An 83,289-nucleotide genomic window follows, 5' to 3' on the forward strand; every position below is an offset into this window, starting at 1 on the left:
GCAGAGTGAGCCGACGTATCCTCAGGAACAGGATGTGGGCCGACCGAGAGATAGAGAGCGAGGAGGGGACAGCTCCCCCGGATCACCCGGTTCGATGCGGGGTCGGGAGTCACCCCTCCGGACCGCTGGCGTTGGCCTGGGACTCGGGATCCTCGGACCGGTCTTTCTGATCATCGGATCGTTCCTCGCGGCAGTCGTGCTGTCGACGGTCGGCGTCTCACAGAACGCGTTCATCATCCTCGGGACGTCGATCGGACAGATACTGGGGTTCGGTGGGGTGGCGCTGGGGTACCTGCGCCAGCGCGGCTACGAATGGGGGGATATCCAATCCTATCTCGGGATCAGGATCCCCTCACTGCGTGAGCTCGGCGTCGTGATCGCTGGCTACGTGGGAATTATCGTCTCGTTGATCGTCGTTTCGATCATCGCGACGCTGTTTCTCCCCGAGCCAGCGCAGAACGAAGGGGCGCAGACGGCTATCGAGAACCCGGATATCATCCCGATAATGATCGTGATGATGCTGCTGGTCGTCGGTCCCTTCGAGGAGTTGCTGTACCGGGGTGTCGTCCAGAACCGACTCCGTGAGAACTTCGATGTGTTTCCAGCAATCGCGATCGCGTCGGCTATCTTCGCCGCCGTGCACGTCATCGCACTCGCTGGCGACCTCGTCGGGATGCTCGTGACGATCACGATCCTCTTTTTCCCGGCGACGATCTTCGGCTACGTCTACGAGTACACCGGCAATCTCGTCGTTCCTGCACTGTTACACGGAATCCACAACTCGGTGTTGCTCTCGCTCATCCTGCTCGGGCCCGAACTCGAAGAGCAGACCGCCTTTGTCGCACGGGACGCCGTACTGTCGGGGGTCGAGACCGTCGTTGCAGTCGTCGAGACTGTTCCCATCGCGGTCGGTCTCTGACCTGTCTCTGCGCAACTGTGAGGCATCTGCAGTCCGTAACTCGATTATGTCCGAGACAGTCCCGGTGACAGTCGTCGAGGGAGACCAGGAGACGACCATCGAGGTCGAACAGGGTCGGATTCTGCGGGACGCACTGCTCGAGGCTGGATTCCAGGTGTACGGAACAGTATCGAAGTACGCGAACTGTGGCGGCCGGGGGCTCTGTGCGACCTGTACTGTCGAGGTCGATCCAGCGCCGGAGCCGACACACTGGCACGACGCCGCCGCGGTTCGGTTCGGCTATCCCCGACTCTCCTGTCAGATCGCGGTCGACGAGCCGATGCGGGTCAGACTACTCGATAAACACGTCTGGGGGCAGGTGTTTCCACGGCAGTTGTCGTCCGAATAGCTGGCCTCGACCAGCAGTGACGATACAGAGTTAAGCCCGTGCAGTGTGGGACATTTCGTATGAGCACGCTTGCAGTAACGGATGGACGCGTCCTCCGGCCCGATATGACAGTCGCGTACGCGGACGTACTCGTCGATCGAGATAGCGGAACGATCGAGGAACTGAGCGAGCCCGGCGAGATCGAGGGGGACGACCAGCTCGATGCCGCCGGTGGGTTCGTCATCCCGGGACTGGTCAACGCCCACACGCACGTCGCGATGACGCTGTTCCGCGGAAACGCAGACGACAAACCGCTGGATGCGTGGCTCCAGGAAGACATCTGGCCTGTCGAGGCGGAGCTACAGGCCGAGGACGTCCGCGCCGGGACAGCCCTCGGTGTCGCAGAGATGATCCGCTCGGGCACGACAGCCTTTGCAGATATGTACTTCTTCATGCCCGAAGTGGCCGACGTCGTCGAGGAGGCTGGGCTTCGAGCGCGACTCGGACACGGCAGTATCACCGTCGGCAAGGGCGAGGATGCTGCCCACGAGGATTTCGAACATGGGCTGGAATTCGCCCGGGAACACGACGGGAGGGGTGACGGTCGCATCAAGACGATGTTCACGCCCCACAGCCTGACGACCGTCGACGAGGCATTCTACCGGGAGTACGTCCCGGAAGCCAGAGCGGACGGGATTCCGATCCACTTCCACGCGAACGAGACGGTCGACGAAGTCGAGCCACTCGTCGCGGAGTACGACCAGCGACCCCTGGAGTACGCCGACGGCCTGGATCTGCTAACGGAGGACTCGTTTATCGCCCACGGCGTCCACGTCGACGACCACGAGATCGAGTTGCTCACCGATAGAGACACGGCCGTCATCCACTGTCCGGCCTCGAATATGAAACTCGCGAGCGGCATGGCTCCGGTCCAGAAGTTGCTCGACGGTGGCGTCACAGTCGGGCTGGGGACAGATGGTGCAGCCTCGAACAACGATCTGGATATGTTCGACGAGATGCGCGATGCAGCGATGCTGGGGAAACTCGCAGCCGACGACGCGAGCGCCGTCGCCGCACCGACGGCAGCCGAGATGGCAACTGCCGGCAGCGCCGACGCGATCGGGTTCGATAGCGGCCGTCTCGAACCTGGTGCGAACGCGGATCTCGCCGTGATCGACCTCGACGCCGAACACCTGACACCACAGCACGACCTCGTCAGTCACCTCGCGTACGCGGTCCGGGGCAGTGACGTCCGCCACACGGTCTGTGACGGAACCGTGTTGATGCGGGATCGCAAACTCCAGACACTAGATCTCGACGACGTTATCGAAGAAGCGAGTGCACGTGCGGAAGCGCTATTTGCCCGAGCAAACTGATCGTGATTAGTGCGGTTATTTTCGTACCCACCTCCCAGACAGCCATGTCTCACGGCGTGTCCTCCACATCTTCTTTCACCATAGCGGTACAGACTCGCAGTAATCACTATGAGTGAGGCTGTCGGAGAGAACTGCCTTTTCGATGTGGGAGATACAGAAGCGATACGAACAGCCCACTAGACAGTGGGTCACCGGGTTGCGCTGGCAATGTGCGTGCTCGACAGAATATATAAGGAATCATATATAACTGTTCGAATCGGCCCCGAGTTAAACTCTAAGAGAGTATTGTAAACCGTAAAAAAGGATCTGAGGGCCCATTACCATCTGGCAATATAGCGATAAACGAACTGAACGGGGTGGGGGGTTTAGTGAGGGAAAGCAAGTAGACAATGATAGAATGGAACGTAAAACTGTACTACTCGTCGTTGCACTGTCTGCGATGGCAGCTGTGCTGGCAGTCGGTGCCGCACCGGCGGCCGCACAGACTGATAGCGATCTATCGGTCAGTGTGACACAGGACAACGACAGCTCTGCGACAGTGACGGTCACGGACAATGGAACTGCAGTAGAGAACAGCTCGGTCAACGTCACCAGCGAAACTGACAACGTTTCCTACGCGGGGACCGGTAACTACGAGACAGACGAAAACGGTACTGTGGGACTGCCAGCACCGGAAGAAAACGTCACGATCAGCGTGACTGCAGCCTTCGAGAACGAGACGGCAACGACGGAGGCGACGCTGACCGCGGGGACGGCGGAGAACGAATCGAGCTTCGGGCAGGCAGTCTCCTCGTTCGTGGAGAGCCTGAACAATAACGAGACTGACGGTCCGATGGGCGTCCTCGTCTCGAATTTCGTCCTCGCAAACAATCCAGCGTCGGACAAGACTCCGGACCACGCCGGACCGCCGGAAAACGAGACCGGACCGCCGGAAAACGAGACCGGACCCCCAGAAAACAAGACTGGCCCGCCAGAAAACAAGACTGGCCCACCAGAGGACAGAGGTCCTGACGGCGACAACGGTCCGCCAGAAGACAGAGGCCCTGGCGGTGAGGACAGTGACACTGACGCCGAAGACGACGAGGAAGAAGAAGACGGATCACAGGGCCCACCGGATCACGCGGGCCCCTCGTAGATAGCAACCGTCGCTGACTCTCTTTTACTGGCTTCTGGGTGTGTCGTCCGGCCGTCCCAGCTTCGTGTACAGGTAGTACGAATAGACGGCGGATAGGGCTGCAATGAGAAAGGAGCCACCTGCCAGAACCAGGATCTGTAGCTCACCGACAGCGACGAACAGATCGGGAACCGAGAGAGAAACGAGATGGTGGGAGTTTCTGGCACGGACAGTCAGAGTGCTTCGGTACTGTTTTCCCCACCCTGACCGTTCGTACTGGCATGACAGCACCTATTAGTCAGCAACTTTCAGACGCGGATCTTCTGGAAGACGGACAGCGTAAGATGGAGTGGGCACGCCAGCATATGCCGATTCTGGAGTCACTGCGCGAGGATTTCGAACGGTCCCAACCCTTCGCCGGGGAGGTGATCGGGATGGCGATGCACGTCGAAGCCAAAACAGCGATCCTGGCGGAGACACTCGCAGCCGGCGGTGCGGAGGTCGCAATCACTGGCTGTAACCCACTGTCGACACACGACGACGTCAGTGTCGCACTCGATGCAGTCGAGGGCGTCACATCCTACGCGAAACGTGGCGTCGATGGCGACGAATACTACGAGGCGATGGAAGCCGTGATCGGCCACGAGCCGACGATCACCGTCGACGACGGCGGGGATCTCGTCTTCGCGATCCACGAAGAGTACCCGGAACTGATCGAGACGATCGTCGGTGGCTGTGAGGAGACGACGACTGGTGTCCACCGCCTGCGCGCGATGGCCGACGACGGCGAACTCGACTATCCGATGTTCGCGGTCAACGACACGCCGATGAAACGACTGTTCGACAACGTCCACGGAACCGGTGAGTCCTCGCTGGCCTCGATCGCGATGACGACCAACCTGGCCTGGGCCGGCAAGACGGTCGTCGTGGCCGGCTTCGGCTACTGTGGAAAGGGTGTCGCACGGAAGGCAGACGGCCAGAACGCGAACGTAATCGTCACGGAGGTCGAACCCCGCCGGGCGCTGGAGGCACACATGGAGGGCTACGACGTCAAACCGATGCACGAGGCGGCCGCGGAGGGTGACGTCTTCATCACTACCACGGGCAACCGTGACGTGATCGTCGCCGACCACTTCGATCAGATGGACGACGGTGTCGTGCTCGCGAATGCTGGCCACTTCGACGTCGAGATCGACCTGGATGCACTCGGTGAGAAAGCAGTCGACAGCTACGAGGCACGCGACGGGATGCAGGCCTACGAGATGGATGACGGCCGCCGGATCCACGTCCTCGCAGAGGGGCGGCTGGTCAACCTCGCGACCCCTGTCTCACTCGGCCACCCGGTCGAGGTGATGGACCAGAGCTTCGGCGTGCAGGCAGTCTCCGTGCGCGAACTCGTCGAACACGGCGAGGAGTACGACGCCGGCGTCCACGACGTCCCCGACGAACTCGACGAGGAGGTCGCCAAGATCAAACTCGAAGCCGAAGGCGTCGATATCGACGCACTGAGTGACGAGCAAGAAGAGTACATGAACAGCTGGCAGCACGGAACATAACGAAAAAAGACGAAGTCGCTGCGTCTCAGGCCGATTCTTCCTGTAGTTCCGCGAGGTCAGGCGCGTTCTCGGCTTCCTCGGGGAGTGTGATGTCGACTGCCGAGTGATCGAGCGTGATCGTATCCTCGACAGCACTTTCGACGACAGTATTCTGTGCCTCTGATGTAGATTCTGCGGTCTGATCGATCCGAACTGGCTGGTTCGATTCTGCGGAGACCCAGACCGTCATCTGGACGTCGGTAAACTCTGCACTGCCCCCACTACTGTTTCCGAAGTAGTACTCGTTGAGTGCTGTCTCGTCCACATCTGCGGTGAGAACGTACACACGTTCGCCCTCGTAGGTCGTCTCACCTTCGAGCGTCGCCGACGAGTTCGACATGAACACAGTCAGCTGGGATGTGATATCGTACTGATTCACAAAGGTATCGAAATCCTCCGAGATATTCTGCTGGATCCACGCGGAGCCGTACTGCTGTTCGTTTTGATCACTTCGCGTGTACGCAACGTCATCGAGGAGGTACCCCTCGCTTTCGGTCGATCCTTGTTGGCTCGTCTGGTTCTGTTCGAACGCGACCGCAGGTTCGGTCGTGTCCACCATCACGTCCCGCGTACTGGTGCCCTCGACAGTCTGGTTGCCCTGTGTCTGACTCTGGTCGGACTGCTGGGCGTAGGAGTACTCTTCAGTGGATTCGAGTTCGCTGATGCTCTCCGAGAAGACTTCCTCGGCAGTCACGTCGTCACTGACTGGATCGAGATCATCGAGTGCAGGGTCCGAATCACCGGTGGACTCGTCGCCGGAGCCGTCGTCCGAGTCGTTCAGTGTGTCATTCCCGTTGCCATCGTCACCGCCGAGTCCGAGACAGCCAGCTGACAGCACGAGCACGACCACCGCGAGCAGTGCGAGCTGTTTTCTGGTTCCCGGCCAATTCAGGGATCGCATAGAAGCGCTATCGGTTCGGGCAAAATAAACGCTTGCTTCTGTGATTGTTGTTGCTCGTCACGAGACCGCAAGCAGTGACTTATATTCGAGCCAGCCCTAACGTGACTCCATGGACCGACGGACGTTTTTGCAGGCTGTGACGAGTCTCGCCGGGACAGCCGCGCTGACCGGCGGTGCTCTCGCGGGCACCAGTACCGCATCAGCACACATCCCGTTCGAGCCCCTGGGTTCCGTGGCGGTTCCCGGTGCGAAAGAAGCGACTGTTCACCACGACGACGAAGTAGCCTACGTCGCGACCGGCGACGGGTTCGCAGCTGTCGATATCTCCGACCCACGAGAACCCGAGATTCTCGCCGAGCGGCGCGGGATCGAAAACGAGAGTGGCGCACAGATCCCGCAGATCTGGGATCTCTGGCCCTGGGAGAACAGACTCGTCGTCGCAGGCCCAGCACAGGGCCGCGGGGGCGATGGCTCCGGGTTCGCACTGTTCGATATCGAGGAGCCGAGCGAACCCGAGCAGGTGGCAGCGTACGAAACCGCGTTCGGGATCCACAACTGCTATTTCGACGACGGGATGGTTTATCTCACCGGCAGTAGCCTCAGGACGAATCCGCTGGTGATGATCGACGTCACTGACGACAGCCCCGAAGAGGTCGGTCGGTGGTCGATCGTCGACGAAGACGAATCCTACGGTGATATTCCCGTTCCGTTGCGTCCCCTCCACGATATCTACGTGCAAGACGATATCGCCTACCTCTCCTACTGGGAGGCCGGTGCGTGGATCGTCGACGTGAGCGAACCGGCGTCGCCGTCGGTCCGCTCGCGTGTCGGGGAGTACGACCTCTCGGAGCTGATGGACGTGAGTGGTGTCGACGCACAGCTCAACGCCTTTACGCCGCCCGGCAACGCCCACTACGCGCAGGTGAACGACGACGCGACGGTTCTCGCAGTTGGAAAGGAAGCCTGGGCAACAGAGACGACCGACGGGCTCACAGGTGGGGCAGGTGGCGTCGATCTCTACGATATCGAAGACGAGAGCGACCCGACCCACCTGTCGACTATTAACGCACCGGAGTCGTACTCACAGCAACGGTCCGGCTGGTTCACGACGGCGCACAATCTCGATATTACCGGGGATCGGCTGTACACGTCCTGGTACTTCGGCGGCGTCAAGATCCACGATATCAGTGATCCAGAAAATCCCGGCGAGATCGCCTGGTGGCGCAACCCCGCGGAAGCGAGTTTCTGGACCGCCCAGTCCGCCGGCGAGGAGTTCGTCGCATCGAGTCTCGCGGCCTCGGGGATAGCCAGAGACGCACCGAACGACACCAGGGAAGCGCTGTACGTCTTCCCGGATATGGTCGGCGAGCAACACGACCCACCGTCGCTTACCGACCCGCCCAGGGATCTCGCCGAGTCGGGAGAGGCGACCGGAAACGAATCCGAAGACACAGTCTCAGATGGCGGTGAATCAGTCTCCGAAAATACGAGTGAGCAGAACACGACCGCGGATTCGGCCGAGAGTGCAGACGACGGCGGTCCGGGTTTCGGTGCGGGTGTGGCTCTCGCGGGACTCGGTGGCGCCTCCTATCTTCTGGCCCGCCGTCGGGGATCTGACGGGAGTGAAGAGTTTTCAGAGTAGCCTGTCATGGGTCAGTCGCGCCCACGGTGAGGCCTTCGGCGATATCCGACCCGCGACGTCGATGAGCGGGGTCGAACGGCTGATCGATCCCGAGATGATCGTCGAGATCGAGGTGGTCGCGCAGGTCGAGTAATCCGCCGGCAGACAGCCGAATTTAAGTTCCTCGACCGGCCAGTTCAGGTAGATGTCCAACGCGAAAGGGGACCGCCGTGAGCGGGAACTCGTCAACAAACTCGACGATGCGGGGTTTGCGGTGATGCGAGCGCCCGCATCCGGCAGCGCGACCGAGCGCGAACTGCCGGACGTCCTCGCCGGTGACAGTGATACCTTCTACGCGGTCGAGGCCAAATCCTCCGCCGGCGATCCGATCTATCTCGACGGCGAAGAGGTGTACGCGCTCGTCTACTTCTCGCGGAACTTCGGCGCGAAACCACGTATCGGCGTCCGCTTCGACCGCGAGGACTGGTACTTCTTCCACCCCGACGACCTCCACCAGACCGACGGCGGCAACTACCGGGTCAAAAAGGAGACTGCACTCGCCGACGGGGTCGATTTCGCCGAGTTGACCGGCCACTCCGAGAAGGTGACACTCGACAGCATCGGCGAGGAGTCCGAGGAGGAGTCAGACGACGAGAAAGATCTCCGGCGGATCCTGAGTGCGGTCGAGCGCGGCGATCTCTCCATCGACGACGCTGTCGAGATGCTCTGATCGGTCGCTCTCCCGCCACCGGCAGCCGTAACACTCAGTGTCGCAGGGACGGAACGGTCTCAAAATGGATTCCTACGACGTTCGTCGGATTCCGGGTGATGGGAAGCTGGCCGATGCGTTCGAGGTGCGGCGGTCAGTGTTCATCGAGGGGCAAGACGTGCCGGAGTCGATCGAAATGGACGGCAACGACGAGGACGCGATTCATTTCGTCGTCGTCGACGGCGACCAGCCAGTCGGAACTGCCCGACTTCGCATCCCGGAGCCGGAGACCGCAAAGCCCGAGCGGGTGGCTGTCATCGAAGAATACCGCGAGCAGGGAGTCGGCCGACGGCTGATGGAGTTGATCGAAGCCGAGGGCCGCGAGCAGGGGTGTGCGCGCGCTGTGCTACACGCTCAGACCCACGTTATCGACTTCTACGAAAAACTGGGCTACGAGGTGACGAGCGAGGAGTTCGAGGAGGCAGGTATTCCACACGTCGAGATGGAAAAACAGCTTCGAGCAGGGCTTACTCACGAATAACCACCGTGTTCTCTTGGGCGTCTGGCGTCGAGTGTGGACATGCAGATATCGCGAACGACCGCCACCTTGCAGACCTGCTCCGACAGGCTCGATTCGAGAAAGGGGCCACAACACCGGGGGAGATGAGTATGTCCCGCATCGGTACCGTTGCCAGAACAGCCCTGGAGATGCTCATCGAGAAACAGATCTCGTTTCTCTCCGGTAGTATCGCATTCTTTGCTTTCATCTCGATCTTCCCGGCCCTGTTGCTGGTGCTGGCAGCTGGCTCGTTGTTCGGGGGCGAACAGTTTGCGACGAGCGTCGTGGAGTACGTCGAAAGCTACCTGTCGGAGGGCGGGAGTGAGATAATTACCGGCGCTCTCGCGAACACCAGTGGAGCAGCGGGGGCATCGATCGTCGGGATCGCAGGTCTGCTGTGGAGTACACTCAAGGTGTTTCGGGCTGTCGACATTGCCTTCGACAGGATCTACGACAACGAGATCGAAACGACACTGCTGACACAGCTCCGAAACGGAGCTGTCACGATTCTCGCTATCGTGGCTGGTTTCGTTGTACTGGCGGCTGTCCAGTATCTGCTCTGGCAGCTATCCTTCCAGAGCGTGATCGTGCCGATACTCCTGCGCTGGCTCCTGCTTGTTGCCGGCCTCCTGATCGTGCTGGTACCGCTGTACTACATTATGCCACCGGTAGCGATGACACTCCGTGCGGTCCTGCCAGGCGCGCTGGTCGCCGTCGGCGGACTGGTGCTCCTCCAGGAACTGTTCGGACTCTACGCCGCCCAGGCCAGCCAGTACCAGGCGTACGGATTCGTGGGCGCAATCCTGCTCTTTTTGCTGTGGCTGTATTTTGGCTCGTTCATCTTGCTCGCCGGCGCGACGGTCAACGCCGCGATAGCAGAAACGAAGCAGTCGGAGGTAGCCGGTTCGGGTCCAGAGCCAGACAGCGACCACTCCTATTCCGACAGATCGATCGAGTGACTACTCCTCTCTGTCCCGTCGTTCCATCCGGGCAACGAGGTCGTACGGGCTCTCGCCGGTCCGGATACCGTCGAGCAAGGCGAAGGCATCGCCCGGCGAGAGGAAGTGGCTGGTCACCGCCCGTCCGAGCGGTGTCGGCTCCAGCCCGTCGATGAAGTCGTATTCGAGCAGCTTCCCGAGTGCGTGTTTCGTCGGAATCTCGCCGACCATCGACTCGTTGAGCTGTTTGGCCCGGTTGCCGCCGACGGTGACGTTCGCGAGCGTCTCCTCGACGGCAGCGGATTCGTCGTACCGGGTCTGGACTGGCTCCATCTCGCCTTTGAGCAGTTTGAACGAGACCTCGTCTTCGGTCATCTCCTGGCTCCCGTGGTAGGCACCATCGGGTTCGACGAGCAGATAGACGGTCCCCTTGTCGTGATAGTCCGGGCGGCCAGCCCGGCCGAGCATCTGGTGGAACTCCTGGACGGAGAGCCACTCGATCCCCATCGCCAGCGAGTCGAAGATCACCTGCGACGCCGGGAAGTCGACACCGGCAGCCAGCGCGGCCGTCGTCACGACAGCCGCAAGCTCCTGGTCTGCAAACTGGGATTCGACACGCCCCCGCCGTTTGTTGTCGAGGCCGGCGTGATACGGAGCCGAGGAGTACTCCAGCCGGCGGGAGATTTCGTGACATCGTCGCCGGGAGTTCGTGAAAATGATCGTCTGTCCCCGGTAGCCCTTGCTGGATTTCTGATCGAAGGCCCGCCTGACCAGCTTGTTCTCGACGTCGATTTTCTCCTGCCCGTCGAGGAACGTGACGTGGCGTTCGATCGGCACTGGTCGCTCCTCGAACTCGATGAGCGTCGCTTCGAGCGCGGCTGCGAGCGTTCCCGGGTTACCGACAGTCGCGGAGAGATAGATCCACTGGGTGTCGCCGCTGGATTTCTCCCGGCAGTAGTATTTGAGCCGCGAGATGAGTCCATCGAGGCGATGGCCACGCTCGCCCTCCCCGAGCGTGTGCACCTCGTCGATGACGACCGTCCCGACGTTGCCGAGATTGCGGCCGGTCCGGAGCGCGTGGTCGACACCCTCGTAGGTCCCGACGATGATGTCGGCGCTCGGGTCGAACTGCTGGCCGCTGTCGTTGATCCGACTCGCACCGACCCGGAGCGTGATATCCGCGATATCGCCGTATCGCTCCTGAAATTCGTGGTACTTCTGGTTCGCGAGCGCGACGAGCGGCACCAGAAACAGCATCTTCCCCTCGTTGTTGAGTACTCGGTCGAGCCCTGCCATCTCCCCGATGAGCGTCTTCCCTGTCGCTGTTGCACTCACGACGAGCTGGTCTTCGCCCTGGGTCGCACCGTTTTCGACCGCGAGGCTCTGGACCGGAAGCAGGGTATCGAACCGTTCCTCGATCTTGTTCTGGATACCGGGATGCAGAGACAGCGAGTCGACACGGACCGGATCGACATCTTCGACTGTGGGGCTGATCTCGTCGAATTTCGTCAGCTCGGGGTCGAGATCGCCTTTCAACAGGTTGAGAATCCGTTCGAGATCCTGTACCTCGAACAGGAGTGAGTCGAGTCGCTCGCGAGCAGTTCCGGTGATGCTGCCGTGGTAGGCGAGCTGTCGGTCGAGTTCCTCACGAGCACAGTCCGGACAGATTTTCTCGGTTTCCGTCTGGATCGCCGTCTCGGCTGTGATCGGCGAGTAGTACCCCTCTTTCGCACAGAGCCGGCAGGTCCGGACGACTTTCGCATCTAACTGGTAGCCGTCGAGCATCTCCCGAAGCTCGTCACGGCCGTACTGCGAGGTCTGCTCCGAGATGCGAATCCGGTTTGCACGCCGGGCTAGCTCGACGAACTCGTCGGGGCTGCGACGGCTCTCGCTCGACCCCTCGACGATGCGAAGCCTGGCCGGACGTGGGCCGGCGGTCGTCTCCTTGAGTTCCAGAAAGCCCGTGAATATCCGCTCCCCCTCGCGCTCGACGACGACCCGGTAATCGTCGCCGGATTCGTGTAAAAAGAGGGTATCGACACGGGCAAGCTGTTTAGACACGCGAGTATCTACGGGAAGGCAGTATTTGAGTGGTACGAAGTGAAGAGAGCGACCGGGAGTACTCCCGGCTCCCGGAGCTACATCTCCGAGTCGTCGCCAGTCGTGTCGGTGTCGTTGACGACGACGAGATCGAAGGGTTCCTCGGCCGGTGCGTTACCGGGTTCGAGATAGCCGACCGCAGCGACCGTGTACACCATTCCCGCCTCGACTTCCACATCGAAGGTATCGACGACGTCTCCATCGTTGTTCTCCGTGGCGGGCCGAATCTCCAGTGTGTACTGGCCGGCTGGAACAGTCGCCGTTCCGGCCGCGCCGAACGGGACATCGCCGAAGAGAACGTCACCGCTGCTTGCGACGGTGATGTCGACGTTCGGTGCATCCGGTGACGCGTGAACTGCCCGGACTCGCGCCTGATCGCCGGGATCGCTACGATCGTCTTCCAGGATACTGACCGCGAAGGGCTGATTCGCTTCGCCGACCTCACCGATCGCTGCAGCCGTGAACGAGCCCTCGGTGAGTTCGATTGTTTCGTCGAAGACCACCGTCTCCTGGTCTCCCGCCGCGGTAACCTGGACATCGTAGCTCCCGGCTTCGAGTGCCAGGTAGTCGCTGAACGTGCCGAACGCAACGTCTTCCAGTACCGGATCGCCGTCTACGTATACGTCCACGTTCGGTGCGTCCGGCGAGAGGTGAGCGACCCGGAGATTCCCCATGGCTGGCTCCTCTCCGGTTGTGTCGTCCTCCGATTCGTTGTCGTCCATAGAGTCGTCATCCATCGATTCGTTCCCGTCCACAGCGCCACCGTCTGTCTCGTTACTTTCGGCCGGATCATCGTCGCCGTCACCATCGTCACTGGCACAGCCAGCGAGCGCGAGAAATGCCGCACTGGCTCCCATCGTCTTGAGAAATCGTCGTCTTCGCGTCATTAGTTACGAACGTCTTGTTGGGAGGAATCTTAATAAACCTATTCGGAGAACAACTAGTATTTGAGAAGGTTACTTGCGTGTAAGTCCACCCCTGTACAGTTATTTATACATGGGTATGTATCAATACCAGTAGTTGCTATTCATCCGCACAGTCGCAGCCAGTGTGAGAGTGGGCAGACCCGCTTTTAAGATGGTACCCATACAACCGCTAACACATGGGTATCACGTACGAAGATTTCCTCGACCAGCAGTACGAACCGCTCGACTCGGATCTCGTCTGTGAGTTCGCGATCGAGCCCGCCCCGGATATGGACTGGGGAGCCGCAGCGAGTCGGGTCGCCAGCGAGAGCTCCAACGGTACCTGGGCGGAGCTACAGGTCGAGGGATCGATCACCGATCTCTCTGCGACGGCCTGTGCGATCGACGAAGATGCGGGGGTGGTCACTGTCGCGTACCCGGAGGAACTGTTCGAGGCCGGCAGTATGCCACAGATACTCTCCTGTATCGCCGGAAACATCATGGGGATGAAAGCTGTCAGCCGGATTCGGCTGCTCGATTGCGAGTGGCCGGAGTCGGTCGTCAGCGAGTTCCCCGGCCCACAGTACGGAAGTTCGGTGAGAACCGAACTGCTCGATGCCGCGGATCGCCCGGTGCTCGCGACGGTCCCGAAACCGAAAGTCGGGCTGTCGACCGACCAGCACGCGGAAGTTGGATACGAGGCCTGGCTCGGCGGCGTCGATCTGCTCAAAGACGACGAGAATCTCACCGATCAGTCGTTCAACCCCTTCGAGGACCGGCTAACCGAGAGTCTCGCCCGACGCGATCAAGCAGAAGAAGAAACCGGCGAACGGAAGAGCTACCTGTTGAACGTGACCGCACCCGGGACGGAGATGCTAGAACGAGTCGATCTCGCCGCCGAACACGGCTGTGAGTTCGTCATGGTCGATATCATCACGACGGGGTGGGCCGCCCTCCAGCAGGTCCGAAAGCGGTGTGACCGCCACGGGATCGCGATCCACGCCCACCGTGCGATGCACGCCGCCTTCGACCGCGTCCCGAACCACGGTGTCTCGATGCGAGTGATCGCACAGCTCGCCCGCCTCTGTGGGGTCGACCACATCCACACCGGGACAGCCGATCTGGGAAAACTCGAAAACGAAGATACCGTCGGGATCAACGAGTGGCTGGCGAGCGATCTCGCCGGGCTAAACGACGTCCTCCCGGTGGCATCGGGTGGGCTGCATCCGGGGCTGGTGCCGGAGCTGCTGGATCGACTCGGCACGAACATCGCCGTCCAGGCCGGCGGTGGCATCCACGGCCATCCGGACGGAACCAGGGCCGGTGCACGTGCGCTCCGGCAGGCAGTCGAGGGCACCATCGCCGGTCACTCGCTGGGGGGGATCTGTGCCGACTCACCAGAACTGGCCACTGCGATCGAGAAGTGGGGGACAGGCACGCCACGGTGAGACCAGCACAGTCCCAAACACCGACCAACTGTACCTGTAGAGTCACACGCCAGAGCGACCTGAAATATCAACTACACGAACCGGTGTCAGGAAGCCAGATACCGGGAGAGATACCTTTTTTTTCCGGTGGTTAGAAAGAACGAGCGTGTCGACTCCCGAGCGAGATATCGAAGCTGTCCTCGACGAATCCGGTCCGGATTACGATTCGTTTTCGTACGAACGGCCGACAGCAGGTCATCAGGGAGAGGTATTCTTCGTCACGCTGGAAGTCGCAGGGGAATCCTACGAGATCGTCGTCAAGTTCGAGGCGGGCGATCAGAACTTCGCGCTGGAGCCGTTTTTGCACGATTTCGTCGCGGACCGGACCGAGGTGCCCGTCCCGCGGATTCTCGTGTTCAACGAGTCCCCGGATCTCGACGTCGACCCGTACTTCGTCACCGAACGGATCCGGGGAAACAACCTCGCGGAGGCACTCGGTGCGCTGGATTCGACCACACGGGAAAACGTCATCAGACACGCCGGCCGGACACTGGGTGATATGCACGCGGGGATCCAGTTCGAGGGGTTTGGCCGGCTCGCGCTCGACGAGGGGCGGCTCATCGTCGACGAGTTCAACTGGGACTGGGGGCAGTATTTTTCTGAGATTACACGGGGCTACGTGGACAGACTCGACAACACGCCGTTCAGTGATCTCCAGAAACGGGCGACAGCAGCCATCGAGCGATCGGTCGCGCACATCGAGAGCACCGCCCCGCCAAAACTCGTGCACGACGACTACCGACCAGCGAACATGCTGTTCGACCCCACGCAGGACGCGCCGATCACGGCTGTCCTCGACTGGCAGTTTGCGCTCGCTGGCGAGGCGGAGTACCACATCGCACGGACGGAGTTTCTCTTTATCGACCCGTCGTATCAGGACGCAGAGACGCGCGCTGGATTACGGGAGCAGCTGTACGACGGCTACAGAACACACTGTGAGTTCGAACCCGACGAGGGGTTCGAACGACGTCGACCGATCTACTACGTTTCGACACTGATCTGGCGGATGCTCGGCTTCGAAGCGGCCTTCGGAGAGGTGAGCGACCTCGCACAGAGTCGCGCGGAGATCCGATACCGCCAGCAGTTCGACCGGCTCCTGGAACGACTGCCCGACTCATAACTGCGCGGAAAATCAGCTAACGTTGACCGATTCGACGTCGCCCGAGATGCGCTCCGGACCGTCCCACTCGGCGGAGTTGTCCCACGGCTTGTAGCCGAGTACCTCTTTGGCCCGTTCGATCGAGTAGTACTTCCGGTCGTTGTCCGAGATGCCGTAGACGATCTCGAAGTCGTACTCTGCTTCGAGGGCGCACTCGTGGATGTGGGCACAGTCCCGCGGTGAGAGCCACATCGCCTGGCCACGCTCGTAATCGATCGGTGGATGATCCTCGTTGAGATTGCCGATCCGGATGTTACAGACAGAGATGTCGTGTTTGTCGTGGAAATACCGACCGATCAGCTCACCGGTCGCCTTGCTGATGCCGTACTTGTTTCCGGGGCGGGGGAACTCCTCTCCAGTCAGGCGGAAATCGTCGTGTTCGCGGTACAGATCCGGGGTCCGGTCCTCGGTCTCCGCGGCGCCAACGGCGTGATTCGAGGAGGCGAAGATAAGCTTCTCGACATCTTCCTCGACGGCCGCCTCGTACACCGTGTGTGTCCCGTCGATGTTGTTCGAGAGGACACTCTCCCAGGGTGCCTGTGGTCGCGGATCACCGGCGAGATGAATCACTGCTCCAACATCTTTCATCGCTGGCCGCACGTCGTCGTGGTTCTGTACCTCCCCGATCCAGTACGGAAACTCCGGCTCCTTGGCTGGTTGGCTGTGGAACAGGAGCCGCCAGTCGTATTTGTCGCGTAACCCGTTCAGGACTGTTCGTCCGACGTGGCCGCCAGCCCCCGTGAGTAACACCGGCTCGTCCATTCAGTTCATACAAGCACTGGGGTTAATAAGTAGGACACGGTTTCCCTCCAAGCGCCTCGTGACGCCACTGGAGTCGGTCCGAGATAGGTACGTCCTGGTTTGCGGGCCTGGATCACCTGGCGGGTTTGCCGCGACCGGTGGGCCGTTAGGTCACTGGGCCGTCCATCCCGCATGAGCAGTTCGGAAGAACCGACAGCGCCACAGACAGCCTGCTTCGAAGCCGGAATCAAGTTCGGATCGCTGTACCACCAGTTTGCCGGGACGCCAGTCAGCCCCGACAGCGCCGACTCGCTCGAACGGGCCATGGAGAAGTCGATCGAAAATCAGCCACACTGTGAGAACGTTCGCGTCGCGATCGATACCGACGAACTCGCGGACGAACTCGCGGAGAGTCCGGCTTCCTACACCGAACTCACCGGGCGGTTCCTCGACGTCGAGATCGATATCGACTACGAGGGGACGGAGGTCACCGCTGCGATGCAGATGGAGGACGGCTACCCCTTGATGCGACTGACAACAGTTACGTCCGAGCCGTGATACCGCCAGGTGACATCCTCCGCGCCGTGAACGGCGCGGCTTCCCGGCATGGGAATACCAGCTAAGTTTCGCTGTTGCTGGCAGAGGGTTCCGACCCGTGGAAGGTCGAGAGGGTCATCTGCAAGGGTTCCTCGCTCGTCTCTCGGTGGATCGTGGCGCTGTCACAGGCGCTCCCATCCCGTGAAATGTCATCGCCCGCCGGTTTCAGCGGCAAGCTCTCACCCCACGGGTCATGGCGGTCAGCGATGTTGACCGCCGCGTTGATGTCTGCGTGGTACTCCGATACCCAACACTCGTCGTTCTGGCACCGGAACTCGTCGCCATTCCGGTGCCCGATGTGACCGCACTCGTGACACGTCTGACTCGTGTACTCCGGTCGGATGTACCTGACCGGAAGACCCGCCTCTCGTGCTTTGTCCTCGATACGCTGTTGAAGCCGAGCGAACGCCCATGCGTGGAGCCGTCGGTTCATCCACTCGCCGTAATCGAGGTCCTCGCGGATGTCCGAAAGGTCTTCCAGCACAAGGACTGGCTTCTCGAATCGACAGGCGTACTCGACGGCACGTCGAGACGCCTTCTCGATGATGTCAGTGAGTGCGTTCTGGTAGTGGTCGAATCGCTCGTCAATCCGCCACTGAGTGGCGTCACGCTCTTGGAGTCGCTTGAGCGTCGTGAACATCTCTTTGCGAAGGTGACGAGCGCGACCACCGTTGATGAGTAGTGGGTCAGTCGGAGTACCCTGCTCGCAGGCACAGCCCGCGAGCAGGTGTGCTTCGCCAATGTCGAAGCCGACTGGTGTTACATCGTCGTCTGTCGGTTCGTAGTCCGGTTGTTCGACCGGGAACTCGACGGTGACGTGGAGTGTCCACGACGTACAGTGGCGTTGCAGTCGGATTTGTCCCGCCGACGCTTCACCATGTACGAGGTCGTGCCACAGACCGTCTTGTTCAGGGTTGATACGAAGCGGCATCCAGAAATTCGTCCCGCGACCGGGTTGCGGTGCCCACCATGTGAACTCGTAGTCACGCGCCGCCGAGTGATCGAACTCGGCGGCTTGGTTGGTGAGCCGAACCGGGTGGTCGTCGTCCAACTCCTGTGCGTCGTAGGTGTCGTGAAGTTGCGGGACGTAGTTGCACAGCGCCGCTTTCGCCTGATACGGTAGGTCGTAAGGCGTCACCACGTCACTGGTTGCGCTCATCGTGTCACACCCGGCGTCGAACGCCTCGTGAAGCCCCTCACGGTAGGTTTCGAGCAGGTCACACAGTTTCCGCTCCTTGTGTGCTGTCGGCGGGGCGAGCGTAGCTTCCAGCGTTTTCGTGGTTGTTGCAGTCATGCTACTGATCGTCCACGTAGTCCATCAGCACGTCAATGCTCACTTGGCCGGTCGTGGCGAGGAAGTAACCCGGTTGCCAGAACGCATCTTCGAGCGTCTGTGTCACTTCAGGAAACTCTGAGCGAATCCGGCGAGACGTGACGCCTTTGAGCGAGTTGATGAACTTCGTGAGGTCTGTGGTTGGTTTGGTCCGAAACAGGATGTGAACGTGGTCGGTTCCGCCGTCCACGTTCTTGATGTCGGCCTCGAAGTCATCTGCAATGTCGTGGGCGATTTCAGCGACACGCTCCAGCCGCTCATCCGTCAGAATATCGGCACGGTTCTTTGTGACGGTCACGAAGTGATACTGAAGCGCGTACACTGTGTGGGACCCGGTTTGCAGATGATACTCCATTTGGCCTTACTATATATGAGACACCCAAGTTGCATAACTCTTGTGACGTGATGTATTCAGCAGGGAGAAACCGAGTGGTTTGTTGCACAGAGCTTACGCGATTCACTCCCGCCCTGTTCGCTCCTCGGTTCCGACTGAGCGTCGGAACGCTCGTCACTCACGGGAAGGGCGGGATTCTCTCGCTGAATCAAGATAGCGATACGTGGTAACAGCCGTCTAGTGGGGGTATCGCGAATCCCGTGGACCAGGAAAAGAGGGCGACGTGATCAGTGAATTTCGAGTGCATCCGGGACGACGGAGGAGTGGTTCATTTTCCGGCGTCTGGGTCACGTGTATCCGTCGGCATCGGAGTCCTGGCCGGAGCGTTTCCACCGTCGTCAGGGACAACCCACACCTCCATGTTTCCGAATGTTTTGCGCTCTATGACACCGTCGTCTGCCAAGGTACGCAACTGTTTGTGTACGGTACTGTAGGAGTCCTCGACAGCATGGGCGATATCCTGTGTGGTCGTCATGGCTCCCGGGTCGGTCAATTCACCAGCTTCGACGGCAGCGATCAGTTTCTTCGAGTTCAAACTCATTATAGTATATATAGGTTTTGTATGCGGATGAATGTTCCGTAAAATGCATCATATAATATGTCTCATACAGGAGTCGGTTCTACTGTATACGGCTGGTTCGAGATGTTGTGGAAAATATGCCGGGTCGCGCTGATTGCGAGGGGATTCCTGAAGTGATAAAGAATTTAGTCAACGACCGTCGTACCGAATAGTATGACAGAGTACACCGTCGAGTTTGTGGGGAGAGAGGAGACGATTACAGTATCGGATAAGGAGACAATACTAAGCAAGTGTCTCGAAGAGGGAATCGCTCAGGAGTACTCCTGCCGTGTGGGGATGTGTCTGGCCTGTTCGGCAAAGATCGAAGAAGGAGATGTGACCCAGCCGGCTGCGCGTGGCCTCACTGAAACAGAGCAAGACGAGTACGCGTTGACCTGTATGGCGCGCCCGCAATCGGATCTCGAACTCGACCGTGGCAAATACCCGCCAAGCATCGACGCCGAATACCCCACACCCGACGATGGAAGCGGTGACACCGCGACAGCCGACGACTAATTTTTGTTCAATTGACACCGCTGGGTTGGTGACACGGCACACGCCTGGCGATAAGAAGAGTAGACCCTATATGGATGGGGTGCATAGGTACGGCTGAAAACTCGGCGCCAGTGCAGGGCTGACGACCGAACCAACCCCAAACTATGACCAGCCGCGTATACAGACTCCATTCGACACTGGAACTGCCGCTCGAGGACGTCCACGAGTATTTCGATAATCCGGATCTGCCGGATGGAATCGAGGACGTCGATATCACGCGACGGAACAACACACTCATCATCAGTGCCGTCCCGGATGATGATAGCATCAGCAAGTACACCCCCACTGCACAGCTCAAAGCGAGCGTCACCGAAAACCGGGTGTACGAAGAAGAGCCCGAACCCGGGCCGGGTGGGCCCTCGCCGAACGGTGGGCCCCAGTGGGGCTCACTCGAAGAAGAAGAGGAGATCGAATCAGAACTCGTCGAGTACGCCTGTTTCAAGGGAGACCGGGAGACGGTGCTCCAGAACTCAGCCCTCCAGTACGAGATGTTCGAGGTGCTCTGTCAGATCGCCCTGCGTTCCGAGAAGGGGACACTGACCGCCGTCGCCGCGACAGAGGAGGACATCGAGGCGATTCGAATCGTCGACGGTGAACGGCGGCCGGCTTCTGTCACCGTCGTCGAGGATCCGAGTGACGCCGACGAGGACGACGGTGTCGACTGGCGAAGCAACGAATTTATTTCGTAATCCGCTCCGAGAGATCCGAAGAGTGCGGGATGAATCGAGAACGCCTGGTCTACTGACTGCTATGATCTCGTTGTTGCGTGTGTTCATGCTCCTGGTCGGTATGTCGATTTTCGCTGTGTACACAGCCGCTGCTGTCGGCGGAGTCTTTCTGTTACAGTGGGTGGTCGCAAATCCACCGAATCCATTCTTTCTGTTCGGCGTCTTCGTCTCTGTGGCCCTCCTTGGCGGCTACGTCGGCTACAAACGCGGTGTCGTCCAGACTGTCGCGAGCATCGACACCCTGCGGGTGACACCGGAGCGTGCGCCGGAGCTGTACAGGCGGCTCGAACGGCTCTGTTTGCGGATGGACGTGAGCCAGCCGACCCTGCTGGTCGCTGATTTCGAGTTGCCAAACGCGCTCTCGGTTGGCGGGCCGCGAGAGGGTGCGATTATCCTCGACAGGGGGTTATTCGAGATACTGACGATCGACGAACTGGAGGGGATTCTCGCACACGAGCTGGCACACATCGAGCGGCTCGATACGTTCGTCAACACGCTCGCGATCACCGTTGCACGGCTGGTCGCCTCACTCGTCTTCATCGTATTCGCTCCCTTCATCATCTTTCTCGCGGGGATCGACCGCGCAACAGCGTGGTTCGATGGCCGACCCGGAACGGAGCGATTCGGGCTCGCGGACGTGTTTCAGCAGACGGTCGGCATCCTCGTCGTTATCCTGTTGAGTGTCCTGACTGTGCTCTTTCTGGCACACTCGCGCCGCCAGGAGTTTGCAGCGGATCGTCGGGCCGCGGAGGTCTCAGGTAGACCACTCGCACTTGCGCGTGCGCTCGTCAAGATTCACCACGCTTCCGAGCCACGGCGGAATCTCCGCTCACTGCTGTATATCCACCGGGATACGGAGAACGAACCGAGTCGGTGGCTTTCGACACATCCGCCGCTGGACGACCGCGTCGACAAACTCGTCGAACTCTCCGAGGGTCAGCGTGGTGGCCAGAAGCTGCGGCAACTCCGCCCGGAGACGATGCGATGATCGACGGTGGGACCATTTGGGAACCTCTAAAGCCCGTGGCACCCAGGCTGGGATATGGATCTGTTTGGGCGGTTTCGGAGTGACGGGAGAACACGCGTCGGTCTCTACGTCGATGGGCCGAACGTGCTCCGCGACGAGTTCGACGTCGATCTGGACGAGCTTCGAGAGCTTGCGGCAGCCGAGGGGACTGTCGTCGCGGCCCGGCTCTATCTCGACGAACACGCCACACCGAAGCTGATCCAGGCGGGCGAGGCGCGGGGGTTCGACGTCATCACCACCAGCGGCGACGTCGACGTTCGGCTGGCTGTCGATGGCACGAAAGCAGCAGTCGCCGACGAGATCGATCTGCTGATCGTCGTCTCGCGCGATACCGATTTCAAGCCGGTTCTCGAACGGGCAGCAAGACGGGGTGTCGAGACCATGGCTATCGCTCCCGGGGAACACGGCCGGTCGGACGCACTTCAGAATACAGCACACCGCTCACTGACGCTTTAAATCGGTTCCAAGTCGAACTCCTTTTTGAAATTCAACACCGAGAGAACGTATGGAGACGCCGATTCTGGACAACCATCTGCATCTGGATCCCGTCAACGGTCGGGGAGCCGACGCCGCCGAGGACTTTGCGAACGCAGGCGGAACGCATCTCCTCGTGTTGAACAAACCATCCTGGTATTTCGTCGACGATGTGAACAGTGTCGACGACTTCCGCGAGACGTTCGAACTCACGACCGAGGTGACAGCGGCGGCATCGGAGCGTCTCGACGGTCGTGCGTGGCCGGTCCTCGGTGTCCACCCCGCGCTCATCTCACAGCTCGTCGGCGATGGCTACACCCCCGAGGAGGCGCGAGATCTGATGCGAGAGGGGCTCGACATCGCTGCGGAGTTCGTCAGCGACGGGCCAGCGCTGGCTATCAAATCCGGCCGTCCACACTACGATGTCAGCGACAAAGTCTGGGACGCATCGAACGAGGTGATGCGCCACGCGTTCACACTCGGTGCCGAAACTGGTTGTGCCGTCCAGTTACACACCGAGGGCGGCGACGATTTCGACGAGATTGCCGAGTGGGCCGAAGATTGTGGCCTCCCGCGAGAGCAGGTCGTCAAACACTACTCCGATGGTCCGATCTCCGGGCCGATACCGAGTATCATCTCGAACGAGGATGGACTCGAACGCGGGGCCAAAAGTGGGGAGCCGTTCCTGATGGAGACGGACTTCCTGGACGACCCCGAGCGGCCGGGTGCCGTACTGGGACCGAAAACGGTACCGAACCGTGTGCAGTGGCTGCTCGAAAACGGCTACGAGGACGCGATCAGACGGGCACACGTCGAGACGCCTGCGCGGATCTACGGGATCGACACTGAACAGACCCTCTCCTGAGAGTTTCCTATTACTTCCGTCGAAATCGGTCACGTCGAGTTTTTTGGAGTGTATTCGGCGCTGCAATCGAGTCTACCAATGTAGTGAACGATCACGGGTCACTATCAGAGATGGGGAACTGAGACGATCTACGCAGCCTGATCGGTGAGGTATCACGCAGAAATCGCGGACAATCAGTCGTCTTCTTCGGTACTCGTCATGTCGATATCTTTCTCGCCGAAGTAGATATCAGCGCCGTCCTGTGCCACTTTCTCGGCGAGGACGGCACATTTGACCCGCATCGGAGAGATATCGACACCGAGCATGTCGATGATGTCGTCGCGGTCCATCTCCTGTAAGTCGTCGATCGCGACACCCTGTAACTTCTCAGAGAGCATCGAGGCCGAGGCCTGGGAGATCGCACAGCCGTCGCCCTGGAAGGCGACGTGTTCGATCGTTTCTTCGTCGTCGTCGAGAACAACGTCCATCTGGATGGTGTCGCCACACATCGGGTTCTCGCCGACGTGACTGAACGTCGGGTCCTCGATCTCCCCGTAGTTGCGCGGGTTCTTGTAGTGATCGAGGATCTGCTGTCGGTACATATCCGAGCCGCCAATTCCCATAGTTACTACATATACGTGTGTTTGATCAAAAAGACTTCCGAGTCAATAGCTCACATGCAGGAGACGATAGAATTTAGTGTGGCCATGGGGTAGCGGAGAGTGCGGGCCCGTAGCTCAGTCTGGTAAGAGCCCCCGGCTCATATGATATCGAGTGAAACTCGATATCTGGGACACCGGGTATGCGGTGGTTCAAATCCGCCCGGGCCCATTTCTCCGCGAGCGAAATGACCGCCACAGTTGTACTGTATCTCACTTGCTCTCACGTTCAGATTAAATGAAATAGTGGGGGTGTTATCTACTATCATGGCTATTACCAATCATGGGGGACAAAAATCGGGGAACTGACACGGCCAGAGTTCAAACGAACACCCACCCGTCTGATCAGACGCCGAGTGATGCTGTAATTGAGGCAGTGGCCACCCACAAAGGGATCGATTCCACCGGTCTCACAGACCCGCTCTGCGAGGCGATCAACCCGGATGCACTCGACATGGCTTGTCGCACCAGTGCTGTGCATATTACGTTCGAATATCATGGGTGTCTCGTGACCGTTGATGACGAAAATCAGGTTGAACTGACTGAACTCCCACACTGACTGCTCTCCTTCGAGACAGCAGGTGATTCACTCATCATCCTGCTAGGCGGGACACCGACTGATTGTCAGTAACACCGACATCAGAGGAGACAGTTGGGAAATAAGTATCGAGAGTGGTAACGAGACGGGCCGTCCGCTCAAGAGACTACAGCCAGCGCTCACACTGTAGGGAAGTGGTCGTTCTCACATCTGTCAACTGGGGATCGTGTATTATGCCAACCGTTTTACTGACGGCCCCAGAAACCATACCCCAATGGATACCGAAGCGGATCCAGTTTATTACGTTATTAGTGATCTGCATATCGGCGGCGACGAGCAACTCGAACAGGTCGACTTTCTGGACGAGTTACTACGGTTGCTCGAACGTCTGAAGCAGACAGAGGAGAACGCTGAGTTGATCATAAACGGCGACGCGTTCGGACTCTGGGAGTTTACGACTATCGAGGGGATCGAGAAATTCGACGTGCTGGAGGAGACCTATACAGAACTGTTCGAACAGTTCCGGGCAACTGGCGAAAACATTCCGATCACACTCTTGCCGGGCAACCACGACCACGAACTGGCTGCCTACGACGAGTACGTCGACAGATTTGCCGAGTACAACGTCACGCTCGTCCAGGACGAATCGATGACACGGCCGGTCGGCGGCCGAACGATCCACTTCGAACACGGCCACCAGCGCGATCCGAACAACCGTATCGAGGACTGGGGCAGCCCCCACGCCTCACCGCTTGGCTACTTTTACAATACTCTCGTGACGAGCCGCGCTGGGAAGCTTTCCGACCGCGGGCGGTACAACTGGCTGAAGGACGTCCAGGCCGTGACACCGACGGAACGGATGCCGGTCTGGCTCATCTCGAAGTACTTCTATCGGGAGATGAACCCACTTCTCAGATACTCGATCATCCCCTTCCTGCTTCTGTTCAACATCAGCGTCGTCCTCGCGGTGCTGGCCGGGCTGGATATCCTGGGGATCTGGTCGGCACCGATCGAACGAGGGACAGCCTTTCTCGGACGGTTCGGCTCTGCTGGCACAGCCGCGTGGTTCCTGCTCGCGATCAACGTCGTCGTGACGGGACTACTCCTGCTTATCGGCATCCCACTGTATTTCATCCGGCGGGATGTCCGCAAAACCATCGACCGGTTCGGGATTTTTGAGACGGATATCACCGTCGATCCCGCGACGCCGTACGAGGAAGCTGCGAGCAGCATGTTCGAGGCAGACCCGGAGAAAGCGGTCTTCTGTTACGGACACACGCACCGTCCACAGATGACCAGCGTCGACGGCGGCGTGGTCGTCAACACCGGCACGTGGCTGAAGCGGCTCCACCGGCGTGACGGCATCATCGGCATCCTTCCGCCAGTGTTCTATCCCTCCTACCAGCTGTTTGTCGTCCGGATCGAGGCAGAGTCTGCGGGTGTTGCTGTCGAATACGAGGAGGTACAGAAGCCGAGTCCAGCCACCGAAGAACTGACCAGAACCGAACGGTTTCTCACGCTCGGTCGGGAGCCAGATACGGAGTTACCCGAGAAACAGATCGTGGAGGATCGGACCGCAGAACAGGCCGGTTGAGAGTAACGCTACTGTTCGAATTCCTCGTACTCTTCGGGTGTGTACGTCGAGAGTTCGATCGCGTGGATATCCTTGGTCATATGTTCACCGAGGGCGTCGTAGACGACCTCGTGCTGGTCGATCAGCGACTTTCCCTCGAAGACTGGCGAGACGACAGTCGCCGCGAGGTGGTCTTCGTCGTCGACCCCACGGGGATGGCCGACCTCTGCAGTAGCGTCCGGTAGCTCCGATTCGAGTAGTTCTCTGACGTCTTCGGGTGTCATACCACAACAGAGGGCCGCAAGGTAGTAAAACAACTCGAAGGCGGATGCGCACAGTCAGCCGACAGTATCACAAACCACCACTCCAATGTACGCGTATGGTATCCGGTCTGGGGATACTCCGGATCGCGGTTGTCGTCACGATCGGGAGTAGTCTGATCTATCTCGCCTCGGTGGGAACACCCAGACAGTGGTACGACAGGCTCTCTGAGCGGTTTCTCTACGGCGTTCCGTGGGGCAGTCTGGTCACTGTCCTCGGTGTCGTCGGCTTCTATCTGTTCGCACAGAGCGGACTCTCCCACTGGGGGTCGCCAGTCGTCCTCGCCTTCCGAGGCTGGTCGTACCTGTATCCGGAAGGACTGCTCGCAGCCGGCTTCGCCCACGCGTCGCCCGATCATCTGCTCGGAAACATGATCGGGACGGTCGTTCTCGCCCCGATCGTCGAGTACGCCTGGAGTCACTATCCGCCACCACGAGCAACCGAGACGACCGACTACGAGTATCCACCGCCGGGACACACCCAGCCCGAGACGACCCAGCCGACAGCGAACGGCTGGCGTTCCAATCCCTGGATTCGTGCGCTCTTGATCTTTCCAGTCGCTGTAATCGTGGTGAGCATCGTCACCTCGGTACTCGCCGTCGGCTGGTCGATCGGCTTCTCGGGAACAGTCTTTGCCTTCGGCGGCTTCGCCGTGATCTACTTTCCGATCACGACGATCCTCGCGATGGTCGGGTTCACTGGAACCGGTGTCATCGTGCGAACGCTCCAGGAGCCGGTGCTCCGTGCGACCGCCGAGTCGGGCACTCCGGGGCCGCCGAGCTGGTTCGGTGTGAACGTCCAGGCGCACTTGCTCGGCTTCCTGATCGGCGTGTTGCTCGCGCTGGCACTGCTCGCCCATCGGAACGAACGCCGGGAGCCAGTTCGCATCTTCGCGGCCACGCTCGTGTTCGGACTGACCCGACAGCTCTGGTCGCTCGCGATCTCGGGTGGCGAGGGAGTCTTCATCCAGCAGCGTGCGATCGGACTGATATTCGTCTTCATTCTCTCGATTTTGATTAGCGGGATCCTCGCTGCATCTGAGCAGCCACTCACTGCCCAACTTGCGACGCTCTCGCGGATTCCGAACCGGCGGACCACGGCGTACCTCTGGCTCGGTTCTGTCGCCGTCGTGGCGGGGTTCCTGTGGTTCCAGCTCGTCCAGTTGGGTATCGATCCCGTCGGTGGGGGACTGTTCGTGGTCTCGCTGGCTGTTCTGACTCTGCCGGCAGTCCCGGTCGCGGTTCCGGATCGGATCGTCGCAACACCGATCTCACACCGACAGGTGCTCATCTTTGCGCTTGCCGCTGTCGCTCTCATCGCGGCGCTGCCGAGTTTCGCGAGCAACGCTCCGGAGATGAACGAGGATCCGCTGGCGGGCGAGGAGAGTCTCACGGTTGGCGACTACCAGATCACCTACGCGGAGGATATTCCACACGGTCGGATCGACGGCAACGAGAGCGGCCTAATCGTCGTCAGTGAGCGGCGAGGGGCCTGGACGACGGTCACGGACAAAAGCCAACTCGCCCGTCAGGGAGAGACCAGCACTGTCGTCGGTGGCGTCGGCTGGCGAGACACGGTCGAAGCGACCCGGACTGGCTGGGAACTCTACGAGGGCGATTCGGCGTACGTCGTCGATCTCGAACACGATGGCACGGTCCGACGGTCGTTCACCTCCGAAGCTGTGACGGCAGATCTCCTGCTTGCAAACCACACGATAGCCGTCGTTCCCGGCAGCGAAGAGTTCTCACTACGGGCAACCCGGGATGGGGAGACCGTCGGAACCGCGCCGATTCCGGGACGAAACGAAACTGCAGAGATTGGCAACATCCGATTTTCCACGCAACTAGACGGCACGAGTCGCTCGGTGTACGCACACCAGAATGGAACGCGTCTCCTGATCGCGACACGTGAAGAGTGAACGTCAGTTACCGTCCGATAGCTACCTCGTCGGTTATCTGGCCGACTGTCTCCTCGGCTGCGAGTGCTGCCGGATAGACGATGTGGTCGACGTGTTCCAGATGTGCGTACGCTTCCTGGCCGTCCTCACAGATTCTGCAGTGTGTCTCTGCACCCGGCGCGAGATTCCGTGCCAGTTCACAGACCACCAGATTGGTCTTCACGGTGTTAGTGAGACCAGCAACGACGTCTGCAGTCTCGGGATTGGCTTTTTCGATTACGTCCATCTCTGTGCCATCCCCCTGGATGACTCGCCCGGCAAGTGGATTCGGAAACTGTTCTGCCTTTTCTGGATCTTGTTCGATGACTGTAACCATATATCCGCTATCGGTCAATTTGGCTGCGGTGTGCCGACCGACACGGCCACCGCCGACGATCAGTATCTGTCGGAGCATTGTGTCGACTGGGTGTTGCACCTCGGTGGACATATTGGCAGTATTTCCGGCCAAAATTTGCCAAGAAATGAACTGTAAACTAGAAAACTAGTAGATCACAATAGCTTGGCCGGATAATACGAAAGTAACCCAAGAAATCTATGGTGGAATGTGACAGTCAGGCAGGTTTTCGGTATTGACACAGGGAGTCACAACACCGTCCCGTGTTTTTTATCGGGGAGCTCCTTGTCGACAGTTTCGTAGAATTCGAAGCGACCGACGAGTTCCTCGCGAAGTGTGCTCGGTGGAACAATCTCGTCGATGACGACCTCGCTGGCCATTCGGTGGACGTCGATATCCTCTCGGTACTCCTCTCTGAGTTCCTGTTCCCGCTGTTTTCGCTTTTCGGGATCGTCTATCTCGTCGAGTTTGTTCGCATACACGGCGTTGATCGCCGCTTCGGGGCCCATGATCGCAATCTCACCCGATGGGAGCGCAATGGTCGACTCGGGCTGGTATGCGGGGCCGGCCATCGCGTAGATCCCTGCACCGTAGGCTTTCCGGACGACCACGGACTGTGTCGGAACGGTCGCCGAGGAGGTGGCGTAGATCATCCGCTTTCCCTGTTCGAGAATCCCCTCCTTCTCGACCTGCGAACCGGCCATGAAACCCGGCGTATCGCAGAGATAGAGCAGTGGAATGTTGTAGGCATCTGCCGTCCAGATGAACTGCGCTGCCTTCTCGGCGGCGTCGGGAAAGATCGCCCCAGCCCGCTTCGCCGGCTGGCTGGCGACGATCGCGACAGGCCGACCGTCGATGTGCGCGAAGGCCGTGATGATCTCGCTTCCGTACTCGGGGCGGAGTTCCAGCACCGATCCTGCGTCGACGACACGCTCGATGATCTCGTGCATGTCGTACCCCTTGTTCGGCGTTTCGGGGACGATCGAGTCGATGCCCTCGGGGGAATTCGCCGGCGCGGTTCCGTCTTTCTTGGGTGGTTTGTGATCGCTATTTTTCGGGAGGTAGGTCAGCAGTTTCGCCACCAGTTCGCGGGCGTGTTCTTCGTCCTCGGCGATCAGATCCGCACTGCCGGAGTGAGTCGCGTGCATCTCCGCACCGCCGAGATCCTGCATATCGATTTTCTCGCCGGTGACCATCTCGACCATCCGCGGGGAGGCGATCGCCATCGCGCTCACGTCCCGGACCATGATCGTGAAATCGGCAAAGACGGGTGTGTACGCCGCGCCGGCGATACAGGGGCCGTAGAGCACACAGATCTGTGGCACGCGGCCCGAGAGCATCGAGTGGTTGTAGTAGAACTTCCCGATCCCCTCGCGGTTGGCGAAGAAACCGGTCTGCTGGTCGATCCGGCCGCCCGAGGAGTCCATCAGATAGAGTACTGGTCGACCGGTCTTGAGCGCCCGGTGTTGCATCCTGAGGAACTTCTCGACGCCTTTCTCGGCCATCGAGCCAGCTTTGACGGTGAAATCGTTCGCCATGAAGTGCAGATCTCGACCCTCGAACTCCGCCGCACCGGTCAGCAAACCATCTGCGGGAAGACGCTCCTCGGCGTCGAACTCGGCAAACTTGCCGTCCTCGAACGTGATGCCGTCGTCGCCGAACCAGAGATCGAGACGATCCCGGACGAACAGTTTCCCCTGCTCGTCGAGGCGGTCGCGGTACTTTTTCGGACCACCGTCTTCGATCTCCTCGATTTCCTCCCAGAGGCGCTGTTCTCGTTCGGTCGGGCCGAGAGTGTCGTCCGACCGAGTGCTGTCTGTTTCTGGTTCGTTCGCACTCTCACCAGTACTGCTGTAGGTTGCAAGTGGAGTCTCACTGCCGTGGTGGTACACTTCGATACTGTCCTCGAAATGCTGTGCGAGTGCTCTGGCGATTGCGTTCGCGGCCTCTTCGCTCGTGTCTTCCTGGACGCGTATTTTCATCGAGAATCCACCTAGTACGATTTCGGGAAGCCGATCTGCTGGCTGATGTGGTTGTACGCCATCTGCTGGGTGACCGGTGCCAGGCGTGTGAGATTGATCTCCCGCCACCAGCGCTCGATATCGTACTCCCTGGCGTATCCCCACCCGCCGAAAGCCTGCATCGACTGCCGGACTGTCTCGATCCCGGCCTCGACGGCGGTCGCCTTGGCGACGTTCGTCTCGTAGGCGCAATCTTCACCCTGATCGAACAGCCAGGCAGCCTTCTCCCGCATCAGTCGGGCAGTCTCCATGCGCGCATAGGCTTTCGTTATCGGGAAGGAGACTCCCTGATGGGCCCCGATCGGTGCGTCGAACACCTCCCGGTCGTTGGCGTACTCGATCGCAGTCGATGCAGCAAGCTCGCCGATACCGGTGCCCGCTGCCGCGAAGCCGATCCGCTCGGGGTTGATCATGTGGACGAGCGGCTTCCAGCCACCACCTTCTGCGCCGAGCAGGTTCTCGGCCGGCACGCGAACGTCGTCGATGAACACCTCGCAGGACTTCGAGTAGTTGATCCCGTGTTTGGGAATCGGGGAGGTCTCGATCCCGGAGTCGTCCATGTCGATGATGAACAGAGAGATTCCGTCGGTCGGCCGATCGACGTCGCTTCTCGGCGTCGTTCGCGTCACCAGGATCATGTTGTCGGCGATATCTGAGAAGGTGATCCAGGCCTTCTCGCCGTTGAGCACGTACTCGTCGCCGTCTTTCTCCGCACGGGTCTTGATATTCAGGGTGTTGGTTCCGGCCTTCGCCTCGGTGATACCGATCGAGAAGTTCCGGTCTCCCGCGGCGATATCTGGGAGGTACGTCTCTTTCTGTTCGTCGGTGCCGTAGTCGCGGATTCCGAGTGCGGCCATCCCTGCTGTCAGGACGAGATACCAGGTGCCGGCCATTCCGCAACCCTCTGCACAGAGTGTCTCCATGGCGAGGCCCATCTCCTGCATCCCCATCGCTGCGCCCCCGTACTCATCCGGGATCAGGAGGCCGTGAAAATCCGCCGCAGCGAGTTCGTCCCAGAACTCCTGGGCGAACTCACCCTTGGCCTCTTTTTCGCGCCAGTAGGTCGGTCCGAACTCCTCGGCGACCGCCGTCGCGGTGGATTCGATCAACCCGTGTGTGGTGTCGGCGCTAAAATCCATGGTTTGAGTTCGCATACCCTACGGCTGGTCGACTTTTAGTGTTTGCCGTGATCGGGGTTAGTATGTTCGTGGTGAGGAGGGTCTGGGAGAACTCGATCAGGAACATCGGTGCAAACAGCAAGAAAGCCCCCGGTCGCTTAGCGACTGCGACTCGTTGCGCTCCTCGCTACGCTGTCGTTCGAAAGGCCGCCGGCCTTTCGTGATCACGAGAGAGCGTTGCTCTCTCGAACGACGGTGCTTACGTCGTCTCGTTCGCTAAGCGACCGCCGGGAGACGGAGTCTCCCGAGCAATCGGGCGCGTCGCGCCCGATGACGGCCCCTTTCAGTCCCGCCCAATGTGGCTTTCCAGGCCGGGCGGGACTGAAAGGGGCGAGGCTATCAACGAAGGTGGGCGACGTAAGCACCACAACGACCGGAGGGAGTGAGGAGCGCAGCGAGCCCCCCGAGTTGATAGCCTCGGGGCTTTCTTGTTGTTCGGGACGGTATTTCTGATGAGGTTCGCTCGTCACAGGGCTTTCTTGCTGTTTATTCTGCTTCTATCGAAACACTCACATAAAACCCCAAACACCGCCATTTCGATACGCTTTTGCACGGCAGGAGAGGTGATCTATTGTATGGCACGGGGGGATCGCGAGAAGTTAGCCGAGAAAATCGCCGGCGAGATTACGCTCAGCGACAACCCCGGCGCGACGCTCCGGAAGTGGCGGACTGATTTCGAAATCGCCCAGACCGACCTCGCAGATCGACTCTCTGTCTCCCCATCTGTCGTCTCCGACTACGAGAGTGGCCGCCGGGACAACCCCGGGATCGGGATCGTCCGCCGGGCGGTCGACGCCCTGCTCGATATCGACGAACGTCGCGGCGGGAGTCACATCCGCCAGTACGCACGCGTCCTCTCGGCCGGTTTCGACAGCGCTGCAGTCCACGACCTCAACGAATATCCCGCAAATATCCCCCTCGAACGGTACTACGAGGCGATCGAAGCCACGGAGATTGTCGAAGGAACGCGAGATACGATCGCCGGACACACCATCATCGATAGCATCGAGGCGATTAAGAATCTCTCCAGTGACGAGTTCTACAATCTCTACGGGCAGAGTACGAACCGTGCACTGGTGTTTACGAACGTCAGCCGCGGTGAGTCACCGCTCGTCGCACTCCGTGTCGTCAAACCGACACCGCATGCGGTCATTTTGCATGGTCTCACCGAAGAGGACGTCTGGGAGTTCGCACCAGATCTCGCCAGAAAAGACGGCTTCTCGCTCGCTGTAACTGATCTCCCGCTCGAAGAAATGCTCGAACGGCACCGCGAACTACCCTGAACGTCGGGGAGGCTCTAACTACTCGACGTAGGTGTACTTGCGCTCGCCCATCCGACCCCAGCCGTCGAAGACGAACTCGCCGTCGGGGGAGGTAAGCGGCTCCATCTCGGTTGTCTCGTCGTGGTTGTGGACGTCGTGGATGCTCTCGTACTCCTCGAAGGTGATCTCGTTGCGTTTCTCGATCTGCTCGAAGATGTTGAGCTGTTCGATCTCCTCGGCCCAGCCCTCCTGGATGGTCTCGGCGTGGATCTCCGCCTGCGCACCACTCCCATAGGAGGAGACGAGCATATTTTTGCCGGCCATCTCACGGCCGTCTTCGAGCGCTCCAACGAGTCCTGCCGCACGCGCGAGGTGGACCGAGCCCGTGTACCAGTTGCCGACTTCCCGGGAGATGGCAAAGGTCGGTTCGACCGTCCTCGCGTACCACTCCTCGTACGACGTCGTCTCACCGAGTTTGTCGGTGTACTCTTTGATCGCATCGAAGAAGGCGTCGTCGTCGTCGAACGCCTCTCGGCGTGGCTGGCGACCAATCTCGTCAGCGAGTTCGTCCTCGATCTCCGTATCGCGGATACAGTGTCGATAGCCGAGCACTGCGGCCTTGCGAACCATGCCAGGGAACGGCGTGTGGAACGGCGCGAGTTCGAAGTTGTCCGGATGGGTATCGCCACCGTTCCGTGCAAAGTCGATCATCGCCTCGCGCATCCGGGCGAGATATACCTGCATCGAGCGTTTGCCGTCGACACTCGGGAACTGCTGGTTCGGTTTGAGGAAGTCCGTCTCGTCTGCACTACCGAAGCCCTGTTCATCACCGAGTGTGACGAGATCCGGATCTTCGTCGATGAGCATCGCGACCGCCCCGGCACCCTGGGTCGCTTCGCCGGGATCGTCACGGGCGTACAGCGCGGTGTCGGTGGCGATCACGAGCGCCTTCCGGCCCTGGTTTCGCCCGGCGCGAATCCAGTTGTACGCGTCGTCGAGTGACTGGGTCCCCGAGACACAGGCGAACTTCCGCTCTCCCTTGTTCGCGTGGTGGAAATCCCCGTCGAAGGTCTGTTCGAGACAGCCCGCGACGTACGTCGAGACGGGTTTCGACTGATCGAAGGAACTCTCGGTCGCGACGTCGATCCGACCGATATCCTCGGGCGTGAGCCCCTTGCGCTCCATCAGCCGTTTCGACGCGTTTGCACCCATCGTCACGATATCTTCGTAGACATCCGGCAGGGAAGAGGCGTTCAGACCGAGCCCCTTGGTGTACTTGCCTGGCTCCTCGCCCTGGGCCGGGGCGAACGTCTCCGCGAGATCCAGTTTGAGCTTCCCTGTCCAGATTTCGACGCCGTCGATTCCTACATCATTCATGCCTGAATATGACTCCTATCAGCTATAAGTGTCTGTCGACTATGAGTTCGTCGATTGTCGAAACTATGGTTTTAATCAGTTACGATCTGTTTCGAATGACGGGTGTCGTGATATTTAGTAATTGATCTCAGTTGCAACTGAAGTCATCTATTGTCAACTCACCACTGTTTCCGATGGTCGCAGTGCAGGTTTCTGTTCCGCCGGGGCCGGTTACTTCGGCAGTTATACTCCTACTACCAGGTGATTTATCAATCTGCAATTGACCGTTCCTGTCAGTGCTTGTCCCAGAATCATCGTTCGATTCTACAGTCACAGTATTGAATGTTCCAGTCACTTCCCAATCGAAAGTGACAGAAGTTTTATCACTCGTTGCATCCAAGACACTGAAACTGGGTGGGTTACCATTACTGACGCTACCGTTGGAGACTGCTACAACCCCCACGTTCATCGTCACGTTCTCCGGCATCGCTGCGTTGTGTCCACTACCCGACTGGGGCTGGTAGCCCTCTTTTATTGTGACGTTGATATCGTTCGATCCAGTGTCGTTTCCTTGATAAATGAACTCCACCTGGCCGTCCAGATCACTCCGTTCTGATGTAGTGTTCGAGTTATCGCGGAACAAGCCACCTTCGGCAGAGGCATTCACCCAGATGTCGCTTTTCGGATTATTAAACCGGTCACGAACCTCCACGGTCAGTTTCTGGCTGTTACCCTTCTGGATGGACGTATTGTTGCCCTCGATATCTGTCAGATAGGCCGATTCCGTATCTGTCGTCCCAGTGCCAACCCCAACTTTGGACATATGGAGTCTGTACCGCTCTCCGTCCTCAAGTGTTAGTTCGAGCAACTCCCGCTCAGAGTCCGCGATCGGTGTCGTCGATATGCTCTGCACGTGGCCACCGTTGGTAACTCGCTCCTCGGAGAGAAGTTCTCGCCACTGTTGTTCGTCGAGTCTCGTCGGCATCGTCAGAGTGATCGGGCCGGTGTCGTCTCTAATCTCCACCGGGCGGGTATCGGTACTGATCGGATCGAAATCGACAGACGTACTCTCGACGCGACTCTCGCTCAGTGATCCGTTCAGCGCGACGAACGTCAGGCGGGTATCCCGAATCAGCGCCTGTCCCGTTATCGGGAGCGTGGCGTCCTCACGTTCGAACCGATTGAACAGAACGCTGTGCTCGAACGTCGTTTGTGGCGCATTGCGGTACTCGTTGTAGCTAGGACGGTACTGGATCGTACCGGTGTTGTACTGCCGACCTGTCCCGTTCCAGAACGCGTCGATGTTGGATTCGACTGCAGTCGCGTTGCTAATCGTGAGATTGAACTGCTGGTCTGTCGTGCCTATCGTCTGTACTGTTCCACTGGCTGGCCCGGGATTCCGGAAAATCGTTCGGGAAGGGTATCTGACGCCGAGTCCCAGCGTCACAGAGCGGGTGTTGAGGGCCCCTGGCATCGAATTTACCGTGCTGCGCAGTTCGGTCAGCTGCTGCTGGATATCCTGGTTGTGGTTGAACTCTATATCCTCGTTCTGGCTGGGGATAATTGTCGCCTGCCACACCGAGAGGAGAACAACGAGAACCCCGAACAACAGCACCGCACCGATCTGGATGGACTGGGCCCTGTCATCCGAGAGAAACCGCATTGGTTCCCCTTTTGTGGTACGTTAATAAAAGCCTACTGCAGTCAGTACCATCTGGTGAAATGTCGGTCCAATTTTAAGTACTCGATAGTGCCGATGTCAGCACCCACAGAACCAGCACGATCACGGACTGGTGGCAGGAATGTCGAGGATATCCTGGTACAGGAGTGTTCCTGCATCCTGATCGAAGACCAGTAGACGCACCTCCCCCGACGAGAGAGCCTGGCCTGTGTAATTGTATCGCCAGACATCTCCTGGTTCGAAGACGCTGGTGTCATCGCCGGCAACGAACTGCCCGTCGGGTAGTCGCAGTCGTATCTCGTCACTATTGCGCAGTATCACCTCGACATCTGGAGCCGAGAAACGGTCACCGCCGTTGTGAGCCACTGTCAGATACGTCTCGTTGATCTCACTCTGAATCAAAACATTGGGATCGTCCTCGGATTCGGACTGAAACGAGTCGAGGAGAAAGACACCGACGACGGAAGCAAGCGTAACGATGACTGCTGTCAGCAGGACAATCCCGACAAGTTCCGACTGACTGCGCTCTGGCTCCGACATTCGACTATAGATAGCGTAGAATAGCGCAACCGGAGGCAAATATATACCGGCAGCAGTGCCATTCGGCCGTTACTCCACCATCGTGCTCCCACCGGGTGGGAGAAACTCCTGGATCAGGTCCGGGCTGGCGACTTTCCGGACGAAGGAGTCGTCTGCGAAGCGATTCTTGAACTCTCTGTAGAGCCGTTTCGCGATATCGTTCTGGGCGTACTTGCCCGGTTCGACAGTAATCGTCGTCTCTGCCTGTGATTCGATTGGCTCCGGCGGCCCACCGATGACGCGGGTTTCCGGTTCGCACATGATCCCGACAGCGACACCCACCGGCGTATCCTCGAAGTAGGTCCGGTCGCCACGGATCGCGAAGCCGCCTTTCTCCAGGTACTCGCCGCTTTCGGGCGTTTTCGAGACCTGATCGTGGTCGACCATGTAGGCGTCTGCTGCGAACTTGCCCTGTTTCCAGATCGAGGAGTAAGAGACTGCGAACTGGGCGGCTTCGTTCTTCGAGCGCTCGGGGATCTCGATGTCCTCGTCGTAGGCCTCGCTGGGTCCGGTCGCTTTCAGCACCGTCGCAGGGCCACCGTGGGCCTGGGTGTGGAAGAACAGATCGCCGCGGCTGAGATACTTCTTGACGATCTCCTCGTTCTCGTCGGCGTTACGGCCACCGATCACCAGAAAGCCGTCGCTGGTCTCGAACCACCGGAACTGCTCGTACCAGCTCTCGGATTTGCGGATCGGCACCGACTGTCGCGATAGCCAGTCGATCTCCTCGGTCTCGTCGTCATCCTGCTCGTCGGATGCTTCCTCGTCGGAGGCTTCCCACTCTTCGCGACGCTCTTTGACTGCTTCGAGTTCCTCGCGGGTGTTTGCGATCGCTTCCTTGGCACCCTCTTTTTTCCCCTCGATGCGCTTTGCCTCCTTGTAGAGTCGGTCCGCGTTTTTCTCGACGCCATCGCTCACAAGGAGGGTGACGTCGTGATCGTCGATACGGACAGTCAGTGTCCCCTCGCTCTCGTCGACCGACTGAACGGCCTCTGCGGCGGTGATACCCTGCTCTTTGCCGGCCTCGAACTGGGCTTCGATCTCGTCCCAGGACCGGCCATCTTCCCGTGCCTGCCGTGTCGTGGTGAGAATCTCGTCGACGAGATCGTAGTGTGCGTACAGCAACTCTGCCTTCTCGCGCTCGGTGTCGGCCTGCTCCTCGAAGCTGTCGATTGCGCCCTCCTGCTGTTCGATGATCCGTTTCTGTTTCTCGATTTCGGCCTCGAAGTCGGGGCGTTGACGGCTCTGGTCGGCCGGCTCCGGACTCCCCTCGTCCTCGTCGAAGTGTGTGAAGTAGTCGTCGAGTGCGTCAGTAAAGCTCTCGAACCGATCTGGTTCGAGTTCGGCGTGTTCCTCCATCGGGATCGGCGTCACGTCAACCCGTTTTCCGGGACCATCTTCGCCAGGCTCACGATAGACGCGTGGGTCGAAATTCCGATCCTGCAGACGCCGGGTGAGCGACTGTACTTCCTCGTAGATGGCCCGGAACTGGTCCTCGCCAGCCGCCTCGATATCGAGCACCTTCTCGACGCCAGCCCGGGTACAGAGTTCCTCGCCCCACAGACCGCCGAAGTTGAGCTGTGTCGCGAGCGTCCGGACGACATCCGTGTCAGACTGTCGCAGACGAGCCCCAAATTCTTCGTAATCGACGGTCAGCGGATTGAATCGGGCATCCGGGAACTCGTACTGTGAGCCCGGCGCGACGGTCCGGGATTTGAGCCGGACGGTATCCAGACAGTCGACAACCTCGCCGGTTTCGTCGAGGACAGCAAGGTTACCGTCGCCGAACAGCTCCGCGACGATCGTCGTCGAGCCGTCGTCTCGTTCGAAGGTGATCGAGACGATCCGGTCGAACTCGAACTGCTCGATCGAGGCGAGCTGTGCCCCCTCGATCCGGTTTCGCAGCATCATCGCGAAGTTCGGCGGCCGCTCCGGTGCCGGTGGCACGTGCTCCGGGGGGGCCACGCGCAGATGTTTCGTCTCGCCGACGTCGATCAACAGCTCGATCCGCCCCAGGTCGAAATCACGCATCTTCAGCCGGACGAGCCCGTCGTCGTACAGATAGGCCTTCTCCAGCTTCGACCCCTCGTAGGTCGATAACTCGCTCGTGAGGGCTGCGAGATCGACACTGGTCAGCTCCCGCTTTCGCTCCATACGGGCTGTTATCGTGTTGCCGGCCAAAGAGGTGTCGTTGCAGAGTCGTGCCGCCCCTGAAAATCGGACACTGGTGTTGCGTTACACCTACTCGCGCGGTTCGAACAGCCCAGACACATCCGCTTCGCGGTTTTTCCGGCGCTGGACGTGTTCGCCGAGTCGCTGGACGATGATTCCCCGACTCTCCGGTTCACGCACGTAATCGAACAGCAGAGGGACGATCGCGCTGTTTGTCTTCTCCAGATCTGCCCGTGCGTACTCGATGGCCTGCTCGATGACTGCTTCCTCCTCTGGATAGTTCTCCGCGCGTTCCTCCGCGAGCACGTGGGCCGCGATACAGGTCCCCTCGAACTGCAACTCCGAGAGTTGGATTCGATCACCGTCCAGGGTGAGCGCCAGCGGTCGTCGTCGCTCGATCAACTCGGGATCCCGAGCGAGTCGGGCCAGGTACGACCGGACAGCACCGACGTCGACACCGCGGTACGTGTCGGGCAGGGAGTCGAGATACTCGCGACCGCTGGTGGCCAGCCCCGTCGCTCCCGACCAGTTGCGGTTCCGGGCGTGATAGACCGCCGCGGTGAACTGGATCAACCCGTGCAGGAACAGTTCGTCGTCAGTTCCCTGTTCCAGATCGAGCCAGTGCTCCTCCCAGGCGTCGTGTGCCCCGTGGTAGCCGCCGGCATTGAAAATCGCAATCCCGGCCCGGAGATTCGCATCCATCACGTCCGGCTAGCAGGTGGTGAGTAAAAAGGACAGTGTACCGAACGGTACCATTAAATCTGTGGGCGCCTATCGTTGTTGCACACTCTCGGACCTGGCATGGAAGGATCTGATTCCGGTGACACACCGGACCGAAACTGGGCCCGAACTGGATTGGTCCTCTGTTCGTTGCTCGTCGTGATTGCGGCCGCAGTCGTACTGCCAGCGTTCGGTACCGATGGGATCACGGGTAGTCCGATCGAGCGGATTCTGCCCGGCGAATCTGCCGGACAGACGTCTGGCGAAAGCCAGTTCGGCGACAGCGGGAGCGGACTCGGTGCGCTCAACCCTGGCGACAGTACAGGCGTCGGTGGGGACGTTGGACTCGACAGCGACACCTACGGATCGACAGATACGAAGCTGCATTTCACCGTCGAGAGCACGAGCAGCACCTACTGGCGAACCGGTGCCTACAACCAGTACACCGGTTCGGGCTGGGAGCGGACCGGTGACTCCGAGCCGGTCGATGGATCGATCGCGTACGACGGGTCCGACGGCGAGCAGATCGACTGGGAGATCGAGTTTCAGCAGCCGGCCACCGCCGTGCCGACTGCGTGGCGGCCGAAGGTGATCGAGGGCGTCGACGATCCACAGCTGACCGCCCAGCGGTCGATCAGAACCGAGACGCCGATCGAAGCCGGCGACACCGTCGACGGCGTGAGCTACGCACCCCAGCAAGATCCCGGAACCTTGCGTGCAGCTGGCACGGACTATCCGTCCGAGATCGAATCGCAGTACACCCAGCTTCCGCGCGAGACGCCACAGCGACTCGAACGGTTCACAACGAATCTCACCGCCGACGACGAGACGCCGTACGAAACGGCAGTTACGATCGAAGACTGGCTCGAAGAGTCCAAGGAGTACGATCTGAACGTCTCGGAACGGAGCGACCAGATCGCCACCTCGTTCATTTTCGAGATGGATGCCGGCTACTGTGAGTATTTCGCGACAGCGATGGTGTCGATGCTTCGCTCGCAGGATATCCCAGCACGGTACGTCGTCGGCTACTCGTCGGGACAGCAGGTGGGCGAGGATACCTACGAGGTGCGTGCGATGAACGCACACGCGTGGGTGGAGGTCTATTTCGAGGATATCGGCTGGGTCAGATTCGATCCGACTCCTGCAACGGAACGTCTCTCCGTACAAGAAGAGGCCCTCGAATCCTCGGGTGAAGAGATCGATCCTGGGGAGATCGAGTTGCCGGAGAATCTGAATCCCGGCACTGCAGAGTCAGATTCGAGCGGGTTCGAGACGACACTGAACCAGACGGCCCTCCCTGGGGAGCCTGTCGAGGTATCCGTGACCTACGAGGGCACCCCGGTCATTCAGGAGACGGTGTATTTCAACGGGGAGCCGGTCGGGAGAACGGACAGTGACGGAACGGTCGTCGGTATCGTGCCAGATGCAGAAGAGCTACGCATTTCGATCGAAGAGCACACTCGATCCTCGGCATCAGATACTGTCATGGACGATGACCAGGAGTCTGCCAGCCAGCCAGTTCAGGCCAGCGGCGGCTCCTCGGCCTCGACGGTCTCGACCGGACAGGCGGACGACGACCGGACTGATACTCACCCGATCGAGCGGACGGCTTCACTCGCTATCTCGGGTGAAACCACCCCAGGTGAGACGGTAACCGTGACGGCGACAGCCGGTGACCGTCTCCTCGACGGCGCGACGATACGACTCGACGGAGAGCCCGTCGGGCAGACGGACGAACGTGGACAGATCGACGTCAGACTGCCCGACGAGCCAGGGACAGTTTCAGTAGCTGCACAGCGGGGGCTCGTCGACGGGGAGCGGACGATCGAGATTCCGGAACTGACAGTCAGCGTCGAACGTGATCGACTGCCGGCGATGGCTCTGGGGACGGTAACTGTGCGGGCAGAGATCGGTGAGGAAGCAGCTGCTGGCGTCCCCGTCGAAATGAACGGACGACAGATCGCGACGACGGGCGCTGATGGCACCGCGACGGTGCAACTGCCGCTCGCATCCGAGACCACACTCTCCGTAGCAGCCGCCGGGCAAAGTCAGCAGGTAGTTCTCGATGGGTTGCTGTGGCGGTTCGGAGCGGGTGCACTCCTCGCGTTCGTGGCCGTCGCGATCCCACCTTCCTTGCTCCTGCGTCGCGGATACGGCCCGGGAAAGATCGGTCACATCGTCGTCGCACTGCCCGGAAAACTGGCAGTCACCGGACGAACTGCCGTGGTGAAACTCGTGACGAACGGTGGCAGCTATCTCGCGAGGACGGGCGGACGTATCCGGCGACTGTTCGGTGGGGTGATGGCGATACTCCGTGGTGAACGATCACTTGCTGGGATATCGTCGAGCGTAGCTGCGTGGCTCGCCGGCGGCTGGCAACGCCTCACTCGCAGGCTGGCGGGTCTCCGGCCAGGCGACCAGACAGACAGGACAGAGAGCCAGCTGACAGTCCAGGAGGCCTGGCGGCAGTTCCTCGACGAACTCGATGTCGGGCGCGTCGAGACCCGGACACCCGGTGAACTGGCCAGCTACGCAGTCGAGAAAGAAGGGTTACCCAGAGAACCAGTGCTGGCGTTGCGGGATACGTTCCGCGAGGTCGAGTACGGCTCCCGGCCGCCGACCGATCGTCTGGACCAGGTACAGGATGCGATCGACCAGATCCAGCGTGCGAACGACTCGGTCTCCGAAGAGGGTGAGGCCTGACGATGAATGGGTATCAGCGACTCTCCGCGGTGATCGGCCTCGGTGCGATGGTCCTCGGGGCTGGACTACTCCTCGTCCCCGCACTCGGAACTGTCGGCCCCGTCAACGTACTCCAGGAGAACATCACCGAATCTGCTCCCGAACAGGTGCTGTTGCTCACCGGGGCCGTCGTTATCGGCTACCTTGCGGTCGGACTCCGCCGATCCGCCGAGACGCCGGATCGCTCGCCCGAGCGTCGGCGGTTCGATCGAGCAACTGCCGCCTCGATCGATGGGGAGTTACTGGACCGACCCCAGCCCGAGTTCGATACCGATATGATCCGTGCAATCCAGTCCGGTGGCAGCCCACTTCGAGCGGTCAGAGACGAGCTTCATCAGACAGTGGTCGGCGTCTACACCGATCTCTACGGGACGTCAGCGCAGGCAGCCAGAGAGACAGTCGACAGCGGGGAGTGGTGTCACGATCCGGTTGCGAGCGCCTTCCTGGCGGGGGATAGTGGCCCGACGTTCTCGCTGGGGAGACGGCTGCGGCTGTTCGTCACGCCGAAACGGGAGCGACGCCACCGGATCGATCGAACGATCACGGCGATAGAGGAGCTAGAACGGCAATGAGTGAGGATCACAGGTGGAGTGTCGGAATCGGGACTGCACTTGCGCTGGTCGGCAGCGGCCTGCTTTTGATACAGACGGCCCTCGTAGTCGGGGCCGTCATTCCGTTGGTCTATCTGCTCCACGGTGTCGTTTCGACCGCTCCGTCGGATGTCGAGCTGTCGGCAACACGTGAGTTCGATTCGACCGGCGTGATACCCGGTACTGAATTCACCGTGACACTGACTGTCGAAAACACCGGAAACGACGTGCTTCCGGATCTCCGGCTCATCGACGGCGTGCCAGAAGAACTCACAGTGGTCGCGGGTACTCCACGGGTCGGTGTCGCACTATCGCCCGGGGAGCGTGCCAGCACGACCTACACGGTAGTCCTCGAACGGGGCCGCTTCGAGTTCGACGACCCGGTCGTCCGTCTGCGCTCGCTGGCCGGCACAGACGAACGGACAGTGACGATCTCGGCAGTGGGCGAAACGACACTTGTCTGTGCAGATGCCATCTCACAGCCGTCGCTGGCCGACGCGACCCTCGGACAGGCGGGGACGGTCCCGGCAGAGACCGGCGGTGCCGGGCTGGAGTTTTACGCGACCCGACAGTACCACACCGGTGATCCGATGAACCGGATCGACTGGCACCACGTCGCGAAGACCGGCGAGTTCGTCACGATCCAGTACCGGCACGAACGTGCAGTACGGTCCGTCGTCGTCGTCGACTGTCGACCCTGTACCCGCGTCAGCTACGAGGCTGGCTCCCCGACAGGTGCGGCGATGGCTGCCTACGCCGGGGAACGACTATTCCACTCGCTCGAATCGGCAGGCGCCGTCACGAATCTCACGGCGGTCGGCTTCGACGGGGAGCTGGAGCATCTAACCGATGCCGACGGGCTTCCGTGGCTCCATCCGGGTGCCGACAGAGAACATTCCCCGTCGACACTGTTTCGTGGCATCCACGAGATCGCGAGCCACCGCGGGAGTGCCGACGAGGAAGGACCCGTCCGACAGCGGCAGGCCAAAGAGCACGACACCGGACAGACAGACGACTGGACTGCGGCGGCGCTGGCGGACGGCGGGGGGAATCGAGAGCGCTCGGAGTGGACGGAGAAACTGCTCGCTCGTCTGCCAGCGGAGACACAGGTTATCCTCTGCTCCCCGGTACTCGACGACTGGCCAGAGGAGGTCGCCAGCGAACTCACCGACAGAGAGTGTATCGTCATCAGCCCAGACGTGACAGCGGGTTCGAGCTACGGGCAACGAATCAGGGGAATCAACCGCCGGCGACGGCTGCGACGGCTCCAGGACTACGGCGCGGAGACGGCGAACTGGCGAATCGACCAGTCGATCGAGGGAACGCTCAAACGGGCACTGCCGGAACTCTTTACAGACAGATGAGTACGACACAGCAAACCGGGCCGCCGAAAACGAGTTCTGCTCTCGTGGGAGTGCTGGCACTGTTCGCGGTCGTCCTCTTCCTCCGGGAGGTCCCAGTGCGCGCAACCGCTCTGATCGGCTTCCTCGGTGCAGTCAGCCTCACCGCGAGTCTCTGGCTCGTCGACACCGAGACGGAACTAGCCGGTCGGCTGGTGGTGAGTCTGCTCACGATCCCGGTCGCAGCCGGCTTTATCGTCGGGATTTTTGGAACGACACTGCTGTTGATCGGCTCGTTTTTCCCGGTCGAAACCGTCTCCGATGTCTCTGTCGCGACGTTAATCGTGCTGGGGAATCTGGGTGTCGTCGTCGGAACAGGCGTCGCCATCTTCGGTGTCACACTCGGGATGAAAAACGTCATTGCACCGACCGCGCTCACAGCGTATACGAGAACCGCTGTCGCGACGGCACTCGTCCCTCTGGTTACTGGCAGCCTGCTCGTCACCAGTATCGCCCTCCGGGAAGGCAGTCCCGCCGGTGTCGATCTCCTGTTCAAGAGTCAGATCGAGGGGATCTGGACCGCACTGGTTTCACCCGGTGGCAGACAGCTCCATCTCGCATCGTTCCTGCTCATAGCCGGTGCTGCTGCCGGGATCTGCTGGCTTTTGCTCCGCCGGTTCCCGTTCGAATCCCTCGTCGGGTCCGGGGGCGACGATGGGAGACAGATCCGACAGAGAGCAACGAAGCTCGGACCGCCCCGGAGAGTCGGACTGGCGTTCGGAGGGCTGACCGTCGGTGTCCTCCTCGCGGAGCTACTGCTTTCACCCGCCGAGATACAGTCGCTCGTCACTGTCCCGCTGTACGATCTCGTCCAGGTCGTCACGACTGCCGACTGGCTCCGTCTGCTGTTGCTCGGGACGACGACAGTCGGTGCGATCTGGCTCGGGCTGTCGGTGCTGCTCGAAGAACTCCCTGCGAACCGGCAGACAGACCGGTCGGTGTTGCTGGCACCACTCGTCGTGGGCAGTCTCTGGACGCTGCTCGCGGCAGCGGTTTCTGAATCCGTCTACACCTGGCTCGTCACCGAGATAGCGAGTCAGCTCCCCTCGAGGCCAGCAGCCGAGATGCTGACGGTTTCGGGCAGTATCGAGACAGTTTACGGGAGTACCCCGCTGATCGTTCTCCTCTCCGGTATTTTTCTCGGAGTGTCAGCCGCGATCGGAGTCCTGCTGCTCGGCGGTGTCAGGAGTGGCTACCTCGCTGCAGCAGGAACGGGCTTCTCTGTCGCCTGTGCTGGGTTCTGTCTCGCGGCAATCTCTGCCAGCATCGTCTCCGCACCCAGCTGGCTCGTCCTCGGCGGGATCGCTGTCGGTCTCGCCGTCTGGGATATCGGCCACTTCGGGACCACCGTCGGCCACGAAGTCGGCGAGGGTGCGACGGGACAGCTGGTCGCCGTCCGGGCCAGCACGACACTCCTTGTCGGAGTAGCGGGTGTGGCGCTGGCGGTCGGTCTGCAACGCTGGCTCGCAGCGGACGGATTCGACGCCTCACCGAGGACAACGCTCGCGCTGGTCTTGCTCGTCACGTCACTCGTCGCTTTCGCGAACGCGCTCCGGTAGATCCCGGCTCTGCTCGGTCACTCGAACTCCTTTCTCGGCGAGATGTTGCATCCGCCGGCGGGCGAAATCTTCCTCCCGAGTCCCTCTGGTCGCGAGAACGTACATCCGAGCACGACCGGTCGGACGCATCGTCCGGCCCGCTCGCTGGGTCCCCTGCCGGCGCGAGCCGCCGAGTCCCGACGCCACGATTGCGAGTTCTGCACTCGGCAGATCGATCCCCTCGTCGCCGACTCTGGAGACGATGAGTGTCTTGAGCGTGCCGTTCCGGAACTGCTCGAAGCGTTTTTCGCGCTCGGCGTGTGGCATCTCACCGCTGATGAACGGGACACCAAGTTCGTCGGCGTAGGTCTGGCCCTGATCGAGATACTCGACGAAGACGAGCGCCTGCTTGTCCGCGTGTTCGGAGAGCAGCGCGTGGACTTCCTCGATTTTCGCCGGATTCGTCGCTGCGAGCTGGCGGCGCTCGTGGCCCTCAGAGCTGACGTACTGGTTCTGGACCTCCTCGGAGTCCCAGGGGACGTATCTGATCTCGACTTCCGGCTCGGCGACGAAGCCGGCCTGGAAGAGTGCATCCCAGTCGGTCCCGATCGGCGGCCCGATCAGCGTGTAGATATCGGCCTCCCGGTCGTCTTCCCGGACCGGTGTCGATGACAGGCCGAGTCGGTGACGTGTCTGCAGGTCCGCGCTCCGGCGGTGAACCGGAGCTGGGATGTGGTGGACCTCGTCGTAGATGATCAGTCCCCACTCGCGGCTGTCGAACAGCTGGCGGTGGCGATCCATTCCGGCCGTTCGGTAGGTCGCGATCGTCACTGGTCGAACGTTCTTTTCGCCGCCGTGGTACTCGCCGATCTGGTCGGGCGTGAGCGTCGTCCGTGCCAGCAGTTCGTCGCGCCACTGGCCAGCCAGTTCACGGCCGGGGACGAGAATCAGCGTCTCGCCCTCGACTGCGGCCAGAATGCCGAGCGCCGCGATCGTCTTGCCGCTTCCGGGTGGGCCGACGAGAACGCCGGATTTCGTCTCCATGAAGTTCGACACCCAGGCCTGCTGGTACTCCCTGAGATCGAGTTCGAGATCGGCTGGGAGATCGTCACCGCTGTCGAGACTCCGTTCGTCCCTGACGGGATACCCTGCCTCGTAGAGCACGCGTTTCACTTCCGCGATGCGCTCTTCGGCGACCCAGCTTTCGGTATCGGAGATGGAAGCCCGGAGCTGGTCGTCGTCGAGTTTCTGTCTGGCGACGTTACCCATCAGATCCGCAGATTTCGCTTCGAGGACTGTATAGCCCTCGTCGTGGGTTCGCAGCGCGAACTTGTTGGCGCGTTCGTACTGCGAGCGCAGCCACTGTTCGAGCTGCGGAGATCGCTCCGCCAGGACAGACCGAACAGTATCCAGCAATCCGTCGAAGGTCTCGTAGGGTGCCTGCCAGATGTCTTCCTGGCGAATCTCGTACATATAGGCGCCAGAGCCGGTCGTATCGACGAGGTGTGCGAACTGCGAGAGCTGTGCGCGGGTGAACTGCGTCGGCTGGTCGACGACGATCTCGCGGCGTTCCGGGAAGAGGATGACACGCTCGCGGTCGGTCATCCGTGCCCAGTCGGCCGGATACCAGACCACAGGGTCGTTAGTCACGTCGAGTCGTTGTGCGATACCCTCCACTGTCAGTTCATCCAGCCGCTCCGTCGCCTCGGAGTGCGAGCAGTCCTCGACCTGGGCGAACCGTGTCGCGGAGACGACCGGCCGACCGAGCGCCTCTAACGCGTCGTAAAACAGCTCTTCTTGTCCGTCTGATTGCTCTGCAGGACTATCGACAGCATCCGACTGATCATCCGTTTCTGCGTCCTCGGTCACTACCGCCGTGTAGCCGACGGACGAACAAACGGCTTGCGTCCGCAGTCTGTCTATTCGGGCTATCGTCAGCCGGACGTGGTGGAAAGTTCATCCGCCGAGACGACGAGCGTGTGTCCCGCCATATCGCCGAGTCGTTTGCCATCACCTCTGAGGAGGATGACCGCGACTGCAATACCCCAGTAGCCGAGTCCGTCGATAGCGCGTAACGCGTTCCGGAGGAAGGATTCACGGAACCCAATCGATGCTCCGTCGTCAGTGACGACACGGAGTCCGAAAAGCCGCTTTCCGGGCGTCCGGTCGGTCGCCCACTCGAAGAGGAGATGATAGACGAAGGCGATCCCACAGAGTATCAGAAACACCGTCGTCCGCACCTGTCCCGGAGCGACGAGTTCGGTGAAAGTAACGCCCGCCGCGAGGGCAGGGAGCACACCGAGACAGAGCACCACGAACTGGTCGAACAAAAATGCGACAGTCCGGCGAGGAAGGGGTGCCGGCTGGGGTGTCATAGCTGGAACGGAGTGTTCGAATTGCTTGAGTCTGGCGTCTCGAAAGCTTCGTAAGAGTCCCGTCGCACCGCAGTCGCTGCCTGATCTGATATCAGAAGAAAACTAGATCGATTACTGCGCGTCTTCCGGAGAGTCCTGAATCGGTTCGACGGTGCCATCACAGCTCCCACAGTCGGTTTTCTCCGTGGCGACGTAGACGATGTTACACGACTGACACTCGTAGAGGGTCGACTCTTCCCTCCTGGCGACAGAGCTATCTGATCTGGCCCTACTGACGATTTTGGTAAGGATACCCGGCATCAGACAGCCCTCCCTGTGTGACGGCTGGCAGGCAACCGCTTGCTGACAGTCAGTACCGATTCCGGCAGCCGAGAGAGCTGATTGTGACCGTCAGTACCGGGAGATTTTCGGGTTCTCGTACCGAGTGATCCACCATACTCCAGTGGTGTATCGATCTGGCCCGCTCGCATCTCCCGTGCGGATATATCTCCGGCGTGTGTCCTGTTTACACCGACCTTACTAATTACAGGCAAGAATTTCATTGTAAAAAACAATACGGCCTTGATAAACCTAAACCCCCGATATGTTCACTGGGCGAGTTTATTAATTAAATGGGTGACAAGAAAATCTCGGATTTCCCGCCGGTTCTGTCCTCTATGGCTCTCTCAAAAGAAACGAAGGAGAGAGATGCAGGAATTAGGTGAGCGATATGAAAAATGAGTCGTGTCAGTATAACCTCGCCTGTTCACACTCCGAGCCACTCGTCGTTCCGGACGGAGTATCCGTTCTTTCGACAGAATTTCGCCGCCTCTCTGCGCACACCTCTCGAGCCCGGAATCTTCTCTTTCTCGCGGATCTGGTCGATAATCCAGTCGGCGATCACCCGGATCCCTTCGTCATCGTCGTCTGCGTCGATCGCTTTGAGCTCCCGGAACGTCTTCTCGTAGGCCTCGCGCTGGGATCGACCCAGTTCGGTGTTCGGGAGCGTCTCGCTGGCTTCGATCACGCGTTTCATCGCCGCAGCGATCGTCGGCCGCTGGACGAGTACCCTGACCTCTGCTGGCTCCTCGAATATTTCTGCGTCCGTCTCCGGCAGTAGTTCCGCGACGGTGTAGCGTTCGGCTGGTGTCTCGATCTCACGGCCACCGATCTCCTCGACCAGTTCGGAGGCTGTGACGGGGAACTCGATTTCGTCGAGTTCGCCTTCGAACTCGTCGACTGTGGCCGGGTCGATCTCCGGCTCTGTCTCGTCTCTCCGTTCGAGTTCCTCGGAAAGATACCGCTGTCGCTGTCGTTTTTCTGTGTCCTGTGCCTGCTTGTCGCGGCCTTGTCTGTCGTCTGCCATTCCTGTTACTAGATTGTCCATTCAGATAACACTATTGTCCTCTCTCGGTTCATTATTGCCCCCAACCAGTTCAACGAGCGCGAACGATATCTCTCGGCACGCTGGTATCAGAACAGTAAGACAGAGAAATTAGTCTATGTGGCCTTCGCGGCGAAGTTGATCGGCAGCCTGACTGTCGTAGCGCCACTCGATATCTGCTTTTTCGTCCTGCCAGTCCCACGGGTCCACGAGGACGACATCGCCTTTGTCGATCCAGACGCGGTATTTCATCCGACCAGGGATCCGGCCCATCCGCTCTTCACCGTCCTGACACTGCACTCTGACGTGATTGCCGCCGTCGTGGCTCGTCACGACAGCGAACTGTTCGTCGTCGTTTGGCATCCGTAAACTCCGATGCCCTGTCTCTTCACTCATACAGTTTCTAGGAGACGACCGACTTAAAGTCCTGCGGGATTGGTGCTACCTCGTCTCACGATATTTTCCAATGATATTCGAGAGGCGTGGGGTGGTAATTTGTCGTTCCTCTCAAATACAGTATATTTTATTTTTGGTCCGTTCGGTCCTCGGAGTCAGCCAGTCTCACCGGCAGTTCTCCACCCTCGTCGGCAAAGACGTGCTGTGTGTGGGGATACGCGATTTCGATATCATCGCCCTCGAACGCATCCCAGACGTTCTCCTGAACTTTCGACTCGATTTTCTGGGGGCTGTAGGGCTCTTTTATCCAGTACCGGAGTCGCAACAGGATGCCATGATCGGCAAAGTTGCCGATCAGACAAACTGGTTTGGCGGGATACCGGGCGCTACCGATACGGATCCGCGGCCCGCCAGAGATCACTGCATCGACTTTCTGCGCACTCTGTTCCATCCTCGTCCGAGCAGTCGAAAGATCGCTATCGTACGTGATCAACACATCGAGTGTCCGGCGGATCCGCGTATCCTCTGCGGAGTAGTTTACCACATCCCGTTCGCGCATTGATCCGTTCGGAATGACCAGGAAGCTGTTATCTAGCGTGAAGATCTTGGTGTATCGCAGTGTGATATCCTCGACGAATCCTCGTGTTCCTTCTCCCTGCTCGGTGAGTTCGATCATATCGCCGATCTCGTAGGGCTGGTCAGCCAGCAAGAATAGCCCACTTATTACACTCCCGACGATCGGTGCGAGGATGACACCGACCACTGCCGAAAACACCGTCACAGAGAGGGCAATGTTGCTCAGATCGAGCCCGTAGATCCGGAGGACGGTGAAAAACCCGAGCAGATAGACGCCGACACGGATCGCCGCGAGGGAGACTCTGGTGAGACTGGGACGCTCTAGATGTTGTGCGAGCCGACGGCTGAACACGCGAACTAGCAGCCTGGCGACGAACCAGGACGCGAAAATGACGAAAACGGTGGCGGCGACCTCCAGCACGACAGTTGGAACGAACTCCGGAAGCCAGCCAGGTCTGGGGACGGCCTCCTCTTCCTCCACGAGTGTTTCATTATTTCCGGCCTGGAGAAGATTCAGCAGGGACAGCCCTCTCATAGCGGTTTGGAATCGCCGACTGGAAAAAAGCGTTGTGTGTGCGCCAAATTGGCCTGATCATTCGGGGAGAATGAACAGATCGCCGTCGCCCCTGATCACACGAACCGTGTCACGGTCCGAATCAACCGATGGGGGGCGGGGCACAGATTTCGTCTCGTAGCTGTCGGGATCGAGGACCTGTACCGCGTGTTCGTCCTCGATCGCGACGAGCGTCGTCTCCTGGGCGTCCTCCTCCCAGCCCACTCTGTCCGCAGTCGGTGCCTCACCGTCTTCGAACGGCGTCTTGTAGGTCTCGCCAGTTTTCAGGCGAGTGCCGGTCATCGTCTCGTGAGCGCTCTCGACCAGTACCGGCCCGTCGCCGTCACCCGGATCGACGATTTCGCCTGCCCGATACGGTGGCAGTCGGACGGCATAGGTGACTCGGTACACCTCGTTACCATCCGAATCTTCCGTGACGAGCGTCTCGTGGTCGGTAAACGACCCACCGAGTTCGGTGACGATCTGTCGAGCGACCTGCTGGCCGAGTCTCGTCGTCGACAGCCGGATATCGAGGCCACCCTCTACTTCGTTTATCTCCGTGACGAAGGCCTCACGGTCGCCCCTGGATTCGAGATCGTCGACGAGTTGGTGTGCGATCTCTTTCGCCCGGTCCCGTTCGGTTTCCGTCGGGTCACGGTCGATCGAGCGTAACTGAACGATGCTGGCGTAGGATCCGCCGGCGATGCGACCACAGCGTTCGCAGGTCTCGCGGCCGATTTTAACCGGCACAGTGAGTTCTTCGGCGAGCGGCGTCCCGCGAAGGACGCCAGAAAACTGGCAGTGCATCCTGATCGTCGTCTCGTCGACCTGTTCGGGAGAGACCTGCCAGGAGATGCCGGTGGCTTCGACGTGGACCGACAGTGCCTGGGTCACCTCGTCGATGGCGATGTCGGTGTAATCCTCGGCCCCAACGTCGACCCAGCGGTTGCCCCGCTTGACTGCGCCACACTGTGCACAGACGCTCACCTCGATCCGGTCGGGTGCAGCCACGAGTTCGTACTGGTCGATGTAGCAAGAATCACAGAGTGCACTGTCTCGACCCTCGCGCTCCGGCAGGTCCTCGGAGCGTTCGATCTCCTCACCACACCGCGGACAGAAGGCACCCGATCGGCTCATATGGAATCAGTAGGCCAGGGTTGCTTGTAAGCACCACGTTTAGAAGTCGAGGTCGTCCGCCGCATCGAGCGTCGACGAATCCGCAAGCGCCGCAGAAAGAGACTCCTCGATCGCATCCAGTCGAGCGATCAGCTCCTCACGCTGTGATGCTGCAACCGACTCCGGAGTGGGGAGACTCTCTGTCTCCTGTATTTCGGTCCGACGTTCCTCGTCGAAAAAATCCGCACTGGTGAGTCCTTCGACTGCTTCTCTCAGCTCGACGATCTCGGCTTTGCGCTGCTCTAACTGCTCGTCAGCACGGGATGTGACTGTCTCGATAGCCTCCAGTCCTGCCGGTTCGTACACCGCCACCAGCTGATTGTACTTCTTGATATGTCTGTTACTCCGAGTCGGCATCTGCCGTAGCTAGTGGTTCGCCGTCGTTTCAATCTTATGTCAACTGTACTGCCTTACTCGCCGAACTGTTCGGTGAGTGCGGGCACGACGTCGAAGAGGTCGTCGACGATACCGTAGTCGGCGATATCGTAGATCGGGGCACTCGGATCGTCGTTGATCGCGATGATCGTCTCGGAGCCTTTCATTCCGGCGACGTGCTGGACCGCCCCAGAGATCCCGATCGCAATATAAATATCGGGCGAGACTTTCTTGCCGGACTGGCCGACCTGTCGATCCGGTGGGAGCCAGCCGTTGTCGACGATCGGACGGGAGGCAGAGACGGTCGCACCGATCGCATCTGCGAGTTCCTCGATGAGTTCGATGTTCTCCTCGTCCTCGATCCCACGGCCAACGGAGACTAGCACGTCCGCATCACTGATATCGACATCCCCTGTCCGGACTTCTTCGAACCCTGTCACGGTCGATCGCACAGCTGACTCGTCGATATCGGCCTCGAAGGGTTCGATGGCTGCGTCACCAGTCCCGTCGGCCTCGGGCCACTCTCCCGGACGGATCGTCAGGAGGGCGCGCTCAGAATCGATATCGACCGTCCCCTCGGTTTTGCCCCCGTACAGCTCACGGACGACAGAGAGGCCGTCGTCGGTCTCGATATCCACGGCATCAGTCACGAGTGGCAGGCCCAGTCGTTCTGCCAGCGCCGGGGCGAAATCGAGGCCGTTGACCGTGTTCCCAGCCAGAATATACTGTGCATCCACGGCGTTTGCGAGCTGTGCAGCCACCTGCGTGTAGATACCGTGGTTGAACTCCTCGCCGTTCTCGACGGCGTGGATCTGGTCGACTCCCGGACGATCGAGTTTGTCCGCATACTCCTCGACTGGTCCACTGATGACTGCGGCGTGCAGTTCGCCGTCAGTCGCGTCGGCGAGCTCTTTTCCCGCCGTAAGCAGCTCGTAACTCACGTCACGGAGTTCGCCACGCCGGTGTTCGGCAACCACGAGAACGTCGCTCATGCTCCCACCCCCTTCTCTTCGAGAAGCTCTGCAAGCTGTGCTGCGGTCTCCTCGGGGGCACCCTCGAAGAGATCAGTATCACTCTCACTTTCGGGCACCACGAGATCCGTCAGTTCGAGTGAGGCTGCTTCGAGTTCGACACCGAGATCGGCGGGTGATCTGACGTCGAGTGGTTTGCTCTGTGCCTGACGTATTCCCCGCAAACTCGCATACCTGGGTTCGTTGATCCCCGTCTGAATCGTCAGCACGGCCGGCAGCTCGATCTCTGTCAGTTCTTCGACGCCCCCTTCGAGTTCCCGGTGAACCCTCGCGGTGTCCCCGTCGAGATCGAGCTGGTTGACGACTGCACCCCACTCGAAACCGACCTGTTCTGCCAGTGCAACACCCGTCGCCCCGAGCGCGACGTCGCCTGATTGCACCCCCGAGAGGACCAGATCGGGCTGTTCGTCTTCGACGACACCGGCCAGTAGCTGTGCCTTTCGTGATGGATCGATCATCGTCTCTCCCTCCAGAGACTCGTCCCAGATGCGGACCGCCCGGTCTGCGCCCTTCGCAAGCGCCGTTCGAATCGTCTCCTCGACACGTTCGGGGCCGACCGTCGCCGTCACGACCTCGATTTCGTCTTCTGTCTCCTGTAGCTGCACGGCCTCCTCGATCGCGTACGTATCCCACTCGTTGAGATCGAATGTCAGATACGTCTCGTCGATCGACGTGTCGTTGATCTCGAACTCGTCGTCCGCTATCGCGACCTCCGTGACTGTCACGAGAATCTTCATACAGTGTATCAGTTCGACTAACCGAGCTAAATGTTTTTGGTACTCTCGGAAACTCAAAAAGAGTTTTCCCCGAGATTGGAAGGGTAAGAGTGTTTTATAGTTTCAACTGGTAGCAGTTCCAGCGAAACACTGTGCAGAGTACCCCGCGGAGGGACAGGTCGGCCCGTCGATCACTCGTTTGACTCTGTGATATCCTCGTCGGGGAAGGAGATCAGGTTCTCACGTCCGATTCTGAGTTTGTCGATCCGGTCCTCCTCTTCCATCGAGGAGAGCAGCTGTGAGACTTTCGCGTTCGACCAGTCAGTCTCTTTGACGATGTTTGCCTGTTTCATCCGGCCGCCGTTTTTCGACAGCAGTCGTTCGACTCGCTCTTCGTCACTGAGCAGTTCCTCGTCGATACCCTCGTTGGATTTTGCTTCGGGCTGTTCATCTCTGGGTTCTGTGACCGGTGCTGGGTTGCTCGTCCCCTCGACCGACTGATCCCCGTCCTCAGCCACTGTGCCGACCGGTGGAATGTTGATATTAATTCTGCCGGTTCTGCCCATATAGAGAACGAGGAGAACGACGACTGCCAGGAGAGGGAGTAATCCGAACATAAGTACTCTCGACGAGAGTACTCCTGTCCCTCCAGTGAAAGAACTGCCCGGGCCGGTGAGTGTCACCTGTAGCGACTGTTCTGTGAACTCTTCAGGTCCCTCCCAGTGGAGTCGACCGGCTTCCGGTGAGACACCATCTGCCGAATCACGGACACCGTACTCTTCCGGGGCGACGATCGTCAGTGACTGTGACTCGCTCAGTCCTTCGAGCCACAGTTCGCCCGACCTCGTTACCAGCACATCGTCGACGATGAGTTCGTCTCCATCCGAACGTGCGAAGTTCGTCCAGGTGAACTCGAGGCTCAACCGCCCAGTTCCGTTTGCAACCTCACTCTGGCTGGCAGTCGTGAGCTCTCTGTCTTCGAGTTCCATCTCCCGGGTAGTGTGTGCATCGACTGCCGCAGCTGCACGTTCGAAGGAATCGATCCCGAGAATCGAGATACGAGGCTCGATGTTCTGTGTCGGAGAGGCTCCCTCTGTTTCGAAATCCTGTGCCAGATCGCGGTAGGCTGTCGTCTCGTTGTCGTCGCTCAGGTTGAACGTCGTCGAAACACGCCAGCGTGCGTCACCGTCTGGCTGGAGTTCGACTGTCATCGAAGAGTTCGTAGAGGAGAGCCAATCAGAGGACTGACCTTCGGAGAGGGCAACCGCGCCAGACGAAAGCAGTACAACACCACTCAACAGTAGTACACCAACAACCACTGCTCCAAAGACGGAAAAAGAAAAACTTCGGGACCAGGGCGAGGACATACCAGAGACGTTGGCCCCCTATCTGAAAACCCTTTCTATAAAACGTTACATCGGTCGATAAAGCGTCTGGAGACTGCTAACGGAGTCTTATACGGAATCTAACTGCACCTATATCGCCGGTGCACTGGGTTTTTATATCAGGGGAAGATAAGATAATCGTACCATGCCGAAGGTCCCCAGAGTTGTTATCTTCTTTACCCTCTGCGTGTTCTGTCTTTTCGTCGTTGGATCCGGAGTTACTGTCGCAGTCGATGCGTTCCAGGACGGAAACAGCGACCAGGAGACGATCGAGACGGTCGAAGACTCCACGAACTACCTGTCACCCGCCGTGGAGACGGACGATCAGTATCAGGAGGTATCTATCGACGTTGCGAGCGCAGTCGATTCGTCTGCCCAGGAGCTACAGACGGAACACGATATCCGATCGTTCACCCGTGAGCTGCAGTTCGTGGATGGAATCGAGACCCAGGGAGAACTCGGTCAGAAACGGTTAGAAGTGGTCGAAGGCCGATATCTTGCACTGGATCAGCGCCAACAGGCTCTCTTCGAACAGTACAGCACAGGGGAGATGTCATCCAACAGGTTCGCCCGGGAGCTGGTCCGACTCGGAACCGCGATCAAAACCCAGCGGAGTTACCGCGAGCGAATCTTCACCGAAGTGTACGACGGCAGGCCAACCGCCCCATCGGAGGATTTTCAGCGGAGATTCAACAGCCTCGAACTGTCGCTGACACCGGAGCAGCCAGTAACGGAACGCCTCAGGAGTGCGATGACGGGAGCGGGTGACCCTGCCCTCGTCTACTCACAGAGTGCAGAAGAGGTGCTCGTCCTGGCGACTATTGACGACGAAACGTACGTGAGACAGGCCACACTTAGAGACGAACGGAATCTCGGTGCCGAAGACCAGTTTACGGATCTCTGGCGTGATGCCACTAACCGTGCGGGGTCGCTGTATCCGTGGGCGTTCAGTTCGGAGAATCTCCGGGACGTCGACCCGTTCAATCTGGAGGTGTACAGTCAGGTCTACGCAGTCAGGGCACAGCATTCACACGGTGAACTGTCGGTCTACCTGGATGGCGCGACCAGGAACGTATTCCACGAGAACCAGCTCAAGCGGGTTCAGAGCCTGCCAGTTACCCAGTCGGTCCAGAACGAGTCAGACGATCTCGTCGGAAACGTCTCGCTGACCAACGGAGCAGGGCCGATGCTGGTCTCCGTGACGGACGACGCCGGTGCTCCGATCGAAGATGCGAGCATCATCGTCGACAGCGACCCGGTCGGACTAACGGACAGCGACGGAGAACTCTGGGTTGTCCAGCCGTCTGGAGAGGCCGAAGTCGGTATAACGACAGAAGGAGACGAGACAGTCTCTGTCCAGATACCGGAGTCAGATTAGCGCTGGGCGCCCCGGAGTTTGAAATGGAAAGCCGGCCCCAACGTTCACATGGAGCGTGGTGCGATCCCTGTTGCAGGCGTGCTATTACTCCTCGCGATCACCGTTCTGTCGGCAGCCACTCTCGGATTCGTCGTCTCGACACCGGCGTCAGAGCCACCGCCAACAGCATCTTTCGAGCTATCAGCTGATGGACAGTCGGGTGAGATCGAACTGACACATCTCGGCGGCGATAGGATCAACCTCACCGAGGTTTCGCTTCGGATTTCGATAGACGGAACGCGACTCGAAAAGCAGCCACCGGTCCCGTTCTTTGCTGCATCGGGATACATGAGTGGCCCGACGGGACCGTTCAACCGCGCCAGCCCGAACGCGTGGGCAGCTGGGGAAACAGCCACACTCACGGTCGCTTCGACCAACGAACCGGAGCTATCACCCGGTGACACAGTCCGAGTCCAGCTCTTGACCGACACCGGGACGGTTGCGGATCTCACCGGGACGGCGTAGCGAACTCAGTCGTCAGCAGCCATGGCCGACTGCGAGAGATCGTCGACGAGTCGATCTCCTCGACACTCCCCTGAATTGTCCAGACGTCGCCGGCGACCTCACTGGCTGCTTCGTGATCGTACCCCGCTTCTCGATCGATATCCTCCTCGATCGAGTCGTCGATATCGGTATCGATGTTCTTGTCGATATCGCCATCGGTCTGCCCTAGATTGGTCGAAACGTCGTTGGCCATGCTCGACCGAAGATTTGACTCGAATAAAATAAATAAAATATCACAAATATTAGATATAAATTGTGTAGAGGGTAGTATGTGAGTGAAAGCGGAGTTTGGGCAGAACTAGTTAGATACCGTACAGTTCTCCGTATTTGTCTTCTGCATAAGAGAGGAAATAATCGGCTGTCAGCTCTTCGCCGGTCGCAGATCGGATGAGTTCGGGTGTCGTGTACCGACAGCCGTGCTGGTGTATCTCTCGGGTAAGCCACTCGGAAAGCTGCTCGAATTCGCCGGACTCGATCTGGTCGGTAACTCCGTCGATCTCGGAACTAGCGGCTTCGAACAGTTGCGCAGCGAGCACAGAGCCAAGCGAGTACGTCGGGAAGTAGCCGAAGTTACCGTGTGCCCAGTGGATGTCCTGCAGACAGCCCCGTGCGTCGTTCTCGGGCCGGATACCGAGATACTCGTCCATCTTGTCGTTCCAGACCTGCGGGACGTCGCTGACGTCGAGATCACCACGGATCAGATCGCGTTCGATCTCGAATCGCACGACGATGTGCATGTGGTAGGTCAACTCGTCGGCTTCGACCCGGATCGGGTTGTCGTCGTAGACCTCGTTTGCACTCTCGTAGAGAGCCTGCGGTGTCGTCTCGACCCCGAGGTGTTCCTCGACAGCAGGCGCGAAAAAGTGCCAGAACTCGGCGGAGCGCCCGACGTGGTTCTCCCAGAGCCGTGACTGGGACTCGTGGACCGTCATGTCGCGACTCTCACCCAGCGGCGTACCGTACTCTTCGTCCGGGAGCCCGAGCGTGTAGCTCGCGTGCCCATACTCGTGGATCGTCGAGGAGAGTGCATCTAGCGGATCGTCAGGTGTGAACCGGGTCGTCACGCGTGCATCGAACTGTGTCCCCGTCGAAAACGGGTGTGGGGCCGTATCGAGTCGCCCCCGATCCCAGTCGTATCCGACCGTGTCCAGTGCATCTCGGACGAGTGGTTCCTGTCGTTCCTCGTCGTACTCTCCCTCGAAAGGGTCAGCAACTGTCTTCTCGCATTCACTGATTGCCTCGACGAGCGCGGGGAGTTCGGACCGAAGCTGGCCGAGAATCTCCTCGATCGTCTCGATATCGAGATACGGCTCGTAATCCTCGACGAGCACCTCGTAGGGGTCTCGGTCCGGATCGATAGCCTCGGCATACTCACGGCGCAGTTCGACGAGTTCAGCTAGCGTCTCTTCGAACAGCGAGAAATCAGCCTCTTCTTTGGCCTCCTCCCAGACAGGCAACGCTTCCGAACTTGCCTCGGAGATTCGTTCGACGAGGTCTTCGGGAACGCGGTTCGCACGCTCGTGGTCGCGGCGTACTTCACGGACGACAGCCTGTTTCTCGTCGTCGACAGCGCCGTCGAGTTCGCCGAGCCACTCGCCCAGTTGTTCGTCCGTCAGCAGTTCGTGCTGGAGTGTCGACAGTGTCGAGGACTGTTTCGACCTTGCCGGTGTCCCACCGGGTGGCATCATCACCTGCTGATCCCAGCCCAGGACACTGCCCGCATCGCCAAGATAGTTGTACCGCCTGACGTGATCGAGAAACTGCTCGTAGACATCTGGTTTCTGTTGTGACATAGAGCCACATTACGAGCGGTTGGTTAAGAACGCACCGCCACAACGGTCGTGAATCAGCGAGAACCACTCCAGATCCAGTGAACTAACTGGTAATTTACTAATTTCGGACCTCCTGATGGCTCCCGCACTCCTTTCGGCCTCCGTAGTCGACTGCCTGCGCTTTTTCGGGAAGACACCATCGCGCTAGATCCGGGGCTCAGAGCTGCCGGGCTGATCCTCTTCCTCGGACTTGTGATACGTAACAGGCGTGACGCCGGCGGTGAGTCGGTCGACGCCGGGGACGTGGAGGAGCGGACCGAGCCCATGTCCGGCTAGTCCGCGGGTTCTCTCGTCGGTCGACTACCGTATCCACTCTGTATCCAGCACGCGACTTCTGACAGAATATCCGTGATCGTGGTGTGGGTTCTGGAGGCAGGCGACTAGTGTTCAGGACACGGGCTCGGAATATGGCTGCGAGGAGTTCGACATCGGAGTCACGACTGAAGATGAGTAGGCAAGCCACTTCGAGTCGCGAGGACTTCGAGACTGCGCTGCGAGAGCAACAGCAACGAGTGGTAGCCGCTCTAACAGTCGGTTAGCGGAGCAGATCGATTTCCCAGAGAAAGAACGGCGTCATCGGTCTGTCTCTTTCCAATCGTCTGGGTCCCCTTCACGAAATTCCCCTTTTGCCTGGCGCTCTCGGGGCCAGAAGGCAATACTCAACAGTACAACGTAGAACACGCCAACGACTGCGACCACAGCAATGCCGGGAATACGGCCGATCCGTGCGGTCGCCAGCCAGTCTTGGCGCGACACGAACGCCGAAATTCTGAAGATCCACGCAACGAGTAACACACCAAGTAAAGCGAGATACACACGCTTCAGTCGGTTTGCGATCGCTTCGGCGAACGAGACTTTGAGCGTCGGTCGACGATAGTCCCTGCCAAGTTGTACCCGCCAGTCGTGGCTTTCGACACCCTCGGACGGATCGAGGGCGTTTGCAAACAGGTTCTCCTGGAGGAGCCGCACGCGCGAGCGAAAGAGGTCGTAGTGCCGGTAGCGTCGGGCTTCGATACCCAGAAAGACGGTGACGACGACGACCCCAACGAGCAAGATATAGTGGGGGTTGTCGGCACTCGAAAACGTAAATGTCAGGATCGCGGCCAGCACGGTGACCGCCCACGTCGTCGTCTGGTCGAGGCGCTGGCGCCACGTGCCCACTCGGTCTATCTCTCCGCGGTACGCGTGAGCCATCACCGAACCGAGCCCCGAACTGTCGTCGACCATTTCACGACCGATCTCCCGCTGGTCTGGCGTCGTCGGGTCAAACTCGTCGCTCCCTGAATCGGTCATACCGGAGAGACACCTCCTCGTTCCATAAGCGGCGACGGTGACGTCATGAGAGAGACAGCTAACTGAGTACTATCAGACGAATAGTGGTTGTTATATTTTATTTACCGGAGTCCATCGAGCAATACGCATGGGAATTGGAGGTATCGTGTCCGTGGTTCAGTGCGATACACCAGCGTGGAGACCAGCAGAGAGTTACTGGGTGGATTGTGGCCAGAGTGTTAGCTCACCAGTCCACTGTATTTCGATCCGATAATTCGTGTACAAAAACTGCACAGCACCAGAGTCGGAATCACGAAACGAGTCAACCTGTGTTTCCAGTCTGTCGACGTCGATACAGTCGGACAGCGGTGGAAACTCTTCCTGGTCCCGTGAAACTGCAGCAACAGCCGTCGAGATCGCGTCGGCCAACGGTTCATCTTCACCGATCGTGGTTTGGTAGACGGATTTGCGCTGACTGAGGGGGGTTCGTTTTTCGCGTTCAGTCAAATTCGTATGATCTAGTTCAGCCACTGTACTATCGTTCAGTAGAAGATCTATCTGTTTAATTTGTGACCTTGGTGCACCATCGTCCACAGACACACATGCTATAAGACGAGTCGTAATACTGCTCAGAGTTGTTGGGTGAATTGTGAGATAATTTCGGCACTGCGGATATTCGGTGCGGAACAGCAAGCTATCTGCTAGGACGATTTGAGATGCACAGTACATCCACTGTATCCAGCACGCTGTTCTATCAATTACCACGGGGTTCGACAGAACCAGAGACCACTATCCGGCGCTTGCCGAATCGTACCGGGCTCCGATCTCCCGGTAGATTTCGTAACAGCGGTCCAGAACGGACAGTGAGACACTCTCGTCGGCGGTGTGTGCCTCACCTGGCTCTGCTGGCCCACAGACGACACACGCAGTGCCAGCCTCCGCCAGCCAGCCGGCATCGGTGGCGTGTGGTTTTACCACGTGTTCCGGTGTTCCATCGGTGGACTGACGATGCCCTGCAGGATCCGAGTCAGGGTGCTGGCTCTCTCTCGCTGCGTCGAGTGCGAGATCCGCGAAGTCGCCGTCTGCGCAGGCCATCGGTTTCAGATCCTGATCGACCGAGACCGAGATGCCTGGCTGCTCGGCGAGGCCCCTCAGCGGAGCACGCTCACCGGGGACCGTTCGCTCGTCGACAGTGATCGAACAGTGTTCGGGGACGACGTTCCAGGCCGAGCCACCCTCGATTTCGGTGACGACGACCGAGCCACGCAGCTCGTGGCCGAGGACAGTCGTCTCCGGCACGGGGAGCTCCCGGATCGCATCCACAGCGTCAGTGGCCCGGTAGATCGCGTTGGTGCCTGCCTCGGGCTGGCTGGCGTGGGCTGGCGTTCCCTCGGCGGCGACAGTGATGGCCCGCCGGCCCTTGTGCGCGATCGCGACATCTGTCACGCCGGGTGCGGAGTAGCCCGTCGACCCCTCACCGACGACGGCATGTGTGGGGGCAAAACCGTCCGAAATCGCGCCACGAGCCCCCTGGCCGCCAGTCTCTTCGCCCACGAACGACGCGAACACTAGCTCACTGTTCTCGGGGACGCAATCGCGGAAGGCACAGAGCGAGGCTGCCACTGCGCCTTTCATATCTGCCGCGCCGCGACCGTAGAGGCGGCCTTCACGTGTTTCCAGAACGTACTCGCCGTCGGCAGTCTGTGAGCTATCTGGCGGCACGACGTCGTGGTGGCCGACCAGCGCCAGCGATCTGTCACCACCGCCCTTGCGAGCGATGACGTTACCGTGGCTGTCGCGTTCGACCCGGCTGTCGGTCTCGGCTCGGAGCCACTGCTCGATGTGATCGCCGGCAGCCGTCTCGTCGGTGTGGCTCGGAATTGCTACGAGGGCACGCGTCAGTTCGTGGACACCTGACATACGTGAGTAGACCAGCCACCGTCTGAAAAGATCATCGGGAAACCATGTCGTGTACTGTCGAATCAATCGGGGAAACAATCATACATATACATCTGGGACATACAGTCGACAACTTCAGTATGGAGAATGCGTTGTTCGAGGAGATGGTCGAAGCAGTCGGTGTCGGGGTCTGCGCGTACGGCGACGATGGGCGGTATAGCTACGTAAATCCAGCCTACGCAGACATGCTCGACACAACAGTCGAGACGCTGGTCGGAACACCGATCTGGGAGCTAAACGGCGACATCGAACAAGGCTGGTTCGAGGAGTACTGGAACTCGTTCGAGCCAAGTGAAACCCGAACAAGAGAGGCGGTCCACGAGTACGACGGAACAGCTGTCGACGTCCAGACGATTACCACCAGGGCAACGGTCGGGGGCGAGCAGTACCATTTTGGGACCATCCAGGACATTACGCTCCGCAAACGCCGTGAGAAACAGTTGAGTCAGCTGCACGACGTGACGGCTGAACTCATCCAGGCGGCGACAGCCGAGGAGATTGCGTCCATCATGGTGAGGACTGCGGAGACGATACTCGATTACGACCGTAACGCCGTCCGATTTGCGACGAAGTCTGACGAACTAATGCCCGTCGCGGCGACCGCGCAAGCCAGCGCAGAGGTGGCGATGGACCGTGGATACAGAATCGACGAGGAGACGCCAGGTGCGAGCGCATACCGGAGTGGCGAACCAGTCCTGATCGAGGACGCAGAGACGATCGACGACGAATACGACCGGGGAGAGGCACGGTCGATAATGTACCTGCCAATCGGCGAGTTCGGTGTGTTCAGCATCGCCGACACCGAACCCGACGCTTTCGACTGCCGAGATGTGGATCTCGCGTCGATCCTGGCGTCGAACGCCGAGACAGCGCTGGCACGACTCGCGAACGAAAGCGATCTCGAACGGCAAAACGAACGGCTGGAGGCCTTCGTCGATGTTATCTCCCACGACATCCCAAACCATCTCAACGTCGCAGGGTCGCGGCTCGAGCTCGCCCGGATGGACGAGGACTTCGACCAGCTCGACCACGTCTCGACAGCCCACGGCCGAATCGAGTCGTTGATTACAGATATGCGGACACTCGTCGACCACGGTCAACAGATCGAGTCGACGGAGTGGCTCCGACTGCAAGACGAGATCAAGATCTGCTGGGAGAGCTGTCCCGACACCGAAGACGGACCCACACTCGTCGTCGAAGCAGAGGGGTTCATCTGCGCCGACAGGAGCCGGTTCCGACAGCTGCTCGAAAACCTGCTCTGGAACGCACTGGACCACGCTGGCGAGGAACCGACGATCCGGATCGGCTTGCTCGACGACGGGCTCTACATCGAAGACGATGGGCCGGGAATAGCTGAAGACGAACGGGAAGCTGTCCTCTCACCCGGAGTCACGACAGCAGACGACGACCGTGACCACTACGGATTCGGGCTCGCAATCGTCAACGAAATCGTTCGTGCTCACGGCTGGGAGATCACTATTACGGATGGGACTGACGGTGGCGCACGCTTCGAGATTACGGGCGTGAAATTGCGAGCGTAATGACGTGCCTTTTTAGGGGATGACACCGTAGCCCGCATCAAGATGTTCAAGGCCATCGTGCGCGCGGAACGACTGCAATCGACGCTCGGTTCGGTGGGCGTATTGGTGGACGAGTGCAAGATCCACCTCGACGAAGAAGGAATCGAAATCAGGGCCGTCGACCCTGCCAACGTCGGTATGGTCGATCTCTCGCTGAATGCGTCTGCGTTCGAATCCTACGAGGCTGATGGCGGTCTGATCGGTGTCAATCTGGTTCGCCTGCAGGATATCGCGGGGATGGCCGACAGCGGACAGCTGGTCGAGCTCGAACTGGACGAGGAAACCCGGAAACTACACATCTCTATCGACGGGCTGGAGTACACGCTCGCACTGATCGATCCGGAGTCGATCCGTGAAGAGCCGGATCTACCGGATCTCGATCTCTCCTCGACGATCGTCATCGAGGGCCGGGATATCGACCGGGCGGTCACAGCCGCCGATATGGTCAGCGACCACATCGAACTCGGCGTCGACGATACTGACGAGCTCTTCTACGTGAAAGCACAGGGCGACACTGACGACGTCCATCTGGAGCTCGATAGTGAGGATCTGATCGATCTCGTCGCTGGGAAGGCCTCTTCGCTGTACTCGCTCGATTATCTGCAGGATCTGAACAAGGCGATCCCGAAAGACGCCGAAGTGACGATGGAACTCGGCGAGGAGTTCCCGGTCAAACTCCACTTCGACATCGCAGAGGGCGAGGGCAACGTCACCTACATGCTCGCGCCACGGATCCAGAGTAACTGAACTGTTTCACTCGTTTTTGAGACGGACAGATAGCTCTGTGTCATGCGTCTGTCTGACGCATTGTTTAGTAGAGGGATCAGCAAGGATTCTGTATGACGAGCCTCGACGAGACGTACAGCCAGCGTCCCGGTGACGCCATCTCACGGCGAGTGCTGGCCGGCGGTTTGCTTCTCGCTGTCGGGGCCGTGGCGATCGTCGCCGCGATCGGTCTGATCTGGGTCGGTGGGACGGACTCGACGACGAAACTGTCCGCGGGTATCACCGCGGGGCTCGGTGTACCAGCGATGCTCGCCGGTGTCGTGGTCGTCCTGCCCGCGAGTGCCAGACAGCGCCTGGGTGTCGCCGTCGGAACAGGGCTTGCCGGCGTCGGCGTCTACCTGTTCAGCTACGCCTATCCGGATCGGTGGACACGGACGGCAGACCCACTTGCCTTCGAAACCCTGCTGGTCTACGGTCTCGGTTGTGCGATCGCGCTGTGGTTCGTCTTCAGTGCGATCGCCTCGACACGACTGCGGAACAACCCGCAGGGGACTGTCTCGCTCGAAATTATCCAGCAAGGAGAGACGAAAACGATCGAGGTCGACCGCAGCGAGTACCGGAGTCTGGTCAGCGACGGCGGCGACCCCGAGCAGTATCTCGAAGAACTCGACAGAAGGGAGTGACCGCCGGACTTTTGCTCGCGGCCGTGTAATCGAAGTTCGATGAAACAGCTCCACGCTCGATACCCGTTCTTACAGGGCGCACGAGCAGCAGTGGAGTCGGCAAACGTGGATCTCGGACGGGTCATCGAGCGCGAAGACGAAGTCGTCGCCCGGGCCGTCGGCCGCGTCGAGAGCGCACTGGATTCGGGCACTGTTGGCGATCAACACCGCCGGACGCGCATCGAACTGCTCTCGTACCCTATCGCGAGGGTGCTGGTCTCGCTCGTCGACGAACACGTGCTCACGCGCAAGTACGCCCGGGCGGAGGCGCGGACCGCCCACGACCAGTTCCAGGCGGATTTCACAGCGACGACGGCACTCAAAAGCCAGTCCCGTGAACAGCTGACACTCGAGAGTCTCCTCTCGGAGTTCGAGATTGCAGAGTCGGTCCGGGAGACCCCGGACGGCTACGCGGTCGCCGTCGGAACCTATCTGGAACTCGCCGCCGACGAGCGTGGTGACGAGTGGCGACTGGTCAACCGAAACCTGCACGACAGCGAGGTACCGGTCACGAAAGCCGAGCTGCTGGTGTTGATCCGCCAGGCCACCCGCCAGCGCGTCGAAGAGGGGCTCCCGCTTTCCGTTCCGGAGACGATCGGTGAGTCACTGGAATCGGAGTGTGAACACGTCAGGGAACTGCTGGCCGAACTCGATCTCACGCAGGATATCGACACTGTCGTGCCGGAGCTGTTCCCGCCCTGTATGACCTATCTGCTGGATCAGGTCCAGAAGGGTGAACACCTGCCACACCACTCCCGGTTCGCCATCGCGACCTTCCTGACCTCCATCGGGATGACGACAGACGAGATCGTCGAACTGTTCCAGGTGAATCCAGGCTTCGGCGAGGAGGCGACGCGGTACCAGGTCGATCACATCCGGGGGAAGACCAGTCCGACAGAGTACTCACCGCCCTCCTGTTCGACGATGCAATCGTACGGCGACTGTGTGAATATGGACGATCTCTGCGAGACGATCTCGCACCCGCTGGGATACTACGACGCGAAACTCGACGATGCAGACGAAGAAGAGTTGTCCGACTGGCGTGAGCAGTCCGCAGATTCCTGATTATCCAGCCTCGTCGTCGTCGGATTTCATGCGCTCGACCATGTAGCCGAGCGTGGGCATCAGGATAATAAAGACGGCCATGAGTCCGATGAGCGCCAGCCCGCCGTCGGCTGACACTTGCACCTCACCACCGGATTCACTCCCGTACATCGTACTTATTACCACCAATCCTGCGACGAACATCGCGACAGCGATCACAGAGACGACGACCTGTGCGATCGTTGCCCGATCCAATTCCATGCCGCCCGATTCCACAGGCACGGCTAAAAGGGCTTCGAAGCCACGCTGTCCGCTCGAAAAGAGCGGGTCGCGATCAGGATCAGCTGCCGTCCGGACTGTAGTTCGGCGCTTCGTCAGTAATCACGACGTCGTGTGGGTGACTCTCCTGCTGGCCGGCCGAGGAGACACGGACGAACTCCGCGCGTTCTTTGAAAACCGGGATCGATTCCGCACCGACGTATCCCATCCCGGACTGCATCCCGCCGACGAGCTGTCGGAGTTCGGATTCGAGCGTGCCCTTGTACGGTGTCGCCGCCTCGACACCCTCCGGCACGAACTCTTCTTCGTCGTCGTCTTTGAGGTAGCGGTCGCCGCCACCGGACTGCATCGCACCGACACTACCCATCCCGCGGTACTGCTTGTACTTCTTGCCGTTCATCGTGATGACACGACCCGGCGCTTCGTCGGTGCCCGCGAAGTACGATCCCATCATGACCGCGTCGGCACCGGCGGCGATCGCCTTGATAGCGTCACCGGAGTACCGGATGCCGCCGTCGGCGATCACCGGGATATCGTGTTTGCTGGCCACGTCGGCGACCTGTGCGATCGCCGTGATCTGTGGCATCCCTGCGCCGGTGACGACCCGTGTCGTACAGATCGAGCCCGGGCCGATACCGACCTTGACACCGTCGGCGAAGTCGGCAACGTCGCGGGCGGCCTCCCGGGTCCCGATGTTTCCGACGACCACATCAGCACTCGTTTGGTCTTTGATCTCACGGGCGCTCTCGACGACGTTCGAGTTGTGCGCGTGGGCGCAGTCGATAAAAAGGATATCTGCGCCGGCCTCGTCGGCGGCCTGGGCGCGGTCGGTCTCGAAGGGGCCGACTGCTGCACCGACGCGGAGGTGTCCACTTTCGTCGCGGACGGCGTTGTCGTACTCCCGGCGCTGGAGGATGCCGGCCATCGTCATCAGTCCGGTCAGCCGGTTCTGGTCGTCGACGATCGGGACGCGCTCGATTTTGTGTTCGTACATCAGTTCGAGCGCTTCGCGGGGCGTGACATCCTCGCCGGCCGTGATGACCTCGTCGGTCATCGCTTCCCGGACCTCGTCACTTTCACCCACCTCCAGATACGGACGGATGTCCGTCCCGGAGATGATGCCCAGTACCTCGTCGTCGTCGTCGATGACCGGGGCACCGGAGACGCCCGCCTCGTTCATCATCCGGTCGACCTCCCTGATAGTCTGCCCGGGCTCTGCCGTGATGACCTCGCGGATGATGAGTTCGTCGGCCTGTTTGACCTGTTCGATCTCCTCGACCATCGCGTCGAGATCCATGTTGCGATGGAGGACACCGAGCCCACCGTGGCGAGCGATCTCGATAGCCAGTTCGCTCTCCGTGACCGTATCCATCGCCGCAGAGAGAACAGGGATATTCAGCCGAACATTTTTCGAGACGCGCGTGCTCGTATCCGCCTCGTCCGGTTCGATCGCACTCTCTTTCGGTCGTAGCAGTACGTCGTCGAATGTCAGAGCCTCCGGTACGCGGAGTTTCTCCGAGAAAGGTTCCGAATCCTTCGCCATGTGAGCCGTCAGATGCGATGGCTGAAAAACGTTGCGAGACGGGCTACAGAGAGATTTCTGACCAGTCGTTCACCGAGCCCCTCCGAATATCCCAGACAGAACCAGATCGGGCAAACTTATTCAGGTATTCTGTTTTAATCGGGAAGCGGTTCACGTATGCAGAGCTATCGGGCAAACGCTGAGGTGTGTGTCCGTATCTCACGCAACCATTTTACGTCATTAAATAGTATTAACAATCATGAACACCGTGCGTCCCACCAGCGAAGGTAGTGTTCGACAGACGTGTTCCGCACCTAGCTGGGGCACAAAGACACTGGGACGCAATTTCGCGGTGCAGCATTCAAATTTTGGGTGGTTCGTCCCGGCTGGCAGGACGCCACAGATCCCGCTCCCGACTGGGGAGCGACGGAGCTACCCACAGGCCACGGGTGAGGGCCACGTCTAAGGGCAGATGAGTCAATCACGACACCCACGAGCGCTCTCCCTGCAGCGCCGCGTTCGCTCGTCGACGCGGCTGCTCGCCATCGTGATGGCGCTCCCACTGGTCGACGGTGTGTTTGCCGCCATCGTATTGAGCGGCGCACTCTCTAGCCCTGTCGGCATCGTCGAAGTCGGCCTGTTGATCTTCGGCGGGAGCGCGATGGTCGCAGTGATCCTCGCAGAGATGCAGGAAAGCCCACGCGAGCAGGCCAAAATCGTACTCGCCGTAGGGGCGTTGATCATCCCCGCAGCGGCGATCCAGGCAGCCATCGCACCGACGCTCGCGTCGGTGGTCGATATCGCCATCTTCGAGCGGTTCGCTGCGCTCGTGATCCTCTCTGTCGCCGCCTCGACTGCCAGTTCCAGGGTCGGTGAGTATCTGCCGGGGCCAGCGGTCATCATCCTGCTGGGACTGGTAGCGAGTCTCTCGCCGTCCGGCGCCACGCTGTCGATCCAGCTGGACCCGATACTGATCGCCCGTGCAGTGGCCGCAGCCAGCGTCGGTGTGGCCTTCGCACTCGTCGTCGCGGTCACCAGCCCGTGGCTGCGCAACGCGGTCGAACTAGACCGGTTCCGCTTCGGGAGCGCAGTGGCACTCGGTGTGCTCTCACTTTCGATCGTCGGTCTCGTCCCGAGTGAGGCCCCCGTTGCACTGATCGTCCTCGCTGTGACGGCACTGCTGGCCTTCGATCCCGGAAGCGCACGCGACCGCGATTCGGTCTACCACCCCGACGAGATCGACATCACGTCGGCGATGTCCGACGGTGGCATCCATTCCGTCATCGAACGGGAGTCCGATCACCAGCCAGACGCCGACAGCGACCAGTCCGACCGGGAGGTCGAGCGGCCGCCCTGGTTCTAAGGAGAGTCCTTATTTTGATCCGCTAACAATACGCCTGTAATGAGTGATGGCAAGCCGCTCCTGGTAATCGGACTGGTCTTTCTGATGATTGCGGGTATCGGTGCCGTCGATTCCACGGCCCTGTCACCCGGTGATCACGACGACCTGTCAGTACCTGGTGAGGCGACCGACGAGCAAGCAGAGCCAACCGACCAGACAGAGCAGGGTGAGGAGATCCAGACACTCGACGACGTGGTCGACTCGTGTGCTGCGACACAGCCGGACGATTTCGCTGATCCGGCGGACGAAAACGGCGTCGTCGGCTTCGTCGATGGCTACTGGTACAACGAGTCGATCGACATCAACGCCTCAGATGGGCTCAACGAGACGGAACTCGAAAAACTCAGTGCACGGGCAGCCGCACGGTTCGAGGCGATGCGCTGTCACGACGCACCGGAAGGGCTTCCGTCGGTCGAGATCCTGACACGCGAGGAGTTCCAGGACGAGCAGTCCGGTCAGTTCGAGAGTATCCCGGCCAGCGAGAGCCAGTTCGACAACGCAAAGCTGGAGACGCTGTTGCTGGTCAGCAGTCAGAACAACTCGATCGACGAACGCGAGCAGAACCGGGGAGCTACTATCGGCGGGAGCTACAACTTCCGGGAGAACGAGATCAGGATCGTCACCGACGATCCGGAGAGTCTGCGGATCAACGAACCAGTCCTCGCCCACGAACTCGGCCACGCAGTCCAGGATCAGCAGTTCAATCTGAGCCAGTACAGCCGCGAGACGTCGGATATGAACAGTGGTATCCTGGGACTCATCGAGGGTGACGTCAGTCTGATCGAAAACAGATACCGGACTGCCTGTGCGGAGGGACTGTGGAACTGCGTCACCGAAGGGGGTGGCGACAGCGGAACTGGAAACGGTGCCAGCGCACAGGAGCCAGCGAACTGGGGGCTGTACTTCACCAACTTCCAGCCCTACAGCGACGGCCCGAACTTCATCCAGCAGATATTCGAGCGAAGTGACGGCTGGGAGGGCGTCAACGACCTCTACGAGGACCCGCCGCAGAGTGCCTTTTATACCGTCAATCCGGGCAGCTACGGAGAGCTCGAACTGGGAGATATCACCGTTCCGGACGAGAGTGCCGATCAGTGGGAGCGTCTGGCCTTCCCCGAAGAGCCGAACTACGACACTGTCGGTATCGCAGGCATCTCTGCGATGTTCAAGACACCGACCTACGAGACTGGCGGGCAGGTCTCGATCTACAGGCCACAGGAAATTCTGAACCTCGACGAAGATGGCGAGGTCGACCGGTTCAACCCGCTCAACTACGACCACCCGGAGACGGAGGGCTGGCGTGACGACAAACTCTACGTCTACACGCACGCCGACACGAACGAAACGGCGACTGCCTGGTCGCTACAGTGGGAGACGGCAGCCGACGCCGAACCGTTCGTGGAGAGTTACCAGCAGATGATCGAATACCGTGGCGGCCAGCCCGTCGAGGGCTCCGACCGGACCTACGAGTTCGGTGCCAACAGCGACTACGAGATGGCGCTGACGATCCAGACGGACGGTGATCGGGTGACTGTGGTCAAAGCACCGACTGTCGAGGAGCTGGACGAGATTCACGGAGTCGAACTGGACTAACGTTCGGAGCCCGTACACTCATTATCGAGGCGGAAGATACCGGCGTATGGTCGAGTTTCGCCCAGTTCCCGCAGGCGACAGAAGACGGTATCGGGAGATTCTACGCTACGCGTTCAGTCCCGAGCGTGGGCCAGTCACCGACCAGCCAGAGACAGCGTGGCCGCCGACGCTGTTCGACCAGCGCGGACTCTACGACGGGGACGAACTCCTCGGTACCTGCAAGCTCTACTACTTCGACGCCCGCCTCCGCGGGGAGTTCCAGAAGATCGGCGGGCTCGGTGCAGTGGCGACAGCACCCGAGCATCGAGGGCAGAGACACAGCCGGGATCTCTGTCGGAGCGCCATCGAGGAGTATCACGACAACGGTGTCGGATTCGTCGCGCTCTGGCCGTTCTCGACATCATTTTACAGGAATCTCGGCTGGGGAGTCGCCCACAAGCGCAAACGATTCGAGTTTCCACCGGCGGCGCTGCCAGAGTACGACGTATCGGGACAGATGCAACCCCTCGATGCGACTGACTGGGAACGGCTCCGTCCCGTCGAGACAGCCGACAGCGAGGGCTTCGGACTGTCGATGCGACGGTCCGAGCAGTGGTGGCACGACCGGACACTGTCGGCCTGGACCGGCGGAACCGATCCCTACATCTACGGCTACGAGCGCGACGGAACCCTGGAAGGCTATCTGGTCTACAGCGTCGACAACGAGGGCACACTCTCTGTCGCCGACATCGCTGCCAGTGACGAGGAGGCTAACCGTGGTATCTTGAATTTCCTGGGTGGACACGGCGCACAGATCGAGACGATCGTCCTGAAGCGCCCGCCCGAGTACAACCTGCTCGATCGAGTCGAACGGCCGAAACAGATCGAGTGTACACTCAGTCCCGGGGCGATGGTCAGACTGACTGCAGTGTCAGCGCTCGAAACACTCTCCTGGCCGGAGATAGATCTCGACTGCACGATCAGTGTCGACGATCCACTGGTCGAGAGAAACGACGGACGGTTCAGCCTCTCGGTGGTGGACGGCGACGCGACAGTGCGGCCCCAGGCGACAGGGGAGCCGGATCTGACCGTCGAGATCGGGACACTCTCGCAGTTGGCCGTCGGAACCCACGGGGTCGAGACGGCCAGTCGACTGGGTGGACTCGATATTCGGACTAAATCACTCTGTGAGCCACTCGCATCTCTGTTCGAACGGCAGCCAGTCTATCTCCAGGAGTTCTTTTAATTCCCTGTTCCGGTATCCGCAAACAGATAGAATCCGACACCCATGCCGATAGCGATCGGTGCTGCAAACACCAGCGACTGCTGGAGACCATCACCGAAAATCAGCCCCAAACCTGTTGCGACGAGAAGTGCAATGAAAAAGGCGACAACTGAACTCCCAGTCCTGGTCTGAACCCCGACCATGTCAACAGATATACGGGCCAGTTAATTTATTCTACTGATACAATCTCAGAACAGCGCTTCGCTCTCGTCGAGCACACGCGCCGGGCCGCCGACCTCCCAGATGCGCGTATCGACGCCACAGTCGGCGATCGCAGCCTCGACTTCCTCGGCGTGTTCGGCAGTGGTGTTGACGTAGACGCTCGCGCCGGTGTCGACAGAGAAGTAGACGGGAAGTCCATCGTCGCGGAGTTCTCGGACGGTGTTGAAAATCTCGATCGTGCGTGGCTGCCAGTAGACCCACCCCGCCGGCCCGGTCATCGTCGTGGCAGCGAGCGAGAGCGTGTCGTGTTCGGCCAGCTCGAAGGCACGGTCGAAGGAGCCCTCGCGGAGCGCATCGCGCATCGTCGCGATCTGTTCGTGGATGTGTGCCAGCCGGGACTCGAACATGTGGCTGTCTGCGGCCTCCTCGTGTGCCTGCTCGGTTTCCTTGTAGGAGGGAACCATGCCGGCGACGATCCGCAGGTCGTCTTCGAGTTCGTCCGGCACTGGAATCCGCTTCGATCGGCAGTCGTCGTCGTTCAGCCCGGTGTAGAGATGTGAGAACGCGCCCGTCACGGCGCGGGCGGCCGACGACGACCCTCGGCGGGCAACTGTCGAGATCTCCGGCCGGCTCATCTCCAGCCCGGCAGCCTCGACAAGTGCCGTCGCTGCGGCCGCGAATCCGGACGAGGAGGAGCCAAAGCCGATATTCGTCGGGAAGGAGTTCTCGGATTCGAACCGGACGCGGTCGTCGATGCCGGCCAGCTCGCGGACGTGGTCGGCGACCATCTCGATCCGTTCTGCACCGCGGCCGTCGACCGCTTCGCCGTCGATCCGATACAGATCCTCGTTCAGGTCGGGATCGAACTCGACGGTGGTTTTGGTGTGACTCGGTGCGGTACAGACGCTGATCGAATCGTGGTAGGGGAGTCGCAGTTGCTCGTCGCGCATCCCGTGGTATTTGATGAGTCCCTGTATCGGGTGGGCTTTGGCTGTCGCTTTCATACGATCAGCAAATCAGCGTCGGTACTTGGCAGTTTTGAACCGTCGACTAGACGACGAGCCTCCAATCACCATCCTCGATTGCGAGAAAGTGACGCACCTGCTGCTCCTGTGACTCCTCACCGAGCGAGAGCGTGATCTGTCCCTCCACGACCGCGTTCTCGGCCTCCGCAAAGGTGGAGATAGTGTCGCTGTCGACATCGATTCCAGAGAGTTCCGTTTCGACACCGCTTTGATCGAGACTCTCCTCGACAACGTCGACATCGACACTATCGACCGAGATGTTGCCTTCTGTCTCCTGGGGTTCCTCGACTGGACGGATCGGCGACTGGCTATGAAGAATCGTATCGACCGCATCCAGATCCTGCTCGGTGATCGCTTCGTGCCACGCTTCGACCGCCTCGACGGGGCTATCGAGCGTCAGCTCGTCGTCACCGCCCAGTATCGAACAGCCTGCCAGACTGACTATCGCCGTTGCACCGACTGCTGCAAGTAGTTGTCTCCGTTGCATCAGTTACTACCCGGGGTCCATCGGTAATATGGATACTGGCATCTGTGAAAGAATACCAAACGGTATCCAGATTGTAACCCAAGAGAAGCCCCACTGGCGCGTCGGTCGTTGTGTTAGAACCATATCACAATTACTATGTATGAGTTTAGTAAACGTGAGTATCATGCAACGGAGGGAGTATTTGGCAGGAGTCGTCGCTGCAAGTAGCCTCGCGATCGCAGGATGTGGCGGATCGGACAGCAGCGGGCCCACAGGCGTCGTCGAAGAGTTCGCGAGCGCACTCAACGACGGTGACGGTGAGCGGGCACGGAGCCTGTATCACCAAGACTCTCCCGGTACACCACCCCAGAATATCAGGCAGTTCGAAAGTGTGGAGTACTCGGTCGAAAACGCCGAGACCGTCGATACTGACAGCGGCTACAGTGCAGACGAGTACGACACAGTCGACGAGTTCCAGGTCGTCGAGGCTGAAATCTCGATCTCCGGAGAAGTGGCCGGGCAGGAAGTCGACCAGTCGACGACGAGCCGGATAATCGTCGCGCAAAACAGTGACGGCGAGTGGAAGATCTGGCAAGGCCAGCAGTAGCTGACTCGTTTCTACGCGACCATTCCAGCTGCAGTCTCGGCAAACTCGACAACAACACCGAAGCCCGGGAGCAGTAGCACTGTCATGATTGCGGCGAGGACGATCGCTGCGTACAGCCCGGTCGGGTACTGTGTGATCTCCAGTTCACCGGCTGGCTCTTCGACCCAGAGCGCTTTGACGATCCCGGTGTAATAAAACAGCGAGACGACGCTGTTCGCGACGAGTGCGATCCCGAGCAGCGCAACCTCGCCTTCGATCGAGACCCACAGCAGGTAGAACTTCGAGAGGAAGCCGCCACCGAGTGGGAGTCCTGCAAGGGAGAACAGGAAGATAGTCATCGCCCCGCAGGCGACGGGCGCCTGTCGGCCGAGCCCGTAGAAATCCTCGATCTGTCGGCCGATATCCCAGTACTCCGTCAGTGCGATGAAAAGGAATGCACCGGTGTTCATGAAGCCATAGACCATGAGGTGTGCCAGTCCGGAACCGAGCACGAAGGCCCCATCAGCGCCGCCAGTCAGTGCCGCGAGCGCGATCAACACGTAGCCCGCGTGTGCGACCGAGGAGTAGGCCAGAATCCGTTTGACCTTGGTCTGTTTGAGCGCGGCGAAGTTCGCGACGGTCATCGTCACGATGGCGAGGATCTGGAAGGCGATCACCCAGTCGATCGCATCCGTCACTTCGCTGTAGCTGAACACGTCGACGAAGATCCGAAAGGCGAGCACGAAGCCGGCCGCCTTCGAGGCCGAGGAGATGAACGCCGAGATCGGTGCCGGCGCGCCCTCGTACGCATCGGGCGCCCAGAAGTGGAACGGGACAGCCGCAATCTTGAATCCGACGCCGCCGATGATCATCAACACACCCAGGCCCAGTAGTCCGGAAAGCTCACCGACGCCACCGTTTTCGAACACTGCGGTGACGGCGTCGAACTGCAGCGAACCCGTCGTCACGTAGATCAGCGAGATACCGTAGATGAAGATGGCCGACGAGAGCGCTCCGATCAGGAAGTACTTCAGTCCAGCCTCGGCGCTTCCTTTGTTGGTTTTCAGCGATGCCACGAGGGCGTAGGATGGTAGCGAGACCAGTTCGATGCTGATGAGTGCGGTCACGAAGCTGTTGGCGAAGGTGACCATCACCATCCCGGTCGCCGCGAGCAAGACCAGCGAGTAGTACTCCGACTGGTTCGGGAGATCTTTGAGGTACTCGTAGCTCGCGAGGACGACCATGAGGACGACGCTCGTGATGATCGCCGCGAAAAACAGTGACAGTCCGTCGACGACCAGACTCCCCCCGAACAGTTCGATCGCACCGTTGGCGTCGAGATCACCAGCCCCTGGTTGGCCGGTGCCGGAGAGGAGATACCAGATCGTCGTTCCGAGCGCGAGAAGTGCACCCGTCACCGAGACGCCCGAGAGCATCACGCTGTTTTGTTCGTCGGGCGCGACCATATCGACGAGGAGGACGACGAAGGCAGTCCCAAGCAGTATCAGCGCCGGTGCAGTAGCCGCCCAGTCGGGGAGTGTTCCGAGTGAACTCATAGCAACTCACCTCCGATCTCTGAGAGAGAATCGGTAGACACGATCAGACTCTCGCCAGCACTGTCGACGATCGGTGCAACGGCGTCCTGGATCACCTCGTAGATGAGATCCGGCTGGACACCGAGCAAGATCACGAGTCCGAGCAACACCGCGAGCGGTGCGATGTCGTGGAGCGGAGCACGGCCGACCTCGTAGTCGGTTTCGAGTTCGAACGGCCCGAACAGTGTCCGCTGCATCGCCCAGAGCAGATAGCCCGCGACGAGGACGATACCGAACATCGCACCGGCAGTAAACAGCGGCGCGCCTGCGATGACCGTCGACTCGAAGGCACCGATGAAGACCAGCACCTCTGCGACGAAGCCGCTCATCAGTGGCAGCCCCATGTAGCCGAAGGCACCGGCGACGAAGATCCAGGCCGTAATCGGCATCCGATCTGCAAGTCCGCCCATATCACCGACCATTCGCGTGTGGGTTGTGTTGTAGAGGACGCCGACGGTCATGAACATCAGCCCCGAGATCAGCCCGTGGCTGACCATCTGGAAGGTCGCGCCACCCATCCCGTGGGGTGTGAACGCGACCAGGCCGATGATCACGTAGCCCATCGAGGAGATGGAGGAGTAGGCGACGATGCGCTTGAGATCGCTCTGGGCCATCGCCAGCATCGCGCCGTAGAGGACGCTGATCAGTCCGACCGCAGCGAGTATCTCAGCGAAGTCGGCGGCCACGTCAGGCAGCATCGTGAAGTTGAACCGAAGCAGGGCGTAGGTCCCCATCTTCAGCAACACGCCGGCAAGCATCACCGAAACCGGTGTGGGAGCCTGAACGTGGGCGTCCGGCAGCCAGGTGTGGAAGGGTACCACTGGCACCTTGACCGCGAAGCCGAGGAACAGGAGCAGGAAGGCCACGACTCGGAGGGTGTCGGCCTCGATGCCGGCGAAACTGCCGAGTTCACCGGCTTCCAGCGCCTGCGTGATCGCCGGCAGGGAGATTTCGGTTAGCGAGCCACCCAGTCCGAGTACGAGGACGAACAGGCCGACGAACATCACGAGCGAGGCCAGGTTCGTATACAGGAGGAACTTCGTTCCGGCGTACTTCCGGCGTGGGCCACCCCACACCGAGATCAGGAAGTACATCGGGATGAGCACGCCCTCCCAGAAGACGAACCAGAGGAAGAAATCCAGCGCGGTGAAGACGCCGATCAGGGCCGTCTCCATCACCAGCATCAGGCCGAAAAACTGCGACTGGCGCTCGTCGATCGGCGTCCACGAGGAGACCATCGCGAGCGTCGTCAACACGACTGTCAACGCGAGCAGCGGGAAGCTCACGCCGTCGACACCGACCTGCCACTGGATCGTGTACTGACCGAGTGCGAACCACTCTATCGTCGAGGCGAAGGCAGGTTCGCCGCCAGCCCTGAGCGCATTTCCGGCCGCATCGAACTGTGTCCACATCACGGCGACGATGCCGAGCGGTAACAGACTCAACGCCGTCGCCAGTTTCGGCGCGATCCGGTCGGGGGCCATGAACACCACGAGTGCGCTGGCGAGCGTGACCGCGACGAGAAGTTCGATCAGCATCTAGATCCACCCCCCGACGAGTGCGAAGATAAGTACGAGCAACAGGAATCCCAGCGTGAGCAAGGCAGCGTAGTTGGTCACCACACCACTCTGTATCCGCCGGAACCGCTCACCGGCAAAGAGACTCACGCCGCCGGTTCCATCGACGAGCCCGTCGATGATGCCCTGATCGAATTTGTTCGCAACCTTCGCGATCGGAAGCGTTACACCGGTCGCAAGCCAGACCTGATACTCGTCCTGATAGTAGTTGTTCATAAGTAGTGTCCGCAGACCGCCGAGTTTCGTCATCACCGGGTCGACATCCGGCCCGCGGAAGAGATACCACGCGCCGATCACCGGAACCACCGCGAGCACCGTCGCGAGCGCGCCGGGGCCGAGCGGACTCAGCCCCGCGACCTCGTAGCCGGCCGCGAAGTTGGATTCGAGCACCTCCGCGTAGTGGTGGGCCGACAGTCCTGCCGCGTCGAGATCTGCATCCATCGTCACGCCGTCGAGAAACTCGTGCAAGAAGAGGTTCTCCTCGCCGATGATGTCCTTGAGCACGCCCATGTTGAGGAAGCCTGCAACGACCGAGAGGACACCCAGCACGGCGAGTGGGAACTTCACGTTCCAGCGGACCGGTTCCGGATCTTCGGCCAGTTCGGACCGGGGCTCACCGTGGAAGGTCAAAAAGACCATCCGGAAGGTGTAGAAGCCGGTGAGGACGACCGCCAGCGCGCCGAAGGTGTAGGCGACGAGCAGGACCGGCGACCCGCCGAGTCCGTGCACCAGTGTCTCGTAGAGCACCTCGTCTTTGGACCAGAAGCCCGCAAAGGGGAAGATACCCGCGAGCGCGAGCGACCCTGCGAGGAAGGTCAGATAGGTGACCCGCATCTCCGAACGCAGGCCGCCCATCTCCCACATGTTCTCCTTGTGGTGCATCGCGATGATCACCGAGCCAGCACCCAGGAAGAGCAGCGCCTTGAAGATGGCGTGTGTCGTCAGGTGGAAGACCGCAGCCACGTAGCCACCGCCACCGAGTGCGAGCATCATATAGCCGTACTGCGAAATCGTCGAGTAGGCGAGCACCTGCTTGAGTTCCTGTTTGACCAGCGCCATCGTCGCCGCGAAGAAGGCCGTGAAGCCACCGACGAGTGCGATAATCGAGAGCGCCGTCGGCGAGAGCACGTAGAAGCCGTACATCCGGGCGACTAGGTAGACACCAGCCGCGACCATCGTCGCAGCGTGGATGAGCGCCGAGACGGGCGTCGGACCTTCCATCGCGTCCGGCAGCCAGGTGTGGAACGGGAACTGGGCAGATTTCCCGAGCACACCACCGAGGACGAGCAGACCGATCACGGTGATCCAGGCCTGTTCACCGAAGCCGAGGAACGTCGTCATCCCCTCGGTTGCACCCGTTTCGAGCGCCTCCGTGGCGATCGTGACGAAGGATTCGGAGCCAGCGAACTGCGCCGTGCCGAAGGTGCCGAGTACCGCCACGACACCGATGAGGAAGAAGTAATCCCCGAACCGCGTGACGAGGAAGGCCTTCTTCGCGGCACTCGGCGGGCCGGCCTCGCGGAACCAGAAGCCGATCAGGATGAACGAGCAGAGCCCGACGAGTTCGAAGAAGACGAAAGACATCAGCAGGTTGTCACTGAAGACGAAAGCCATCATCGAGAACGTGAACAGGGAGAGACCAGCGTAGTATCTTGGGAGGTCGATCTCTCCCTCGTCGTTCATATAGCCGAGCGAGAAGATGTGGACGAGGAAGGAGATCAACGAGACGATCGTCAGCATCAGGATTGCGAGTGGGTCGATCAGAATACCGAACGTAAGCGTGACCCCCTCACCTGCGACACCCTCGACAAATGTCAGGAGTGTCTCGTGGCGTGGGCCCGCTCCGGTCGCGATGTCAGCGACACCCCAGAGAGAGACAAGCAAGGCGCCACCTGTCGCAGCGATCCCCGGGATCGCACCCTTCAGCGGGAGGTAGCTCCCGAAGAAGACGATGATGATGAAAGTCAGGAGTGGGAACAAAGCAGTCAGTTCCGCGGCTTCGATCCCCGGTCCGAACAGTGGGACGCCGGCAGCGAGTGCTCCGACCATCTTACCACCTCATCGTCGCTGCTTCTGTGACGTCGATGTTGTCGAAGTTGCGGTTCACCGTGAGGATGATCCCGATCCCGATCGCGACCTCGGCGGCCGCGAGTGCGATCACGATCAGCGCGAACAGCTGACCCGTCAGGTTCCCCCAGTACAGCGAGAACGCGACCAGATTGATGTTGGCCGCATTCAACAGGAGTTCGACCGACATCAGGAACATGAGGGCGTTGCGCTGGGTCAGGATCCCGAACAGCCCGATAGAGAAGATAGCTGCGGAGAGAAACAGATACCACTCGATGGAGACAGCCATCTAGTTCTCACCTCCGTTGTCACGCTTTGCGAGCATCAACGCACCGTCGAGAGCGGCATCGAGCAGCACTGCGACGAGCAAGAGCGCGACGAGGAAATCTTCGGTCCCGTCGATCGTCCCTTCGCCCGGGACACCGATCAGCGCGTAGCCGATATCCTCGACGATACTGATCCCGCCTTCGGTAAAGCCCGCAATCGATCCGAACTCTGCCGAGAAGATGATCGCGGTGAAGAGAGCGAATACACCGACAGCGATCAGCCCCGGGAGGAGACTCCTGTCGATATCGATCAGTTCCGGACGGGTCGTCATCGACTCACCTCCGCGACGGTCCCGTCTGATTCCTCGGTTGCCAGGCTCCCTCCCTCGGTTTCGTCGGGTTCCTCCTCGCGTGTGAGCATCACCGCAAATGTAAGCAACACGAGTACACCGCCGATGTACACGAGCACCTGTATGACGGCGATGAACTCTGCAGTCAGCATGACGTAGTGTGCCGCCACGCTCGTCAGGGCGACACCGAGCAGCAACGCCGCGTGCCACACATCGCGGACGAGAACGACACCCAGGCTGCTCGCGATCGTGATAAATGCAAACAACCCGAATGCAAGTTGCTCTAGTACCATTATCTGATGATGCACACGGCGTGCTTTTGAAAATTCCCATTTGAACCAGAGGCTGTCGTGTTCGAAAAGATATATTCGAGCAGTCTGTTGAGGCTTTTGGCAGTCGAAGAGAGCATACTGTATTGCCAACTGCCACCCTCCTATACGTTTGTGCTTGGGCAACCCCTGGAACGTGCTTACTCGCGAGCGAGAAACTGGGAAAGTACCGACCTATCGGAATATATTGCCGCTGAAAGCGGTAAACAGTGTATAACCTATAACCGTGAGTGATTTGGTACTGGCAGTGAACTAACTGATATGTACGATTTCGTCGTCGTCGGGGGTGGCCCCGCAGGCTCGCGGTTCGCCCGCCGGGTCGCCGAGCAAGGGTTCGATGTCGTCGTCTTCGAGCAGGGGTCGGTCGGCAAACCGCTCGCCTGCTCGGGTCACGTCAGTACGGACATCTGGGAGTTCGTCCCGGAGAGCGCCCACGAGCGACTGAGGCAAAACGAGATCCGCGGCGCGCGCTTTCACACGGGCGGACCGGACAGCGAGGCCCACCGGTTTTACAAAGACGGTGTCGTCTCGAACGTGATCGACCGCGTCGAACTCGACCGGACGCTCGCCCGAGCCGCCGAAGATGCAGGTGCCGAAGTCAGGGAAAATCACACCGTCGTCGGACTCACGGAGTCACGAGACGCCGTCACCGTCGAGGTTCGGGGGCCCGACGGCCTCGAAACCCACCAGGGTCGAATCGTGGCGGGTTGTGACGGCCCCAACTCCCGCGTACGCGGCGAGGTCGGGCTTCCCGACCCCGACGAGTTGCTCCACGGCGTGCTCGGCTTCGATCCCGAGCCCGACCACCAGGATTTCGTCGACGTCCACCTCACCATCCCGGAGTTTTTCGCCTGGCGGATTCCACGCGGGGACGCCGGTGTCGAGTACGGGCTGGCGATGGCACCCAGCGAGGACGTCAACGAACGGTACGAGAAGTTCACAGCCGGCTACGGGGCCGAGACGGATCGCCGGTGTTCGGGACTGATCCCGATCGGACCGCCAGAACAGACCCACACCGGCCGTGTCCTCCTGATCGGCGATGCAGCGGGCCAGAACAAACCCTTTACTGGCGGCGGAATCATCTACGGGATGACCGCGGCCGATATCGCCGCCCGCGTCGTCGATCCAGCCGATCCCGACACGCTCGAAATCTACGAACGCGAGTGGCGCGACGAACTGGAACGGGAGATTACGATCGGCCACCTGCTCCGGAAGGGGTACTCGATTCCGGAAGGAATTCAGGAGAAAGCGATGTCACTGTTCGAAGGTGAAATCGGAGTCCACATGGATCGGCCCACTTCGTTGTTTTCAGGAGAGCAGTTGCGGGCGATGTTGTCCCGTGGAAAGTAGGCCTGCAGCGTTACTCACGAAAATTAGCACAGCTGTTCATTATTCATGCAGTGGCGATCTTCCAACATGTTGAAATCAGCGTGGGAGATGTAGAGAGTCTATTCAGCTCGGCCTTTGAAAACGGTCACAGATTGAGTGTTTCAACTAGGCCTCGTTATTCACGTTTCTGTGCCGTTTCCGTTAAATTATAATATATATTCATCCAAACAATTAATTCTTAACAAAACCTACATAAATCGATGTCTTCACACACAATCGGTATTATAGGGTCAGGAATCGCCGGCTGTTCGATGGCGTATCAAGTGGGAACGCAGTCCGAAGAGCCCGCAGAAATCGTGGTTCTGGAGCGTGCCCCAGAGATTGGGGGGCGAATCAAATTACTTTCCGTTGGTGGCCACTCTGTCAACGCGGGGGGAAAGTACATCCACTCGTCAAACGAGCAGTTGCTGGGACTGGCGAACACGCTCGGTTTGAAACTGTCGCGGCCGATCAAACCCGAACAGGGGCCGAGTGGGATTTGGAACGGACACCGATTCGTTATCCGAACAGACGGCTCTGCGTGGCAGACGAATGTATCTCTGTTTAGACGGTACGGCCTCTCTATTCTGAGAATTCACCGAGTGACACAGGCGTTCTTACGCCGGTTTAGACGCGCGTATCGTCCCCCGGTTTCGACGACCGGATTCGAAACCCCGACGGATCTGCATCCGTCTTTAGCTAAGCTCAGAACGTCGTGACAGTGGCGGCTTTTCGGGACTTCTTTTCGACAGGAATGAGGAGGCAACGGCTGTGTACACTGAAGCCTCCTCAGACGTAATTGAACAGCGGCTT

General features: G+C 59.9%; 82 protein-coding genes and 1 tRNA gene (1 of these 83 only partly in view). 39 read left to right on the top strand and 44 right to left on the bottom strand.

Translation table 11 applies throughout. The features are described from left to right. The 5 genes from EOW68_RS11620 to EOW68_RS11640 all read left to right on the top strand — a co-directional run. A protein-coding gene (locus EOW68_RS11620) for a CPBP family glutamic-type intramembrane protease (RefSeq protein ID WP_431358895.1) crosses the window boundary here: on the top strand, positions 1-919 show its 3' portion. 215 nt of this gene lie to the left of the window's left edge; 919 of the gene's 1,134 nt are visible here — the last part of the coding sequence; its start codon lies off the left edge, out of view; the stop codon is at positions 917-919. A 46-nt stretch (positions 920-965) separates the two neighbouring features. Next, complete coding sequence (locus EOW68_RS11625) at positions 966-1,307, top strand: 2Fe-2S iron-sulfur cluster-binding protein (RefSeq protein WP_128225329.1); 342 nt, start codon at positions 966-968, stop codon at positions 1,305-1,307. Between the two features lie 59 nt (positions 1,308-1,366). Continuing rightward, positions 1,367-2,662 carry an amidohydrolase gene (locus EOW68_RS11630; RefSeq protein WP_128225330.1) on the top strand — a complete coding sequence of 432 codons (1,296 nt, stop codon included), beginning with the start codon at positions 1,367-1,369 and terminating at the stop codon, positions 2,660-2,662. Between the two features lie 397 nt (positions 2,663-3,059). Then, complete coding sequence (locus EOW68_RS11635) at positions 3,060-3,797, top strand: hypothetical protein (RefSeq protein WP_128225331.1); 738 nt, start codon at positions 3,060-3,062, stop codon at positions 3,795-3,797. Positions 3,798-4,057: 260 nt separating this feature from the next. Then, complete coding sequence (locus EOW68_RS11640) at positions 4,058-5,332, top strand: adenosylhomocysteinase (RefSeq protein ID WP_128225332.1); 1,275 nt, start codon at positions 4,058-4,060, stop codon at positions 5,330-5,332. A gap of 25 nt (positions 5,333-5,357) precedes the next feature. On the opposite strand, the gene EOW68_RS11645 is transcribed toward EOW68_RS11640, so the two are convergent. Then, entirely contained in the window at positions 5,358-6,272 is a 915-nt protein-coding gene (locus EOW68_RS11645) for a hypothetical protein (protein WP_128225333.1), read from the bottom strand. A gap of 109 nt (positions 6,273-6,381) precedes the next feature. On the opposite strand from EOW68_RS11645, the gene EOW68_RS11650 reads away from it, so the two are divergent. The 5 genes from EOW68_RS11650 to EOW68_RS11670 all read left to right on the top strand — a co-directional run bounded on the left by EOW68_RS11650 (position 6,382) and on the right by EOW68_RS11670 (position 10,120). Further along, on the top strand, positions 6,382-7,914 hold the full coding sequence (locus EOW68_RS11650; protein WP_128225334.1) for a PGF-CTERM sorting domain-containing protein: 1,533 nt from the start codon (positions 6,382-6,384) through the stop codon (positions 7,912-7,914). After that, positions 7,895-8,047, top strand: coding sequence for a RidA family protein (locus tag EOW68_RS11655; RefSeq protein WP_431358896.1), 153 nt, complete (start codon positions 7,895-7,897; stop codon positions 8,045-8,047). The genes EOW68_RS11650 and EOW68_RS11655 overlap by 20 nt, the downstream gene beginning before the upstream one ends. Positions 8,048-8,098: 51 nt before the next feature. After that, the gene (hjc, locus tag EOW68_RS11660; RefSeq protein ID WP_128225335.1) at positions 8,099-8,623 is read left to right on the top strand and encodes a Holliday junction resolvase Hjc; all 525 of its coding nucleotides are present in this window, start codon (positions 8,099-8,101) and stop codon (positions 8,621-8,623) included. Positions 8,624-8,687: 64 nt separating this feature from the next. After that, positions 8,688-9,143, top strand: a complete 456-nt coding sequence (locus EOW68_RS11665) for a GNAT family N-acetyltransferase (protein WP_128225336.1) — start codon at positions 8,688-8,690, stop codon at positions 9,141-9,143. A 128-nt stretch (positions 9,144-9,271) separates the two neighbouring features. After that, on the top strand, positions 9,272-10,120 hold the full coding sequence (locus EOW68_RS11670) for a YihY/virulence factor BrkB family protein (RefSeq protein WP_431358897.1): 849 nt from the start codon (positions 9,272-9,274) through the stop codon (positions 10,118-10,120). Here the strand turns inward: EOW68_RS11670 and EOW68_RS11675 are convergent, their stop codons facing one another. After that, positions 10,121-12,160, bottom strand: coding sequence for a DEAD/DEAH box helicase (locus EOW68_RS11675; protein ID WP_128225338.1), 2,040 nt, complete (start codon positions 12,158-12,160; stop codon positions 10,121-10,123). Between the two features lie 77 nt (positions 12,161-12,237). After that, positions 12,238-13,086: a DUF4397 domain-containing protein gene (locus EOW68_RS11680; protein WP_128225339.1), complete on the bottom strand. Its 849-nt coding sequence runs from the start codon at positions 13,084-13,086 to the stop codon at positions 12,238-12,240. 215 nt (positions 13,087-13,301) lie between these two features. Here EOW68_RS11680 and rbcL point away from each other — a divergent pair, with 215 nt between their 5' ends. Together rbcL and EOW68_RS11690 are read left to right on the top strand one after the other, a co-directional pair. Further along, the gene (gene rbcL, locus EOW68_RS11685) at positions 13,302-14,552 is read left to right on the top strand and encodes a type III ribulose-bisphosphate carboxylase (protein ID WP_128225340.1); all 1,251 of its coding nucleotides are present in this window, start codon (positions 13,302-13,304) and stop codon (positions 14,550-14,552) included. 145 nt (positions 14,553-14,697) lie between these two features. After that, positions 14,698-15,711 carry a phosphotransferase family protein gene (locus EOW68_RS11690; RefSeq protein WP_128225341.1) on the top strand — a complete coding sequence of 338 codons (1,014 nt, stop codon included), beginning with the start codon at positions 14,698-14,700 and terminating at the stop codon, positions 15,709-15,711. A 12-nt stretch (positions 15,712-15,723) separates the two neighbouring features. Here EOW68_RS11690 and azf read toward each other — a convergent pair whose 3' ends face one another. After that, on the bottom strand, positions 15,724-16,512 hold the full coding sequence (gene azf, locus EOW68_RS11695) for an NAD-dependent glucose-6-phosphate dehydrogenase Azf (RefSeq protein WP_128225342.1): 789 nt from the start codon (positions 16,510-16,512) through the stop codon (positions 15,724-15,726). A gap of 171 nt (positions 16,513-16,683) precedes the next feature. Between azf and EOW68_RS11700 the strand changes: the two genes are divergently transcribed. Beyond that, positions 16,684-17,049 carry a dihydroneopterin aldolase family protein gene (locus EOW68_RS11700; protein WP_128225343.1) on the top strand — a complete coding sequence of 122 codons (366 nt, stop codon included), beginning with the start codon at positions 16,684-16,686 and terminating at the stop codon, positions 17,047-17,049. A gap of 61 nt (positions 17,050-17,110) precedes the next feature. On the opposite strand, the gene EOW68_RS11705 is transcribed toward EOW68_RS11700, so the two are convergent. The 3 genes from EOW68_RS11705 to EOW68_RS11715 all read right to left on the bottom strand — a co-directional run bounded on the left by EOW68_RS11705 (position 17,111) and on the right by EOW68_RS11715 (position 19,356). Then, entirely contained in the window at positions 17,111-18,382 is a 1,272-nt protein-coding gene (locus EOW68_RS11705; protein ID WP_128225344.1) for an RNA-guided endonuclease TnpB family protein, read from the bottom strand. Between the two features lies 1 nt (position 18,383). Beyond that, positions 18,384-18,776 (bottom strand): IS200/IS605 family transposase, encoded by a 393-nt coding sequence (gene tnpA, locus EOW68_RS11710; RefSeq protein WP_128225345.1) that lies wholly within the window; start codon positions 18,774-18,776, stop codon positions 18,384-18,386. A gap of 307 nt (positions 18,777-19,083) precedes the next feature. Continuing rightward, positions 19,084-19,356 (bottom strand): winged helix-turn-helix domain-containing protein, encoded by a 273-nt coding sequence (locus EOW68_RS11715; RefSeq protein WP_128225346.1) that lies wholly within the window; start codon positions 19,354-19,356, stop codon positions 19,084-19,086. Between the two features lie 192 nt (positions 19,357-19,548). Here EOW68_RS11715 and EOW68_RS11720 point away from each other — a divergent pair, with 192 nt between their 5' ends. From EOW68_RS11720 to EOW68_RS11740, 5 genes are all read left to right on the top strand, one after another. Next, positions 19,549-19,890 (top strand): 2Fe-2S iron-sulfur cluster-binding protein, encoded by a 342-nt coding sequence (locus EOW68_RS11720; RefSeq protein ID WP_128225347.1) that lies wholly within the window; start codon positions 19,549-19,551, stop codon positions 19,888-19,890. 143 nt (positions 19,891-20,033) lie between these two features. Further along, complete coding sequence (locus EOW68_RS11725) at positions 20,034-20,618, top strand: DUF7110 family protein (protein ID WP_128225348.1); 585 nt, start codon at positions 20,034-20,036, stop codon at positions 20,616-20,618. Positions 20,619-20,718: 100 nt separating this feature from the next. Beyond that, positions 20,719-21,645 (top strand): M48 family metallopeptidase, encoded by a 927-nt coding sequence (locus tag EOW68_RS11730; protein WP_431358898.1) that lies wholly within the window; start codon positions 20,719-20,721, stop codon positions 21,643-21,645. Positions 21,646-21,699: 54 nt separating this feature from the next. Further along, positions 21,700-22,140 carry an NYN domain-containing protein gene (locus EOW68_RS11735; protein ID WP_128225350.1) on the top strand — a complete coding sequence of 147 codons (441 nt, stop codon included), beginning with the start codon at positions 21,700-21,702 and terminating at the stop codon, positions 22,138-22,140. Positions 22,141-22,189: 49 nt separating this feature from the next. After that, entirely contained in the window at positions 22,190-23,023 is an 834-nt protein-coding gene (locus EOW68_RS11740; protein ID WP_128225351.1) for a TatD family hydrolase, read from the top strand. A 173-nt stretch (positions 23,024-23,196) separates the two neighbouring features. Here the strand turns inward: EOW68_RS11740 and sufU are convergent, their stop codons facing one another. Then, positions 23,197-23,625: a Fe-S cluster assembly sulfur transfer protein SufU gene (sufU, locus tag EOW68_RS11745; protein WP_128225352.1), complete on the bottom strand. Its 429-nt coding sequence runs from the start codon at positions 23,623-23,625 to the stop codon at positions 23,197-23,199. Between the two features lie 103 nt (positions 23,626-23,728). Between sufU and EOW68_RS11750 the strand changes: the two genes are divergently transcribed. From EOW68_RS11750 to EOW68_RS11760, 3 genes are all read left to right on the top strand, one after another. Continuing rightward, positions 23,729-23,833, top strand: a tRNA-Ile gene (locus EOW68_RS11750). 111 nt (positions 23,834-23,944) lie between these two features. Continuing rightward, positions 23,945-24,220, top strand: a complete 276-nt coding sequence (locus tag EOW68_RS18720) for a HalOD1 output domain-containing protein (RefSeq protein WP_128225353.1) — start codon at positions 23,945-23,947, stop codon at positions 24,218-24,220. Between the two features lie 253 nt (positions 24,221-24,473). Continuing rightward, entirely contained in the window at positions 24,474-25,793 is a 1,320-nt protein-coding gene (locus EOW68_RS11760) for a metallophosphoesterase (RefSeq protein WP_128225354.1), read from the top strand. Positions 25,794-25,801: 8 nt separating this feature from the next. On the opposite strand, the gene EOW68_RS11765 is transcribed toward EOW68_RS11760, so the two are convergent. After that, on the bottom strand, positions 25,802-26,056 hold the full coding sequence (locus tag EOW68_RS11765; RefSeq protein WP_128225355.1) for a BolA family protein: 255 nt from the start codon (positions 26,054-26,056) through the stop codon (positions 25,802-25,804). 95 nt (positions 26,057-26,151) lie between these two features. On the opposite strand from EOW68_RS11765, the gene EOW68_RS11770 reads away from it, so the two are divergent. Beyond that, positions 26,152-28,011 (top strand): rhomboid family intramembrane serine protease, encoded by a 1,860-nt coding sequence (locus EOW68_RS11770; RefSeq protein ID WP_128225356.1) that lies wholly within the window; start codon positions 26,152-26,154, stop codon positions 28,009-28,011. A gap of 7 nt (positions 28,012-28,018) precedes the next feature. Here the strand turns inward: EOW68_RS11770 and EOW68_RS11775 are convergent, their stop codons facing one another. From EOW68_RS11775 to EOW68_RS11785, 3 genes are all read right to left on the bottom strand, one after another. Then, entirely contained in the window at positions 28,019-28,444 is a 426-nt protein-coding gene (locus EOW68_RS11775) for a potassium channel family protein (RefSeq protein WP_431358899.1), read from the bottom strand. Between the two features lie 188 nt (positions 28,445-28,632). Continuing rightward, positions 28,633-30,366: an acyl-CoA carboxylase subunit beta gene (locus EOW68_RS11780; RefSeq protein WP_128225358.1), complete on the bottom strand. Its 1,734-nt coding sequence runs from the start codon at positions 30,364-30,366 to the stop codon at positions 28,633-28,635. Positions 30,367-30,377: 11 nt separating this feature from the next. Continuing rightward, complete coding sequence (locus tag EOW68_RS11785; protein WP_128225412.1) at positions 30,378-31,544, bottom strand: acyl-CoA dehydrogenase family protein; 1,167 nt, start codon at positions 31,542-31,544, stop codon at positions 30,378-30,380. A gap of 614 nt (positions 31,545-32,158) precedes the next feature. On the opposite strand from EOW68_RS11785, the gene EOW68_RS11790 reads away from it, so the two are divergent. Continuing rightward, entirely contained in the window at positions 32,159-32,866 is a 708-nt protein-coding gene (locus EOW68_RS11790) for a helix-turn-helix domain-containing protein (RefSeq protein WP_128225359.1), read from the top strand. A gap of 18 nt (positions 32,867-32,884) precedes the next feature. Here EOW68_RS11790 and hmgB read toward each other — a convergent pair whose 3' ends face one another. From hmgB to EOW68_RS11815, 5 genes are all read right to left on the bottom strand, one after another. Next, positions 32,885-34,222, bottom strand: coding sequence for a hydroxymethylglutaryl-CoA synthase (gene hmgB, locus EOW68_RS11795; protein ID WP_128225360.1), 1,338 nt, complete (start codon positions 34,220-34,222; stop codon positions 32,885-32,887). A 127-nt stretch (positions 34,223-34,349) separates the two neighbouring features. Next, positions 34,350-35,864: a hypothetical protein gene (locus EOW68_RS11800; RefSeq protein WP_128225361.1), complete on the bottom strand. Its 1,515-nt coding sequence runs from the start codon at positions 35,862-35,864 to the stop codon at positions 34,350-34,352. A gap of 120 nt (positions 35,865-35,984) precedes the next feature. Then, positions 35,985-36,422 (bottom strand): type IV pilin domain-containing protein, encoded by a 438-nt coding sequence (locus tag EOW68_RS11805; RefSeq protein WP_128225362.1) that lies wholly within the window; start codon positions 36,420-36,422, stop codon positions 35,985-35,987. A 69-nt stretch (positions 36,423-36,491) separates the two neighbouring features. Beyond that, positions 36,492-38,615, bottom strand: a complete 2,124-nt coding sequence (gene rqcH, locus EOW68_RS11810; RefSeq protein WP_128225363.1) for a ribosome rescue protein RqcH — start codon at positions 38,613-38,615, stop codon at positions 36,492-36,494. Positions 38,616-38,702: 87 nt separating this feature from the next. Beyond that, positions 38,703-39,335, bottom strand: a complete 633-nt coding sequence (locus tag EOW68_RS11815) for a DUF309 domain-containing protein (protein ID WP_128225364.1) — start codon at positions 39,333-39,335, stop codon at positions 38,703-38,705. Positions 39,336-39,434: 99 nt separating this feature from the next. On the opposite strand from EOW68_RS11815, the gene EOW68_RS11820 reads away from it, so the two are divergent. From EOW68_RS11820 to EOW68_RS11835, 4 genes are read left to right on the top strand one after another with little or no spacing between them, the layout of a single operon-like run. Then, positions 39,435-42,056, top strand: a complete 2,622-nt coding sequence (locus EOW68_RS11820; RefSeq protein WP_128225365.1) for a transglutaminase TgpA family protein — start codon at positions 39,435-39,437, stop codon at positions 42,054-42,056. Positions 42,057-42,058: 2 nt separating this feature from the next. Next, the gene (locus tag EOW68_RS11825) at positions 42,059-42,667 is read left to right on the top strand and encodes a DUF7269 family protein (RefSeq protein ID WP_128225366.1); all 609 of its coding nucleotides are present in this window, start codon (positions 42,059-42,061) and stop codon (positions 42,665-42,667) included. Then, positions 42,664-44,049, top strand: coding sequence for a DUF58 domain-containing protein (locus EOW68_RS11830; RefSeq protein ID WP_128225367.1), 1,386 nt, complete (start codon positions 42,664-42,666; stop codon positions 44,047-44,049). Before EOW68_RS11825 ends, EOW68_RS11830 begins: the two co-directional genes overlap by 4 nt. Further along, positions 44,046-45,644 (top strand): hypothetical protein, encoded by a 1,599-nt coding sequence (locus EOW68_RS11835; protein WP_128225368.1) that lies wholly within the window; start codon positions 44,046-44,048, stop codon positions 45,642-45,644. The genes EOW68_RS11830 and EOW68_RS11835 overlap by 4 nt, the downstream gene beginning before the upstream one ends. Here the strand turns inward: EOW68_RS11835 and EOW68_RS11840 are convergent. The 11 genes from EOW68_RS11840 to EOW68_RS18725 all read right to left on the bottom strand — a co-directional run bounded on the left by EOW68_RS11840 (position 45,612) and on the right by EOW68_RS18725 (position 55,395). Then, a complete protein-coding gene (locus EOW68_RS11840; protein WP_128225369.1) occupies positions 45,612-47,492 on the bottom strand; it encodes a DEAD/DEAH box helicase in 1,881 nt (626 codons plus the stop codon). The two genes, EOW68_RS11835 and EOW68_RS11840, sit on opposite strands and share 33 nt — an antisense overlap. Before the next feature lie 65 nt (positions 47,493-47,557). Next, positions 47,558-47,998, bottom strand: coding sequence for an RDD family protein (locus tag EOW68_RS11845; protein ID WP_128225370.1), 441 nt, complete (start codon positions 47,996-47,998; stop codon positions 47,558-47,560). Between the two features lie 111 nt (positions 47,999-48,109). Beyond that, positions 48,110-48,298 (bottom strand): hypothetical protein, encoded by a 189-nt coding sequence (locus EOW68_RS11850; protein WP_128225371.1) that lies wholly within the window; start codon positions 48,296-48,298, stop codon positions 48,110-48,112. A 445-nt stretch (positions 48,299-48,743) separates the two neighbouring features. Further along, complete coding sequence (locus tag EOW68_RS11855; protein WP_128225372.1) at positions 48,744-49,343, bottom strand: DUF5789 family protein; 600 nt, start codon at positions 49,341-49,343, stop codon at positions 48,744-48,746. 129 nt (positions 49,344-49,472) lie between these two features. Further along, positions 49,473-49,757, bottom strand: a complete 285-nt coding sequence (gene eif1A, locus EOW68_RS11860) for a translation initiation factor eIF-1A (protein ID WP_128225373.1) — start codon at positions 49,755-49,757, stop codon at positions 49,473-49,475. 127 nt (positions 49,758-49,884) lie between these two features. Then, complete coding sequence (locus tag EOW68_RS11865) at positions 49,885-50,868, bottom strand: mechanosensitive ion channel family protein (RefSeq protein ID WP_128225374.1); 984 nt, start codon at positions 50,866-50,868, stop codon at positions 49,885-49,887. Between the two features lie 57 nt (positions 50,869-50,925). Further along, positions 50,926-52,023 (bottom strand): 60S ribosomal export protein NMD3, encoded by a 1,098-nt coding sequence (locus EOW68_RS11870; protein ID WP_128225375.1) that lies wholly within the window; start codon positions 52,021-52,023, stop codon positions 50,926-50,928. A 39-nt stretch (positions 52,024-52,062) separates the two neighbouring features. Continuing rightward, on the bottom strand, positions 52,063-52,419 hold the full coding sequence (locus EOW68_RS11875) for a hypothetical protein (protein WP_128225376.1): 357 nt from the start codon (positions 52,417-52,419) through the stop codon (positions 52,063-52,065). Between the two features lie 53 nt (positions 52,420-52,472). Then, positions 52,473-53,429 (bottom strand): electron transfer flavoprotein subunit alpha/FixB family protein, encoded by a 957-nt coding sequence (locus EOW68_RS11880; protein ID WP_128225377.1) that lies wholly within the window; start codon positions 53,427-53,429, stop codon positions 52,473-52,475. Further along, on the bottom strand, positions 53,426-54,205 hold the full coding sequence (locus tag EOW68_RS11885; protein WP_128225378.1) for an electron transfer flavoprotein subunit beta/FixA family protein: 780 nt from the start codon (positions 54,203-54,205) through the stop codon (positions 53,426-53,428). The genes EOW68_RS11880 and EOW68_RS11885 overlap by 4 nt, the downstream gene beginning before the upstream one ends. A 170-nt stretch (positions 54,206-54,375) precedes the next feature. Next, complete coding sequence (locus EOW68_RS18725) at positions 54,376-55,395, bottom strand: helix-turn-helix transcriptional regulator (RefSeq protein ID WP_431358900.1); 1,020 nt, start codon at positions 55,393-55,395, stop codon at positions 54,376-54,378. A gap of 319 nt (positions 55,396-55,714) precedes the next feature. Between EOW68_RS18725 and EOW68_RS11895 the strand changes: the two genes are divergently transcribed. Further along, positions 55,715-56,947, top strand: coding sequence for a DUF7094 domain-containing protein (locus EOW68_RS11895; protein ID WP_128225379.1), 1,233 nt, complete (start codon positions 55,715-55,717; stop codon positions 56,945-56,947). A gap of 48 nt (positions 56,948-56,995) precedes the next feature. Then, entirely contained in the window at positions 56,996-57,451 is a 456-nt protein-coding gene (locus tag EOW68_RS11900; RefSeq protein WP_128225380.1) for a type IV pilin N-terminal domain-containing protein, read from the top strand. Here EOW68_RS11900 and EOW68_RS11905 read toward each other — a convergent pair. From EOW68_RS11905 to EOW68_RS11925, 5 genes are all read right to left on the bottom strand, one after another. After that, complete coding sequence (locus tag EOW68_RS11905) at positions 57,435-57,683, bottom strand: hypothetical protein (RefSeq protein ID WP_128225381.1); 249 nt, start codon at positions 57,681-57,683, stop codon at positions 57,435-57,437. The two genes, EOW68_RS11900 and EOW68_RS11905, sit on opposite strands and share 17 nt — an antisense overlap. 109 nt (positions 57,684-57,792) lie before the next feature. Beyond that, positions 57,793-59,283 carry a carboxypeptidase M32 gene (locus tag EOW68_RS11910; protein ID WP_128225382.1) on the bottom strand — a complete coding sequence of 497 codons (1,491 nt, stop codon included), beginning with the start codon at positions 59,281-59,283 and terminating at the stop codon, positions 57,793-57,795. A 612-nt stretch (positions 59,284-59,895) separates the two neighbouring features. Next, a complete protein-coding gene (locus tag EOW68_RS11915; protein WP_128225383.1) occupies positions 59,896-60,615 on the bottom strand; it encodes a DUF2270 domain-containing protein in 720 nt (239 codons plus the stop codon). Between the two features lie 192 nt (positions 60,616-60,807). Further along, positions 60,808-61,188, bottom strand: a complete 381-nt coding sequence (locus tag EOW68_RS11920; RefSeq protein WP_128225384.1) for a HalOD1 output domain-containing protein — start codon at positions 61,186-61,188, stop codon at positions 60,808-60,810. Positions 61,189-61,383: 195 nt separating this feature from the next. After that, positions 61,384-62,514, bottom strand: coding sequence for a M20 family metallopeptidase (locus EOW68_RS11925; RefSeq protein ID WP_128225385.1), 1,131 nt, complete (start codon positions 62,512-62,514; stop codon positions 61,384-61,386). 119 nt (positions 62,515-62,633) lie between these two features. On the opposite strand from EOW68_RS11925, the gene EOW68_RS11930 reads away from it, so the two are divergent. The 4 genes from EOW68_RS11930 (at position 62,634) to priL (ending at position 66,646) form a co-directional block, all read left to right on the top strand. Beyond that, positions 62,634-64,094 (top strand): PAS domain-containing sensor histidine kinase, encoded by a 1,461-nt coding sequence (locus EOW68_RS11930; protein ID WP_431358901.1) that lies wholly within the window; start codon positions 62,634-62,636, stop codon positions 64,092-64,094. A gap of 42 nt (positions 64,095-64,136) precedes the next feature. Further along, on the top strand, positions 64,137-64,880 hold the full coding sequence (locus tag EOW68_RS11935) for a DNA polymerase sliding clamp (protein ID WP_128225387.1): 744 nt from the start codon (positions 64,137-64,139) through the stop codon (positions 64,878-64,880). A gap of 92 nt (positions 64,881-64,972) precedes the next feature. Continuing rightward, entirely contained in the window at positions 64,973-65,542 is a 570-nt protein-coding gene (locus EOW68_RS11940; protein ID WP_128225388.1) for a cell division protein CdpA domain-containing protein, read from the top strand. A gap of 39 nt (positions 65,543-65,581) precedes the next feature. Further along, entirely contained in the window at positions 65,582-66,646 is a 1,065-nt protein-coding gene (priL, locus tag EOW68_RS11945) for a DNA primase regulatory subunit PriL (RefSeq protein ID WP_128225389.1), read from the top strand. On the opposite strand, the gene EOW68_RS11950 is transcribed toward priL, so the two are convergent. Together EOW68_RS11950 and guaB are read right to left on the bottom strand one after the other, a co-directional pair. After that, complete coding sequence (locus EOW68_RS11950) at positions 66,647-66,886, bottom strand: DUF7472 family protein (RefSeq protein ID WP_128225390.1); 240 nt, start codon at positions 66,884-66,886, stop codon at positions 66,647-66,649. It abuts the gene before it with no gap. A gap of 79 nt (positions 66,887-66,965) precedes the next feature. Beyond that, positions 66,966-68,447 (bottom strand): IMP dehydrogenase, encoded by a 1,482-nt coding sequence (gene guaB, locus EOW68_RS11955; RefSeq protein ID WP_128225391.1) that lies wholly within the window; start codon positions 68,445-68,447, stop codon positions 66,966-66,968. A 451-nt stretch (positions 68,448-68,898) separates the two neighbouring features. Between guaB and EOW68_RS11960 the strand changes: the two genes are divergently transcribed. The 3 genes from EOW68_RS11960 to EOW68_RS11970 are packed head-to-tail and all read left to right on the top strand — an operon-like array spanning position 68,899 to position 72,646. Next, positions 68,899-69,789, top strand: coding sequence for a DUF5794 domain-containing protein (locus EOW68_RS11960; RefSeq protein WP_128225392.1), 891 nt, complete (start codon positions 68,899-68,901; stop codon positions 69,787-69,789). A gap of 39 nt (positions 69,790-69,828) precedes the next feature. Further along, positions 69,829-71,421 (top strand): Hvo_1808 family surface protein, encoded by a 1,593-nt coding sequence (locus tag EOW68_RS11965; protein WP_128225393.1) that lies wholly within the window; start codon positions 69,829-69,831, stop codon positions 71,419-71,421. Positions 71,422-71,467: 46 nt separating this feature from the next. Beyond that, positions 71,468-72,646, top strand: coding sequence for a GNAT family N-acetyltransferase (locus EOW68_RS11970; protein WP_128225394.1), 1,179 nt, complete (start codon positions 71,468-71,470; stop codon positions 72,644-72,646). On the opposite strand, the gene EOW68_RS11975 is transcribed toward EOW68_RS11970, so the two are convergent. Genes EOW68_RS11975 through EOW68_RS11985 form a run of 3 tightly spaced genes read right to left on the bottom strand, consistent with a single transcriptional unit; the run spans position 72,643 to position 74,359 of the window. After that, positions 72,643-72,828, bottom strand: a complete 186-nt coding sequence (locus tag EOW68_RS11975; RefSeq protein ID WP_128225395.1) for a hypothetical protein — start codon at positions 72,826-72,828, stop codon at positions 72,643-72,645. The two genes, EOW68_RS11970 and EOW68_RS11975, sit on opposite strands and share 4 nt — an antisense overlap. Positions 72,829-72,873: 45 nt before the next feature. Then, positions 72,874-73,851: a phosphomevalonate decarboxylase MvaD gene (gene mvaD / locus EOW68_RS11980; RefSeq protein WP_128225396.1), complete on the bottom strand. Its 978-nt coding sequence runs from the start codon at positions 73,849-73,851 to the stop codon at positions 72,874-72,876. A 46-nt stretch (positions 73,852-73,897) separates the two neighbouring features. Then, positions 73,898-74,359 (bottom strand): hypothetical protein, encoded by a 462-nt coding sequence (locus EOW68_RS11985; protein WP_128225397.1) that lies wholly within the window; start codon positions 74,357-74,359, stop codon positions 73,898-73,900. Between the two features lie 163 nt (positions 74,360-74,522). Here EOW68_RS11985 and EOW68_RS11990 point away from each other — a divergent pair, with 163 nt between their 5' ends. Further along, positions 74,523-74,945 carry a nuclear transport factor 2 family protein gene (locus tag EOW68_RS11990; protein WP_128225398.1) on the top strand — a complete coding sequence of 141 codons (423 nt, stop codon included), beginning with the start codon at positions 74,523-74,525 and terminating at the stop codon, positions 74,943-74,945. Between the two features lie 11 nt (positions 74,946-74,956). Here EOW68_RS11990 and EOW68_RS11995 read toward each other — a convergent pair whose 3' ends face one another. The 6 genes from EOW68_RS11995 to EOW68_RS12020 are packed head-to-tail and all read right to left on the bottom strand — an operon-like array spanning position 74,957 to position 81,072. After that, positions 74,957-76,480 carry an NADH-quinone oxidoreductase subunit N gene (locus EOW68_RS11995; protein WP_128225399.1) on the bottom strand — a complete coding sequence of 508 codons (1,524 nt, stop codon included), beginning with the start codon at positions 76,478-76,480 and terminating at the stop codon, positions 74,957-74,959. Next, complete coding sequence (locus tag EOW68_RS12000) at positions 76,477-78,057, bottom strand: complex I subunit 4 family protein (protein WP_128225400.1); 1,581 nt, start codon at positions 78,055-78,057, stop codon at positions 76,477-76,479. Before EOW68_RS12000 ends, EOW68_RS11995 begins: the two co-directional genes overlap by 4 nt. After that, positions 78,058-80,145, bottom strand: coding sequence for an NADH-quinone oxidoreductase subunit L (nuoL, locus tag EOW68_RS12005; RefSeq protein WP_128225401.1), 2,088 nt, complete (start codon positions 80,143-80,145; stop codon positions 78,058-78,060). Position 80,146: 1 nt separating this feature from the next. Then, the gene (gene nuoK, locus EOW68_RS12010; RefSeq protein ID WP_128225402.1) at positions 80,147-80,452 is read right to left on the bottom strand and encodes an NADH-quinone oxidoreductase subunit NuoK; all 306 of its coding nucleotides are present in this window, start codon (positions 80,450-80,452) and stop codon (positions 80,147-80,149) included. Further along, positions 80,453-80,761 carry a hypothetical protein gene (locus tag EOW68_RS12015; protein WP_128225403.1) on the bottom strand — a complete coding sequence of 103 codons (309 nt, stop codon included), beginning with the start codon at positions 80,759-80,761 and terminating at the stop codon, positions 80,453-80,455. Next, on the bottom strand, positions 80,758-81,072 hold the full coding sequence (locus tag EOW68_RS12020; protein WP_128225404.1) for an NADH-quinone oxidoreductase subunit J: 315 nt from the start codon (positions 81,070-81,072) through the stop codon (positions 80,758-80,760). The genes EOW68_RS12015 and EOW68_RS12020 overlap by 4 nt, the downstream gene beginning before the upstream one ends. 297 nt (positions 81,073-81,369) lie before the next feature. On the opposite strand from EOW68_RS12020, the gene EOW68_RS12025 reads away from it, so the two are divergent. Both EOW68_RS12025 and EOW68_RS12030 read left to right on the top strand, forming a co-directional pair. Then, on the top strand, positions 81,370-82,458 hold the full coding sequence (locus EOW68_RS12025) for a geranylgeranyl reductase family protein (protein ID WP_128225405.1): 1,089 nt from the start codon (positions 81,370-81,372) through the stop codon (positions 82,456-82,458). Positions 82,459-82,697: 239 nt separating this feature from the next. Continuing rightward, positions 82,698-83,195: an NAD(P)-binding protein gene (locus EOW68_RS12030; protein ID WP_128225406.1), complete on the top strand. Its 498-nt coding sequence runs from the start codon at positions 82,698-82,700 to the stop codon at positions 83,193-83,195. The last annotated feature ends 94 nt before the right edge of the window (positions 83,196-83,289 follow it).

This window comes from Halovenus amylolytica, assembly GCA_004015825.1.
Taxonomy (GTDB): Archaea; Halobacteriota; Halobacteria; order Halobacteriales; family Haloarculaceae; genus Halovenus; species Halovenus amylolytica.

Excerpts from the sequence above, each read along its gene's own strand:
- EOW68_RS12020 (WP_128225404.1), bottom strand. The coding sequence starts at position 81,072 with ATGGTACTAGAGCAACTTGCATTCGGGTTGTTTGCATTTATCACGATC.
- guaB (WP_128225391.1), bottom strand. The coding sequence starts at position 68,447 with ATGGCGAAGGATTCGGAACCTTTCTCGGAGAAACTCCGCGTACCGGAG.
- sufU (WP_128225352.1), bottom strand. The coding sequence starts at position 23,625 with ATGGGAATTGGCGGCTCGGATATGTACCGACAGCAGATCCTCGATCAC.
- hmgB (WP_128225360.1), bottom strand. The coding sequence starts at position 34,222 with ATGAATGATGTAGGAATCGACGGCGTCGAAATCTGGACAGGGAAGCTC.
- EOW68_RS11625 (WP_128225329.1), top strand. The coding sequence starts at position 966 with ATGTCCGAGACAGTCCCGGTGACAGTCGTCGAGGGAGACCAGGAGACG.
- azf (WP_128225342.1), bottom strand. The coding sequence starts at position 16,512 with ATGGACGAGCCGGTGTTACTCACGGGGGCTGGCGGCCACGTCGGACGA.
- EOW68_RS11965 (WP_128225393.1), top strand. The coding sequence starts at position 69,829 with ATGAGTGATGGCAAGCCGCTCCTGGTAATCGGACTGGTCTTTCTGATG.
- EOW68_RS11785 (WP_128225412.1), bottom strand. The coding sequence starts at position 31,544 with ATGGATTTTAGCGCCGACACCACACACGGGTTGATCGAATCCACCGCG.
- EOW68_RS12025 (WP_128225405.1), top strand. The coding sequence starts at position 81,370 with ATGTACGATTTCGTCGTCGTCGGGGGTGGCCCCGCAGGCTCGCGGTTC.
- EOW68_RS11705 (WP_128225344.1), bottom strand. The coding sequence starts at position 18,382 with ATGACTGCAACAACCACGAAAACGCTGGAAGCTACGCTCGCCCCGCCG.
- EOW68_RS11940 (WP_128225388.1), top strand. The coding sequence starts at position 64,973 with ATGACGAGCCTCGACGAGACGTACAGCCAGCGTCCCGGTGACGCCATC.
- rbcL (WP_128225340.1), top strand. The coding sequence starts at position 13,302 with ATGGGTATCACGTACGAAGATTTCCTCGACCAGCAGTACGAACCGCTC.
- EOW68_RS18725 (WP_431358900.1), bottom strand. The coding sequence starts at position 55,395 with ATGACAGTCGAACTCCAGCCAGACGGTGACGCACGCTGGCGTGTTTCG.
- EOW68_RS11875 (WP_128225376.1), bottom strand. The coding sequence starts at position 52,419 with ATGCCGACTCGGAGTAACAGACATATCAAGAAGTACAATCAGCTGGTG.
- EOW68_RS11730 (WP_431358898.1), top strand. The coding sequence starts at position 20,719 with ATGTCGATTTTCGCTGTGTACACAGCCGCTGCTGTCGGCGGAGTCTTT.
- EOW68_RS11935 (WP_128225387.1), top strand. The coding sequence starts at position 64,137 with ATGTTCAAGGCCATCGTGCGCGCGGAACGACTGCAATCGACGCTCGGT.
- EOW68_RS12015 (WP_128225403.1), bottom strand. The coding sequence starts at position 80,761 with ATGACGACCCGTCCGGAACTGATCGATATCGACAGGAGTCTCCTCCCG.
- EOW68_RS11645 (WP_128225333.1), bottom strand. The coding sequence starts at position 6,272 with ATGCGATCCCTGAATTGGCCGGGAACCAGAAAACAGCTCGCACTGCTC.
- EOW68_RS11665 (WP_128225336.1), top strand. The coding sequence starts at position 8,688 with ATGGATTCCTACGACGTTCGTCGGATTCCGGGTGATGGGAAGCTGGCC.
- EOW68_RS11850 (WP_128225371.1), bottom strand. The coding sequence starts at position 48,298 with ATGCCGGGTATCCTTACCAAAATCGTCAGTAGGGCCAGATCAGATAGC.
- EOW68_RS18720 (WP_128225353.1), top strand. The coding sequence starts at position 23,945 with ATGGGGGACAAAAATCGGGGAACTGACACGGCCAGAGTTCAAACGAAC.
- EOW68_RS11780 (WP_128225358.1), bottom strand. The coding sequence starts at position 30,366 with ATGAAAATACGCGTCCAGGAAGACACGAGCGAAGAGGCCGCGAACGCA.
- EOW68_RS11985 (WP_128225397.1), bottom strand. The coding sequence starts at position 74,359 with ATGCAACGGAGACAACTACTTGCAGCAGTCGGTGCAACGGCGATAGTC.
- EOW68_RS11735 (WP_128225350.1), top strand. The coding sequence starts at position 21,700 with ATGGATCTGTTTGGGCGGTTTCGGAGTGACGGGAGAACACGCGTCGGT.
- EOW68_RS11995 (WP_128225399.1), bottom strand. The coding sequence starts at position 76,480 with ATGAGTTCACTCGGAACACTCCCCGACTGGGCGGCTACTGCACCGGCG.
- EOW68_RS11825 (WP_128225366.1), top strand. The coding sequence starts at position 42,059 with ATGAATGGGTATCAGCGACTCTCCGCGGTGATCGGCCTCGGTGCGATG.
- EOW68_RS11700 (WP_128225343.1), top strand. The coding sequence starts at position 16,684 with ATGAGCAGTTCGGAAGAACCGACAGCGCCACAGACAGCCTGCTTCGAA.
- EOW68_RS11790 (WP_128225359.1), top strand. The coding sequence starts at position 32,159 with ATGGCACGGGGGGATCGCGAGAAGTTAGCCGAGAAAATCGCCGGCGAG.
- EOW68_RS11720 (WP_128225347.1), top strand. The coding sequence starts at position 19,549 with ATGACAGAGTACACCGTCGAGTTTGTGGGGAGAGAGGAGACGATTACA.
- EOW68_RS11635 (WP_128225331.1), top strand. The coding sequence starts at position 3,060 with ATGGAACGTAAAACTGTACTACTCGTCGTTGCACTGTCTGCGATGGCA.
- EOW68_RS11905 (WP_128225381.1), bottom strand. The coding sequence starts at position 57,683 with ATGGCCAACGACGTTTCGACCAATCTAGGGCAGACCGATGGCGATATC.
- EOW68_RS11820 (WP_128225365.1), top strand. The coding sequence starts at position 39,435 with ATGGAAGGATCTGATTCCGGTGACACACCGGACCGAAACTGGGCCCGA.
- EOW68_RS11715 (WP_128225346.1), bottom strand. The coding sequence starts at position 19,356 with ATGAGTTTGAACTCGAAGAAACTGATCGCTGCCGTCGAAGCTGGTGAA.
- EOW68_RS12000 (WP_128225400.1), bottom strand. The coding sequence starts at position 78,057 with ATGCTGATCGAACTTCTCGTCGCGGTCACGCTCGCCAGCGCACTCGTG.
- eif1A (WP_128225373.1), bottom strand. The coding sequence starts at position 49,757 with ATGAGTGAAGAGACAGGGCATCGGAGTTTACGGATGCCAAACGACGAC.
- nuoL (WP_128225401.1), bottom strand. The coding sequence starts at position 80,145 with ATGGTCGGAGCACTCGCTGCCGGCGTCCCACTGTTCGGACCGGGGATC.
- EOW68_RS11855 (WP_128225372.1), bottom strand. The coding sequence starts at position 49,343 with ATGGCAGACGACAGACAAGGCCGCGACAAGCAGGCACAGGACACAGAA.
- EOW68_RS11900 (WP_128225380.1), top strand. The coding sequence starts at position 56,996 with ATGGAGCGTGGTGCGATCCCTGTTGCAGGCGTGCTATTACTCCTCGCG.
- nuoK (WP_128225402.1), bottom strand. The coding sequence starts at position 80,452 with ATGGCTGTCTCCATCGAGTGGTATCTGTTTCTCTCCGCAGCTATCTTC.
- EOW68_RS11975 (WP_128225395.1), bottom strand. The coding sequence starts at position 72,828 with ATGGTCGGGGTTCAGACCAGGACTGGGAGTTCAGTTGTCGCCTTTTTC.
- EOW68_RS11885 (WP_128225378.1), bottom strand. The coding sequence starts at position 54,205 with ATGAAGATTCTCGTGACAGTCACGGAGGTCGCGATAGCGGACGACGAG.
- EOW68_RS11830 (WP_128225367.1), top strand. The coding sequence starts at position 42,664 with ATGAGTGAGGATCACAGGTGGAGTGTCGGAATCGGGACTGCACTTGCG.
- EOW68_RS11865 (WP_128225374.1), bottom strand. The coding sequence starts at position 50,868 with ATGAGAGGGCTGTCCCTGCTGAATCTTCTCCAGGCCGGAAATAATGAA.
- EOW68_RS11640 (WP_128225332.1), top strand. The coding sequence starts at position 4,058 with ATGACAGCACCTATTAGTCAGCAACTTTCAGACGCGGATCTTCTGGAA.
- EOW68_RS11805 (WP_128225362.1), bottom strand. The coding sequence starts at position 36,422 with ATGTCGGAGCCAGAGCGCAGTCAGTCGGAACTTGTCGGGATTGTCCTG.
- EOW68_RS11670 (WP_431358897.1), top strand. The coding sequence starts at position 9,272 with ATGTCCCGCATCGGTACCGTTGCCAGAACAGCCCTGGAGATGCTCATC.
- EOW68_RS11895 (WP_128225379.1), top strand. The coding sequence starts at position 55,715 with ATGCCGAAGGTCCCCAGAGTTGTTATCTTCTTTACCCTCTGCGTGTTC.
- EOW68_RS11835 (WP_128225368.1), top strand. The coding sequence starts at position 44,046 with ATGAGTACGACACAGCAAACCGGGCCGCCGAAAACGAGTTCTGCTCTC.
- EOW68_RS11725 (WP_128225348.1), top strand. The coding sequence starts at position 20,034 with ATGACCAGCCGCGTATACAGACTCCATTCGACACTGGAACTGCCGCTC.
- EOW68_RS11765 (WP_128225355.1), bottom strand. The coding sequence starts at position 26,056 with ATGACACCCGAAGACGTCAGAGAACTACTCGAATCGGAGCTACCGGAC.
- EOW68_RS11925 (WP_128225385.1), bottom strand. The coding sequence starts at position 62,514 with ATGTCAGGTGTCCACGAACTGACGCGTGCCCTCGTAGCAATTCCGAGC.
- EOW68_RS11760 (WP_128225354.1), top strand. The coding sequence starts at position 24,474 with ATGGATACCGAAGCGGATCCAGTTTATTACGTTATTAGTGATCTGCAT.
- EOW68_RS11800 (WP_128225361.1), bottom strand. The coding sequence starts at position 35,864 with ATGCGGTTTCTCTCGGATGACAGGGCCCAGTCCATCCAGATCGGTGCG.
- EOW68_RS12030 (WP_128225406.1), top strand. The coding sequence starts at position 82,698 with ATGTCTTCACACACAATCGGTATTATAGGGTCAGGAATCGCCGGCTGT.
- EOW68_RS11630 (WP_128225330.1), top strand. The coding sequence starts at position 1,367 with ATGAGCACGCTTGCAGTAACGGATGGACGCGTCCTCCGGCCCGATATG.
- EOW68_RS11950 (WP_128225390.1), bottom strand. The coding sequence starts at position 66,886 with ATGGAATTGGATCGGGCAACGATCGCACAGGTCGTCGTCTCTGTGATC.
- priL (WP_128225389.1), top strand. The coding sequence starts at position 65,582 with ATGAAACAGCTCCACGCTCGATACCCGTTCTTACAGGGCGCACGAGCA.
- EOW68_RS11770 (WP_128225356.1), top strand. The coding sequence starts at position 26,152 with ATGGTATCCGGTCTGGGGATACTCCGGATCGCGGTTGTCGTCACGATC.
- EOW68_RS11880 (WP_128225377.1), bottom strand. The coding sequence starts at position 53,429 with ATGAGCGACGTTCTCGTGGTTGCCGAACACCGGCGTGGCGAACTCCGT.
- EOW68_RS11930 (WP_431358901.1), top strand. The coding sequence starts at position 62,634 with ATGGAGAATGCGTTGTTCGAGGAGATGGTCGAAGCAGTCGGTGTCGGG.
- tnpA (WP_128225345.1), bottom strand. The coding sequence starts at position 18,776 with ATGGAGTATCATCTGCAAACCGGGTCCCACACAGTGTACGCGCTTCAG.
- EOW68_RS11740 (WP_128225351.1), top strand. The coding sequence starts at position 22,190 with ATGGAGACGCCGATTCTGGACAACCATCTGCATCTGGATCCCGTCAAC.
- EOW68_RS11845 (WP_128225370.1), bottom strand. The coding sequence starts at position 47,998 with ATGACACCCCAGCCGGCACCCCTTCCTCGCCGGACTGTCGCATTTTTG.
- mvaD (WP_128225396.1), bottom strand. The coding sequence starts at position 73,851 with ATGAAAGCGACAGCCAAAGCCCACCCGATACAGGGACTCATCAAATAC.
- EOW68_RS11915 (WP_128225383.1), bottom strand. The coding sequence starts at position 60,615 with ATGACCGATTCAGGGAGCGACGAGTTTGACCCGACGACGCCAGACCAG.
- EOW68_RS11870 (WP_128225375.1), bottom strand. The coding sequence starts at position 52,023 with ATGAGCCGATCGGGTGCCTTCTGTCCGCGGTGTGGTGAGGAGATCGAA.
- EOW68_RS11680 (WP_128225339.1), bottom strand. The coding sequence starts at position 13,086 with ATGACGCGAAGACGACGATTTCTCAAGACGATGGGAGCCAGTGCGGCA.
- EOW68_RS11775 (WP_431358899.1), bottom strand. The coding sequence starts at position 28,444 with ATGCTCCGACAGATACTGATCGTCGGCGGTGGCCGTGTCGGTCGGCAC.
- EOW68_RS11650 (WP_128225334.1), top strand. The coding sequence starts at position 6,382 with ATGGACCGACGGACGTTTTTGCAGGCTGTGACGAGTCTCGCCGGGACA.
- rqcH (WP_128225363.1), bottom strand. The coding sequence starts at position 38,615 with ATGGAGCGAAAGCGGGAGCTGACCAGTGTCGATCTCGCAGCCCTCACG.
- EOW68_RS11990 (WP_128225398.1), top strand. The coding sequence starts at position 74,523 with ATGCAACGGAGGGAGTATTTGGCAGGAGTCGTCGCTGCAAGTAGCCTC.
- EOW68_RS11960 (WP_128225392.1), top strand. The coding sequence starts at position 68,899 with ATGAGTCAATCACGACACCCACGAGCGCTCTCCCTGCAGCGCCGCGTT.
- EOW68_RS11815 (WP_128225364.1), bottom strand. The coding sequence starts at position 39,335 with ATGGATGCGAATCTCCGGGCCGGGATTGCGATTTTCAATGCCGGCGGC.
- EOW68_RS11970 (WP_128225394.1), top strand. The coding sequence starts at position 71,468 with ATGGTCGAGTTTCGCCCAGTTCCCGCAGGCGACAGAAGACGGTATCGG.
- hjc (WP_128225335.1), top strand. The coding sequence starts at position 8,099 with ATGTCCAACGCGAAAGGGGACCGCCGTGAGCGGGAACTCGTCAACAAA.
- EOW68_RS11910 (WP_128225382.1), bottom strand. The coding sequence starts at position 59,283 with ATGTCACAACAGAAACCAGATGTCTACGAGCAGTTTCTCGATCACGTC.